General features: G+C 61.4%; 102 protein-coding genes, 1 tRNA gene, 1 rRNA gene, 1 pseudogene and 1 riboswitch. Of the genes and pseudogenes, 40 read left to right on the top strand and 65 right to left on the bottom strand.

Going from position 1 to position 113394, the window contains the following annotated elements:
• Positions 1–29: 29 nt before the first annotated feature.
• Together ACQ4V8_RS05085 and ACQ4V8_RS05080 are read right to left on the bottom strand one after the other, a co-directional pair.
• Complete coding sequence (locus tag ACQ4V8_RS05085) at positions 30–1118, bottom strand: J domain-containing protein (protein WP_436571022.1); 1089 nt, start codon at positions 1116–1118, stop codon at positions 30–32.
• A gap of 119 nt (positions 1119–1237) precedes the next feature.
• The gene (locus ACQ4V8_RS05080) at positions 1238–2389 is read right to left on the bottom strand and encodes a class I SAM-dependent methyltransferase (protein WP_436571021.1); all 1152 of its coding nucleotides are present in this window, start codon (positions 2387–2389) and stop codon (positions 1238–1240) included.
• Between the two features lie 101 nt (positions 2390–2490).
• Here ACQ4V8_RS05080 and ACQ4V8_RS05075 point away from each other — a divergent pair, with 101 nt between their 5' ends.
• Genes ACQ4V8_RS05075 through ttcA form a run of 3 tightly spaced genes read left to right on the top strand, consistent with a single transcriptional unit; the run spans position 2491 to position 4687 of the window.
• On the top strand, positions 2491–3276 hold the full coding sequence (locus ACQ4V8_RS05075; RefSeq protein WP_043460588.1) for an SDR family oxidoreductase: 786 nt from the start codon (positions 2491–2493) through the stop codon (positions 3274–3276).
• A gap of 53 nt (positions 3277–3329) precedes the next feature.
• On the top strand, positions 3330–3728 hold the full coding sequence (locus ACQ4V8_RS05070) for a dihydroneopterin aldolase (protein WP_010394268.1): 399 nt from the start codon (positions 3330–3332) through the stop codon (positions 3726–3728).
• Positions 3725–4687 (top strand): tRNA 2-thiocytidine(32) synthetase TtcA, encoded by a 963-nt coding sequence (gene ttcA, locus ACQ4V8_RS05065; protein ID WP_010394266.1) that lies wholly within the window; start codon positions 3725–3727, stop codon positions 4685–4687. The genes ACQ4V8_RS05070 and ttcA overlap by 4 nt, the downstream gene beginning before the upstream one ends.
• 99 nt (positions 4688–4786) lie before the next feature.
• Here ttcA and kefC read toward each other — a convergent pair whose 3' ends face one another.
• From kefC to hppD, 6 genes are all read right to left on the bottom strand, one after another.
• The gene (gene kefC / locus ACQ4V8_RS05060; RefSeq protein ID WP_010394265.1) at positions 4787–6610 is read right to left on the bottom strand and encodes a glutathione-regulated potassium-efflux system protein KefC; all 1824 of its coding nucleotides are present in this window, start codon (positions 6608–6610) and stop codon (positions 4787–4789) included.
• 133 nt (positions 6611–6743) lie between these two features.
• Positions 6744–8552 carry a M14 family metallopeptidase gene (locus ACQ4V8_RS05055; protein WP_436571020.1) on the bottom strand — a complete coding sequence of 603 codons (1809 nt, stop codon included), beginning with the start codon at positions 8550–8552 and terminating at the stop codon, positions 6744–6746.
• 158 nt (positions 8553–8710) lie between these two features.
• Positions 8711–11434, bottom strand: coding sequence for a TonB-dependent receptor plug domain-containing protein (locus ACQ4V8_RS05050; RefSeq protein ID WP_436571019.1), 2724 nt, complete (start codon positions 11432–11434; stop codon positions 8711–8713).
• Between the two features lie 163 nt (positions 11435–11597).
• Positions 11598–13124, bottom strand: coding sequence for a S41 family peptidase (locus tag ACQ4V8_RS05045; RefSeq protein ID WP_436571018.1), 1527 nt, complete (start codon positions 13122–13124; stop codon positions 11598–11600).
• Positions 13125–13254: 130 nt separating this feature from the next.
• On the bottom strand, positions 13255–16851 hold the full coding sequence (locus tag ACQ4V8_RS05040; RefSeq protein WP_010394255.1) for an indolepyruvate ferredoxin oxidoreductase family protein: 3597 nt from the start codon (positions 16849–16851) through the stop codon (positions 13255–13257).
• A 187-nt stretch (positions 16852–17038) separates the two neighbouring features.
• A complete protein-coding gene (gene hppD / locus ACQ4V8_RS05035; protein WP_436571017.1) occupies positions 17039–18163 on the bottom strand; it encodes a 4-hydroxyphenylpyruvate dioxygenase in 1125 nt (374 codons plus the stop codon).
• A gap of 125 nt (positions 18164–18288) precedes the next feature.
• Here hppD and ACQ4V8_RS05030 point away from each other — a divergent pair, with 125 nt between their 5' ends.
• Positions 18289–18813, top strand: coding sequence for an Lrp/AsnC family transcriptional regulator (locus tag ACQ4V8_RS05030; RefSeq protein ID WP_010394249.1), 525 nt, complete (start codon positions 18289–18291; stop codon positions 18811–18813).
• Here ACQ4V8_RS05030 and ACQ4V8_RS05025 read toward each other — a convergent pair whose 3' ends face one another.
• From ACQ4V8_RS05025 to ACQ4V8_RS05010, 4 genes are all read right to left on the bottom strand, one after another.
• On the bottom strand, positions 18814–19530 hold the full coding sequence (locus ACQ4V8_RS05025; protein ID WP_010394247.1) for a GNAT family N-acetyltransferase: 717 nt from the start codon (positions 19528–19530) through the stop codon (positions 18814–18816).
• Between the two features lie 87 nt (positions 19531–19617).
• Positions 19618–20715, bottom strand: coding sequence for a tRNA nucleotidyltransferase/poly(A) polymerase-related protein (locus ACQ4V8_RS05020; RefSeq protein WP_436571080.1), 1098 nt, complete (start codon positions 20713–20715; stop codon positions 19618–19620).
• Between the two features lie 13 nt (positions 20716–20728).
• On the bottom strand, positions 20729–21445 hold the full coding sequence (locus ACQ4V8_RS05015; RefSeq protein WP_010394242.1) for a glutathione S-transferase family protein: 717 nt from the start codon (positions 21443–21445) through the stop codon (positions 20729–20731).
• A gap of 22 nt (positions 21446–21467) precedes the next feature.
• Positions 21468–23447 (bottom strand): lytic transglycosylase domain-containing protein, encoded by a 1980-nt coding sequence (locus tag ACQ4V8_RS05010; protein ID WP_436571016.1) that lies wholly within the window; start codon positions 23445–23447, stop codon positions 21468–21470.
• Positions 23448–23479: 32 nt separating this feature from the next.
• Here ACQ4V8_RS05010 and ACQ4V8_RS05005 point away from each other — a divergent pair, with 32 nt between their 5' ends.
• Positions 23480–24079 (top strand): 5-formyltetrahydrofolate cyclo-ligase, encoded by a 600-nt coding sequence (locus ACQ4V8_RS05005; protein ID WP_080570571.1) that lies wholly within the window; start codon positions 23480–23482, stop codon positions 24077–24079.
• A 15-nt stretch (positions 24080–24094) separates the two neighbouring features.
• Here the strand turns inward: ACQ4V8_RS05005 and metF are convergent, their stop codons facing one another.
• The 5 genes from metF to metK all read right to left on the bottom strand — a co-directional run bounded on the left by metF (position 24095) and on the right by metK (position 28816).
• The gene (metF, locus tag ACQ4V8_RS05000) at positions 24095–24925 is read right to left on the bottom strand and encodes a methylenetetrahydrofolate reductase [NAD(P)H] (RefSeq protein WP_010394235.1); all 831 of its coding nucleotides are present in this window, start codon (positions 24923–24925) and stop codon (positions 24095–24097) included.
• A complete protein-coding gene (locus ACQ4V8_RS04995) occupies positions 24912–25268 on the bottom strand; it encodes a phage holin family protein (RefSeq protein ID WP_010394234.1) in 357 nt (118 codons plus the stop codon). The genes metF and ACQ4V8_RS04995 overlap by 14 nt, the downstream gene beginning before the upstream one ends.
• Before the next feature lie 124 nt (positions 25269–25392).
• Entirely contained in the window at positions 25393–26817 is a 1425-nt protein-coding gene (gene ahcY / locus ACQ4V8_RS04990; protein WP_070345932.1) for an adenosylhomocysteinase, read from the bottom strand.
• A gap of 24 nt (positions 26818–26841) precedes the next feature.
• Positions 26842–26906: riboswitch (S-adenosyl-L-homocysteine riboswitch) on the bottom strand.
• Between the two features lie 87 nt (positions 26907–26993).
• On the bottom strand, positions 26994–27506 hold the full coding sequence (locus ACQ4V8_RS04985) for a hypothetical protein (protein WP_436571015.1): 513 nt from the start codon (positions 27504–27506) through the stop codon (positions 26994–26996).
• 143 nt (positions 27507–27649) lie between these two features.
• Positions 27650–28816: a methionine adenosyltransferase gene (metK, locus tag ACQ4V8_RS04980; protein WP_070345934.1), complete on the bottom strand. Its 1167-nt coding sequence runs from the start codon at positions 28814–28816 to the stop codon at positions 27650–27652.
• A 188-nt stretch (positions 28817–29004) separates the two neighbouring features.
• Here metK and ACQ4V8_RS04975 point away from each other — a divergent pair, with 188 nt between their 5' ends.
• From ACQ4V8_RS04975 to dapF, 3 genes are read left to right on the top strand one after another with little or no spacing between them, the layout of a single operon-like run.
• The gene (locus ACQ4V8_RS04975; protein WP_010394227.1) at positions 29005–29874 is read left to right on the top strand and encodes a lysophospholipid acyltransferase family protein; all 870 of its coding nucleotides are present in this window, start codon (positions 29005–29007) and stop codon (positions 29872–29874) included.
• Entirely contained in the window at positions 29871–30755 is an 885-nt protein-coding gene (locus tag ACQ4V8_RS04970; protein WP_010394226.1) for an LpxL/LpxP family acyltransferase, read from the top strand. The genes ACQ4V8_RS04975 and ACQ4V8_RS04970 overlap by 4 nt, the downstream gene beginning before the upstream one ends.
• Before the next feature lie 20 nt (positions 30756–30775).
• Positions 30776–31639 (top strand): diaminopimelate epimerase, encoded by an 864-nt coding sequence (dapF, locus tag ACQ4V8_RS04965; protein WP_010394225.1) that lies wholly within the window; start codon positions 30776–30778, stop codon positions 31637–31639.
• Between the two features lie 23 nt (positions 31640–31662).
• Here dapF and ACQ4V8_RS04960 read toward each other — a convergent pair whose 3' ends face one another.
• Complete coding sequence (locus ACQ4V8_RS04960; RefSeq protein ID WP_070345936.1) at positions 31663–33162, bottom strand: tetratricopeptide repeat protein; 1500 nt, start codon at positions 33160–33162, stop codon at positions 31663–31665.
• Positions 33163–33577: 415 nt separating this feature from the next.
• Between ACQ4V8_RS04960 and ACQ4V8_RS04955 the strand changes: the two genes are divergently transcribed.
• The 9 genes from ACQ4V8_RS04955 (at position 33578) to ACQ4V8_RS04915 (ending at position 42270) form a co-directional block, all read left to right on the top strand.
• Positions 33578–34597, top strand: coding sequence for a porin (locus tag ACQ4V8_RS04955; protein WP_010394224.1), 1020 nt, complete (start codon positions 33578–33580; stop codon positions 34595–34597).
• A gap of 177 nt (positions 34598–34774) precedes the next feature.
• Complete coding sequence (locus ACQ4V8_RS04950) at positions 34775–35440, top strand: DUF484 family protein (RefSeq protein ID WP_010394223.1); 666 nt, start codon at positions 34775–34777, stop codon at positions 35438–35440.
• A 7-nt stretch (positions 35441–35447) separates the two neighbouring features.
• Complete coding sequence (locus ACQ4V8_RS04945; RefSeq protein WP_082260933.1) at positions 35448–36395, top strand: tyrosine recombinase XerC; 948 nt, start codon at positions 35448–35450, stop codon at positions 36393–36395.
• Between the two features lie 139 nt (positions 36396–36534).
• On the top strand, positions 36535–37656 hold the full coding sequence (locus tag ACQ4V8_RS04940; protein ID WP_436571014.1) for a CobW family GTP-binding protein: 1122 nt from the start codon (positions 36535–36537) through the stop codon (positions 37654–37656).
• Between the two features lie 481 nt (positions 37657–38137).
• Complete coding sequence (gene dksA, locus ACQ4V8_RS04935) at positions 38138–38590, top strand: RNA polymerase-binding protein DksA (RefSeq protein ID WP_010394218.1); 453 nt, start codon at positions 38138–38140, stop codon at positions 38588–38590.
• A 217-nt stretch (positions 38591–38807) separates the two neighbouring features.
• Entirely contained in the window at positions 38808–39344 is a 537-nt protein-coding gene (hslV, locus tag ACQ4V8_RS04930; RefSeq protein WP_010394217.1) for an ATP-dependent protease subunit HslV, read from the top strand.
• A gap of 43 nt (positions 39345–39387) precedes the next feature.
• Positions 39388–40755 (top strand): ATP-dependent protease ATPase subunit HslU, encoded by a 1368-nt coding sequence (gene hslU, locus ACQ4V8_RS04925; protein ID WP_436571013.1) that lies wholly within the window; start codon positions 39388–39390, stop codon positions 40753–40755.
• 18 nt (positions 40756–40773) lie between these two features.
• Positions 40774–40968 (top strand): hypothetical protein, encoded by a 195-nt coding sequence (locus tag ACQ4V8_RS04920; RefSeq protein ID WP_070345939.1) that lies wholly within the window; start codon positions 40774–40776, stop codon positions 40966–40968.
• Between the two features lie 516 nt (positions 40969–41484).
• Positions 41485–42270: a helix-turn-helix domain-containing protein gene (locus ACQ4V8_RS04915; protein WP_043460548.1), complete on the top strand. Its 786-nt coding sequence runs from the start codon at positions 41485–41487 to the stop codon at positions 42268–42270.
• Here ACQ4V8_RS04915 and ACQ4V8_RS04910 read toward each other — a convergent pair.
• The 17 genes from ACQ4V8_RS04910 to gpmA form a co-directional block, all read right to left on the bottom strand.
• Positions 42243–44501 (bottom strand): patatin-like phospholipase family protein, encoded by a 2259-nt coding sequence (locus ACQ4V8_RS04910; protein ID WP_070345940.1) that lies wholly within the window; start codon positions 44499–44501, stop codon positions 42243–42245. The two genes, ACQ4V8_RS04915 and ACQ4V8_RS04910, sit on opposite strands and share 28 nt — an antisense overlap.
• A gap of 70 nt (positions 44502–44571) precedes the next feature.
• Positions 44572–45132 (bottom strand): type II secretion system protein N, encoded by a 561-nt coding sequence (locus ACQ4V8_RS04905; protein ID WP_010394205.1) that lies wholly within the window; start codon positions 45130–45132, stop codon positions 44572–44574.
• Positions 45133–45151: 19 nt separating this feature from the next.
• The gene (gspF, locus tag ACQ4V8_RS04900; protein ID WP_010394204.1) at positions 45152–46372 is read right to left on the bottom strand and encodes a type II secretion system inner membrane protein GspF; all 1221 of its coding nucleotides are present in this window, start codon (positions 46370–46372) and stop codon (positions 45152–45154) included.
• A gap of 10 nt (positions 46373–46382) precedes the next feature.
• Complete coding sequence (gene gspE / locus ACQ4V8_RS04895; protein ID WP_436571012.1) at positions 46383–47810, bottom strand: type II secretion system ATPase GspE; 1428 nt, start codon at positions 47808–47810, stop codon at positions 46383–46385.
• Between the two features lie 10 nt (positions 47811–47820).
• Positions 47821–50073, bottom strand: coding sequence for a type II secretion system secretin GspD (gene gspD / locus ACQ4V8_RS04890; RefSeq protein ID WP_010394200.1), 2253 nt, complete (start codon positions 50071–50073; stop codon positions 47821–47823).
• Positions 50070–50846: a type II secretion system protein N gene (locus ACQ4V8_RS04885; RefSeq protein WP_010394198.1), complete on the bottom strand. Its 777-nt coding sequence runs from the start codon at positions 50844–50846 to the stop codon at positions 50070–50072. Before ACQ4V8_RS04885 ends, gspD begins: the two co-directional genes overlap by 4 nt.
• Positions 50843–51382 carry a type II secretion system protein M gene (locus ACQ4V8_RS04880; RefSeq protein WP_070345941.1) on the bottom strand — a complete coding sequence of 180 codons (540 nt, stop codon included), beginning with the start codon at positions 51380–51382 and terminating at the stop codon, positions 50843–50845. Before ACQ4V8_RS04880 ends, ACQ4V8_RS04885 begins: the two co-directional genes overlap by 4 nt.
• On the bottom strand, positions 51379–52608 hold the full coding sequence (gene gspL, locus ACQ4V8_RS04875) for a type II secretion system protein GspL (RefSeq protein ID WP_070345942.1): 1230 nt from the start codon (positions 52606–52608) through the stop codon (positions 51379–51381). The genes ACQ4V8_RS04880 and gspL overlap by 4 nt, the downstream gene beginning before the upstream one ends.
• Before the next feature lie 19 nt (positions 52609–52627).
• Positions 52628–53605, bottom strand: a complete 978-nt coding sequence (gene gspK, locus ACQ4V8_RS04870) for a type II secretion system minor pseudopilin GspK (RefSeq protein WP_436571011.1) — start codon at positions 53603–53605, stop codon at positions 52628–52630.
• Positions 53602–54225: a PulJ/GspJ family protein gene (locus ACQ4V8_RS04865; RefSeq protein WP_070345943.1), complete on the bottom strand. Its 624-nt coding sequence runs from the start codon at positions 54223–54225 to the stop codon at positions 53602–53604. Before ACQ4V8_RS04865 ends, gspK begins: the two co-directional genes overlap by 4 nt.
• Positions 54225–54668 (bottom strand): type II secretion system minor pseudopilin GspI, encoded by a 444-nt coding sequence (gene gspI, locus ACQ4V8_RS04860; RefSeq protein ID WP_082260935.1) that lies wholly within the window; start codon positions 54666–54668, stop codon positions 54225–54227. The genes ACQ4V8_RS04865 and gspI overlap by 1 nt, the downstream gene beginning before the upstream one ends.
• Complete coding sequence (locus ACQ4V8_RS04855; protein ID WP_010394184.1) at positions 54665–55159, bottom strand: GspH/FimT family pseudopilin; 495 nt, start codon at positions 55157–55159, stop codon at positions 54665–54667. The genes gspI and ACQ4V8_RS04855 overlap by 4 nt, the downstream gene beginning before the upstream one ends.
• A gap of 12 nt (positions 55160–55171) precedes the next feature.
• A complete protein-coding gene (gspG, locus tag ACQ4V8_RS04850; protein WP_010394182.1) occupies positions 55172–55624 on the bottom strand; it encodes a type II secretion system major pseudopilin GspG in 453 nt (150 codons plus the stop codon).
• Between the two features lie 102 nt (positions 55625–55726).
• The gene (locus tag ACQ4V8_RS04845; protein ID WP_010394180.1) at positions 55727–56479 is read right to left on the bottom strand and encodes a HesA/MoeB/ThiF family protein; all 753 of its coding nucleotides are present in this window, start codon (positions 56477–56479) and stop codon (positions 55727–55729) included.
• An 84-nt stretch (positions 56480–56563) separates the two neighbouring features.
• The gene (locus ACQ4V8_RS04840; protein WP_010394178.1) at positions 56564–58057 is read right to left on the bottom strand and encodes a S41 family peptidase; all 1494 of its coding nucleotides are present in this window, start codon (positions 58055–58057) and stop codon (positions 56564–56566) included.
• A 47-nt stretch (positions 58058–58104) separates the two neighbouring features.
• Entirely contained in the window at positions 58105–59565 is a 1461-nt protein-coding gene (locus tag ACQ4V8_RS04835; protein ID WP_010394175.1) for a murein hydrolase activator EnvC family protein, read from the bottom strand.
• A gap of 76 nt (positions 59566–59641) precedes the next feature.
• Positions 59642–60388 (bottom strand): 2,3-diphosphoglycerate-dependent phosphoglycerate mutase, encoded by a 747-nt coding sequence (gpmA, locus tag ACQ4V8_RS04830; protein WP_010394173.1) that lies wholly within the window; start codon positions 60386–60388, stop codon positions 59642–59644.
• A 106-nt stretch (positions 60389–60494) separates the two neighbouring features.
• Between gpmA and ACQ4V8_RS04825 the strand changes: the two genes are divergently transcribed.
• The 5 genes from ACQ4V8_RS04825 to ACQ4V8_RS04805 all read left to right on the top strand — a co-directional run bounded on the left by ACQ4V8_RS04825 (position 60495) and on the right by ACQ4V8_RS04805 (position 63670).
• Complete coding sequence (locus ACQ4V8_RS04825; RefSeq protein ID WP_010394171.1) at positions 60495–60911, top strand: rhodanese-like domain-containing protein; 417 nt, start codon at positions 60495–60497, stop codon at positions 60909–60911.
• Between the two features lie 150 nt (positions 60912–61061).
• The gene (gene grxC / locus ACQ4V8_RS04820; protein ID WP_010394169.1) at positions 61062–61328 is read left to right on the top strand and encodes a glutaredoxin 3; all 267 of its coding nucleotides are present in this window, start codon (positions 61062–61064) and stop codon (positions 61326–61328) included.
• Between the two features lie 160 nt (positions 61329–61488).
• Entirely contained in the window at positions 61489–61962 is a 474-nt protein-coding gene (gene secB, locus ACQ4V8_RS04815) for a protein-export chaperone SecB (RefSeq protein ID WP_010394167.1), read from the top strand.
• Between the two features lie 83 nt (positions 61963–62045).
• Entirely contained in the window at positions 62046–62507 is a 462-nt protein-coding gene (locus ACQ4V8_RS04810; protein WP_070345944.1) for an SH3 domain-containing protein, read from the top strand.
• A 116-nt stretch (positions 62508–62623) separates the two neighbouring features.
• The gene (locus tag ACQ4V8_RS04805; RefSeq protein ID WP_010394163.1) at positions 62624–63670 is read left to right on the top strand and encodes an NAD(P)H-dependent glycerol-3-phosphate dehydrogenase; all 1047 of its coding nucleotides are present in this window, start codon (positions 62624–62626) and stop codon (positions 63668–63670) included.
• Between the two features lie 9 nt (positions 63671–63679).
• Here the strand turns inward: ACQ4V8_RS04805 and ACQ4V8_RS04800 are convergent, their stop codons facing one another.
• Genes ACQ4V8_RS04800 through mscL form a run of 4 tightly spaced genes read right to left on the bottom strand, consistent with a single transcriptional unit; the run spans position 63680 to position 66412 of the window.
• A complete protein-coding gene (locus tag ACQ4V8_RS04800) occupies positions 63680–64024 on the bottom strand; it encodes a cupin domain-containing protein (protein ID WP_436571010.1) in 345 nt (114 codons plus the stop codon).
• Positions 64025–64048: 24 nt separating this feature from the next.
• Positions 64049–64741 (bottom strand): DUF2461 domain-containing protein, encoded by a 693-nt coding sequence (locus ACQ4V8_RS04795; RefSeq protein ID WP_436571009.1) that lies wholly within the window; start codon positions 64739–64741, stop codon positions 64049–64051.
• A gap of 21 nt (positions 64742–64762) precedes the next feature.
• Positions 64763–65923 (bottom strand): Do family serine endopeptidase, encoded by a 1161-nt coding sequence (locus ACQ4V8_RS04790; protein WP_043460545.1) that lies wholly within the window; start codon positions 65921–65923, stop codon positions 64763–64765.
• A 39-nt stretch (positions 65924–65962) separates the two neighbouring features.
• Complete coding sequence (mscL, locus tag ACQ4V8_RS04785) at positions 65963–66412, bottom strand: large conductance mechanosensitive channel protein MscL (protein ID WP_029496110.1); 450 nt, start codon at positions 66410–66412, stop codon at positions 65963–65965.
• A 413-nt stretch (positions 66413–66825) separates the two neighbouring features.
• Here mscL and petA point away from each other — a divergent pair, with 413 nt between their 5' ends.
• The 8 genes from petA to ACQ4V8_RS04745 all read left to right on the top strand — a co-directional run bounded on the left by petA (position 66826) and on the right by ACQ4V8_RS04745 (position 73231).
• On the top strand, positions 66826–67434 hold the full coding sequence (gene petA / locus ACQ4V8_RS04780) for a ubiquinol-cytochrome c reductase iron-sulfur subunit (protein WP_099761011.1): 609 nt from the start codon (positions 66826–66828) through the stop codon (positions 67432–67434).
• Between the two features lie 2 nt (positions 67435–67436).
• The gene (locus tag ACQ4V8_RS04775) at positions 67437–68849 is read left to right on the top strand and encodes a cytochrome b (protein WP_436571008.1); all 1413 of its coding nucleotides are present in this window, start codon (positions 67437–67439) and stop codon (positions 68847–68849) included.
• A 32-nt stretch (positions 68850–68881) separates the two neighbouring features.
• The gene (locus tag ACQ4V8_RS04770) at positions 68882–69646 is read left to right on the top strand and encodes a cytochrome c1 (RefSeq protein WP_010394155.1); all 765 of its coding nucleotides are present in this window, start codon (positions 68882–68884) and stop codon (positions 69644–69646) included.
• 120 nt (positions 69647–69766) lie between these two features.
• Complete coding sequence (locus tag ACQ4V8_RS04765; RefSeq protein ID WP_010394154.1) at positions 69767–70378, top strand: glutathione S-transferase N-terminal domain-containing protein; 612 nt, start codon at positions 69767–69769, stop codon at positions 70376–70378.
• A gap of 225 nt (positions 70379–70603) precedes the next feature.
• Positions 70604–71116 (top strand): ClpXP protease specificity-enhancing factor, encoded by a 513-nt coding sequence (locus ACQ4V8_RS04760; protein ID WP_196856389.1) that lies wholly within the window; start codon positions 70604–70606, stop codon positions 71114–71116.
• A gap of 26 nt (positions 71117–71142) precedes the next feature.
• Positions 71143–71218: transfer RNA gene (locus tag ACQ4V8_RS04755), tRNA-Thr, on the top strand.
• 400 nt (positions 71219–71618) lie between these two features.
• Positions 71619–71882, top strand: coding sequence for a helix-turn-helix domain-containing protein (locus tag ACQ4V8_RS04750; protein ID WP_010394120.1), 264 nt, complete (start codon positions 71619–71621; stop codon positions 71880–71882).
• A 2-nt stretch (positions 71883–71884) separates the two neighbouring features.
• Positions 71885–73231, top strand: a complete 1347-nt coding sequence (locus ACQ4V8_RS04745) for a type II toxin-antitoxin system HipA family toxin (protein ID WP_436571007.1) — start codon at positions 71885–71887, stop codon at positions 73229–73231.
• Between the two features lie 276 nt (positions 73232–73507).
• Here the strand turns inward: ACQ4V8_RS04745 and lnt are convergent, their stop codons facing one another.
• The 3 genes from lnt to ACQ4V8_RS04730 are packed head-to-tail and all read right to left on the bottom strand — an operon-like array spanning position 73508 to position 77765.
• Complete coding sequence (lnt, locus tag ACQ4V8_RS04740; protein WP_436571006.1) at positions 73508–75973, bottom strand: apolipoprotein N-acyltransferase; 2466 nt, start codon at positions 75971–75973, stop codon at positions 73508–73510.
• Positions 75974–75978: 5 nt separating this feature from the next.
• Positions 75979–76650, bottom strand: a complete 672-nt coding sequence (locus tag ACQ4V8_RS04735; RefSeq protein WP_436571005.1) for a hypothetical protein — start codon at positions 76648–76650, stop codon at positions 75979–75981.
• Positions 76651–76670: 20 nt separating this feature from the next.
• Entirely contained in the window at positions 76671–77765 is a 1095-nt protein-coding gene (locus ACQ4V8_RS04730; RefSeq protein ID WP_010394112.1) for a hypothetical protein, read from the bottom strand.
• A 494-nt stretch (positions 77766–78259) separates the two neighbouring features.
• Here ACQ4V8_RS04730 and ACQ4V8_RS04725 point away from each other — a divergent pair.
• Positions 78260–78495, top strand: a pseudogene (locus ACQ4V8_RS04725) (transposase domain-containing protein); the annotation flags it as partial.
• Here ACQ4V8_RS04725 and ACQ4V8_RS04720 read toward each other — a convergent pair.
• The 3 genes from ACQ4V8_RS04720 to ACQ4V8_RS04710 all read right to left on the bottom strand — a co-directional run bounded on the left by ACQ4V8_RS04720 (position 78484) and on the right by ACQ4V8_RS04710 (position 82043).
• Entirely contained in the window at positions 78484–78903 is a 420-nt protein-coding gene (locus tag ACQ4V8_RS04720; RefSeq protein WP_436571004.1) for a hypothetical protein, read from the bottom strand. The pseudogene ACQ4V8_RS04725 and the gene ACQ4V8_RS04720 overlap by 12 nt on opposite strands.
• 403 nt (positions 78904–79306) lie before the next feature.
• A complete protein-coding gene (locus ACQ4V8_RS04715; protein WP_070345952.1) occupies positions 79307–80554 on the bottom strand; it encodes a glycosyltransferase family protein in 1248 nt (415 codons plus the stop codon).
• Between the two features lie 34 nt (positions 80555–80588).
• Entirely contained in the window at positions 80589–82043 is a 1455-nt protein-coding gene (locus ACQ4V8_RS04710) for a hypothetical protein (protein WP_010394105.1), read from the bottom strand.
• Positions 82044–82284: 241 nt separating this feature from the next.
• Here ACQ4V8_RS04710 and ACQ4V8_RS04705 point away from each other — a divergent pair, with 241 nt between their 5' ends.
• Complete coding sequence (locus tag ACQ4V8_RS04705) at positions 82285–82944, top strand: response regulator transcription factor (RefSeq protein ID WP_436571003.1); 660 nt, start codon at positions 82285–82287, stop codon at positions 82942–82944.
• On the opposite strand, the gene ACQ4V8_RS04700 is transcribed toward ACQ4V8_RS04705, so the two are convergent.
• Positions 82904–85264: a sensor histidine kinase gene (locus tag ACQ4V8_RS04700; protein ID WP_436571002.1), complete on the bottom strand. Its 2361-nt coding sequence runs from the start codon at positions 85262–85264 to the stop codon at positions 82904–82906. The genes ACQ4V8_RS04705 and ACQ4V8_RS04700 overlap by 41 nt on opposite strands.
• Positions 85261–86250 carry an ABC transporter substrate-binding protein gene (locus ACQ4V8_RS04695; RefSeq protein WP_436571001.1) on the bottom strand — a complete coding sequence of 330 codons (990 nt, stop codon included), beginning with the start codon at positions 86248–86250 and terminating at the stop codon, positions 85261–85263. The genes ACQ4V8_RS04700 and ACQ4V8_RS04695 overlap by 4 nt, the downstream gene beginning before the upstream one ends.
• 124 nt (positions 86251–86374) lie before the next feature.
• Between ACQ4V8_RS04695 and ACQ4V8_RS04690 the strand changes: the two genes are divergently transcribed.
• The gene (locus tag ACQ4V8_RS04690) at positions 86375–87046 is read left to right on the top strand and encodes a hypothetical protein (protein WP_128089115.1); all 672 of its coding nucleotides are present in this window, start codon (positions 86375–86377) and stop codon (positions 87044–87046) included.
• An 18-nt stretch (positions 87047–87064) separates the two neighbouring features.
• Here the strand turns inward: ACQ4V8_RS04690 and ACQ4V8_RS04685 are convergent, their stop codons facing one another.
• From ACQ4V8_RS04685 to ACQ4V8_RS04615, 15 genes are all read right to left on the bottom strand, one after another.
• The gene (locus tag ACQ4V8_RS04685; RefSeq protein ID WP_010394090.1) at positions 87065–87376 is read right to left on the bottom strand and encodes a hypothetical protein; all 312 of its coding nucleotides are present in this window, start codon (positions 87374–87376) and stop codon (positions 87065–87067) included.
• A gap of 188 nt (positions 87377–87564) precedes the next feature.
• On the bottom strand, positions 87565–88635 hold the full coding sequence (locus ACQ4V8_RS04680) for a tetratricopeptide repeat protein (protein ID WP_436571000.1): 1071 nt from the start codon (positions 88633–88635) through the stop codon (positions 87565–87567).
• A gap of 11 nt (positions 88636–88646) precedes the next feature.
• The gene (locus ACQ4V8_RS04675; protein ID WP_436570999.1) at positions 88647–89585 is read right to left on the bottom strand and encodes a type II secretion system F family protein; all 939 of its coding nucleotides are present in this window, start codon (positions 89583–89585) and stop codon (positions 88647–88649) included.
• A gap of 18 nt (positions 89586–89603) precedes the next feature.
• A complete protein-coding gene (locus ACQ4V8_RS04670; protein WP_010394083.1) occupies positions 89604–90581 on the bottom strand; it encodes a type II secretion system F family protein in 978 nt (325 codons plus the stop codon).
• 11 nt (positions 90582–90592) lie between these two features.
• Positions 90593–91939, bottom strand: a complete 1347-nt coding sequence (locus tag ACQ4V8_RS04665; RefSeq protein ID WP_010394082.1) for a TadA family conjugal transfer-associated ATPase — start codon at positions 91937–91939, stop codon at positions 90593–90595.
• Between the two features lie 57 nt (positions 91940–91996).
• Complete coding sequence (locus ACQ4V8_RS04660; RefSeq protein WP_010394080.1) at positions 91997–93166, bottom strand: CpaE/TadZ family protein; 1170 nt, start codon at positions 93164–93166, stop codon at positions 91997–91999.
• Positions 93167–93218: 52 nt separating this feature from the next.
• Positions 93219–93830, bottom strand: coding sequence for a TadE/TadG family type IV pilus assembly protein (locus ACQ4V8_RS04655; protein ID WP_010394078.1), 612 nt, complete (start codon positions 93828–93830; stop codon positions 93219–93221).
• The gene (locus ACQ4V8_RS04650) at positions 93820–94302 is read right to left on the bottom strand and encodes a TadE/TadG family type IV pilus assembly protein (RefSeq protein WP_010394076.1); all 483 of its coding nucleotides are present in this window, start codon (positions 94300–94302) and stop codon (positions 93820–93822) included. Before ACQ4V8_RS04650 ends, ACQ4V8_RS04655 begins: the two co-directional genes overlap by 11 nt.
• Entirely contained in the window at positions 94299–95729 is a 1431-nt protein-coding gene (locus tag ACQ4V8_RS04645; protein WP_436570998.1) for a pilus assembly protein TadG-related protein, read from the bottom strand. Before ACQ4V8_RS04645 ends, ACQ4V8_RS04650 begins: the two co-directional genes overlap by 4 nt.
• Positions 95719–96021, bottom strand: coding sequence for a hypothetical protein (locus tag ACQ4V8_RS04640; protein WP_010394073.1), 303 nt, complete (start codon positions 96019–96021; stop codon positions 95719–95721). The genes ACQ4V8_RS04645 and ACQ4V8_RS04640 overlap by 11 nt, the downstream gene beginning before the upstream one ends.
• Before the next feature lie 16 nt (positions 96022–96037).
• The gene (locus ACQ4V8_RS04635) at positions 96038–97495 is read right to left on the bottom strand and encodes a type II and III secretion system protein family protein (protein ID WP_070345958.1); all 1458 of its coding nucleotides are present in this window, start codon (positions 97493–97495) and stop codon (positions 96038–96040) included.
• A gap of 27 nt (positions 97496–97522) precedes the next feature.
• Complete coding sequence (cpaB, locus tag ACQ4V8_RS04630; protein ID WP_436570997.1) at positions 97523–98383, bottom strand: Flp pilus assembly protein CpaB; 861 nt, start codon at positions 98381–98383, stop codon at positions 97523–97525.
• Entirely contained in the window at positions 98380–99744 is a 1365-nt protein-coding gene (locus tag ACQ4V8_RS04625; RefSeq protein ID WP_436570996.1) for a DUF8689 domain-containing protein, read from the bottom strand. The genes cpaB and ACQ4V8_RS04625 overlap by 4 nt, the downstream gene beginning before the upstream one ends.
• A gap of 93 nt (positions 99745–99837) precedes the next feature.
• Positions 99838–100371, bottom strand: coding sequence for a prepilin peptidase (locus ACQ4V8_RS04620; protein WP_436570995.1), 534 nt, complete (start codon positions 100369–100371; stop codon positions 99838–99840).
• A 60-nt stretch (positions 100372–100431) separates the two neighbouring features.
• A complete protein-coding gene (locus tag ACQ4V8_RS04615) occupies positions 100432–100614 on the bottom strand; it encodes a Flp family type IVb pilin (RefSeq protein ID WP_010394067.1) in 183 nt (60 codons plus the stop codon).
• A gap of 481 nt (positions 100615–101095) precedes the next feature.
• Between ACQ4V8_RS04615 and ACQ4V8_RS04610 the strand changes: the two genes are divergently transcribed.
• Entirely contained in the window at positions 101096–102142 is a 1047-nt protein-coding gene (locus ACQ4V8_RS04610) for a GGDEF domain-containing protein (RefSeq protein ID WP_436570994.1), read from the top strand.
• A gap of 70 nt (positions 102143–102212) precedes the next feature.
• Here ACQ4V8_RS04610 and ACQ4V8_RS04605 read toward each other — a convergent pair whose 3' ends face one another.
• On the bottom strand, positions 102213–103439 hold the full coding sequence (locus tag ACQ4V8_RS04605; RefSeq protein ID WP_029496101.1) for an HD-GYP domain-containing protein: 1227 nt from the start codon (positions 103437–103439) through the stop codon (positions 102213–102215).
• A 175-nt stretch (positions 103440–103614) separates the two neighbouring features.
• Between ACQ4V8_RS04605 and ACQ4V8_RS04600 the strand changes: the two genes are divergently transcribed.
• The 3 genes from ACQ4V8_RS04600 (at position 103615) to ACQ4V8_RS04590 (ending at position 109626) form a co-directional block, all read left to right on the top strand.
• The gene (locus ACQ4V8_RS04600; RefSeq protein ID WP_029496100.1) at positions 103615–104550 is read left to right on the top strand and encodes a LysR substrate-binding domain-containing protein; all 936 of its coding nucleotides are present in this window, start codon (positions 103615–103617) and stop codon (positions 104548–104550) included.
• Between the two features lie 191 nt (positions 104551–104741).
• Positions 104742–105788, top strand: a complete 1047-nt coding sequence (locus ACQ4V8_RS04595; protein ID WP_436570993.1) for a hypothetical protein — start codon at positions 104742–104744, stop codon at positions 105786–105788.
• Positions 105789–106029: 241 nt separating this feature from the next.
• Complete coding sequence (locus tag ACQ4V8_RS04590) at positions 106030–109626, top strand: indolepyruvate ferredoxin oxidoreductase family protein (RefSeq protein WP_043460533.1); 3597 nt, start codon at positions 106030–106032, stop codon at positions 109624–109626.
• A gap of 63 nt (positions 109627–109689) precedes the next feature.
• Here ACQ4V8_RS04590 and ACQ4V8_RS04585 read toward each other — a convergent pair whose 3' ends face one another.
• Entirely contained in the window at positions 109690–110703 is a 1014-nt protein-coding gene (locus tag ACQ4V8_RS04585; protein WP_029496099.1) for a substrate-binding domain-containing protein, read from the bottom strand.
• A gap of 434 nt (positions 110704–111137) precedes the next feature.
• Here ACQ4V8_RS04585 and ACQ4V8_RS04580 point away from each other — a divergent pair, with 434 nt between their 5' ends.
• The 3 genes from ACQ4V8_RS04580 (at position 111138) to ACQ4V8_RS04570 (ending at position 112975) form a co-directional block, all read left to right on the top strand.
• Positions 111138–111470, top strand: coding sequence for a hypothetical protein (locus tag ACQ4V8_RS04580; protein WP_029496098.1), 333 nt, complete (start codon positions 111138–111140; stop codon positions 111468–111470).
• Between the two features lie 448 nt (positions 111471–111918).
• Entirely contained in the window at positions 111919–112542 is a 624-nt protein-coding gene (locus ACQ4V8_RS04575) for a TetR/AcrR family transcriptional regulator (protein ID WP_010394049.1), read from the top strand.
• Positions 112543–112663: 121 nt separating this feature from the next.
• A complete protein-coding gene (locus ACQ4V8_RS04570; RefSeq protein WP_010394047.1) occupies positions 112664–112975 on the top strand; it encodes a hypothetical protein in 312 nt (103 codons plus the stop codon).
• 172 nt (positions 112976–113147) lie between these two features.
• Here the strand turns inward: ACQ4V8_RS04570 and rrf are convergent.
• Positions 113148–113260 (bottom strand): 5S ribosomal RNA (rrf, locus tag ACQ4V8_RS04565).
• Positions 113261–113394: the final 134 nt, after the last annotated feature.

The raw sequence follows: 113394 nt of genomic DNA, 5'->3' as shown, positions 1-113394 counted from the left end.
CACGTTGACGCATATCAAGCATAATCACATTAGATGTTGCTTACAACAGGATTCTTCGCACCATCTTCGCCAACGGCCGGCGCGGGTGCCGACGCACCGCCACGCGTGGTGCCGCCACAATTGTCCTGGCCCGGCCCGACTGCCTGGTAGCGCACTTCATACTTGCCTGCGCTGAGCTGTTCCACCAGCAACTTGTCGTTCGCGACAATGTACAGGTAGCGCACGTTCGAGCGCCGCTCCGTGTCATACAGTTTGACGAACACGGGCGCGGCATTATTGCTGTTGTCGATGCTCACGGCCAGCTCCTCGCCCTTGTTACCGATCGGGAATCCATCGACATAGCCGGAACGCACTGGCCAGGGTTCGCCATTCGGCGCCACCAGCGATGCAGACTCTGTCTTGGCTGCGCCATCGCAGGCCGGCTGGATGGCTTTCAGGTTCAGCTGGGAAACAGCGAGCACACGAATCTCGGGCGTCTTCGCTTCCTGGGGTTCCGCTGCATACGGCTTGCCCACCGCCCAGCTATCGATTGCCAGGGTCTCGCCTTTCAATGACGCTGGCGCAGCACCGGCCGCTGGCGTAACCGTCAGCGCATGGGGTTTGGCGCCATCGCGGGCCAGCCCGCTCCACGCCGATGCCAGCGCGGCGGGCGCGGGCTGGGAAGTATCGAGCACCAGCCAGGCACCCAGCCAGCCCAGCAACAGGCAAACAAGCAGGCTCAACCACCAACGCCAGTTGCGCCAGACGGGCTGCAAGCCTTGCCGCGGCTTGCCCTTCGATGGTGGCACATCCTGCGCCCAGGCCTGCTCATGCGGCTGAGGGTGGCCTTTCGCGCGACCATCGCGGCTCTTGCCTTCTTCCTGCTGTGTGCTTTCCAGCCATTCGATTTCCCACTCCTCAGCAGCGATCCACTCATCGTGCTCCCTGCGGCGTTGCGGATCGGACAAAGTGCCATAGGCGCTGTTGAGGATCGCCATGATGCGCGCGGCTTTCTCGTCGCCGGGATTCTTGTCAGGGTGGTATTTCTGGCTGAGGGCTTTGTACGCAGCACGTATGACTTCCTGCGGCGCCAGGCGCGCCACCTTCAGATTGTCGTAGTGTGTGTGTATCTTTCCCATCGTTTTATCTTGAAATCGGTGCGCGGCGACGGGTTCTTACAGGTTGGAACCGTGCTGTGCCGGTCATCATATCCGATATGACAAGATAATAACCACCGGCGGACAGGAAATTGCAGCGCTTACAAGCGGTGACTGCGGTCAGCGGACAACAGCGCTTCCGGCAACTCCACGCGGTGTCCCAGCGCCAGCACCTTGAACAATTCCCCCATCTCGGCCGGCGAGACCAGCTTTTGCACGGCACTGGCCTGCGGCAAATACAATGTGAGCTGTTGCGGATCGGTGCGCAGCAACAAGTCGCCGATACCGGCACCCAGCAGGAAAGAAGCCTGGCTCATGTACGCGAGCACATCGAGGCCAGCGTCCTGCGCCGCCACCGCCATCGCAGTGAAGTCGACGTGGGCCGTGATGTCTTGCAAGCCGGGCAGATAAAAAGGTTCCGCATGGGCGTGGTGGCGATAATGGCACATCAGGGTGCCTGTGGCACGCATATCGAGGTAATACTCGTGTGCGGGGAAGCCATAATCGAACAACACGGCCGCGCCGCCTTTGCCATTCGTCAGCATGCGCGCCAGCGAGCGCATGAAGCCGCAAGCGACGCCATGAATTTCGCTGACATAGCCCACCGGCAAGGCATCGGCTTCGGGCACCTGGGCTGCAATCTGCGCGGCCACGTCGGCACCGGCCGGGCGCTCGATAAAGACAAACTGGCCATCGGCAATGCCGACATCGAGCTCGCACCAGCCGGCCGGCGTCTTGCTAATCAGGTTGACGGGCATGGCGTCGAGCACTTCATTGCCGAACACGACGCCCTCGAAACTGTCGGGAAAGCCATCGAACCACACCACTTGCGGGAAGGCGGCCAGCGCATGTTCCTGGCGCGCGCGCAATTCGCCGGATAACTCGACGATCGCATACTGCTCTATCGTGATGCCGGCGCTGGCCGCTTCAGTCAGGATATCGCAAGCGAGCTTGCCGGTGCCGGCACCGAATTCAAGGATGCGCGGGGCAGTTTGCGCCATAATAGAGGCTGCAACGTGGGCCAGAGTGGCGCCGAACAGGGGCGAAATCTCCGGCGCGGTTATGAAATCGCCATCTTTGCCCAGCTTGGCGGCGCCGCCGCTGTAATAGCCGAGGTCCGGCGCATACAGCGCCAGCTCCATGAAGCGAACAAAGGGAATGGCGCCGTCATTGCGCGCAATTTCAGCGGCAATCTGGTGCTGCAAGGCATGGGACGCGGCCAGCGCGTCGCTATCGGGTGCGGGAAGAGACATTCCAGCATTGTAGCGAATTGGCGGGCCACGGCGCCAGTATCAGCCATGGCGGCCACGGCGGCCATGCCTACTTCACTCACAAGCACTGTAAAAATAAAGACATGACTCCAGCATCGACACTGCCACACAGCACACCCCGGGTCGCCCTCGTCACGGGCGCAGCACGCCGCATCGGCCGCGCCATCGCGCTGGGCCTGGCGCGCGACGGCTGGGATATCGCCGTGCATTACCGCGACTCGCGCGATGAAGCGCTCAGCCTGGTGGCGGAAATTTCGGCGCTGGGGCGCCGTGCGCAGGCATTCCCCTGCGACCTGGCACAGGAAGAGGCTGTACGCCAATTGTTGCCGCAGGTACAGGCGGCGCTGGGACCGCTTACTTGCGTCGTCAACAACGCATCGTTGTTTGAATACGACAATGCGGGCGATTTTTCCTTTACCGCGCTCGACGCCCACATGCACGCCAACCTGGCCGCCCCTATCCTGCTGGCGCAAGCGCTGTACCAGGCCACCCCAAGCGGAGAGCAAGCCGTGGTCATCAACTTGCTCGATCAAAAACTGTACAATCTCAATCCTGATTTCTTGTCGTACACCCTGTCCAAGGCGGCGCTGCTGTCGGCGACCACCATGCTGGCCCAGGCGCTGGCGCCAAAAGTGCGTGTAGTGGGCATTGCCCCAGGCATCACTATGGTCTCCGGCGAGCAGACGCAAGCGGGCTTTGCCAAGGCGCATGAAAACACGCCGCTGGGACGTTCCAGCACGCCAGAAGATGTGGCCGACTGCGTCTGCTATGTGGCCGGCGCGCGTGCGCTGACGGGCACGACGCTGCTGGTCGATGGCGGCCAGCATCTGATCGGCTTGCCACGCGATGTCATGTTTTTGACCAAATAATCAGCAGCCAACCCCAACAACCAGCATTCCAGCATTCCCTAAAAGGTAAAACTATGTCGTCCACCCTGTCCCACCCTCGCCTGGCCGATTGCCGCCTCCTGTTCCTGCGCAATTACGAAATCTTCATCAACATCGGTGTCTATGACTTCGAGAAAAAGGGCGAGCAGCGCGTCCTCATCAATGTCGACCTGTATATTCCCCTGGCCCTGTCGACGCCGAAGGATGACCAGCTGGAAGAGGTAGTCGATTACGACTTCATGCGCGACACCATCGCCAAGCGCGTGTCGCAAGGCCATGTGCAACTGCAGGAAAGCCTGGTTGACGACGTACTGGCAGCCATGCTGGCGCATCCACGCGTGCGCGCCGCGCGCGTCTCGTCCATGAAGCCGGATGTCTATCCCGACTGCGAAGGAGTGGGCGTAGAAGCATTCAAGATCAAGGATGAAGCATGAGCGTAGCAGTGATGGAAGCGGTGGCAACGGCCGTGGAATTCCCGGCCAACGTGGAAGCGCAGAAACTGGCGCGCAAGAAGGCGGAAAAGATCGCCCTGGAAAATAACAAGCTGCACAAGCGGCTGTGCCGCCTGGTAGGGCAAGCCATCGGCGATTTCAATATGATCGAAGACGGCGACAAGGTGATGGTGTGCCTGTCGGGCGGCAAGGATAGCTATGCCCTGCTCGACATCCTGATGACCTTGCGCGAACGCGCGCCGATTCACTTTGACATCGTTGCCGTCAACCTGGACCAGAAACAGCCGAACTTTCCACCGGAAATCCTGCCAGCCTATCTGACAGAGCTGGGCGTGGCCTTCCACATCGAAAACCAGGATACCTACAGCATCGTCAAGCGCCTGATCCCGGAAGGCAAGACCACCTGCTCGCTGTGCTCGCGCCTGCGTCGCGGCATCCTGTACCGCGTGGCCGACGAGCTGGGCGCGAACAAGATCGCCCTGGGCCACCATCGGGATGACATTTTGGAAACCTTCTTCCTCAATATGTTCTTCGGCGGCAAACTCAAAGGCATGCCGGCCAAGCTGCAATCGGACGACGGCAAGCACATCGTCATCCGCCCGATGGCATATGTCAAAGAAGAAGATACGCAGCGCTATGCGCAAGTGAAGGGCTTTCCCATCATCCCATGTGACCTGTGCGGTTCGCAGGAAAACCTGCAGCGCAAACAGATCAAGGGGCTGATGCGCGAATGGGACAAGAAATTTCCCGGCCGCGTGGAAAGCATCTTCTCGGCGCTGTCGAATGTGGCGCCGTCGCACCTGATGGACCCGAAACTGTTCGGCTTCAAGGATTTGAAGGCGGACGGCATGGCCAACCCCATGGGTGACATCGCCTTCGACGAAGAGCCCTGCTCGACGCCGACGACGTTTGGCGCGACCATTACCCTGCAACAGGGCTGAGCCGCACGCGCCCTGCAGCAGCGCGTCGCGAATCACGGCCAGCCGAGGAAGTCAGCTTCGCGCCAAGTCAAGGTCAAGGCCGAGGACTCGGCGTCGGCGTCAGAGCCGAGGCGCTGAGTCCGATTCTGCCACCTTCTCGGCAGCAAACGCTGCCGCATCGCTCTCGAACATGTCTTCCAGTTCCTCGCGCGCCTGGCGCGTGAGCGACATGACTTTTTGCTGGTCCTGGAAGTGCGGCGCTACTTCCAGCAAGGTTTTCAGGTTATGCCGGCCAAAGATGCCGGCCGCGCGTTGCGCCCGTTCCGCGCTGAAGCCCACCTGCTGCAAAGTCTGCTCACCGAGCAGCAGCGCGGCGGCGAAGGTCTCGCGCTCGATCAGGGTCACGCCCCGCTTCATCAATTCAGAGTAATGCGTGACGTTGCGCGCGCGCGCCAGGATCGTCAGTGCGGGCAGGCGCAGGCGCACGGCGTCGACCAGCGCCAGGCTGTCATCGACATTGTCGATGGCGATCACCAGCGCCCTGGCCTTCTCTATGCCGGCCGCCACCAGCAGGTCCACACGCGTGGCGTCGCCATAGAACACCTTGAAGCCGAACTTGCGCAGCAGGTCGATCTGATCCGGGTCGTGGTCGAGCACCGTCACGCCGATCTTGTTGGCCGCCAGCAGGCGGCCGATGATCTGGCCGAAGCGGCCAAAGCCGGCAATGACGATGGGGTTGTCCTGCGCCTCGATATGCTCGTCGGGTCGGCGCTTCTTTTCGCCTTGCAGGCGCGGTGCAAGCAATTTGTCATGCAACAGCAACAGCAATGGCGTGGCCACCATCGACAGGGTCACGACGACCACCAGCAACGCCGCCGTCTGCGGCGCAAACACATGCGCGGCCTCGGCGGCGGCAAACACGACAAAAGCGAATTCGCCACCCTGCGACAGCAGCAGCGCAAAGAACAACTGCTGGGCGCGGGGAATGTCGACAAACTTCGACAACAGGTACAGCAAGGCGATCTTGACCAGCAGCAGGCCAGCCACCAGGGCCAGGATCAGCAAGGGCTGGGCGCGCAGCACGCCGAAATCGACGGACATGCCGACGGCGATGAAAAACAGGCCCAATAACAGGCCCTTGAACGGTTCCAGGTCGCTGATCAGCTCATGCCGGTATTCGGAATCGGCCAGCAGCACGCCCGCCATGAAGGTTCCCAGCGCCATCGACAAGCCCACCGATTCCATCAGCACGCAAATGGCGATCACCAGCAGCAGCGCAAACGCCGTGAAAATTTCGCGCAAATCCGTCCTGGCGATGAAGCGCAGGATGGGGTTGACGAGGAAACGCCCGCCGATCACCAAGGCGGCCAGCACGGCGACCAGCTTGGCCACGCGCAGCCAGCCCGGTTCGCCGCTATGCGTGACCAGCCCGCCGAGCAGCGGCACCAGCGCGATCATGGGAATGGCGGCGATATCCTGGAACAGCAAAATCGAAAAACCGGCGGAACCGGCCGGTGTGCTCATCAGTTTTCGTTCGCCCAAGGTGGCCAGCACTATCGCCGTCGACGACAGCGACAATCCCAGCGCGCCCACCAGCGCCGTGCGCCAGTCCACGCCACAGGCCATGGCCACGGCGCACAGTGCCGCGCTGACGATGCCCACCTGCGCCCCGCCCCAGCCAAAAATGGGCCGGCGCAGCAGCCATAAACGCTTAGGTTCGAGCTCCAGGCCGATCAAAAACAGCAGCAACACCACACCGAATTCGGAAAAGCTGAGAATCACCTCGACATTCTTGATCAAGCCCAGTCCCCAGGGGCCGATGATGACGCCAGCGACCAGGTAACCGAGCACGGCGCCCATGCCCAGGCGCTTGGCCAGTGGCACCATGATGATGGCGGCCACCAGGTAAAACAGTATGTTGATGAGAAAGCTGTGGTGTTCCATGCGGATTCCGGAAAAACGTGATTGGAATCGCAATCATGCCTGAAGTGGTGCGCCTGCGGGGGTCAGCGCTGCGACGCGTCGATGTGCTGGCGCCACGGCGCCCCCTCTGTGCCCACAACGGCCGTCACAGTCGTCACGGGCGTGGTAAATCCATGAAGCCGACGGGCGCCACATCGACGCGCATGACCGGATACAGGTTCAAGCGCTCATCCCACGAGGGGTGGCGGCGGGCGAAAAACTCCAGGCGCGCATGCGCATTGTTTGCAAACGCGGGATCGCTGGCCAGCTTCTGCCGGAATTGCGCCGCCAGCGCCGGGTCGGCCGCCAGCTGCGCGCGCGCCACATCCTCGGCCACATAGTCTTCCATGTATTCCTTACGCTCGAACGCCGTGTTGAAGCTGCCCCAGGCCAGCAGCGAGTCGGGCGCGCGCGGCTCGAACAGCGCCACCACCAGGCGCGCCTTCGGCTGGTTGACGGGCACGTACAGCACGCCCGCATCGACCACGCGCTGCTCTTTTTTCCACTCGCCTTGTAGCGCCACCGTCTGGCGTCCTTCGAACGATTGCGCGCCAAACTTCACTTGTGTGGCGCGGAAGGTTTCGACCGGCAGCTTGCCCGGCGCGGTGCCCAGCACTTGGTAGGCAACGCCATGCTGGCGCAACTTGGCCGCCACCATCGGCACCTGCGCGGCGGGCACCAGGTAGCCGGCTTTCGGCGCGGCCATTTGCAGATCGGGCACGATCTCGTCGCGCAGCGGCACGTTCCACACTTGCGGCGTCTTTTCGTCATAGCGCGTCATCAGCGCGCCCGACACTTCGGACGGCGTGCGCGTGTAGGCATAGCCGCGAAACGCGATCATGCGGCTCTTGTCCGTGGTTTTATACGTGAGCGCCAGGGTGCTGCCGGCCAGTTGCGCGGCGCGCGCATCGGCCTCGAACGCCACTTGCCGCCACTGCGCGCCGTGCTGTGCCACTTGCGACAGCAGCGAGACGATGGTGTTGCGCGTGATGCGCACGCGGGTCGGATAATCCTTCCACGAATGGGTTTCCACCAGCACGCCGAAACGGTTACGCAACAGGAAATAACCGTGCGAGAAGCGCGGGTTCGGCGTCGTATCGACAAAACCCGAGAGGGGATTGTCTTCTTCGGCAAACGACATATAGAACGGCTTCGGATCGGTGCCCTGCTTTGCCAGGTCGGCCAGCACGCCGTCGCGCAGCGCCGTCCCCGCCAGGCGCAAGCCGGCATCGCCCGCGTGCGCGGGTTCGACCTGGATCGAGATGGCGGGTTCGAACTGGGCGCCGTCCGTCACGTGCAAATCCACGTAAGCGAGCGGATCCCAGGCATTGACCAGCGCCAGCATGTGCTGCATCTCGGCCGAATCGGCCTTCATGTAGTCGCGGTTCAAATTGAAATTTTGCGCCGTGCTGCGCCAACCCATTTCCTGCGGCCCGCGCTGGTTCGGGCGGTTCCAGGCTCCGAAACGCTCATGGCCATCGACATTAAACACGGGCACGAACAACAGCACCTGCTTGTCCAGCGCGCCGCTGGCGGCCTTGCCTTCCAAGACTTCGCGCAGGGCCAGGAAGCCGGCATCCTTGCCATCGATTTCGCCCGCATGGATACCGCCCTGCACCAGCAGCACCGGGACCTTGCGCAGCGTGGCCGCTTCCGGCGTCAGCGCGCCTGTGTTGGAAACGGCCAGCGCCAGCATGCGCCGTCCTTCCGGCGTGCGGCCAAATTCAAAGCAACGCACCTGTTTCGGATAGTGCTCCTGGAAGCGCTGGCACAAGGCTTCGACTTCCGCGTAGCGGCCCGTCTGCTGGAAAGCCGAGTACTCGGCCACCGTCTTGAGGGAAAACTGCCGCGTATCGCGTGCGGCATGCGCGTTGACAGAAAATAGGGAAAACACGGCGGCGGACAGCAGGACATGGCGTAGCATCGGGCTAGCTCCATCAAGAGGGACAAGCGGGCAATTATAGAGGCGTGGCCACGCAATAACCGCGCTGGAAATGAAAAAACCGGAACAGCATGCGCTGTTCCGGTTTATTTTTTATGCTGGCCTTTGGCCGATGTTATGCCAGAAACCGTGGCGTGATGTCACGAGCCGAAGTGATAGTTAAATTCGACCCATCCCTGGCGGCCCTGCGGGCTGTAGCTGCCCACCGGATAGTACGGCCAGCCGCCGCTATCGTCGCGCTTGATCTTGTCGAACACATTGTTGACGATCAGCGAAACGGTGGCGCGGTCGTTGATGCGATACACGCTGCTGATGTTGGCCAGCGCCGTCGGCGTCAGGTAGGCCTTGCCGGCGGCGTTAGGGATCTTGCTGTAGCGGCTGACCAGCAAGGTATTCGACCAATCCCCTGCGCCCCAGTTGACGCTCAGATTGAGCTTGTCGCGCCAATCCGAGTTGTTGAGCGATTTGAGCTCGTCGATCTCTTCGTCGCCGACAAATTGCTGCGATTTATTGCTCAGTACCTTGGCGTAATTGGCCTTGAAGGCGAAGCGCCCATAGTTCGCCGTACGCAGCAAATACTTCACGCTGATGTCGATGCCACTACTGCTCTGCTTGGCCGCATTGATCGGATTGACGGTGATGGTCCTGATCTCGCCGGCGCGGTTCAGGGCAGTGGCCGCGAAACGCGCGACGCGGCCCAGGGTATCGACGCAGGTAGGCGAAGCGACATCGAGCTTGCCCAGGCGGCAGTCCGCTTCGTCGCGCAGTATCTTGTCCGCGCTCAGATTCGTCACCAGGTCGTCGATCAAGATGTTCCAGTAATCGATGGAGACGTCGAAATTGGAACTTGGCGACCAGACGGCACCCACGCCGAAGGACTTGCCTTTTTCCGATTGCAGATCGCGGCTGCCGTTCTGCACATAGTCTGCGCCCGGCGACTTGTTCGCAAATTCGCACTTGTCGATGCTCTGACCTGCGGCGCCGCAGCGGTAGTAATCGGTGGTGCTTGAATAGTAACCGGTGCCGCGCGCCTTGTAGATATAGTTCATGTCCGGCGCGCGGAAGCTGGTGGCGTAGTTGGCGCGTAACAGCAGCTCAGGCGCGGGACGCAGTTCCAGGCCGCCGTTGTAGGTGAACTTGCCCTCATGGCGGCCGGCAAAGCTGTAGCGGTCATAACGGCCAGCCAGGGTAGCGATCAGCTTTTCATGCAACGGCAGGTTCACTTCCGCGCCCAGCGCATAGCGGGTACGCGTGCCAGCCGTAATGTCGGACCTGGTGGCGACGTTGAAGTAACCGTCGTTCAGGCGCGCATCGGGCACATTGCTGAAGCCCTGCTTGCCCACTTCGGCAATGCTGGCGATCTTTGCCACGCCAGCGGGCAACTGGAACAGGTCGCCATTGGTGGCCAGGCTCAGGGTATTCGTCCAGGCCTTGTCATCGCTATTGGCATTGCCCGTGATGCTGTCGAATTCGGCCGCCGTCAGGCGGCGCGACAAGCGGGCCGGGTCCGGTGCGTAGATCGGCACGCCGGCAGCGTCGGTGCCCAGTTTCGGCCCCAGGAAGAAGCTGTCGATATTGGCCAGCGCGCGTGGCGTGTGGCTTTCGCTCTTGTACACCGAGGCGTTGTAATTGGCTTCATACTGCCACGATGACGTGCCGGGAATGCGGCCCTTGGCGCCCAGCGAGATGGCGGTGGCCAGGTCGTCCCACTGGCGGTTGTAACGCTCCACGCCGCCCATTTCCTCGGGCGACATATAGCGCGTCCACGCTTCGTAGCGATTGCTACTCTGGTTACGGAAATAGCTGCTGCCCGTCGACGACGAGGTCCACGTCGGGCCGCGCGTGTTGTTCTCGGTCGAGTTCTTGCCGATCAAGAGGTCGGCGAACAGAGTCGTTTCCGGCGACAGCGCGTAGTTGGCGCTGCCGAACACGTTCTGGCTGCGGTTCTTGGTTTGCGTGGTCCAGTAAGTGGGGCCTACTTTCGGGCTGGCGCAATAGCTGCCGTTCTTCGCCTGGTACTTGACGACGCTGGCGCCGAACAGGTCGCCGAACTGCTTGCAGGTGTCGCCCAAGTCCACATAAGTGCCGGAGGTGCCCGCTTGCACCACGCGACGCGACGCGATATTGGTCGGCGTCCCCGAGCGGGTGGCCATGAAGTCGCGCTGCAGGCTCGACAGCGGATCACGCTGGCTCAGCTCCACGCTGAACAGGGTATGCAGCTTGTCGAAATTAGCGCCGCCCGTCAGCTGCACGCGCTGGTTGCCGGCGCCGCCGCGCGTGGTGCCGCCCGCCTTGACGTTGATATCAAAACCTTCGGTCTGCTTTTTCAGGATGACGTTGACCACGCCGGCGATCGCGTCCGAGCCATAGATGGCCGAAGCGCCGCCGTTGAGGATCTCGATGCGATCGACAATGCTGGACGGAATATTCGCCAGGTTGGTGAAGTTGACCGTGCCTTCATAGGCGATGGGGAAGTCGGCCAGGCGGCGGCCATTGAGCAGTATCAAGGTGTGGTTCGGCCCCAGGCCGCGCAGGCTGATGGTATTGGCCGACGGCGTGAAGGTATTGCCGAAATCTTCGCCCTGCGTAAAGCCGCTGTTCTGCACCTGGTTGGTCAGCGCGTCGAAGACGTTCTTGTAACCTTGCTTGGTGATTTCATCGCCGGTCAGGATGGTGACCGAAGACGGGCCTTCCAGACTGGCGCGGGGAATGCGCGAACCGGTGACGACGACGGCTGGCGGGGTCACCGCTGCCTGCTGATACGCTGCGGGCGCTTGCGTTTGCGCGTGCGCCTGCCATGCGGTGCCGCCCAGGATGGCCAGTACGGCTACGCTGAGCGGTGGTAACTTGAATGGTTTAGCCATCTTTGCGCTTCTCAAGGTTAGGGAGAAAGCGAAAGATATCAAGATGCCAGCAATTACAGAACGAATGGATTCGCCTTTCAATATATTAAAATTGTTATATAAAACAATCAATGAGCAGGAAAACGCCAAGCCCCTCCCTCAGGACCTGGCAAAAGCCTGCGCTTTAACGGCGCAGGATGGCAATTTCCTTGTAGGCCGGGCGCAGCAGGCGTGTCACCGTGTCAAACGGACTCTCGATGGCACTCGATAGCCTGGTGGCGCCCGTGGCCGGGACGCAACTATCGCTGCTGCGGTAGCGCAGCGCTGCCGCCAGCATGCCTTCGGCAGGGTCGCCCAGCTGGTGCTGGTAATCGTCCGTCACGTCGCAGGTCGGCGCGATGCCATCGGCAAAGTCGCCAAAGCCCTTGGCGTTGACGCCCTGGAACTGTACGGCGAAATAGGTGGTGCCGCAATTGGCCGCAGGATAAAAGCCATAGGGCTTGCCGCACGTCGTGCCGCCGATCAGATTCACTTGCACGTCGACGCCGCGCAAGCCGTTGATGATGGCTTCACTGGCGGAACAGGTATTGCTGGTAGTGAGCAAGGTCACGCGCTTCAAGCCCAGGGAGGGCAAGGGCGTGCCCTGGGCGAGGCGATTCGGGGCCGGGAAGCCCAGGCTTTGCGTATGGAATGGCACGGGCGCTTGCGGCTTGGTCTTGTCATTGAAGAGCAACTGCTCGAAGGTCTTGCCGGTGGTCGCTTGCGGACCTGCAATCATGTAAGCGAGCTCGCTGGCGATATCCAGATAGCCGCCGCCGTTGTAGCGCACATCGAGCACCAGGTCACTGATGCCGGCCGCCTGGAAGCGGCGCATGGTCTCGACTAGTTGGCGCTCGGCGACATTGTTGTGGGTATTGAAGGTCAGATAGCCAACCTTGCCCGTAGGCGTGTCGATGATGCGCTCGTTCTGCACCGCGCTGGTGCTCACTTCCACCGCCGTCAGGCTCACGGAAATGGGCGTCCCGTTGCGGCTCAAGCCCAGCGTGTGCGTGCCTTGCGCCTTGGGGAACAGTCCCGCGTTAATGATATTCATGCTGGCAGTATCGGCGGCGTAGATGAAATCGACGCCATCGATGGTTTGCAGCAGGTCGCCCCGCTGCAAACCCATCAAGGCCGCCGGCGAACCCGGTTCGACGATCGAGACCACCGCCTGGCGTGGTGGCGCTTTGCGCGTCACGGCCAGCAGCATGCCGTAGCCCAGTTCAACGCCATTCTGCGCCGCCTCCCACTCGGCCGTCGGCAAGCTGAAATGGAACTGGTCCTTGGGCTTGCCGGACGCCGTCGTGGCCGTGGTTTTCAGTACGTCAAAATACGCGACGGGCGTGGCGAAGCTTTGCGGCTGGTACGTGCTCGGCACTTCGCGGTACCACAGATAGGTTTCGTCGATCCAGCTGCGCACCCACGTCTTTTCATCGAGCAAGGTACCCTGCATATCGATGCTGCTGCCGCTGCGCGGCGCCTCGCAGCGGTACGCGACCGTGAACGAAGGGACCAGCGCCGCCGGCCCGGTCGGCGTCACGGGAGGGACGACGGCCACACTATCGTTGCTGCTGGCGCCACCACCGCCGCAGGCACTCAACAGCAATGCCAGCGACAGAGAAAGAGGATAAGCAAAGGGCACAGCCAGTGCGGAAAAACGCAGGGAACGCATGATAAACTTTCCAAAAAGAAATTATCTAAAAATTATAATGCGTTTTAGAAACAGACCTTGTTTTCTTTGATACAAAAAATGGCGCCCGCAGGCGCCATTACTACAGCATCACTCGCTCACCATCACGCCATCACGCCACGCTGGCCGCCACAGGCGCTGTGACGACTGGCGGCAGCGGCGTTGGCGCATTGAAGGCCAGCAGCAAACTCGCTTCCTTCTCTTTCGCCGCCTTCAAATGACGCTCCTTCACATGGCCATAGCCGCGGATGTCTTCCGGGATGCTGGCAATGGCCACCGCTTGCGCCAGCTTGGCCGTCGTCAGTTTCGGCAGCAAAGCAGCGACCGTCGTGCGGTACTCAAGAATCAGCGCGCGCTCCATCTTGCGCTCGGCCGTATGGCCGAACACGTCGAAGGCCGTGCCGCGCAAGCCCTTGAACTTGGCTAGCACGCCGAAGGCCTTCATCATCCACGGGCCAAATTCCTTCTTGACCAAATGGCCCTGGCTATCCGTTTTCGCCATGATCGGTGGCGCCAGGTGAAACTTGAGCTTGATGTCGCCTTCGAACATGGCGGCGATCTTCGCCTGGAAGGCGCCGTCCGAGTACAGACGCGCCACTTCGTACTCGTCCTTGTAGGCCATCAGCTTGTAGAAATAACGGGCCACGGCTTCCGTCAGGCGCAGCTGCGGGCCATTCAGGGCACTTTCGGCGGCGCGTACCTGAGCGACGAAGTCCAGGTACTGCTGCGCATATGCGCGGTCCTGATAGGCCGTCAGCAGGACCACACGTTTTTCGATGATGTCGTCAAGCGTGTCGATGCGCTTGAATTCCACCACTTTCGCCGGTGTCGTCATGCGCACCAGGCTGGCCGTATCATGGGCGCCGGCGCGGCCCCAGTTGAAGGCGGCCTTGTTGAACGCCACCGAGACGTTGTTCAAGTCGATCGCCTTCATGATCGACGCTTCGGTGAGCGGCACTTTACCCTTTTGCCAGGCATAACCGAGCATGAACATATTCGTCGCGATCGAGTCGCCCATCAGCGCCGTGGCGATCTGGCCCGCGTCGATGAAGTCGACGTGGTCGCTGCCGCAGGCCTTTTCAATTTCCATGCGCGCGGAAGCGCCGGGGAATTGCCAGTCCGGGTTTTTCACGAAGGCGGCCGTCGACGAACTGGTCGAATTGATCATGGCCCAGCTGCGTCCCTCCCCCATGCGCGACAAGGCGTCGCGGCTGGCCGTGACGATCAAATCGCAACCGATCACCAGATCGGCCGCACCGGTGCCAACGCGCGTCGAGTGGATGTCTTCCTGGCGGTCCGCCAGGCGCACGTGCGACATCACGGGGCCGCCCTTTTGCGCCAGGCCGCTCATGTCGAGCACGGAACAGCCCTTGCCTTCCACATGCGCCGCCATGGCCAGGATCTGGCCAACGGTGACCACGCCCGTGCCGCCGATGCCGGTCACCAAGATGCCAAACGGTTGCGCCGTCGAGGGAATGCTTGGTGTCGGCAAGGCTGGCACTGCCGGTGCGTCCTTGTCGGCGCTGGCCGCTTTTTTCGGCTTTTTCAAGCCGCCGCCTTCCACCGTCACGAAACTTGGACAAAAGCCCGTCGTACAAGAGAAATCCTTGTTGCAGGACGACTGGTTGATCTGGCGCTTGCGCCCCAGTTCCGTTTCCAGCGGCTCCACCGACAGGCAGTTCGATTGCACGGAGCAGTCGCCGCAACCTTCGCAGACGGCGTCGTTGATGACGGCGCGCTTGGCTGGGTCCGGGTATTCATTGCGTTTGCGGCGGCGGCGTTTTTCCGAGGCGCAGGTCTGGTCGTAGATCATGGCTGATACGCCGGGCAAGTCGCGCAGTTCGCGCTGCACGTCCATCAGTTCCGAACGGTGGCGCACGGTGACGCCTTCCGCCCAGGCGTAATCTTTCGGGTATTTTTCCGGTTCGTCTGTGACGACGATGATGGGACCGACGCCTTCGGCGGCGATCTGGCGCGAAATGATGGCCGGCGACAGCGGACCGTCGAATTCCTGGCCGCCCGTCATGGCCACCGCATCGTTGAACAGAATCTTGTAGGTGATATTCACCTTGGCCGAGACGGCGGCGCGGATGGCCAGGATGCCCGAGTGGAAATACGTGCCATCACCAAGGTTGGTAAACACGTGCTTTTCATTCGTGAACGGCGCTTGCCCGACCCAGGTGACGCCTTCGGCACCCATATGGGTAAACGTCGACGTCTCGCGGTCCATCCACAGCACCATGTAGTGGCAGCCGATGCCGGCCAGCGCGCGCGAACCTTCCGGCACCTTGGTCGAGCTGTTGTGCGGACAACCGGAGCAGAAGAACGGCGTGCGGTCTTTTTGCGGATCGGGTTTGACGCTGATGGCCTTGAGGACGTTTTCTTTCGCTTCCAGGTAGGCGATGCGCTCCTTCACGCGCTGCTCCACCGGATGACCGGCGTAGTAGCGCGAAATGCGGCTGGCAATCGCACGCGCGATCATGGCCGGGTTCAGCTCATACGTGGCCGGCAGCAGCCAGTCGCCGTGTCCCGTGCCCTTCTGGTTGCTCCATTCGCCCGTGTCATCGAACTTGCCGACCACGCGCGGACGCTCGCCATCTTTCAGGTTGTACAACTCTTCCTTGAGCGCGTACTCGAGGATTTGGCGCTTTTCTTCCACCACGAGGATTTCATCGAGACCCTTGGCAAATTCATGCACGCCGTCCGCTTCCAGCGGCCAGGTCATGCCGATCTTGTACAGGCGGATGCCGATGTCGGACGCCGTCTGCTCATCGATGCCCAGGTCGGCCAGCGCCTGGCGCGTGTCGAGGTAGGATTTACCGGCCGTGATGATGCCGATGCGCGCCTTTGGGCTGTCCCAGATGATTTTATTGAGCTTGTTGGCACGCGCATACGCCAGCGCCGCATACCATTTATAGCTATTCATGCGCACTTCTTGTTCCAGCACCGTGTCGGGCCAGCGGATGTTCAAGCCACCGGCCGGCATCTCGAAGTCAAGCGGCAAGGTGATCTGCACGCGATCCGGGTCAAAATCGACGGCGGCGCCCGACTCGATGATGTCGGTCACGCATTTCATCGATACCCACAGGCCCGTGTAGCGGCTCATGGCCCAGGCGTGCAAGCCATAATCGATGTATTCCTGCACCGACGACGGGTACAGCACGGGGATGCCGCAGGCGTTCAGGATATGGTCGGACTGGTGCGCCGTGGACGAGGATTTGGCTGCATGGTCGTCGCCGGCCAGCACCAGCACGCCGCCATGCTTGGCAGAACCGGCGTTATTGGCGTGCTTGAACACGTCGCCGCAGCGGTCGACGCCAGGGCCCTTGCCGTACCACATGCCGAACACGCCGTCATACTTTGCGTCTTCGAACAGATTCGTTTGCTGCGTGCCCCAGACGGCCGTAGCGGCCAAGTCTTCGTTCAGGCCCGGGTGGAATTTGACATGGTGTTCATCGAGGTATTTCTTGGCCTTGACCGCCGTCATGTCGACGGACGTCACGGGCGAGCCGCGGTAACCGGTGATATAGCCGGCCGTATTGAGGCCCGCCTTCAGGTCGCGCTCACGCTGCAGCATGGGCAGGCGAATCAGCGCTTGCGTCCCCGTCATGAAGGCGCGGCCACGCTGCAGGGTGTATTTGTCGTTCAGGGAAATCTCGGACGCGTGCGCGCCCGGCTCAAGACTCGAGCCCTTGATTGGTGCATTCATTACTTGTCTCCATTATTCTCTGTGCTACGCGTGCAAAGTCGGTTGAACTCACACGTACCGGTGGCGCTTTGTGAGCGTCCCGGTGCGGAAAAATGACTTGTTTTTTATAGACTACCACAGGAATGCGCGCAATTCTTTGCTGCGCTGCACTACCGTGGGGATACATTTTTTGTTACTTTTGGTCAGATCAGCGCAGTGCCGGGGTCAGCACGCCGCGCTTGATCTGGTCCAGCTCGATCGACTCGAACAGCGCGCGGAAATTGCCTTCGCCGAAGCCCTGGTCGCCCTTGCGCTGGATAATCTCAAAAAAGATCGGGCCGATCACCGTCTGCGTGAAAATCTGCAGCAGCAATTCGCGTTCCGTTTCCGTGCTGTGGCCGTCGATCAAGATACGCAGGCGGCGCAGTTCTTCCAGTTGCTCGCCGTGGTTCGGCAGGCGGCGGTTAACCAGCTCATAGTAAGTTTCAATCGTGTCCTGGAAAACGATATCCGTATCGCGCAGGCCTTGCACGGACGCGTAGATATCGTCCGTTCCCAGGGCAATGTGCTGGATACCTTCGCCGTGGTACTGGTCCAGGTATTCGGCGATCTGCGACTTGTCGTCCGACGATTCGTTGATCGGAATGCGGATCTTGCCGCAGGGCGAAGTCATGGCCTTGGATTTGAGGCCCGTCAGCTTGCCTTCGATGTCGAAATAGCGCACTTCGCGGAAGTTGAACAGGCTTTCATAGAAGCTGGCCCATTCCTTCATGCGGCCACGGTGCACATTGTGCGTCAGGTGATCGATATACGTCAGGCCGTGGCCGACAGGATTGGCGACGGCACCTGGGATGGCGACGAAGTCGACGTCATAGATGCTGATGTCGCCGATGCCGCCCGGTGCAGCCGCGCCTTCCTTGTCCGCACCCTTGCCGCGCCAGCGGTCGACGAAGTACAGCAGCGAATCGCCCACGCCCTTGATGGCGGGGATATTCAATTCCATCGGTCCGGTTTTATTGTCGAAGCCCCAGGCCCCCAGTTCCAGCGCGCGCCGGTACACAAAGGCGGCGTCGTCGACGCGGATGGCGATGGCGCACACGGACGGGCCGTGATGGCGAGCAAAACGCTGCGCGAACGAATCTTGTTCGGCATTGATGATGAAATTGATGTCGCCCTGACGGTACAGGGTCACATCCTTGTGGCGATGGCGCGCGATGGCCGTGAAGCCCATGTTCTCGAACAGCTTGCCCAATGCTTTTGGGTCTGGTGCTGCATACTCGACGAACTCGAAACCATCGGTACCCATCGGGTTATCCCAAGGCTGAAATTGCATGATGTCTCCTCCAAAAAGTAAAGCACAGTATAGGCGTGGGTCACGGGCATTAAATGCCAAAGATCTCCCGAACAACCATGATTTGCGCAATAATATTGCGTGGAACGAGAACCACCGGAGGAAGCATGAGCAAAATTACGTTGGATAAAACGGACCGCAAGATCCTTGCGGTCTTGCAGGCCGATGGCCGCCTGTCGAATCAGGATGTAGCCGAACAGGTCAGCCTGTCGCCGTCGCCATGCTTGCGCCGCGTCAAACGGCTGGAAGAAGCAGGCGTCATCCGCCAATATGTGGCCCTGCTGGACCCGGAAAAGATCGGCCTGGGCTTGCTGGCCTACGTCAATGTGCGGCTGGAAAAGCACAGCGGCGACACTGCCCACAGCACGGCGCGCGTGCTGGCGCCCAATCTGGTCACGCATACCTCGCCACGTGCCGACTTTGCCGTGGCGGTGGCGCAATGGCCGGAAGTGCTGGCCTGCTATGCGATGACGGGGGAAATGGATTATCTGCTGCGCGTGCACGTGGAAGACATGGAGCATTTTTCGCGCTTCATGATGGCGACCCTGCTGCGCCACCCGGCCGTGCTGGACGTCAAATCAAGCTTTGCCTTGCAGCGCATCAAGGATACGACGGCGCTGCCGCTGCTGTAATCAGTCGGCTGGCGGCGCAGATGCGGGCGGCACTGGCTTCTTGCGCCCCGGCAAGCGCTCGAACAGCTTATACGCAGCGCGCGCGTTGGCCTTGAACGTATAGTCGAACATGGCGAACTGCTCCTGCACGGCTTCCTGCAGCATGCTCGATGGGTTCGGCGGCAATAATTTCAAATAAGCATCGGCTTCGCCATAGTCGCGCTGGATTTCCATGCCCGCCTTCTTGGCGATATGCATCATCGTCTTGTTCGATGACAGACAATGCATGTACAGGGTATCGACATCGTTGTTACGGCAGTGGATAGCCGCCCGCTCGAACAATTTCGAGCCCACCCCCATGCCGCGCATGGATTTCGACACCGATACGCCAAACTCGGCCACCTGCTCCTTGTCCGTGACGACGCTTTTCGCCGGCGACTTGTCCTTCGGCGCGAACGCCAGATGCCCCACGCCCACCAGTTTGAACAAGCTGTTATAGACGCCATAAATCATGTCGCGCGAGAAATCCATCTTCTGCACGTACTGCGCCACCAGTTCATCGGGCAAGGCGCTGCCGAAGCGCAGCAGGCGGTCACTTTTCTCCAGCGACAGGAAATGCTTCATCATGCGGCGCCGGTCGCGCTCATGCAACTGCTTGACCAGCACGCTCGGGCGCGCGCCGCCGCTACGATTGCGCCAGCGGCGAAACAGATTTTGGAACAGCTTGGGTAAGGTCACGACGACTCCTGGGGACGGTGCTGCGGCACGTCAGGCCGATATTGTGCGGTGCAACATTATGGCGTTATTGTAGCCTATTCCCGCCCCTCAAGCCTGGGCCAGGAATGCTTGCACGGCGACTACCCGCGCTTCGTGGATCACTTCGGGGATGCGTTTCGGCTGCGCGCAGGCTTGCGCCAGCGCGCCCGCGTTGACGCCACGCGCCGCATCCAGCGCGCCCTGCAGCCGTGCCGCCGGCGTAAAGTCGCCGCTGACCAGCCCATCGCAAGCCACCGCTTGCAGCAGTTGCGCAAAGCGCTGCGGCTTGCGCAAGCCATCGCAGCGTTCGCAGAAGGCGACGCTGGCTGCAGCACTCAAGTCCAGCGCAGCGTTGATATTGTCGCGTTCGCGCGCCGCCATGACGGCCAGTTCGCGGCACTCATTGGGCACGCGCAGGCGCTCACTCAGCTGCTCGATGGCAGCCTTGCTCACATGCAGCATCAAGACGGCGTAGCGCACTGGCAATTCAACACCTTGCGCGGCGGCATAATCGATTACCTTCAGCAAGCGCTCGCTGAGTGCAATTTCCCCCATGATGCGCGCCAGCGCGCCGCACTCATGCAGCACCGTCAACATGCGCGAAGGATGGCTTTCCATCAAGCCCTTGGCCACCTCCTGCCATACGCGCTCGGCCACCAGGGCATCGACTTCACCATCCGCCACCATCTGGCGCATCAGGGCCAGGGTGGCCGGTGCCACCGTAAAGGCGTCGAAACGGGCGGCAAAGCGGGCCAGGCGCAAGATGCGCACGGGGTCTTCGCCAAATGCCTCGGAGACGTGGCGAAAGACTTTATTCTTGATATCGTGCATACCGCCGAACGGGTCGGTCAGGCTGCCATCCTCGGCCATGGCGATGGCGTTGATGGTGAGATCGCGCCGCACCAGGTCGTCTTCCAGCGTGACGTCGGGCGCCGTATGGAAGACAAAGCCCCGGTAGCCGGGGGCCGTCTTGCGCTCCGTGCGGGCCAAGGCATACTCTTCCTGCGTCTTCGGATGCAAAAAAACGGGGAAATCCTTGCCGACGGGCCGAAAACCTTGGCGCAGCATGTCTTCCGGCGTGGCGCCCACGACGACATGGTCGTGGTCTTTCACGGGCAAGCCCAGCAGTTGGTCGCGCACCGCGCCACCGACCGTGTATATCTTCATCATCAACTTCTCTTTAATCGGGTAATTGCGCGTCGTGCTTGGCAGCAACTTCCGTCTCCGCCAGCGCTTCCGTGATCCAGCGCGCGACGGCCGGGTGCGCCCGCACGCGCTCGCAATAGGCGTTCAGCGCCGGCGCCAGCGACACGCCATACGTGCGGAAACGCATCACGACAGGGGCAAAATACGCATCGGCGATGGAAAACTCGCCAAACAGGAACTGGTGGTGGCCAAAGCGCGATAAACACTCTTCCCAGATTTCGCTGAGGCGGCCTATGTCGGCCTGCGCCGCGGCGGTGCGGCCCCGTCCCGGCAACTGCGCACGGATATTCATCGACATATCGGTGCGCAAGCCGGCAAAACCGGAATGCATTTCCGCGCAGATACAGCGCGCCATGGCACGCGCGGCCACGTCTTGCGGCCACAGCTGCTTGTCAGGAAACTGCTCGGCCAGGTATTCGCAAATGGCCAGGCTATCCCAAATCGTCATTTCTCCCGCCAGCAGCACGGGCACGCGGCCGCAGGCCGAATACTCGGCAATTTTCGTCGCCGTGTCGCTCTGGTCGAGCAGCACGCGCACTTCCTGGAACGCAATGCCGAACGCTGTCATGGCCACCCACGGGCGCATCGACCAGGACGAGTAATTCTTGTTGCCGATGATCAGGGTCAGGCCCGGCGCGCGCGCGGCGGCCAGGGTTTGCGTCAGGCTAGGATCGAGGATAGTCGTTTGCATGGTCGGGTATCAAAGGTGTGGTTCAAGGCAAATCGGCTGCGATGGCGCTGTTTTTCGGTCCCACGGTGCCCAGGCGCGCCTTCAGCGATTGCGGGCGCTTGTCGAACAGAGCCGCATAGTAAGTGGCGTTGGCCATCACGTTTTTCACATAGCCGCGCGTTTCCGTGTACGGAATCGTTTCGGCAAAGATGGCGCCTTCCAGCGGACGCGTCATGCTGGCGCGCCAGATGCGCAAGCGTCCCGGCCCGGCATTGTAGGCGGCGCTGGCCAGCACTTGCGAACCGTCGAGGCCGCCGAGCACCATGTTCAGGTAATTCGTGCCCAGCAAGACGTTGGTGCGCACATCGCTCAAGGTTTCCGTGACGAAATCGGTAAGGCCGATTTTCTTGGCCACGTAGCGGGCCGTCGATGGCATTACCTGCATCAAGCCGGAGGCGCCCACATGCGACTGCGCATCCATGATGAAGCGCGATTCCTGACGAATCAAGCCATACACCAAGGCTTTATCCAGACCCAGGGTTTGCGTGACCGGGTGCATGACGTCGTCATGCGGCGTCGGATAGCGCTGCGTATAGTCCACTTCCAGGCGCGTGCGGTCCGAGGTGTTGACCATGCGGTCGAGCACATTGTTCTGGCGCGCAAATTCCGCCGCCGCCAGATGTTGCCGATCCGTCATCGAACGTAATTCCCAGTTCCACTCGCGCGTGCCTTCGAAGCGCAAGCGCATATTGAAAAACTTCAAGGCGCGCTGCAAGCCCGGATTGGCCGCCATGGCGGCGATTTCCGCAGGACTGACAGGCTGGCCCGGCGGCGGCAACAACAGATGGTTACCCAGCTCTTCATTGGCCAGCAAGCCGTAGAAATTCGACTGCTCGGCAATCGCGCGATACAGGGTATCGGCCTGCGTGTTCGCACGGCCCGGCGTTTCCGTCTGCAGCGCGCGCGCCAGCCAGTAGACCCAGGTGGGGTCCGTGCGCAGGGAGGCGGGCATGGCTTGAATCGTCGATTTCACCATGGGCCAATTGCTTTCGCGCAAGGCAATGCGCGTTTTCCATTGCATCTGCTCCAGAGTCAGCGGTGCGCCATTCGATTTTTGCCAATATTCAAACGCTTCCGGCGCCAGCGCATACGATGCCTGCAAGGCCAGGTTGGCCCAGCCGATGGCCTGCTCTTGCGGCGTCAGTTGTCCGCTGGCCTTTTGCAGGGCCACGACGCCCAGTTTCAAGGTGCTTTTCGCCATGCGGCCGATGGCGACCAGGTACATTTCATGCTCGGCACGGCTGGGGCCCGGGCCCTTGGCCAGCGTCAGCGCGGGCAAGTCGATCGCTTGCGCCATCTTCGCATCGGACGCGCCCAGCAGCAGCGCGATGCGGCGCGCCGGGCCGGTGGCATTCGTCTGGCCCGCCAGGCGGATCTGCGCCCACAGCTCATTGGCATCAAATTGTCCATTTTGCGCCAATACGGCGATCAGGCTGCCGCACGCTTCGCCATAACCAGGCGGTGACAGCAGCAGATTGCGCGCCTCGGGCGCCACGTTCTGCCCCTTGGCGGCGCGCGACAGCAGCGCATAGCATTTGAGTTGGGTATCATCGTCGAGAGCGAATTGCGGGTATTGCTCGTCAAACACGACCCAGTCGCGCTTGCGGCCCAGCTCCAGCAGCCAGTCGTTGCGGAAACGGTCGGCGATGGCGCTGCCCTTGTAGCGATTCAGGTAATCGCGAAATTGCGCTTCGGTCAGCTGTTTGATGCGCGGTTTCAGCCGATAATAATCAACATAGGCAGCAATCTGGTAATTCGTCAGGCGTCCCGCATAAAAATCGGCTTTTTCGGCGTCATCCTTGCGCGCGGCGTCGCGCAGCAGCAGGAAGGCATCGTCCTCGCTGCGCGTATCGGGTGCGGCAGGAGCGACGCTGGCCGATACCTGGGCCAGGGCGGCCAGGGGAGACAAGGCCGATGCAACACACAGCATCGTGCCGGCAATCCATTTCAGTGGGGAAATCAATGTACGGCTCTCAATCTTAACTTGATGGTGATATGAATAGCGACCCTAGAATAACATGCGATCCGGCTGCGCGGCCACCCATTGCGCCACACGACAAAGCGCGCTTGCGCAAGGCTCTGCTGGCAGCCCGGCGCGCCCTGCCCGTCGCCACGCGCGCCGGGTGGGATGCGGCCATTGCGCAGCGTCTGCTCGACTGGTGCGCGCAGGAAAACATCGGAGAACTGGGCGTGTACTGGCCACTGCACGGCGAGCCGGACTTGCACCCCGCCTATGCGCAGCTGGCCGCGCGCGGCGTAAAATTATGCTTGCCGGTAGTGCTGGCACAGCATGCACCGCTGGCCTTTTCTGCCTGGACACCCGGTGAAGCGATGCTCAAGGATGGCATGGGCGTGGCCGTACCGGCCCAGTTGCGCCTGGGCCCGGCGCCAGCCACTGTGCTAGTGCCTTGCCTGGGATTCAATGGCGAGCGTTTTCGGCTCGGCTATGGCGGCGGCTATTACGACCGTACCCTGGCGACCACGCCGCGTCCACGCACGCTGGGCATCGCCTATGCCTGCCTGGCGGCCAGTTTTCCCGACGGCGAATACGACATCGCCCTCGATCACATCATGACCGAGGGCGATCTGCTATAACTCAATCAGTACGGTTTACTTCACCAGGCGCTGCCAGAGTGCGGTCGTGGGCGCGGCCTGGTTCATGCTGTAGAAGTGCAAGCCTGGCGCGCCGCCTTCCAGCAAACGCTCGCACAGGGCCGTCACCACGTCCAGCCCAAAGGCCTTGATGGACGCGCTGTCATCGCCGAAGCTGGCCAGTTTCAGACGCACCCAGCGTGGAATTTCCGCACCGCACATGTCCGAAAAGCGCATCAGCTGCGTGTAATTCGTGATCGGCATGATGCCGGCCACGATAGGCACGTTGATACCCATCTTCTGCGTCTGCTCGACAAACTGGAAATACGCGTCGGCATTGTAGAAGTACTGGGTGATGGCCGCATCGGCACCGGCCTGCACCTTGCGCGCAAACGCATTCAAGTCGTCCTGTGGCGAACGGGCTTGCGGGTGCACTTCCGGATAGGCCGCCACTTCGATGTGGAAATGCTCGCCCGTCTCGGCGCGAATGAATTCCACCAGTTCGTTGGCGTAGCGGAACTCACCCGAGGCACCGTAGCCACTGGGCAAGTCGCCGCGCAGGGCCACGATGCGGCTCACGCCGGCCGCCTTGAAGTCGGCCAGCACGGCGCGGATCGATTCGCGCGAGCCGCCGACGCAAGACAGATGAGGCGCAGCTTGTTCGCCGGCCGCCAGGATCTCGCGCACGGTGTCGAGCGTACCCTGCTGCGTGGTGCCACCGGCACCGAACGTCACCGAGAAGTACTTCGGCTGCAATTGAGACAACTTGGTACGCGTGGCGCGCAGCTTTTCCGCCCCTTCCGGGGTTTTCGGCGGGAAAAACTCAATACTGAAATTATGCTTTTCCATCGTCATTACTCAAAAGTAAGGTCGACAAGGCCCAGGAAATGATGCTGTACAGAATGGCACCGCCGACGGCAGACCAGAAACTGGCGACATGGAAACCGCCGATCATCTGCGCCACCAGCCAAAACATGAAGCCATTGATGATCAGGATGAACAGGCCCAGGGACAAAAATGTCACGGGCAGGGTCAGCAAGATCAGCAGGGGGCGGATCAGCGCATTGACCAGTCCCAGCACGGCAGCGGCCAGCAGGGCGGTCCAGCCGCTGCTCACCGTCACCGAGTGCATCAGGTAAGGAACGGCAAACAGGGCTGCCGCATTGATAAACCAACTTAGTAGCAAGCGCATTTCTCCAGCCTGTCAAAGAAACTCAGGCCGGCAACAGCCGGCACAAAGATTACCGATCAGTCTTGTTGCCTCAGGAGCCGTAGCGAGCGGATTCGCCGCGCAGTAGGTTCATGAGGCAACCATCTTAGTAACGGTAGTGCTCAGGTTTATACGGGCCTTCCGTGCGCACGCCGATGTAGTCGGCTTGCTCTTGCGTCAGTTCCGTCAGCTGCGCATTCAACTTTTTGAGTTGCAAGCGAGCGACTTTTTCGTCCAGGTGTTTTGGCAAGGTGTACACGCCGACCGGATAATTGGCCGTGTTCGCGTACAACTCGATTTGGGCGATCGTCTGATTGGCAAACGACGAACTCATCACGTACGACGGGTGGCCCGTGCCGCAACCGAGGTTGACCAGACGACCTTCGGCCAGCAGGATGATGCGACGGCCCGACGGGAAGATGATGTGGTCGACTTGCGGCTTGATGTTTTCCCACTCGTATTGCTTCAACGAAGTAACGTCGATTTCATTATCGAAGTGACCAATGTTGCAGACGATGGCCTGGTCTTTCATGCGCGTCAGGTGATCGTGCGTGAGGATGTGGTAATTGCCGGTAGCGGTAACGAAGATGTCGCCGTGTTCGCAGGCGTAATCCATGGTCACCACGCGGTAGCCTTCCATCGCCGCCTGCAGTGCACAGATCGGGTCGACTTCCGTCACCCATACTTGCGCCGACAGGGCGCGCATGGCTTGGGCCGAACCCTTGCCGACGTCACCGTAGCCGGCGATCACCGCCACTTTACCGGCGATCATCACGTCGGTGGCGCGCTTGATGCCATCGACCAGCGACTCACGGCAGCCATACAGGTTGTCGAACTTCGACTTCGTGACGGAATCGTTGACGTTGATCGCGGGGAAAGCCAGCTTGCCATCCCTGTGCATCTGGTACAAACGGTGCACGCCGGTGGTGGTTTCTTCGGTCACGCCGAGGATTTCCGGCAGACGCTTCGAGTACCAGGTCGGGTCGACCAGCAAGCGCTGCTTGATCGAGTTGAACAGGCAGATCTCTTCTTCCGAGCCAGGGTTGGCCAGCACCGAGATATCGCTCTCGGCGCGCACGCCCAGATGCAGCAGCAGGGTCGCGTCGCCGCCATCGTCGAGGATCATGTTCGAGTAGACAGCCTTGCCGTCGACGCTCGGCCATTCGAAGATGCGGTGCGTGTATTCCCAGTATTCATCAAGCGATTCACCCTTGACGGCAAACACGGCCGTGCCGGCAGCAGCGATGGCGGCGGCAGCGTGATCTTGTGTCGAGTAGATATTGCACGATGCCCAACGCACTTGCGCGCCCAGTGCTTCCAAAGTCTGGATCAGGACAGCGGTCTGGATGGTCATGTGGATGGAACCGGTGATGCGCGCGCCTTTCAGAGGCTGCGCTGCCGCGAATTCCTCGCGGATGGCCATCAGGCCTGGCATTTCCGTTTCAGCAATCTTAATTTCTTTGTCGCCCCATGCGGCCAGAGTGATATCGGCGATGGTGTAGTCGTGTTGCAATTTGAGTACGGCGTTCATCACGCCCTCCTTTCAGTTGAAAAAAGTACGTGAGCGCAGTTCCATATTCCGAGCCTGGCGAATTTCTTCGTCGCAACGCTCCTCGGACGCACTATCATAACATTGGCCACGCGCCAACGGCAACCACTAGTCAAGTAAATCGGTCGCCTGGCAGGCCCGCGATGCGCACTGGCGCCCTAGGGTTGCCGCGGCCAGTTCTTGCCCTCGGTGAGGCAGATGGCGCGCTCGCCGGCATCCAGGCGCTGCGCCATTTCCTCGGCCAGGGTGCGCAGGACGGACAGCAGCTCTTTATCGGCCAAGCTGCCGTCGGTCGGGTAGTTCGCGGCGCGCATGGCCCACTTGCAGGTGATCACGGGATCGGGCTTGATATTGGCGCGCCAGGCATCACGATCTGTGGCGAGAAAACCACTGTCCGCATAGACGGTGAGCACATGCAAGGCCTGGCGTGCCGACATTTGCCCCATCAATTCGGTCAGTTCGGGTCGGATCTGCAGCGGCGTTGCCAGCGAGCCATCGGGGAAAACAAATTTGCCGGCCGCTGCCAGGATCAGCACGGCATGACCATCGCCCGCCTCGGCCTTGTCCAGCCATTGCCCCAGCGTCAACGTGGCGGGCGCCGCCACGACAACGGACAGGCCCAATGTAGCGGCCAGAACCAGCAACAACGAGCATGCGCGCAAGCAAGTCATGGAACTCTCCAATTAATTTATTGACTACCAACTGTAGCGTATCGCCCAGGCAGCGTAGTGCAGCAAACACCGCCACAGGCACGCGCCTAAAAAAAAGCGCCCGCAGCCGGGGGCTGGGGCGCTGTTGTTGCAAGCGGACTAGCTTATTTCAAGCCGGCGGCGTCGCGCAGCAGGGCCACCTTGTCGGTGCGCTCCCACGTGAATTCCGGCTCTTCGCGGCCGAAGTGGCCGTAGGCGGCGCTCTTCTGGTAAATCGGGCGCAGCAGGTCGAGCATTTGCACGATGCCTTTTGGACGCAGGTCGAAGTGGGCCAGCACCAGCTTGGCGATTTCCGCGTCAGGGATCACGCCCGTGCCTTCCGTGTAGACGGTGATGTTGATCGGCTTGGCCACGCCGATGGCATAGCTGACCTGCACCTGGCATTGACGCGCCAGGCCGGCGGCGACGATGTTTTTCGCCACGTAGCGGGCCGCATACGCTGCCGAACGGTCGACTTTCGATGGATCCTTGCCCGAGAACGCGCCGCCGCCGTGCGGGGCTGCGCCACCGTAGGTATCGACGATGATCTTGCGCCCGGTCAAGCCGCAATCGCCTTGCGGACCGCCGATGACGAAACGGCCCGTCGGGTTGACCAGGAATTTCGTCTCCGTCAACCACTCGCGCGGCAGGATGGGCTTGATAATTTCTTCGATGACGGCTTCTTCGATCTGCTTGTGCGTCATTTCCGGTGCATGCTGGGTCGACAGCACGACCGTATGCACGCCAACGGGGCGGCCATCGACATAGCGCAGGGTTACTTGCGATTTGGCATCTGGACGCAGCCATGGCAAACGGCCATCCTTGCGCAGCTGCGACTGGCGCTCGACCAGGCGGTGTGCGTAATGGATGGCGGCAGGCATCAGCTCGGCCGTTTCATCGCAGGCGTAGCCGAACATCAAGCCCTGATCGCCAGCGCCTTGATCCAGGTCGATTCCTGCACCTTCATCGACGCCTTGCGCGATGTCGGGCGACTGCTTGTCATAGGCCACCAGCACGGCGCAACCCTTGTAGTCGATACCGTATTCGGTATTGTCGTAGCCGATGCGTTTGATGGTTTCGCGCGCAACTTGAATATAATCGACATTGGCGTGCGTGGTAATCTCGCCAGCCAGCACCACCAAGCCGGTGTTGCACAGGGTTTCGGCAGCCACGCGGGCGCTCGGATCCTGGGCCAGGATGGCGTCGAGGATGGCGTCGGAAATTTGATCGGCAACCTTGTCAGGATGACCTTCGGAGACGGATTCGGAAGTGAAGAGATAGTCGTTTGACATTGCAAGCTCCTGGTTACTGTGTGAATGTTCTGTCGCAGTAAAGAGGATTTTGCCTGCGACGCTTTAGCGATACTTATATTCCGCTTCGCAAGTTGTCTATTAACTCAGCGGTTACTACATACGTGGTATTTTACGCTTCTTAAAAAATTTTGGCACAGCAACACGTCATTCTTGGAAACAGCTTATTCATGTTAGTCCCAATTTTCCGCTTCTTATCCCTCTTTCCCCTGCCCGTCCTGCATGGCCTGGGCGCTGCTCTCGGCTGGGTGATTTACGCCATTTCCCCGTCCTACCGGCGCCGCATGCGCGAAAACATGCAGGGTGCGGGGTTTTCGCAACACTTGCACACGGCCGTGGCCGAAGCGGGCAAGAGTGTGCTGGAATTGCCCTTCATCTGGTGCGCCCCAGCCGAGCGCGTGGCGCGCCATGCCAGCGTGAAAAACTGGGAACTGGTAGAAAAAGCGCTACAGCACGGCCGCGGCATCGTCTTCCTGACGCCGCACCTGGGCTGCTTTGAAATCGTCGCGCAGCAAATCGCCCTACGCACGCCGCTCACCGTGATGTACCGCCCGCCCAAGCGCGCCGCCCTGAAACCGCTGATTGAAGGTGCCCGCGCGCGCAAAAACCTGATGCTGGCGCCGGCCAATATGTCGGGCGTGCGCATCTTTGCCAAATGCCTCAAAAAAGGCCAGCCCATCGGCCTGCTGCCCGACCAGGTACCGCAAGAGGGCGAAGGCGTGTGGGCCGATTTCTTCGGCCGCCCGGCCTATACCATGACCCTGCCGGCCAAGCTGGCGCAGATGGGCGGCGCCGAAGTCATCATCACCTACGCCGAACGCCTGCCCGGGGGACGCGGCTATGTCGTGCATTTCGTGCCCTTCACCGTGTCGCTCGACGGTAACTCGGCCGAACAGGCGCGCAGCATCAATATGGCGATGGAACAATTGATCGCCCGTAGCCCCGCGCAATACCTGTGGAGCTACAACCGCTACAAGGTGCCGCGCGGCGCGCCACCGCCCACGCCCGCGACGCCGACTGCCGCCAAGGAGCAGGCATGAGGCTGCTGATCGGCTTCATGTGGCTGCTGCACTGGCTGCCCCTGCCCATCCTCGGCCGCTTCGGCGTAGCCGTCGGCAGCATGCTATTCATCGTCATGCCCAAGCGGCGCAAGATTGCCCTGACAAATCTGCGCCTGTGCATGCCAGAATTGACGGAAAAGCAACGCGTGACCCTGGCGCGCCAGCATTTTCAAAGCTATTCGCGCAGCGTGTGGGAGCGCAGCATCCTGTGGTGGTCGTCGGAAGCGCGCCTGAACCGCCTGATCAAAAAGGTGCCTGCCTTCCCGGGCCAGCAGATCGCGGCCAAGCCGACCATCTTGCTGTGTCCGCACTTCGTCTGCCTCGACGTGGCCGGCGCCGCCACGGCCATGCAAATTTCCGCCTCGTCCATGTATGTGCAGCAAAAGAACGCCGCCTTCGACCAAGCCTTGCGCAACGGCCGTTCGCGCTTCAAGCCACCGAAGCTGTTTACGCGCCAGGACGGCATCAAGACGATTCTGCGCGCGCTGCGCGACGGCTTGCCGTATTTCATGCTGCCGGATATGGATTTCGGCGAAAAGGATGCCGAATTCGTGCCCTTCTTCGGCGTGCCCGCCGCCACCCTGACGGCCACGGCGCGCCTGGCGCTGGCCGCCAAGGCGCAGGTGATTCCCGTCATCGCCACCTTCCTGCCCAATTACCAGGGCTGGAAAGTGACCTATTACCCGGCCTGGGATGATTATCCGGGCGACGACATCACGGCCGCCACGCGCCGCATGAACGCATTCATCGAAGAACGCGTGCGCGAAGCGCCGGCCGAATATTTCTGGACGCATAAACGCTTCAAGACGCGTCCGGCAGGCGAGGCGTCGTTATATGACCAGCATAACCAGCATAACTAGCACAAGTGATACGGCAAAACATGAAACTCCACTTTACCAAGATGCATGGCGCCGGCAATGACTTCATCGTCATCGATGCCATCAATCAAGATATCGACTTTACGCCGGCCCAATGGCAGCGCCTGGCCGACCGCCGTTTCGGCATCGGCGCCGACCAGATCCTGGTGGTAGAAAAGCCGCGCCTGGCCGACTGCGACTTCCGCTATCGCATCTATAACAACGATGGCGGCGAAGTCGAACAATGCGGCAATGGCGCGCGCGCCTTCGTCAAGTTCGTCAGCGAAAAGGGGCTGTCCAGCAAGACCAGCATCCGCGTAGAAACCATGGCCGGTATCATTGCGCCACGCCTGGAGCCCGATGGCAGCATCACGGTCGACATGGGCGCGCCCGTACTGGAGCCAAAGCTGGTGCCGTTCGATGCCGACGGCCTCGATGGCGTGGCCGAGGGCGAAGACACGGTGTGGCCGCTAGACCTGGCGCTGCCGGGCCAGAGTGCCCCCGTGCTGGTATCTGTCGTGTCGATGGGCAACCCGCATGCCGTGCACGTGGTCGACGATGTCGACGCGCAAGATCTGGAACAATCGGGCCCGCGCATCGAGCACCATCCACGCTTTCCCCGCAGGGTCAACGCCGGCTACATGCAAGTGATCGGGCGCCATCACGTGAAACTGCGCGTGTATGAGCGGGGCGCGGGCGAAACGCTCGCTTGCGGCACGGGCGCCTGCGCCGCTGCCGTGGCCGGCATCATGCGCGGCCTGCTCGATTCCCCGGTGCGCATCAGCGCGCGCGGCGGCGAACTGTCGATCGCCTGGCAAGGTCCGGGTCAGCCGGTCCTGATGACGGGCCCGGCCGTGACCGTATTCGACGGCACGATCGAGCTGTAATCAAAGCGCCAAGCCGCAACCGATCATGCCGCCAGGAATTGCTGCTCCTGCGCGACACCGAGTTCGGCCAGATAGCACTTCAAGCGGTACAGGCGCTGCCGGTAATTGCCTTCCGGCCCCGTCACGCCGCAATCGACGCGCTCGAACAGGCGCATCACCTGGTCGAGCAACTGGCGCTCTTGCGCCGTGCGGATCAACGCCAGGCGCCGCTTGCCACGCCCATGCGTGGCACTGATATCGATCAGCAGGCAATGCCCCTGGTCAGCCGCATGCAGATCGAGCAGCAGCGCCTCGGCACGCGATAAATGGAAGCAGCGCGCCAGCGCCAGCCGCGCCGCCAGCAAAGGGTGGCCCTGGTCCAGCTGGCGCAGGTGTCCATCGGCGTGCAGAGCGGCGCACTGACCCCAGTCGCCGGGCTGGCCGCGCGGCGCGATCTTCGCCAGCGCCGCCTCCGCTTCATTGCTGCCTTGCGCTTGCGCCTGCAGCAGCCAATAAGCGGCACGCACATCATTGTTAACGCCGTCGCGGCGATTGCGCCAGGCATGCATGCCGCACTCGAGCTGGGCCGGGCCGTGCCCGAGGTCGGCGGCACGCTCCAGGCAGCAATGGGCTTCGAGCACATTGCGCTGAGAAAACTCCGGTTTTGTATAGATGCGCGAGAGCACGAACCAGGCTTCGGCCAGGCCCTGCTCGCCAGCCTGCGTCAGCCAGCGCACGGCCCGCTTAAAATTGGCCGCGCCATTGCGCGTGGCCAGCCGCCGGCCATGCGCATCCATGCGCGCATAGCCGAGTCCCAACTCTAGCTGCGCCGTGCGGTCGCCGCCATGCGCGGCCAGCTCGCAGCATTGCCAACCCTCGGCATCGCCGCCTGGCGCCAATGCCTGGGCGCAACGCGATAGCAACAGCACCTGCTGCGCGTCGAGGGTGGTGGCACGCGCCCCGGCCGCCTGGCGCTGCAACAGCTCGCGCGCCAGCGGCAAGCCTTGTGACAGGAAGCCGGCCTGGTTACCCTGGTTCCAGGCCTGCTCCAGCCAGGCGTACAGCGGCGTGTCGCGATCAAGCGCATGCTCGCCAGCGATGCCGGTATGCTGCATGGAGGCTGAGGACGATTTTTCTTGCATGGATAACAACCATTGCGCATCGGGCAAGCCAGCATGCACGGCGGCGTCCAGCGCCCCGCGCGCCTTGGCACGCAAGGCTTCACAATTGCCGGCAGGGTTGCCCAGCACCAGTTGCGCCAGCACCAGGCCCGCCTGCACCAGACCAGCATCGAACGCCTGAGCGTAATATGGAATCAGCGTCCTGGCTGCCGCTTGCGCCACTTCGAACGGCACGTGCGCGCCAATCAGCAAGCATGCTTCCTGGCTATCCTCCTGGGCCGCCCGCGCCAGCCAGTGCACGGCGGTCGGCAAGCTCTGCGGCACACCTTGTCCGAACAGATACACCCTTCCCAGCGCCAACTGGCAAGCGACATCGCCGGCACGTGCGCCCTTGATCAATCCTAATGTTTCACGATTTGCCATCGATTCTCGATATTGAGTCAATGATTCTAAAAATAGTATGTCGTCCCCGGGCCCATCAGTGCAGGCCGTCTCTTAGTGTAACGTCCTTGTGTCATAAATCCGCCTAAGCCGGCTCAAGAACTTGATTCAACGCAACAATGTCCCAGCCAGAACACGCCAATATGGCAAGGCGCAGCCACCGTGACGAGGGGAGAATGCTGGCCATGAGCGCAAAATAGACAAAAACCGGGCGTTACAAAAATACAACAGGGCCATCGATATATGACGCTTTTCACCAATCTTTTCACGCATATTTGACCAATACCGCACGTCTTGCGCGCCGAAGAACTAAGGTTCATTCATCCAAACGTAACAGTCTGCGCATGTCGATCTGCTCGGATCTCGGACGAAACTCACTTTTAATAGGGAATAAAACATGAAAAAATCACTCGTTGCCCTCGCACTCTTCGGCGCCTTTGCCGCAACCGCACAAGCGCAGTCGTCCGTCCAAATCTACGGCACGATCGATGCTGGCCTGGGCAAATTGACTGGTGAAACCACCAAAGTCACCAAGCGCGACAATAACAAACTGGGTTTCAAGGGCTCGGAAGATCTGGGCAATGGCTTGAAAGCCATTTTCCAACTGGAAATTCGCTATGAAGCCGATACGGGCACGCTGGAAAGCAACGCGCGTCCCCTGTTCCAGGGTCAAAGCCGCGTTGGCCTGCAAGGCGACTTCGGTACCGTACGCCTGGGCCGTGGCCTGACCGCGTTCCAGGAAGCGAGCACCGCGTTCGAACCATGGTCGGGCATGCCGACGACTGCCGGCTTCCAAACCGACATCACAGTAGCCGCCTACAGCAGCGATCCACTGAGCGCGACGGGCAATTCGCGTAACCGCTTCTCGAATGCCGTGTTCTACAACTCGCCAGTATTTAGCGGCTTCCAGATCAACGCCACTGTCGCCGCCAAGGAAGCCAACAACAACGCTGCCGTCGTTGCCACGGCAGGCAACCGCCCCGTACCGCTCAATGCAACGCCAGAGGTGAGCCCGTACTCGATTTCGGCCACGTACAACAACGCACAATTCGCCGCCATGGCCGCCTACGAGCGTAATGCGCTGGAAGCGAAACTGTGGTCGGTCGCCGCATCGTTCAATCCAGTGACGGAACTGAAACTGATGGCGTCGTACCAGCACCAAGATGACAGCAAGTTCAAGATCATCAATACCGACACCAAGGCATGGCTGGTTGGCGCCAACTATGATGTCGGCCCAGGCAAGATCCGCGCTGGCTACGGTCAAAAAACGCCGGATGGCGTCACCAAGACCAAGCAAGCATCGCTGGGCTACGACTACAACCTGTCGAAGCGCACTTACCTGTACGCAGACATCTCGAACCGCAAGGACGCAGTTTCGAAGACCTACATCGGTCTGGGCGTACATCACAACTTCTAATGGCCGGCCTGTCATCGTCTGCGGGTGACAGCTGACCAGGAAGACAAGGCGGCATGGGCAACCATGCCGCTTTTTTCATGCGCGCGCCGAAAATGCGCAGGCACCGCGCCCTTTGCGCCTATGCCGCCGCACTCTCGGTTAGAATGAAGCGTTCATCCTTCTTTCTTCTCACTATCAATGACCGCCACACTCGATTCCAGCACCGTCGCCCATTACCTGAGCGAGCATCCGACTTTCTTCGAAGAGCATACCGCGCTGCTCGGTGAGGTCAAGCTGAGCAGCCCACTGACGGGACGCACCATCTCGCTGCAAGAGCGGCAAATGGAAGTGATGCGTGACAAGTACAAGGCGCTGGAACTGCGCATGTCCAAGCTGAGCCGTCTGGCTGAGGAAAATGGCGACATCGCCAGCAAGTTCCACGGCTGGAACCAGGCCATGCTGCAAGTGCGCAGCGATGCGGCCATGCCGCGCGTACTGGTCGATGCCTTGCAAAGCAATTTCGACGTGCCCTATGTCAGCCTGCGCCTATGGCAAGTGCTGCCGGAACACGCCAACGGCTGGTTCACGCAAGATGTCACGGCCGACGTGCGCATGTTCGCCAACAGCCTGCAAGCGCCATACTGCGGCAGCAACCGCGATTTCGAAGCCGTGCATTGGTTGCAGGCCGACAAAATCGAATCGACCGTCATGATCGCCCTGCGCGCGCCCGGCACCACAGGCACCTTCGGTTTGCTGGTGCTCGGCTCGCCCGACAGCGAACGCTTTACCTACAGCATGGGCACGGACTTCCTGGTGCACATCGGTGCCACGGCCAGCGCTGCGCTGGCAGCACTGCGCGCCTGAGAACGCGGTGGACGGAGCGCGCAGCAAGGCCGAATGGCTGGCCAGCTACCTGGCGCAGCTGGCCACTCAGCGCAAGCTCTCACCGCACACGCTGGACGCCTACGGACGCGACTTGCGCGCCTTGCTGGAACTGAGCGGTGATACTCGGTGGACCGCCCTCGCGCACAACGAAATACGCCGCTACACGGCCAAGCTGCACGCTGGCGGCCTCGACCCACGTTCGATCGCCCGCAAGCTATCGTCGTGGCGGGGCTTTTTCAACTGGCTCAGCGGTGAAACGGCACTCGATGCCAATCCCGTCGACGGCATCCGCGCGCCCAAGCGGGCCAAAACCTTGCCCAAAGCACTCTCAGTGGACGATGCCGTGCGTCTCGTGGCGCCCGCGCAACAGCAACCGGCTAGCGCCGAGCCGGAACGGCTGTGCGACCGCGCCATGTTCGAGCTGCTGTATTCGAGCGGCTTGCGCGTGTCCGAGCTGACCAGCCTGGACACCCATTACTGCAAGGCCGGCGATGGCCAGCCCGCCTCGCTGGGCTGGCTAGACATGGCCAGCTTCGAAGTCGTCGTCACGGGCAAGGGCAGCAAGATGCGCAAGGTGCCTGTCGGCAAGGCCGCCCTGGTCGCGCTGCTCGGCTGGCTGGCCGTGCGCCCGCCCGCCAGGGATGGCAGCGCTGCCTTGTTTTTGAGCACGCGCAACACACGCATCTCGCCGCGCGTGCTGCAGCTGCGCCTGAAGGCGCATGCGCTGGCCACCGGAATTCCCGCGAACGTGCACCCGCACGTGCTGCGCCACTCGTTTGCCTCGCATATGCTGCAATCGTCGGGTGACTTGCGCGCCGTGCAGGAAATGCTGGGCCATTCCAGCATCACCTCGACCCAGGTCTATACGGCCCTCGATTTCCAGCACCTGGCGCACGTGTATGACCAGGCGCACCCGCGCGCCAAGCTCAAGTAGGCACTTGCCCCCACGGGCTAGCGTGATCAATATCAAGCGGATGGGCGCGTATTTGCAAGCATTTGCAAAATTCCGGCATAATCGTCCGCATTCTTCCGCTTGCGCGGTGGCACCATCGATTACAGCATAGGCATCCTTCATGGCACTGATACCAACCACCATCCTCACCGGTTTCCTGGGCGCCGGCAAAACCACCTTGCTCAACCGCATACTGCAGGAAGAGCATGGCATGCGCATCGCCGTGATCGAAAACGAGTTCGGCCAGGAAAACATCGACAATGAGATCCTGGTGCAAGATAGTAACGAGCACATCATCGAGATGAACAACGGCTGCATCTGCTGCACCGTGCGCGGCGACCTGATCGTGGGCCTGACGGAACTGGCGCGCAAGCGCGACGCCGGCCTGTTGGCGTTTGACCGCGTCGTCATCGAAACGACAGGCCTGGCCAATCCCGGTCCCGTGGCGCAGACCTTCTTTGTCGATGAAGAAGTGGGCAGCCACTACATGCTCGACGCCATTATCACCGTGGTCGATGCCCGCCATGCCATGAAGCAACTCGATGAATACGAGGAAGCCCAACGGCAAGTAGGTTTTGCCGACAAGCTGCTGTTGTCGAAAACCGACCTCGTCAGTGAAGCCGACGTGGCCACGCTGACGCGCCGCCTCAAGCGCATCAATCCCCGCGCGCCCATCGCCAAGGTCGATTTCGGCCGCGCGCCGCTGGCCGAAGTGCTCGACATCCGCGGCTTTAACCTGAATGAAAAGCTGGAACTGGACCCGGATTTCCTGGCCACGGAAACGGCGCACGTACATGATCACGACAAAGCGCACGAGCATGCAAACAAAGCGCACGAGCATGGGCATGTACACACAGATGAGCACGCTCACGAACACCAGCATGAGCACACTGCGGCCTGCGCCACCGATTGCGGCCACGCGAACCACCACCATGCGCAGCACAGCGACGATATCGCCGCCTTTGTTTTCAAGAGCACGCAGCCATTTGACAGCGCCAAACTCGATGAGTTCCTCGGCGGCCTGGTGCAAGTGTATGGCCCGCGCATGCTGCGCTACAAGGGCGTGCTGCTGATGCAGGGCGCCGAACGCAAGGTGGTATTCCAGGGCGTGCACCAGCTGATGGGTAGCGACCTGGGTGCCAAATGGGGCGAGCATGAAGTACGTGGCAGCAAAATGGTATTTATTGGCAAGAATCTACCAAAAGACATTTTTATTCGCGGACTCGAACAATGTTTGGTATAAACTAGCCGGGTTTTGCAAAGTATCGTTTGCAAAGCAGAAACAAAAGGGAAAGTTAAGCACGCTTTCCCGCCACCCGGCACCCATCTTGCTGGCATAAACCAACAAGTGGCCGTCTCTGATCGGCTAGTCAACAAATCGGGATGGCAATATAAGGCAAAGCGTGCCAAAATCAGCGACGAAAACGGCCCATGTCGTAGGCCTGTCATGAAATGCTGGCCAACTGCCGCTGGCCACATGCCAAGCATGCAAGCGATCCACCCAACACGCCCGTTGTCGCGCGCATAGCGCGACCGGCATAGAGCGGTAAAAAGTTATCAACATGGCACCATAGCCGGCCAGTAGTTCTGGCTTTCGCCGGCAAGCCAAGGTCGCAAGCAGTACATCCGGACAGCAATGCCCAGCGGAACCTGTACAGTTGCTCGGCATCGCCGCATCAACTGATCAATTTGAAAACTCTGTCGTATCGAAGGTAAGCGAAGTTATGACCAAAACTAATAAATCGACCCCGGCCGCCAACCAAGACATCCCTCTCATCAGCGAAGACCAAATTCGCGCCATGAGCGAAGATGACTACATGAATCCGGCACAACTGGCATTCTTCAAGGCGCGCCTGCAGCAACTCGAAAAAGACTTGCTGAAAAACGCCGGCGAAACCACGGAACACTTGCGTGAAACCGTGCTGGTCCCGGACCCTGCCGACCGCGCCACCATCGAGGAAGAGCATGCGCTGGAACTGCGCACGCGCGACCGCGAACGCAAATTGCTGAAGAAAGTACAGCAATCGATCGCCAGCATCGATGGCGGCGACTATGGCTGGTGCGAAGAAACGGGCGAGCCTATCGGCATCCCGCGCCTGATCGCCCGTCCGACCGCCACCCTGTCGCTGGAAGCCCAGCAACGGCGCGAACTGAAGCAAAAACTGTACGGCGACTGATCGCCCCTCCCTTGCGCAACCGCCCCGTCGACCGCGCAATGGCGAAAAAGCACACAACCTGCGTTGCGTGCTTTTTTTTCGTCCTGCGCCGACGACACGGTAGCAGGCCGGGCAGCGGCAAGTGCCGCTTGCAATTGCCTTTTCCATCCCCATTTTTATGCCATGGGCGCGCACCGCATGACGCTGCACGCATCGGCACGAATCTTTTGAGGTCACTATGGAACAATTTCACGGCACCACCATCCTCTGCGTCCGGCGCGGCAAGCAAGTCGCGCTGGGCGGCGACGGCCAGGTAACGTTGGGTAACATCGTCATGAAGGGCACGGCCCGCAAAGTGCGTAAGTTGTATCAGGGCAAAGTCCTGGTCGGCTTTGCCGGCGGCACCGCCGATGCCTTCACGCTGCTCGACCGTTTTGAAGGCAAGCTGGAAAAACACCAGGGCAACCTGCTGCGTGCCTCGGTCGAACTGGCCAAGGACTGGCGCACCGACCGCGTGCTGCGGCGCCTGGAAGCGATGCTGCTGGTGGCCGACAGCGAGTCGACCCTGGTCATCACGGGCAATGGCGACGTGCTGGAACCGGAAGATGGCATCGGCGCCATCGGCTCGGGCGGCACCTACGCCCAGTCGGCCGCCAAGGCACTACAGGAAAACACGGACTTATCGCCAGCCGAAGTGGTCAAGAAATCGCTGACCATCGCCGCCGAGCTGTGCATTTATACGAATATGTCCCACATTATCGAGACCTTAGACTAAACCTGAGCGTGCCTGAGCAAAGAATAGAAAGCCAATTATGATCATGAACATGACACCGTCGGAAATCGTCACCGAACTCGACAAGCACGTGGTGGGCCAGGCCAAGGCCAAGCGCGCCGTCGCCATCGCCCTACGCAACCGCTGGCGCCGGCAACAGGTGGCCGAGCCCCTGCGCCATGAAATCACGCCCAAGAACATTCTCATGATCGGCCCGACGGGTGTCGGCAAGACGGAAATCGCGCGCCGCCTGGCCAAGCTGGCGGAGGCACCGTTCATCAAGATCGAGGCGACCAAGTTCACGGAAGTGGGCTATGTGGGGCGCGACGTCGACACCATCATCCGCGACCTGATCGACATCGGCATCAAGCAGACGCGCGCATTGGAGATGAAGAAAGTACGCGCACGCGCCGAGGATGCGGCGGAAGACCGCATCATCGACATCCTCGTGCCGCCAGCACGCGACTTCGGCTTCACGCCGAATACGCCAGCCGCCGTGGACAGCGGCAGCGGCAGCGGCAGCGGCGACAGTACGCGCCAGACCTTCCGCAAGCGCCTGCGCCAGGGCGAACTCGATGACAAGGAAATCGAGATCGAGTTGGCCGAGGCGGGCCCGCAGATGGAAATCATGGCACCGCCGGGCATGGAAGAGATGACGGAGCAGATCAAGTCCATGTTCTCGGGCGTGGGCGGGCAGCGCAAGAAAGCGCGCAAGGTCAAAATCGCTGAAGCCTTGAAACTGCTGGTCGAGGAAGAAGCGGCCAAGCTGGTCAACGAAGATGAGCTCAAGCAGAAGGCCATCCAGAACGTTGAGCAGAACGGCATCGTCTTCCTCGATGAAATCGACAAGATCGCCTCGCGCTCGGAATCGGGCGGTGCCGACGTCTCGCGCGCAGGCGTGCAGCGCGACCTGCTGCCGCTGGTCGAAGGCACGACCGTCAACACCAAGTACGGGATGATACGCACCGACCACATCCTGTTCATTGCCTCGGGCGCCTTCCACTTGTCGAAACCGTCGGACCTGATTCCCGAACTGCAGGGACGTTTCCCCATTCGCGTGGAACTGGAATCGCTGTCGATCTCGGATTTCGAGCGCATTTTGACCAGCACTGACGCCTGCCTGACGATGCAGTACACAGCCTTGCTGGCGACGGAAAACCTGACGCTGCAATTCGCGCCGGAAGGCATCACGCGCCTGGCGGAAATCGCCTATTCGGTCAACGAGCGCACGGAAAACATCGGTGCGCGCCGTCTGCATACGGTGATGGAAAAGCTGCTGGAAGAAGTGTCGTTTACGGCCAGCGAAGGCAGCAGCAGCAGCACGGAAAACCTGCTGCTGATCGATGCCGCGTACGTGAATGAACGCCTGGAAGCGCTGTCGGTCAACGAGGACCTGTCGCGCTACGTGCTGTAAGAAGGAAGGGGGAACCCGGTGGCAAACAAAGCCTTGGCGACGCGGCAGAAAATGCAGTTCCGCGTCGAACCCTCGCAAAAGCCGCGCAATCCGGTCGCCACTGCCGCCGGCAAGCGCGCCGCCGGGGCGCACGTGAAAAGCGTATCGGGCCAGCGCCAGCAGGAAAAACGCCTGCTGGCGAAATTGCTGCTGAAAGTCGACGTCAAAGACTGATCTCAACATGTCCAGGACAAGGCGCATGGACGAAGACAGTATGGATAATACGGCGAGGCCGTGCAACGCCGCCTTGGTCACTTTAGGCCGCCTGCGGACACCCCGTTCAAGGGCGTCCGCCATCAGGCCATCGTCTGCTGACCGCCCCCCATAGTAACGGTAGGAAGCGCCCAGCGAAAAATGTCGACCTTCGTCGTTGCATGCTGTTGTACTTGACGGGCACGTGGTCACAGTCGAGGTGCAGCGACCCGTTCTGGTTCAGCGCATACGCCGCGCCGATGCCGCAGCTCAGGCCTGCCTTGTTCTTCTTGTCTGAACCGCCGCCCAAGCCAAGCGATCGACCTTGATAGATAAGCTCTGCCAGTGTACGCATTGCCTGCTTGTAGCGCGCTGCGCGAGCCACAAGCGGGAGTGTCATCGCTTTTGCCAAAAAGTACTATCATCTTGTGCAAAGTGTCATTAAGGGCTACATTTTGTAGCGTCACCCGCTACCAAACTTGTAAAAAAGGATATCTCGTGAGTTCACCTGAGCTGGTCTTGCGCGTGCTGCGCACCCAACTGCGCGCCGCCGGCATCACGTACAAGGTACTGGCCGAACGCATCGGCATGAGCGAATCGAGCGTCAAACGCATGTTTGGCCAGCATGATATGTCGCTGTCGCGCCTGGCCCTGATCTGCAAGACATCGGGCATCGCCATGGAAGACGTGCTGCGCGACGCGGCCGACATCACGCCGCATGCCGACACGCTCACCCTGGTGCAGGAAAAGTCGCTGGTGGCGCATCCGCGCCTGCTGCTGGTGGCAATCTGCTGCCTCGGTCACTGGAGCCTGGAGCAGGTGGTGGAAACGTATGCGCTGACGCAGGCCGAATGCATCGTCTGCCTGGCCGAACTGGACCGGCTGGGCTTGATCGAACTCAAACCGCTGAACCGCTACAGCCTGCGCGTCTCGAACGCCTTCCACTGGCTGGCCGACGGTCCGGTGCAGCAGTACTTCCGCGCACACGTGGTGGCCGATTATTTCAGCGGGCATTTTGACGGCGCCGGCGAAACCCTGATGTGCATTCCGGCACGCCTGTCACTGTCGAGCGCGCAGGAGCTGGTGCAAAAGATACGCCAGTTGGCCGAGGAACTGGCGCGACTGCACCAGAATGACCGGCGCCTGGCACCCGCCGAGCGCGATGGCTTTACCCTGCTACTGGGCTTTCGCTCATGGGAATTTGCCGCCTTCACGGCCCTGCGCCGCAGCACGGCGCCTACCGCCCCGGCGGCGCCTTACCAGACCGGGCCCAGGAATAGATAAAGCGTGCTCTCGCCGCCCTTCGATGCGCCCGACGCCACGTACACAGGACCGAAGCGCGTATCGACGGAAATGAAAGCACTGCTGGCCTGCGTGAACTTGCTGGCTTTCCAGCGCTCGCTCTGATCAAAGCCACCGCCCATTTCCAATGAAAAGCCGGCTCGCACGGCCCCGCCCAGGGTGCTGGGCAGGGAAGCGATGCGGCGCGCCATCACGAAGCGCGCCAGGGCCACGCTGCGCCCAGTCACCGACTCGAACTGCGTACCGGACAGGCGCAGGAAGCCGCCCAGGCTGAGCGGCGCCTCGCCGCGCTGCGCACGCGCCCATTCGCCATACACGTGGCCGGCCCAGTTGCCGCTGCCAAACGCCTGCAGGCCGGTGATGGCGGAACGCCCCAGGCCCGACTCGCCCGAGCCGGTGGTCGAGGCGCGCGTCCAGGTGGCATCCAACAGCGCGCCGCGCGTGGGGAAGCCGGGCGAATCGAGCGTGTCAACGCGGAACTGGACGAACTGGTTGGTGCCCAGTGAACGCTCCTTGGGATAGGCAGGGTCGGCGGGGATGCTAATGTCCGCCTTGACTTCGCTGCGCGTGACGCCCAACTGCAGATTGCCCCAGAAACCGAACTGGTGCCCCAGCACCAGGCTGGTGCTCTGGCCGCTGTAGGCGACGCGCGCATTGCGCCGTCCCTTGTCGAACAGATCGACCGCCTGCGAGCTGTACTGGATCGACGGGGCGATGTACCACGGGTTGCCGGCACCGAGCGGCTGCCAGTACTGCACCCCAAAGTTGCGCGTGGTGCCGATCTGCACCATGCTGCGCAATTCACCACCCCAGCTGTTCAAATTCGAGCGCACATGCAACAGCTTCAGGGCAAAGGTATTGCTATCCCTGAAATCACTGGCCATTTCCAGGCCCACGCGCAGGCGGCTGCTGGCCCACGGTGCTTCGACTGCCTTGATGGTCACGGCGCGCTGGTCGCCAGCATCGACCACTTGCGTCTCGACGCGCGCCAAGTCGCCCCGACCATACAGCTTGGTCGCCACCTTGAGCACATCTTCCTGGTTCACCATCTGCCCTTCCACCAGGCCCGATTGCGCCTGCAAGATGCGTGGATTGATATCGCCTTCGCTCTCCACGGCCAGGCGCACGAGCGGCAGGGCCACGTCCAGCAAGGCCGGTGCCGCCAGGCGCAACTGCTCGCGCGCTGCGTACTGTTGCGGCGGCAGGGACAGCGGTGCCAGGCGGGAAGCCAAGGCCTGCGCCGCCTGTTCACCGGCGCGCATGGCGCGCGCGTAATTCTCAAAGTCGAGGAAACTCACGCCCGTCAGATCTGGCGCCACGAGGATATCTTGCGCCTGCAGTTCCTTGAGCGAGCGCTGCACATTCTGCTCCGTGAGAATCTGCAGCATCTGCTGCGCCACGCCGATGGCGCTGCCCAACTCTTTTTCCGGCGCCAGCGGCGTGCCCACGTTGACGGCGATGATAATGTCCGCGCCCATGGCGCGCGCCATGTCGACGGGCAGGTTGCGCACCAGGCCCCCATCGACCACCAGGCGATTATTCACGCGCACCGGGGCGAACACGCCCGGCACGGCCAGCGAGGCGCGCATCGACAGGAACAGCGGCGTGTCGACCAGTTCCACCAGTTCGCCATTGACCAGGTCGGAGGCCACCGAACGAAAGGGCAGCGGCAGTTGGCTGGCCGGGCGATCGCGCATGCCGGCCGGCAGCAAGCGGTTCAGCGCCATTTCCAGCGCCGCATTGCTGGCCGCCGCCGGCGGCGTGGAAATGCCGTTGCGGCTGGTGCCAAACTCCAAGCGCGACGGCAACAATAAATCTTCCTCACGACGGCGGAACGCCAGTTCGTCACGCGGCGGCCGGTCGGCTACCACGCGCGCCCAGTTGGTCTCGCGCGCCATCGTTTCCAGGTCCGCCACGGAAGCGCCGGCCGCATACGCACCGCCCACCACGCCACCCATGCTGGTGCCAACCACCATGTCGATCGGCACATGCAGCTCCTGCAGTACTTTCAATACGCCGATATGCGCAAGACCGCGCGCGCCACCGCCTGACAGCACCAGGGCGATGCGCGGGCGCGCGGGCGCTGACAGCTCCTGAGCGGCTGCCGGGGAAGAAACGGCAGCAGGGGGAGAGTTGTCGCTGGCGCCAGCGTGCGGCAAGGCGCACAGCGCCGCCACGCAGCCTGCTGCCAGGACGGCACGGATCGAAAACATGAGGACTCCTGTCGCGATGGCGGCGCGGCGCCATCAGCATGATGGTAATCGGGTAGTGACGAAAATCAGCTCAATTCGACGGCGGCGTGCTGCTCACCTGCGGCGGTGCCGGCATCATGGTTGCCGCACGCTGCTGCTCCATCGGCAGCGGCGGCGGCACCAGATTTGTGACCGCTGCAGGGGCGGCGGCAGGCGCCGGGCTGGCAGCCACCTGCGCCGGCAAGGCCAGCGCCTTGTCGTCGGCCACCAGATCGATGCGCTTGCTCACGCCGCCATCGCGCAGCAGCACATGGCGCGCATGCACTTCCAGCACCGTCACGCCGGGCACCACCTCGGCGCCTTCCGGCAAGGCCACGGAAGGCTTGCCATCGGTCGAGATGATGGCCACGCTGCCGCGGCCATTGCTGGCGGCCACCACACCCTTGAGCTGATAGTTGCTGGCCGTGGCGACGCTGACCTGCCCGCCGAACAGCGAGGCACCCGCCTCCACGCTGGCATCCTGCACCACCGCTGCGGCGGGCGGATTGATCGGACGTTGCGGCGCCTTGAACAGCTGCATGGCCCAGTAGGCCAGCGAGACGGACAGCGCCACGACGGCGAGCAAACTTACAAATTGTGGCAAACGCTTCATGGTTTCCTTGTTATGTCTCTTAACGCACCAGCTGATTAATTTCGATAATCGGCATCAGCACGGCCAGCACGATCAGCAGCACCACCACGCCCATGGCCAGGATCAGGGCCGGCTCGAGCAGGCCTGCGATGGTCAGGGTGCGACGTTCCAGGTCTTGCTCCTGCGCGCTGGCGGCGCGTTCCAGCATCGCTGGCAGTTCACCCGTGATTTCGCCTGCGCGTATCATGTGGATCAGCATGGGTGGAAAATGCTTTTGCGCCGACAGCGCGCGCGCCAGGCTGACGCCCTCGCGCACGGCGCCGCTGGCCTCGGCCACCAGTTCCTGCATCGCTACATTGGTGAGCGTGTCGCGGCTAGTGTCGAGCGCGCGCAGGATAGGCACGCCCGAGCCGGTGGTGATGGCCAGGGTGCTGGCGAAGCGCGCCGTATTGAGGCTGCGCTCGAACTTGCCGTACAGGGGCGCGGTCAACAGCCAGGTATGCCAGCGCCGTTTCAAGGCCGGCTGCTGCAGCGCGCGGCGCCAGGCAAACCAGGCGCCGACGAGGGCAATCGCCACGACGATGCCGTAGTGGCGCACAAAGTCCGACAGCGCCAGCATGATCACGGTCAGTAGCGGCAGCTTCTGCTTGGTATTGGCAAACACGGAGACGATCTGCGGCACCACATAGGTGAGCAGGAAAATCACGATGGAAAACGCCACCACCGTGACGATGGCCGGATACGTGAACGCCAGCTTGACCTTCTGCACCAGCGCATTGCGTCGCTCGATATAGTCGGCCAGGCGCGAGAGTACGCGCGACAGGTGGCCGATCTGCTCGCCCGACGCCACCAGCGCCCGGTAAATTTCCGCGAAATCGCGCGGATGGCGCGCCAGCACGTCGGAAAACGCGGCGCCGCCTATCACTTCCGAACGGATCGAGGCGATCAGGTCGCGCAAATACGGCCGCTCGGCCTGTTCCAGCAGCGCGGAAAAGGCTTGCTCCAGCGGCAGGCCCGCTTCCAGCAGGCTGGCCAACTGGCGCGTAAACAGGGCCAGCTCGGTGCTCGACAGGCGCTCGCCGAAACCGCGACGCTTGGTCACGCCGGCGGCATCGACTTGCGCGGCGATCGCTTCGACGGCCAGCGGCACCAAGCCTTGCACGCGCAGTTCGGCGCGCGCGGAACGGGGACTGTCGGCATTGAGCACGCCCTTGCGGGTGGCGCCCTGGGCATCGACGGCTTCATAACGGAATGCGGGCATGGTGGCGGGCCTAGTCTTTGGTCACGCGCAGCAATTCAGCCTGCGTAGTCGTGCCGTCGCGCAGCCAGCGTTCGCCGTCCTCGCGCATGCTCATCATGCCGTCCTGCAAGGCGACGGCGCGCACCTCCGCTTCCGAGGCGCGGTTGTGGATCTGCGCGCGAATCTGCTGCGTCGTGCGCAGCAATTCATACACCCCCACGCGGCCCTGGTAGCCCGTCTGGCCGCAGTGCTCGCAGCCGACAGCCTGCCAATATCCGCTTTGGCCGTCGAAGGTTTTGCACGAGCCGCACAGTTTGCGCACCAGCCGCTGCGCCAGCACGCCGAGCAAGGACGACGACAGCAGGAACGGCTCGATGCCCATGTCGAGCAAACGCGTGACAGCCGCCGACGCATCGTTCGTGTGCAACGTCGCCAGCACCAGATGGCCCGTCAGCGAAGCCTGCACGGCGATCTGCGCCGTTTCCAGGTCGCGAATCTCGCCGATCATGATCACATCGGGGTCTTGCCGCAAAATCGCCCGTAGCGCTTTCGCAAATGTCATGTCGATGCGCGGATTGACTTGCGTTTGCCCCACGCCCGCCAGGTCGTATTCGATCGGGTCTTCCACCGTCAGGATGTTGGTGGTGGTGGCGTTGAGCATCGACAGCGCTGCGTACAAAGTCGTCGTCTTGCCCGAACCGGTGGGACCGGTGACCAGCACGATGCCGTGCGGCTGCGTGATCAGGCCATCGAACTGTTGCAACATCGGCGCGCTCATGCCCAGGTGCTGCAGGTCGAGGCGGCCCGCTTCCTTGTCCAGCAAGCGCAATACGGCGCGCTCGCCATGCCCGGTGGGCAGGGTGGAAACGCGCACGTCGACGGGCTTGCCGCCCACGCGCAGGGTGATGCGGCCGTCCTGCGGCAAGCGTTTTTCAGCGATGTCGAGCTGCGCCATGATCTTGATGCGCGAAATGAGCGAACCGTGGATGGCTTTGCGCGGACGCACCACGTCGCGCAAGCTGCCGTCGATGCGAAAGCGCACGACAGAGGTCTGCTCGAACGGCTCGATGTGGATGTCGGAAGCGCCTTCGCGCAGCGCCTGCGTCAGCAGCGCGTTAATCATGCGGATGACGGGCGCGTCGTCGGACGATTCGAGCAAGTCCTCGATGGCCGGCACGTCCTGCAGCAGCTTGGTCAAGTCCAGGTCGGCGTCGAATTCATCGGCCATCTGCGAAGCATCGCCGCCGCCGCCCGCGTAGGCAGCGGCAATGGCAGCATCGAGTTCGCCGCGCGGCAGCACTGTCAATTGAATCTGGCCGAAACGGCGCGATACTTCGGCAATGGCCGCCGGTGCCGTCGATGCCGCCACCAGCACGTCGACCGGGGCGCCATCGAGCGCGCCGGGCCGCGCCAACAGGCTGAAATCGCGCGCGTAGGCGTAGGGAAGCAGATTACTCATGGCTGTCCCGTCACTTCTGCTGCGGCTGTGACTGCGGCTGTGACTGCTGCTGGTATTGCTGCAGCAGCGTCTGCGCTGGCGTGGCCGCGTTGGCCGGCGCGCCTGGCGGCGGCGTCGGTGCCGGCGGCACCGGGCGCGTCACCATGTTGCCGCCCAGCGGCTGGCCATCCTGCAGGGCCGGCAGCACAGGCGTGCCCAGGTCTTTCAGCATCAGATTGCCCGTCGCCGGCACGGCGGCCGCCTCGGCCGAGCGCATGTAGTCATAGCGGTCGGCAGCCAGGCTGCCGCTCTGCTCCTTGTTGCGCACGATAACGGGGCGCAGGAAGATCATCAGATTGGTTTTCTTGCGCTCGCGCGTCTGGTACTTGAACAGGTTGCCGATCAGGGGGATATCGCCCAGGCCGCGCACTTTCTCCGCATTGTCACCGGTGCTGTCCTCGATCAAGCCGCCGAGCACGATGATCTGGCCATCGTCGGCCAGCACATTGTTTTCGATCACGCGGTTGTTGATGGTAATGCCGCTGACGGCCGACGCGGTGGATTTGTCCACGCTCGACGTCTCGTGATAAATGCCCAGCTTGATCGTGCCGCCTTCGGAAATCTGCGGGCGCACCTTCAGGGTCAGGCCTACTTCCTTGCGGTCGATAGTCTGGAAAGGATTGGTGTTGGTGCCGGCCGTGCTGGTGTACTGGCCCGTCAGGATAGGCACGTTCTGGCCCACCTTGATGGTCGCCAGTTCATTGTCCAGGGTGATCAGATTTGGCGTCGACAGGATGTTGGCGTTGCCGTCCGATTCCAGCGCATGCGCCACGGCGCCCAGGCCCAGCGCGCCGTTGATCTGCTTGAAGATGCCGACCGTCAGGCCGCCCGTCGGCAAGACCTTGCCGCCGCCCAGGGCGATGGCGCCGATGTTGTTGCTGGTGCCGGAGGCGAACGACTGCAGCGCCCCCACGCGGTAGTTGCTGCCGCTGTCGCCGGAAAGCCCCAGCCACTGCACGCCGAATTCGGAAGCCTTGGACGAGGTCACTTCAACGATCAGCGCCTCGATGTAGACCTGGGCGCGGCGCACGTCGAGCTGGTCGATGACGGCGCGCAGATTGCGGTAGACAGCCTCGTTGCAGGTCAAGATCAGCGTATTGGTCGAAGCGTCAGCCTGAATGAAACCGGCCGCGCCGCCCGAGGACAGTTGCTGCGGCGCATTGTTCAGCGAAGCGCCGCCCGTGCCGCCGCTTTGCGTATTGCCGCCCATGCCGCTGCTATTGATGCCGCTGTTGTTCTGGTTAATCTGGTTGTTCGTGCCCGGGTTGCTGCTGCCCTGCTGCTGCGCAGCGGCCGTGCCGTCCGACGTCACCACCGAGCGCAAGGTCTGCGCCAGCTTGGTGGCATCCGCGTTCTTCAGGTACACCACATGCACATTGCCCAGCTGCGTGGTGGGCTGGTCCAGCTTCGAGATCAGCGACTTGGCCAGATTGGCGCGCGCCGTCGACGGCGCGCGCAGCACCAGCGAATTGGTGCGCGGGTCGGCCAGCACGGAAACCTTACCCGTGTCGGCGCCCGCACCAGCGCCCGCATTGCCGCCTTCCATCAGTTTATTCACCATCGAGGCCAGGTCGGAAGCGATCGCATAGCGTACGGGGATCACATCGAGGTCCGTCGCGGCGGGCACGTCGAGCGCGGCGATGATCTTCGCCAGGCGCTTGAGGTTATCCGCGTAATCGGTGATCACCAACGAGTTGTTGCCCGGGTTGGCATTGATCGTGTTGTTCGGCGAGATCAAAGGGCGCAGCACGGCCAGCAGATTGGCCGACGATTCGTAATTGAGGTAAAACACCTGGGTGGCGATCTGGTCGCCTTTCACCTGGCTGGCGCCGTTGCCCACCTGGGTCGGCACCGATTGCAGCTTGGCGTCCGCTTCCGGCAGCACTTTCGCGTAGCCGTCGCCGGAGACCACCGCATAACCTTGCAAGCGCAAGGCCGAGGCCAGCAGCCCGAAGGCCTGTGTCTTGCTGATCGATTTTTCCGACACCAGGGTGATCGTGCCCTTGACGCGCGGGTCGATGACGAAATTGATGTTGGTGTAATGGCCCACGGCCTTGATCACCGATTCGATGTCGGCGCCGACGAAATTGAGCGCCGCTTCATCGCCCGGTGCGGCCCAGGCGGGTGCCGGCATGCCGGCCACGGAACAGCACAACAAGGCGGCAGCCGACAGGCGGCGCAGCGAGAAGGAGAAAGTATTGCGGCTCACGGATGGTTTTTTCATTGTCTGAACTCTAAGGCGATGATGTTTTTTTCGCTATTGCTACGGCGCTGTCCCAGCAAATTCAACAAACTCGCCAAGGTCTCTTCATATCCTGCTGCGGCCTGGGCCTGGCCGGAAAACTGCATGCGCCCCTGTTGCAGGCTGCCGCTGCCATCGAGCAGCAGCGGTCCCTTGATGGAGCGCAAGGTCAACGTCGCCTGCTGCCCCTGCCAATCAAAATCGAGCTCGTAACTGCCCAGCGGACGCAAGGACGACAGGCGCGATGCCATGTCCGTCATCTGCAAGGTGGTGCGGCCGACGGCGGAAAACTGCCGCTGCGCCAAAGCCAATTCCAAGGTGCTCCATGACAGGCGCATGCTGCCCGTCGGCGCCACGGTATTTAACGGCGCGCCCAGGCCACCGAGACCATCGGCCGGCAGCAGCAGGGCCGCCGGGCTGACCTGCCAGTGCGACCACGAGCCGCGCAAGTTCACCGGCTGCGACAGCGCCTGCGGGTTTTGCAGTTCCAGGTCCGCCGATCCCCACAGCACCGAGGGCGAAATGCGCCAGCTGAAGCGCCCCGGCAGCAAAGGCGTCACGGCGCCATTCGCGCTGGCCGCCCCGCCGATAAAGGCCGAACCGCGCCACAGGGTACCTTGCGCGTCGCCCAAGGTCAAACGTCCGCCCGTCTGCTTTTCCACGATGCCCGCGACCCAGCCGGCCGGAAAAAATATCAGCACGGTGACGCACACGCTGACGATGATGGCCAGCAGCCAGGCAAGCTGGCGCGTCATCGTGCCGCGCCCGCGCTCTGGTGCAAGGTCAGGCTGGCATCGACCAGCCCCGCCTTACCCTGCACCTGCGCCGTAATCTTCGCTTCCTGTACCGCCACGCGGCCTTCGCGGCGCAAGCCGTCCAGCCACAGCATGACGCTGGCAAACGGCACGCCATTTAACTGCACGCGCGCATATTCGCCCGTCAGCGACAGCGATTGCGGCGCCAGGCCGCGCGCTTTCAAGGAAGCATCGAGGCTGTCGCGGCCCATGGGAGCGACCTGCACGGGCGCCTGGCGCGCCAGTTCGCCCGCTTCACGCGCCAGCGACTGCAGCTGGGCCGCGTTCTGGCGCAGCTCGGGCAAGCTCTTTTGCAAGGCGATGCGCCCCGTCCAGGCCGGCGCGAAAAACACTGCGTAGACGAGGGCCAGGCCGGCCACCACAGCGCCGACGCAGAGCAGCTTGCGCTCCTGCTGCGTGCGCTCGGACCAGAAGGCTTGCACGGCCTGCTGCTGGCGCGTCAATGCGGCGCGCGCTTGGTTGACTGCTGCACTCATACTTTTGCTCCCGTGGCCGGCGTGATCTTCCACACGCCCGGCGCCGTTTCATTCAAGGTCAGCTTGCGCGCGGCCAGGCCATCGCGCACCTGCGCCTGGGCGCTGGCGTCGAGCGTGTCCGGTTTCAGCTTGACGATCAGGCTGCGCTCGCGGTATTCCAGCGAGGCCACCACGCCGCGCCCGGCCAGGCCGCCCAGCGCCTCGCCCAGCGCCGCGCTCATGCTGGTGAAATCGTCCATGCTCGCTTGCCCGCTTTGCAGGCGGGCGGCAGCGATATTGCGCCGCATCTGCTCCGCTTCCAGGCCATACACCGGCACTTCATTCGGATACGCGGCCTTGAAGGTTTGCTGCATCGACGTGCGCACGGTGGCCGCCTCGCGCTTCAAACGCATCCATTCGATATTCATGCCGGCCAGGTTGACGATCACGGCCAGCAGCGCCAGGCGCAGCGGCCAGCGCCAGCGCCGCCATTCGGTGGCCGATCCCGTGGCCGTGCCCAGCGCCGGCGCCAGATCCAGTCCTGCATTTTTTGCGCCGGCGATCCAGTGCGCCCAATGGTCGCTCTCCAGCGTCACGCCCTGCATATCGGCGGCCAGCTGTTGATATTGCGCCAGCTCAGCCTGCGCCACGTAGAGCGTCAGCGGCACGTCGCCGGCAAATGCGCGCGTCGTCAGCAGCGCTTGCTGCGGCTGGGCCGGCAACACCAGGCCCAGGCCTTCTTGCGGCGCCTGGCGCAAAGCCAGTTCCAGGCCGTTGCCGACCGCGTGCAGGGATGCCGTCACACTGCCAGGCTGCAGGGGCAGGCACAGCTGCGATGGCAGCAGCGCCACCTTGCGCGCACCCTGCGCCAGCAAAGCTTGCACGAGTACGGCGGCCCAGGCGCGCTGCGCCACGGCCACCGTGCGCATGCCGGCAGCGTCGGGCGCGCCGGCAGCGAGCAGGCAATCCTGGGCCTCACCGAGGATGTGTTCTTCCACCAGGCCAGGCAAGGCCGCGCGCAGGCGGGCGCCGGCCAGCGGCGGGGTTTTCAGGCGCAGCAGAGTCACGTCGGCAGCCGCCAGCAGCAAGACCACCTGCTGCGCGCCAGCGATCAGCTGGCCCAGGCTGCCCAGCGGCGCACTGCCTTGCTGCAGCAGGACGCCGCCGTCGCCGGCCAGCACGAAGGAGCAGGCCGGCGCGCTGTCGGTGGACGCCTTGGCCGGGTGACGGATATACAATATTGTCAAAGTGACTCGCTTTCAGCTGTTAATTTTCCCGCAACCAGACCAGGCTGGTGGTGCGCTGCGGATCCGTTTTTCGATTGATGAGCGCCACGGCATCAAGGGCGGCACGGTCCAGCCGCACACGGATGACGGTGAGAAAGTAGCGGCTCTTCACATCGAGTTCCACATCTTCAATCACTTGCTTACTATCAATATTATTCTTGAAGTTTGCCAAATCAACAAACTTTTTACGCGGATTGCTCAAAGTCAGGGCGCTCGCCTCGGACAGCGACATCATCGTCACGGCAGCGAGTACCTCGGCCGGGGCCGTATTCACGTTCACACCCGTGATCTCCGGCAAGATAATGACGACATCGCGCAGCTGCTCGATCATCTGCGGCGTATAGCCGGGCACGGACAGCAAATCCTCGACCTGCGTGAACGCTACCGGCTCGCTGCCGCCGCCCGAAGGGGGCATGGCGGCGGGCGTCTTGCCATCGCTGCCGCTGTCAGCGGTGCGTGGCTTCGGCTGCGCGCGCAGCACGGCATCGGCCGTGGCCTGCGCCAGCGAACTATCGAGCTTCATGTTTGACAACAGGCGCTGGTAGGCCAGCACCTGTTTCGGATTGATGCCGCCCGTGGCGGCGACCAGGTTAGTGATATTGAACCGCGCCTGCGCATCGAGCGCGCGGCCCGAGACGGTGGCGTCAAATTTTTCTGTATCGACCTTTTCGCGGTCGACGTAATCGTCAAGCCGTGCTTCCTCGATCGGCGTAGCCCACACGCCGTCGGCGGCCGTCAGCGTGGGGTTGTCCTGGCGTAGCCAGAAGCGGGCGAAGTCGACCATGCCGCGCATGGCCCATTGCGTCTGCAGGCGCAGGCGCTGGTTTTCCATCGACCGCACTTGCACCTGCTGCTGCCAGAACAGGCTGGCGACGACCGTGATGGCCAGCGCCGTCAGCAGCAAGGCCGTGATGACAGCCACGCCGCGCTGGCGGGGAGGGCAGGAAAAGCGCTTCATCCCGGCCCCAGCAAGAACACTTTGGACAGGCCAGCGTCTTGGCCCGGCATTTGCAAGGTCACTTCCAGGCCCGGCACTTGCATGGAGATGCTGGCGCCAGCCGTCAGCACATTCCAGGCGCCATTGTTCCAGCCGCGCATGACCATGCTGTCGACGCCGCGCATCAGGGCCACGTCGGCGTTGGCGCTATCGGTATCGTCGCGCGCCGCCTGCCACAGGGTGTCGAGCACGGCCAGGTCGCGCGTGCCGTTCGACTCGCGCCGCGTCAGCACGCCGCCGCGCAGACGGTAAGTGACCACTTGCAACTGTTGCGGCTCCTGTTCCGACGCGGCCAGGCGCACCAGAGTCAGGCGGTCAGTCTCTGCGCTCAGGTTGGTGCGGCCATTGAGCAGCTTGTTCGTCAGGCCGGCACCGGCCAGGTGATCGCAATCGCTCTGCATCTGGGCAAATGCCAGCTGCATGCCGCGCGCCTGCTCCAGCTGACTGGTCAACACTTCGCGCGAACGCATGATGCTATCGAGGCCGCGCCAGCCCAGTACGGCGACCATGGCCAGGATGCCGATCGCCACGAGCAGCTCGATCAAGGTGAAGCCTGCGGCGCAGTGATTACGGCGCGCCATCAGTCGTTGAACGCCAGCAAGACCAAGCGCACGATGCGCCGGGCCGGATATTTCACGTCGTACACATTCACGCGCACTTGCCGGATGCGGGGATTCGGCGTGGCCACCACTTCCTCCTCGCAAATGAGTTTTAAATCGCCTTGCGGACAGTCGAGCGTGCGCTTGCCCGTCTGCGGGAAGGTTTTTGCCAGGCGCAGCCGCACCAGGTGATTTTCCGCCGACCAGGTGGCCATCATGGCGCTGCGCAAGCCGTCGCTGTTTTGCGTCAGGCTGCCCACGGCGCGCAGCGAGGCGCCCAGGGCCGTGCCGACGATGACCAGGGCGACCAGCACTTCGAGCAAGGTAAAGCCGCGCTGGCAGCCGTAGGGCGAGCCGTACGGCGAGCCGCACGGCGAGCCGAAGTGAGCGCAGCGCGGGCGCCGTGGTCGGAAGAAAGCCATCATTGCTCGACCGTGAAATGGCCGATGCCGTCGGCGCGGATGGCGACGCTGCGCTCGCCGCTGGCCAGGGTCAGCACGAAAGGCTTGTCGACCGGTTCGCGGCCGAAGATGATGCGCAGTGGCTGGGCCACGCTGTTCGACGGCTGCACGCTGAGCAGCATGGGCGTGTTCGCAAATGCGCGCTCGCGCAGCAAATCGTCCTGCGTCACGGGCTGCCACAGCTTTTCATTGAGCACCAGGAAACGGTATTGGTTTTCGTCAGCCTCGAATGCCACCTGCCGGCTGCGCACGATGGCTTCATCGCGCGCCAACTGCAGCAGCAGGGCGATGCGCTCGGCTTCTTTTTGCAGTGCTTGCTGGCCATTGGGCATGGCGTTCAGCGACACCAGGCCCAGCGTGACGCCGATGATGACCATCACCACCAGCAATTCGATCAGCGTGAAGCCGCTGGCGCATTGCCTGTGAACTGCGCGACCGTTGGTCATGGCAGGCATGCAATGGAAAACTTACAGTTCCCAGGAGCCGATATCGGCATCGTCGCCGCTACCGCCAGGCTGGCCATCGGCGCCCAGCGAAATGATGTCGACTTCGCCCTTCACGCCCGGCGACAAGAACTGGTAGGGGTTGCCCCATGGATCCTTGGGCATTTTTTCCAGGTAGCCACCCGCCTTCCAGCCATTCGCGGCCGGTCCCGCACTCGGTTTCTCGATCAGCGCCTGCAAGCCCTGCTCGGTGGTCGGGTAGCGCTGGTTATCCAGGCGGTACAATTTCAAGGCTTGCATCACGGTGGCGATGTCGACTTTCGCTGCCGCCACTTTCGACTCGCCCGTGCGGGCGATCAGTTTGGGCACCACCAGCGAGGCGAGAATGCCCATGATCACCACCACGACCATGATTTCGATCAAGGTGAAGCCGCGCGCGCGGCGCTGACGGGTCGAATGGTTTGCTGCGTTTTGCATAGGAAAGAAAGAAGAAGGTAAGTAATGAGTGCAGAGTATAAAGCGGAAATATGACAAAGCCTGTCATATAGGGAAAAATTTCTGCGCCGCTTCTCAGAGCGGCTAGAGCACGTCACCGCAAACGGCGCAGCCCGGGTCGCGCGCCACCCGCATGCTGCTCCATTCCATGTGCAAGCCGTCGAGCAACAGCAGGCGTCCGGCCAATGATTGCCCCACGCCCATGACCAATTTCAGCGCCTCGGCCGCCTGCATGGCGCCCACCACGCCCACCAGTGGCGCGAACACGCCCATGCTCGAGCACGCCTCATCCGTGAACTGCTGCTCTTGCGGAAACAGGCAGCAATAACACGGCTGCGTGCCCGTGCGCGGGTCGAACACGCTCACTTGTCCATCGAAGCGGATCACGGCGCCCGACACCAGCGGCACCCGCGCCGCCACGCAGGCGCGGTTGACGGCGTGGCGCGTGGCAAAGTTATCCGTGCAGTCGAGCACCACGGTGCTGCAGGCCACCAGTTCAGCCAGGCGCGCGCCGTCGAGGCGCTCTTGCAAGGCGATGATGTCAATCTCGGGGTTAATGCCAATCAAGGTTTCTCGCGCCGACAGCACTTTCGGCTGGCCCACGCGGGCCGTCGTGTGGGCGATCTGGCGCTGCAGATTGGTCAGGTCGACCATGTCGTCGTCGACCACAGTCAGCTTGCCCACACCGCTGGCGGCCAAATACATGGCGGCCGGTGAACCGAGCCCGCCCGCGCCGATCAGCAGCACATGCGCATCGAGCAAGGCCTGCTGGCCTTCGATGCCGATCTGATCCAGCAGGATATGGCGCGAATAGCGCAGCAGTTGATTGTCGTTCATGGTTTTACGTCTACTGCAAACCCAGATCGAACCCTGGGGTCGGACCCTCAGGGTCCGACCCCGGCACTTGCATTGGGTTAAGCATCACGGTTTCTGCACAGGGATTTTCTTGTCATCGGCCTTGATGTCGGCCGCAATTTCCGGCTTGGCGCTGATCTTCTCGCCCTTGGCATCAAGCTTGGCCAGCTGCACCGGCAAACCCTGGAAGTGGTTCAAGGCTTGCTGCAGCTGGAAATCGTCCTTGGCGCCGTATTCGAGCGGCTTGCGCTTTTTCGCCGTGGCGACCAGGCGCTGCTCTTCATCGAGCTGTTGCTGCATGCCTTCCATGGTGGGCTTGGCCGCTTCCGGCTTGCCATCGTCGCTGCCCAAGTGCTTTTCCAGGTCCGCCTCGCGCACGCGCAGGCTGTTCCAGCCATCGCCTTCGGCCGTTTCATCGACCAGCAAGTCGGGTACGATGCCGCGCGCCTGGATGGCGCGACCTTTCGGCGTGTAGTAACGGGCCGTGGTCAGCTTGACGGCCGTATCGGCAGTGATCTGGCGCAAGGTTTGCACGGACCCCTTGCCAAACGTTTGCGTGCCGATGACGGTGGCGCGCTGGTAATCTTGCAAGGCGCCGGCGACGATCTCGGAGGCGGAAGCGGAGCCGGCATTGACTAGCACCACCAGTGGCACGGTTTTCAGCGCGGCCGGCAGCTTGGCCAACGGATCGGTCTTGGCGCCTGGCGGCGCATAGAATTCGCGGCGGCCATAAAACACTTGTTTCGATTCCGGCAACTGGCCCTTGGTGGAGACGATCACGGAATTGCCCGGAAGAAATGCTGTCGCCACGCCGATAGCGCCCGGCACGACGCCACCAGGATCGTTGCGCAAGTCCAGCACCAAGCCCTTGAGCTTGGGGTCTTGCGCATACAGCGCATTGATTTTCTTGACCATATCATCGACGGTCGGTTCCTGGAACTGGGCGATACGCAGCCAGGCATAGCCGGGCGCGACCATCTTGGCCTTCACGCTTTGCACGCGGATTTCCTCGCGCACGATGGGGAAGACCAGCGGGCGGCTTTCGCCCTTGCGGGAAATGGTCAGCACCAGCTTGCTTTTCGGCTGGCCGCGCATCTTCTTGATGACCTCCTCCAGCTGCAAGCCTTTCAGCGCGATGTTGTCGAGACGGGTGATCAAATCACCGGCCAGAATGCCGGCCTTGGCGGCAGGGCTGTCTTCGATGGGCGAGACGACTTTCACATAGCCGTCTTCCATGCTCACCTCGATGCCGATGCCGACAAACTTGCCCTGCACGCTTTCGCGCATTTCCTTGAAGGCATTTTTATCGAGGTAGACGGAATGCGGGTCCAGCGACGAGACCATGCCGGATATGGCTTCCGTCAAGAGTTTCTTGTCTTCTACCTTTTCGACATAATCGGACTTGATCAAGCCAAAGACATCGGACAGCTGGCGCAGCTCGTCGAGCGGCAGCGGGGTATTCGTGATTTTCTGCGCCACGGCCGGGAACTGCAGCGACATGCCGATGCCGGCCAGTACGCCCAGACCGATCAGGCCGATACTTTTGACTTTGATACCCATGTATTATTCGCAATCTACAAATTCGCTGCCGCAGCAATGGTGGGGACTTAAAACTTCACCCAGGTGGCGGGGTCGAAGGCGCGGCCCTGATGACGCAATTCAAAGTATAGCCCCGATTCCTCGTTGCCGCCGCTGTTGCCCGCGCTGGCAATGGCGTCGCCGCCCTTGACGGCATCGCCCACTCGTTTCAGCAGCGACTGATTATTGCCATAAATACTCATGTACTGGCCGCCATGGTCAACGATGATCAAATTGCCGAAACCGCGCAGCCAGTCAGAAAACACCACGCGGCCACCGGCGATGGCGTGGATCTCGCTGCCTTCGCCGGTGCGGATGAAGACGCCCTTCCAGCTGGGGCCGTCACCGCGCTTGCTGCCGAAACGGGCGGCAATCTTGCCCGCCACGGGCGCGCGCAGCTGCCCTTTCAGGCTGGCAAAGGCGCCGGCCGGCACGTCCGGGCTCAGGCTTGGGCGTGCCGGCTCCGGTTGTGGCTTCGGTTCGGGCTTGGTCGCCACGTTGGCCACCTGCGGCGGCACATCGTCATCGATCGGTTCGAGCTTGACGGGCGGTGGCGGCGTCTGCGGCTTGATCTTGCCCGATTTGTTTTGCTGCTCTTTCGCGATGCGTTCGCGTTCAGCCTGCGCCTGCGCAGCCTTGGCGCGCGCGGCCAGCAGACGTTCGCGCTTTTCAGCGGCGATCTTGGCATCGGCGGCCGCTTTCGCTGCGGCGCGCTGCTCGGCCAGCAATTGCTGGCGTTTCTTTTCGGCCGCCGCAGCGGCTGCCTGCTCTTCGATCAGTTTCGCCAGCTTGTCGACCAGATTACCCATGCGCTGTTCGTCGCGTTCGACATTGCCCACTTCCTTGCGCTGCGCTACCAAACGCTGCGACAAGCTAGTCAGCAAGGCGGCGCGGCGCGCCTTTTCCTGCACCAGCAGGGCCTTCTGATCGCGCTCTTCCTGGGCGATTTCTTCCAGTTCATCCTTGGCGTTCTGCACGTCCGCCTGGTTTTTCTCCACCGCCAGCAAGTTGGCGCGCAAGGCGTCGAGCAAGCGCGCTTGGGCCTGCGACACATAGGCCATCAGTTGCAAGTCGCGGTTGATGCGGTTCGGATTGTCGCCCGACAAGAGCAGCTTGATGCGGTCTTCGTTGCCGGCGACATATTGTTCGCGCAGCAATTTGGACAGCTGTGCCTTTTGTTTTTCGACAGTGGCCGTCAATTGCTGATGCTCTTGCCCCAGAGCATTGAGTTTCACGCCAGTCTCGCTTTGCTCCTGCGCCAGGTCGCGCAAGGCACGGTTGGCGTTGGAGATGGCTTCTTCCGACTCGGCCAGGGTATCGGCCGCGTCATCCTTGGCGCTTTCCGTGCGGCTGATGTCGCGCTTGAGCGCCGTCAGCTTTTGTTGCAGTCCAGCACGTTGTGCTTCCGCGGCCGCTTTCTGCTTGCTGCGCTCGGTGGGCTTGGCAGCGGCAGCAAGGCCGCTCGATAGCAGCAGCGCTGCGCACAGCATGGCACCGGCGCGCCACGCCGGCAGGGGTCGTTCAGCAGAGGGGGCGATCGCTGTGCCGCGGAAGAAAGACAACAAGTTACTTGGCCTTCCCTTGGTTCGCCACGGCCGCTTGCGCTGCCGCAATCGCTGCCGGGTCACCCAGGTAGTAATGACGGATCGGTTTCAGGTCGGCGTCCAGTTCATACACGAGCGGCTGGCCGTTAGGAATGTTCAGGCCCACGATGTCGCTGTCGCTGATGCCGTCCAACATCTTGATCAGGGCGCGCAAGCTGTTGCCGTGCGCCGAAATGATGATTTTCTTGCCAGCGCGGATGGCCGGGGCGATTTCTTCATCCCAGGCCGGCATCACGCGCGCCACCGTGTCTTTCAGGCATTCAGTCAGGGGAATCGAGGCTTGCGGCAAGCCGGTATAGCGCGGATCGTTGAACGAGGCGCGCTCGTCGTCTTGCGCCAGTGGCGGCGGCGGCGTGTCGTAGCTGCGGCGCCAGACCAGTACTTGCTCGTCGCCATATTTGGCCGCCGTTTCGCCCTTGTCCAGGCCTTGCAGGGCGCCATAATGGCGCTCGTTCAAACGCCAGTCGTTCTTGATCGGCAAATACATCATGTCCATCTCGTCGAGCGCCAGCCAGAGAGTGCGGATGGCGCGCTTCAAGACGGAAGTGTAGGCCACGTCGAACGTAAAACCTTCCTGCTTGAGGATCTGGCCGGCGGCCTTGGCTTCGTTGACGCCCTTTTCCGTCAGATCGACGTCGGTCCAGCCGGTAAAGCGATTATCGAGGTTCCAGGTGGACTCGCCGTGACGCATGAAAACGATTTTGTACATAGTTCTATCTTCTCAAGGGGTTCAAATCAAAAAAGCAAAACGTAAAAAGACCTCGTCCAGCTTCTATTTTATAATGCGCAGATTGACTTAAACCATTGGACCCTACGTGAAATTCATTATCGACCATATTTTTCTGTTTGCCATCGTCATTATTTCCGGCGGCGCCCTCCTCTGGCCGCTGCTGTCGATGCGCGGCAAGCGCGCGACCGTGCTGGAAGTTACGCAACTGATCAACCGTGGCAAGACCATCATCGTCGACGTGCGCGGCGCGGAAGAATTCGCCACGGGCCACTTGCCTGACGCGAAAAACATGCCGTTGCCGGAACTGGCAAAACGCCTGGGCGAGCTGGAAAAATTCAAAACGCGCCCCATTGTAGTGGTTTGCCAGAAAGGTTCGCGTTCGGCAACGGCCGTCGGCCTGCTGGGCAAAGCAGGTTTCGCCGAAGCCACCAGCCTGGAAGACGGCATCGACGAATGGAAAAAGCAAGGTTTGCCATTGAAAACTTTGTCGCTGGCGAAATAAGTCCGTATTGCAACACCCAACAAAACCGTAGCGGGCCGGTGGGAGTTGTGGCTGAGAAGCGCAACTGTGCGAATGCACAGTGAGCATCACAGACCGCAAATCACGACGTGCAGCAGGTTTGGTTCGATGTTTTTAACTGAAGGAATGATCATGACCGTACCTGTAATTTTGTATAGCACCGCCGTGTGCCCGTATTGCGTGCGCGCCGAGCGCCTCTTGGAAGCCAAGGGCGTGAGCGTGCAAAAGATCCGCGTCGACCTCGACCCGGAAGAGCGCATCAAGATGATGGAACGCACGGGCCGCCGCACGGTGCCGCAGATCTATGTGGGCGACACCCACGTGGGTGGATTCGACGATTTGTATGCGCTCGATCAAGCCGGCAAGCTCGACCCCTTGTTAAATGGCACGGCAGCCTGATATAAAGGCGGTTCGAGAAATTGCTTGGTTTCTTGTCGTATTGTTTTGATACAATTGCCCTCGCATCTGATCTGGCCGTGCCTATCCGGCACGGTTGACATACCGCAAGTACCATATTTGAACGGTGTGCCGTTCTTGTCCTTTACAACGAAAGCGTTCCATGTCTGACGAAAATCTGCAACCAGTCTTCCAAATCCAACGCGTCTACCTGAAAGACATGTCGCTGGAACAACCAAATTCCCCAGCTATTTTCCTGGAACAAGAAGCACCGGCGATCGAAGTGGCTCTGGACGTGGGCGCTGCGCCTCTGGCCGATGGCATCTTCGAAGCGACCGTGACCATCACCGTGACCGCCAAAGTCGGCGACAAAGTTGCTTTCCTGGTAGAAGGCAAGCAAGCTGGTATTTTCGAAGCGCGCAACATTCCTGCCGATCAACTCGATCCGCTGCTGGGAATCGGCTGCCCGAACATCATCTACCCTTACCTGCGCGCCAACATCGCCGACGTGATCACGCGTGCCGGCTTCCCGCCAGTGCACCTGGCCGAGATCAACTTCGAAGTGTTCTACCAACAACGTCTGCAAGCTATTGCTGACGCCGCTGCCGCAGCGCCAGCAGCCAGCGAAACGCACTAAGCTATGCAAGACCCCGCTGGCCGTCAAGGCTGGCCTGACACGGCGGCCTGGCCGCCGTGTTTCGTTAAGGCTCAAAAAATATCATGTTGAAAAGTGCGCTCTCGAGCAAGTTGCGCTGGATAGCCGGCACCATGCTGCTGCTGGCCACCGCCGCCAGCCACGCCGTCGATTTCAAAACGGTGGGCACGACCCCCGTGATCCTGTACGACGCGCCCTCTGCCAAGGGTGGCAAGCTGTACGTGGCGCCACGCGGCATGCCGCTGGAAGTCGTGCTCAGCTACGGCGAATGGGTCAAGGTGCGCGACGCCAGCGGCGAAATGGCCTGGACCGAAGCCAAGGGTCTGTCGGCCAAGCGCAACGTCGTGGCGCGCGCCGCCAACCTCAAGGTACGCGTCAGCCCCGATGACAGCGCTTCCCCGATTATCCTCGTCGACAAGAACGTGCTGCTGGAAATGAGCGAGCAGCCGAGCTCGGGCTGGCTCAAGGTGCGCCACAAAGATGGCCAGAGCGGCTATGTCAAGACCAGCGAAGTGTGGGGCTTGTAAGAGCCTATCCCATTAGATGAATACATCCCCTACTGGGATAGGCTCTAAGCACCGCCAGATTCATCGGGGCAGCGGCCAACCGCGCCGCGCCCCTCCCCCTGCCAGACTGAGGTTGCATGCAAGTTTCCCCTGAAAACACTCCCGATACCACCGCTACAGCTGCCCCGCGCCGCATTACCGTGCTGGGCGCTGGCGCCTGGGGTACAGCCGTCGCCATGGCGTTGGCCGGCCGCCACGACGTACTGCTGTGGGGCCGCAATAGCGACGCCATGGCCGCCATGGCCGCCAGCGGCGAAAACAGCTATTTGCCCGGTTTTGCTTTACCGCCGCAGTTGCGCCTGGTCGCCGATTTCGACGCCGCCCTCGCGCACGCGAATGGCGAACGGGGTCTGCTGATCGCCGCCTGCCCGGTTGCAGGCCTGCGGCCCCTGCTGCTGCAACTGAAGGGCAAGGCCATCCCGAACCTGGTATGGCTGTGCAAGGGCTTTGAAGGCGGCACGGGCCTGCTGCCGCACCAGATCGTGCAAGAGGTGCTGGGCGACACGGTCGCCGGCGGCGCCCTGTCGGGGCCCTCGTTCGCGCAGGAAGTGGCACGCGGCCTTCCGTGCGCGCTGACCATCGCCTCGCACAGTGCCGCCTTGCGCGACGCCGTCGTCTCGGCATTGCATGGCGGCACCATCCGCGTGTATGCGAGCGAAGACCTGGTCGGCGTGGAAGTGGGTGGTGCCATCAAGAACGTGCTGGCGATTGCCACCGGCGTGGCCGATGGTCTGGGCTTGGGCTTGAATGCGCGCGCCGCACTGATCACGCGGGGCCTGGCAGAAATCACGCGCCTGGGCACGGCCCTCGGTGGCCAGACAGAAACGTTCATGGGCTTGACGGGCATGGGCGACTTGATACTCACGTGCACCGGCGACCTGTCGCGCAACCGCAAGGTTGGCCTGGCCCTGGCGCAAGGCAAGGCGCTGGCGACCATCGTGGCCGAACTCGGTCACGTGGCCGAAGGCGTGCCCTGCGCCAAGGCCGTGCGCGAACTGGCGCGCCGCATGGATGTCGACATGCCGATCACGAATGCGGTGGCCGGCGTACTGTTCGATGGCGATTTGCCGCACTTGATGGTGCAGCAGCTGCTGTCGCGCGATCCGCGCGCTGAGTCGGCCTGACCCACGGCCCTAGCGCCAGGCCTTGGCCATCAGTATCGTCAGCAGCACCACACTATCTTCGCGCGCGGCCAGCGCATGCGCCTGACCGCCGCGCAAATACAGCATCTGCCCCGGCCCCAGCACCTGCTCCCCGCCATGCGCCGTCACCGCCACCTGCCCTTGCAGGCACAGCAGGGTGATTTCACCGAATACGTGATGTTCGGGCATGGTCTTGCCCTTGGGCATGCACATGCGGATCAATTCCAGTTCGTCCGTCTTGGCCAGCGCGATGGCGGAAAACTGCGACAGCTCGTCGTCATCCCTGCGCAGCACCTCGATCACCTGTCCTGAACTTGCGTGCTCCAGTGCCATCATGTGCTCCTTCAGCAATTTCAGCAATTACTCGGGGACTTCTCCCGGCTCTTTCGCGCCGCGCATCCACTCGACCAGTGGCCACGCATCCTGCAAGCCTTGTGCCAGGGTCGACAGCAGTTTCTCGGGTTCGTTCACGGGCCGCGGCACTTCGGTCCAGACAAAAAAGCTCTTCAACTTAATGAATTCGATATGTTCGGCCTGCGCATCGAAGCCTTTGGGCGGACGCTGCAACTTGCCCTCATTTTGCAAGCTGCCAAAACGGGCCTTGAAACGCTTATTTTTCAGCACTTTGGAAAAACCTGGCGCATCGTTGAGCATGTGCTCGCGCAGCGCCTTCAGGCGGCCAGCTGGCGGCATGTATTCGCCGGCGCCGAACAGCAAGTTGCCCTGGCCATCGATCTGCAGATAGTAAGTGGGCCCGCCCGCCTTGCTGGGACGGCGCATGTCGTTTGGCGCGATGGCGGCCGAAAAACGCGTTTTATACGGGCTTTTGTCGTGCGCAAAACGCACGTCGCGGTTGATGCGGAACAAGGCCTTCTTCGGGTTGCAGTACTTCACGGCCGGGTCGAACTTGCCCAGCTCACCGATCAGGCTGGTGACCAGCGCGAGGAATTCCTCGCGCAGGATGTCGTAGCGGGGCTTGTTCATGACAAACCAGGGACGGTTGTTGTTGTCGCTCAGTTCACGTAAAAATTGGGTCAAATCACGCACATGCATGTGTCAAATTCCGATCAGCAACTATTTGGAAAGCTCTTTCGGAAGGGGGCGCTTGCCCACCATCACGTCGAGTGCCGCTTCGCGATTCTTGCGCAGCACCGTCATTTTAGCTTTTCCGCCCGGTGGCAGTTGGGCGATCAGATTCAGCATTTCCGTGGTATCGCCCACGGCCTTGCCTTGCACCGTCAGCAAGATGTCGCCGGGCACAATGCCGGCCTTGTCGGCCGGGCCATTGCGTACCACGCCGGCAATGATGGCGCCGCTTGAGCGCTGCAAGCCGAAGCTTTGCGCCAGCTCGGGCGTGATGTCCTGCGTTTCCACGCCGATCCAGCCGCGCACCACATGACCATCCTTGATGATGGCTTCCATCACCGCCTTGGCCGTCGAGACCGGAATGGCGAAGCCGATGCCGACCGAGCCGCCGCTTTGCGAATAGATGGCAGTATTGATACCGATCAAGTTGCCGCGCGTATTGACCAGGGCGCCGCCCGAATTACCGAAATTGATGGCCGCATCCGTCTGGATGAAATTTTCAAAGCTGTTGATGTGCAAGTTGTTGCGGCCCAAGGCGGAGATAATGCCCATGGTCACCGTCTGGCCTACGCCGAACGGGTTGCCGATGGCCAGCACCACATCGCCCACGCGCGCCAGTTCCGACTGGCCCAACACGATGACGGGCAGTTTGTCGAGTTCGATCTTGATCACGGCCAAGTCGGTTTCCGGGTCCAGGCCCACCACCTTGGCCGGCGCCTTGCGCCCATCGGTGAGCACGACTTCGATTTCGTCGGCGCCCTCCACCACATGATTGTTCGTGAGAACATACCCTTCATGGCTGACGATGACGCCCGAACCGAGGCTGTTTTTCAAGTCAGCGTCATCCTCGCCATCCAGGTCGCGCTCGCCGAAGAATCGTTTGAAAAAGGGATCGCGCGCCAGCGGGTGGGCGCCGCGCTTGGACACTTGCAGGGTGAGGATGTTGACGACAGCGGGCATGGCGCGCGCTGCCGCGTCGCGGTAGGAACCGGGCGCCAGGCTGCTCGACGCCGTTTCCACCACGGGCACCGGCTTGGCGGCAGAGCCTAGCTGCTGTACCCGGCTGGCCGGGCGCAGTGCGCCGTACACAAAGTACAGCGCCAACGCGATGGTCACGGTTTGCGCAAACAATAACCAAAATCGCCGCATAGAGCCCTATCGAGGTCAACCAGCCGATGCCGGAACGCCTTATTTTGCCAGATCGTTGCTACTCTGTCCGTTCTTCTGCAGGGAATCGCGGATTTCACGCAGCAGCACGATGTCTTCCGGCGTGACTGGCGCCGGTGCCGGTGCGACCGGTTCGCTGCGGCGGGCCTTGTTCATCAGGCGCACCATCTGGAAGATGATGAAGGCAAGAATGATAAAGTTGAGCAAAATGGTCAGGAAGTTGCCGTAGGCCAGCACCGCGCCCGCCTTTTTTGCTTCCACCAGTGTCATCGTCGTGGCTTGGCCGTTCAAGGGCAGGTAGTAATTGGCGAAATCAAGGCCGCCGAAAACGCGACCGATGGGCGGCATGATCACGTCTTGCACCAAGGAATCGACAATCTTGCCAAAGGCGCCGCCGATGATGACACCGACCGCCAGATCGACAACGTTGCCTTTCATTGCAAATTCTTTAAATTCCTTCATCATTGCCATGAATTTCTCCTTCAAATATGTAAAAAAAACATGCCGATCATACTATTGATTCCGGGTGCCACCAACTTATGGTTATTAAGAAGACCAATTCGGATACAGCCAAGCGCATCTAGTTCGAAAGAACTAGCCACCTCCTGCAAAAGTATATAAATTATGGTACAAGCAACGTTTTTGTTCTATTCGTTGTTTGCTTCACTTATAATTTGCGGTTGCTAGAAGTGGCTTTTTTACTTCCGGATAATCAACAAGAAACTGGCATGGGCTGCGCCATAGTCCGAAGTTCCGCAGGGATATTGCCACTTTACTGCACAAAGATGCGGATTGCGGCAATCAGTGGGAAAGAGCTTCGGCGACGGATTTTTCGCGGCTGCCAGTCATAATAAAGATTCGCATTTTGACTGATTGGGGTTTGCATGAGTAACGAAAAGCAGGTCGATTCAGGCCGTCGCGGCTTGCTCGTCGCCACGTGCGCGGCGGGCAGTGTAGTTGGATTGGCAACCGCGGGAGCCTTGGTAAGCACCTTCCAGCCGTCGGAGCGCGCGAAAGCGGCGGGCGCGCCGGTCGAAGTAGACATCACCACCTTGCAACCGGGCGAAATGCGCACCGTTGAATGGCGCGGCAAGCCGGTCTGGATTTTGAAGCGCACGCCGGAAATGATCGCGTCCCTGAAAAAGACCGACGGCAAAGTCGCCGATGCCAACTCGCAACGCAATCCCGCCGAATTCACGCCCGACTACTGCATGAACGAAGCGCGCTCGATCAAGCCTGAAATTCTCGTCGCCGTCGGCATCTGCACCCACCTGGGCTGCTCCCCTTCCTCGAAATTTGCCCCCGGCCCGCAACCGTCGCTGCCCGATGACTGGGAAGGCGGCTTCCTGTGCCCTTGCCACGGCTCCACCTTCGACATGGCAGGCCGCGTGTTCAAGAACAAGCCGGCGCCGGACAACCTCCAAGTGCCGCGCCATATGTATCTGAGCGACACCAAATTGCTGATAGGTAAAGACGAGAAAGGCGAGGCTTGATCATGGCTGCTTTTAAAGAAACGAAATTCCCGGCGGACGCTCCCGTCGCCGAAAAAGCGCTGGGCTGGGTCGATGACCGCTTTCCCCTGACCAAGCTGTGGAATGATCAGTGGGGCAAGTACTACGCCCCGAAAAACTTCAATTTCTGGTACATCTTTGGCTCGCTGGCCATGCTGGTGCTGGTCTTGCAGATCGTCACCGGCATCTTCCTGACCATGCACTACAAACCGGATGCGGCGCTGGCCTTCAACTCCGTCGAGTACATCATGCGCGAAGTGCCGTCGGGCTGGCTGGTGCGCTATATGCACTCGACAGGCGCCTCCGCCTTCTTCATCATCATCTACCTGCACATGACGCGCGCCCTGATGTATGGCTCGTACCGCAAGCCGCGTGAGCTAATCTGGCTGTTCGGTTTCGCCATCTTCCTGTGCCTGATGGCCGAGGCATTCTTCGGCTACCTGCTGCCATGGGGCCAGATGTCGTACTGGGGCGCCCAAGTGATCGTCAACCTGTTTGGCGCCATTCCATTCATCGGCCCTGACCTGTCGCTATGGATACGCGGCGACTATGTCGTCTCCGACGCGACTCTGAACCGCTTCTTCGCCTTCCACGTGATCGCCATCCCGCTGGTACTGCTGGGCTTGGTCGCAGCACACTTGATCGCCCTGCATGAAGTCGGTTCGAGCAATCCGGACGGCATCGAAGTGAAGGAAAACCTGGGCGCCGATGGCCACCCGGTCGATTCGATTCCTTCGCATCCTTATTACACCGTGCATGACCTGTTCGGCGTGTCGATCTTCCTCGTCATTTTCAGCGCCGTGGTGTTCTTCGCGCCGGAAATGGGCGGTTACTTCCTCGAATATAACAACTTCCTGCCTGGCGACTCGCTGAAAACCCCGCTGCACATCGCGCCAACCTGGTACTTCACGCCGTTCTACTCGGTGCTGCGCGCTACCACGGCCGACTTCATGTACGTGCTGATGGGTGTCGTAGCCGCCTACGTGGTATTCATCTGGCTCAAGTCGCGCCTCTCGACGAGCGTCAAGTCCGTCATCGCTGGCATCGCCATCATCGCCATCATCGGCATGCTGCCGCAGGTGCTCGATGCGAAATTCTGGGGCGTCGTGTTCTTTGGCGGCTCCGTCGTGATCCTGGCGTTCCTGCCATGGCTCGACCATTCGCCCGTGAAATCGATACGCTACCGTCCGACCTGGCACAAATATGTGTACGCCATCTTCGGCCTGTCGTTCCTGATCCTGGGCTACCTCGGCACCCAGGCGCCAACGGATACGAAAACCATCGTGTCGCAAGTGTGCACACTGATTTACTTCAGCTTTTTCCTGCTGATGCCATGGTGGAGTGCAATGGGCAAGTTCAAGACCGTGCCGTCGCGTGTGACGTTTCACCCGCACTAAGCCGCTCTCACGCCACGCTCAAAGGACCTTACATGAAATTTTCAAAAAAACTGCTCGCCATCCTGGCCTTCGTGCCCGCCATGGCTCTCGCCAGCGAAGGCGGCTTTCCGCTGGACAAGGCGCCTGATCGCCAGACCAACATGGCTGCGCTGCAACATGGCGCCAAATTATTTGTCAATTATTGCCTGAATTGCCATGCTGCCGTGTCGATGCGCTACAACCGTCTGCGCGACCTCGGTTTGACGGAAGACCAGATCAAGCAAAATCTGTTGTTCTCCGCGGACAAAATCGGCGACTTGATGACAACTAGCCTGGCACCGCAGGATGCCAAGGCTTTCTTTGGCGTCGTACCGCCCGATTTGTCGGTAATTTCGCGCGCGAAATCATCTTCCGCTGGCACAGGCGGCGACTACCTGTATACTTACCTGCGTACGTTCTATAAAGACGACACTCGGCCGACCGGCTGGAACAACATGGTCTTGCCGAATGTCGCCATGCCGCATGTATTATGGGAATTGCAAGGTATCCAGACTGCCAAGTTCGTGGAAGAAAATGATCCACACGAAGCTGGCAAGAAGATCCACAAATTTGCCGGCTTCGAGCAAGTCAAGCCAGGCACGTTGAACAAGATCGAGTACGACAATGCGATAGCCGACCTGGTCGGCTACATGGAGTGGATGGCCGAACCGGCACAGCAAACACGCAAGCGCCTGGGCGTTTGGGTGCTGCTGTTCCTGTCGGCCTTTGCTCTGCTGGCATGGCGCCTTAACGCGTCGTTCTGGAAGGAAGTCAAATAAGTGAGGCGCCGGCCATAGGCCGGTTTATGCCTGTTTCTGCATTGTCCGCATGAGTGGACAAGCGACCTGGGGTGAGCCGTTCGCGGCTTCACCCCCTTTGTTTCTAAGGAACTATAAAAAATGATGGTTCTCTATTCGGGTACAACCTGCCCATTTTCGCAACGCTGCCGCCTGGTCCTATTTGAAAAAGGCATGGACTTTGAAGTGCGCGACGTCGACCTGTTCAACAAACCGGAAGATATTTCGACCATGAACCCGTACGGCCAGGTGCCTATCCTGGTCGAGCGCGAACTGATCCTGTATGAATCGAACATCATCAACGAGTACATCGATGAGCGCTTCCCGCATCCGCAACTGATGCCGGCCGATCCGCTGATGCGTGCCCGCGCGCGCCTGATGCTGTTCAATTTCGAAAAAGAACTGTTCGTGCACGTGCACGTGCTGGAAAGCGAACGCGCCAAGAGCAACGACAAGGCCCACGACAAGGCACGCGCGGAAATCCGCGACCGCCTGACGACCCTGGCACCGCTGTTCCTGAAAAACAAGTACATGCTGGGCGACGAATTCTCGATGCTCGACGTGGCTGTCGCGCCGCTGCTGTGGCGCCTGGACCACTACGGTATCGAACTGTCGAAGACGGCAGCACCGCTGATGAAATACGCCGAACGCATCTTCTCGCGTCCTGCATACATCGAAGCGCTGACGCCATCCGAGAAAGTGATGCGCCGCTAAAAGATATCCCCATTCAGCGACTGCGCAGCCCGCTCTTGACCTGGCGTTACTCACCGTACTTCGGTACGGCTGCGTTACCAAGGCCAACTTCGGGCTTGCTCGCTACGCTTTCTGGGGCATCTTGGGCCAGGTACTAACGTTGTTTTTGCGCTATCCCAGTCTTTTGAACTACCGGTGCGCCCGCCTCATGCTTGATGAGGGCGCTCCCGCCTCACAGTGCCTATCATGTCTGAAATCTCAACCAAACCTTATATGCTGCGCGCCATCTACGAGTGGTGCACCGACAGCGGCTACACGCCATATCTCGCGGTCAAAGTCGATTCGCGCACCACGGTACCGATGGCATACGTGAAAAAGGGCGAAATCGTGCTCAACATCAGCTTTGGCGCCACCAGCGGCCTGAAGATGGATAATGACGCCGTCCGCTTCCACGCCCGTTTTGGCGGCGTCTCGCGCGAAATCTACGTGCCGGTCGACAACGTGATGGCCATCTACGCCAACGAAAACGGCCAGGGCATGGCATTCGAGCCGGTGCTGGGCAACGATGATCCCGACGCGCAACCGACGGACAGCCCAGCCTCCGCCGACGTCCCGCCACCCGTGCTCACCCCCGCCGCCAGCACCCCGACCCTGTCGTCCGTGCCGACCAGTTCCGCAGAACAACGCGACAACGCTACGCCCGGCGACGACGAGCCACCAAAAAAAGGTGGCCGCCCGACCCTGACACGCATTAAATAGCGTATAATTCGCAACGCACAGTTTTTGCCGACTTAGCTCATTTGGTAGAGCAGTTGATTTGTAATCATCAGGTGGCCAGTTCGAAACCGGCAGTCGGCACCAAGAATATCAAGGGCTTACAGAGATGTAAGCCCTTTTCTTTTGGGCGAATGGGCGGACATTCTCGCGATTACGGCACTATTCTTTGTAGTGTCGATCAGCGCCGCGATTTTTCAGGCAAAGTACACCGGACTTCTGCTGAAACTCCAACCGGACGAGACTGAATACACTTTCTACGACTGATTGAACAGCCAAGGCCGACCGTCGCGTGACAGTCGGCCTTGGTGCCTCGCATACCCCGGTGAAGCGCGAGGAAATCTGCAGCATCTTCCGGCCAACTGTTCCTTATCTCTTCCCCGCTTTATCTGTCCCTCAGCTATTTCTGACACATCCGTTATTCAGATATCTTGACTTTATCTGCATTTCAGATAATATTGATATATCTGAATAACGGATACCACACATGTCCTTCTCGCCTACCACCCACCGTCTCCTCACGGCGTCGCAGCTCGGCCAGTTGCTCGCATCGACCCGCAAACGGCATAAGATCACCCAGGCGACTGTAGGCACGCGTGTCGGCTTGAGCCAGAATCGCATCTCCTACCTGGAGAGTCATCCTGACGAAATCAGCGTCAAGCAGTTACTCAGCTGGTGCTCCGCGCTCGAGCTAGAGCTGCAGTTGGGCGAGCGCGATACATCCGCCACAAGCAATTCGGCCGAGTGGTAGCTATGGGCCGCCGCTCACACAGCCAGACGCTCCATCTTTGGGCAAATGGCGACTATGTAGGACGCTGGACGGTCAAGGCCAACGGCGACTCCGAACTCCAGTACGATGCGTCCTGGCAAAGTTCAAGGCTCGGGCGCCCGATCTCGCTGTCGCTGCCGTTCAATCTACGCAATGAACCGCTCAAGGGTGCCCGTGTTGCCAACTACTTTGAGGGCTTGCTGCCGGACAGTGACATCATTCGCAAACGCGTTGCGACCCGGTTCAAGACAGGCTCTCTCGAACCGTTCGACCTGCTCGCGGCTATCGGCCGGGACTGCGTCGGCGCCTTGCAGCTGCTGCCCGAAGGCGGCAAACCGGAAGGGCTGGCCCAGGTCGATGGCATCGCCCTTGACGAGGAAAACATCGAGCGGCACTTGCTCGAAGTGGTCAGCTCGGAGCGACACGGCGCCACCGATGATGCAGACGATGATTTCCGCATTTCGCTCGCTGGCGCGCAAGAGAAAGACGCCTTCTTGTGGTGGGATGGGAAATGGATGAAGCCGCGTGGCGCGACGCCCACAACGCACATCTTCAAGCTTCCGATCGGGATGGTAGGCGGGAAAAAAGCCGACTTCAGCACGTCGGTCGATAACGAGTGGCTATGCCTGCGGCTGTTCAAGGAGTATGGACTGCCCACGGCAAACGCCCAGATTGCGACGTTCGGCGCGCAACGGGTACTCGTCGTTGAGCGTTTTGACCGCGTGCGATCAAGCGATGGCAAGCAGCTGTTCCGGCTGGTTCAGGAGGATTTTTGCCAGGCGACGGGAACATCACCGCTGCTGAAATACGAAAATGACGGTGGACCGGGGTTAAAACAGATGTTTACCCTGCTGCAGCAATCACAGCAAAGCGCTGCCGACATGCACACGCTGATGGCCTCCCAACTTCTGTTCTGGATGCTGCGCGCACCCGATGGCCATGCCAAGAACTTCAGTATCCAGCTCTTGGCTGGTGCCGGCCGGTTCAAGCTAACGCCCATCTATGATGTGATGTCCGGCTACCCTGTGATCGGCCCTGGCCCAAACCAGTGGTCCGAACGCAAGCTCAAGATGGCGATGGCACTACTCGGAAGCAACCGGCACTACCTCGCGCATGGCATACAGCGGCGACACTTCAATAGCACTGCAAAAGCGGTCGGCTATGGCGCGCACGCCGAACCGCTCCTGCTCGATTTCATTGCCCGCACACCCACCATCGTAGAAAAGGTCCGCAGCGAACTGCCTGTGGGGTTTTCGGAAAAGGTGGCCGACAGAATTCTGGGCGGCCTGCTTGATGCAGCAGCTGCCCTTCAACGGATGCCGCCAGCCTGACCAGTGCTGCGCAGCGGACACTAACGCGAAAATGGCCAGTATCTTAACCTCGGTAAAACGTGCGGAAAATCAGCAGCATCTTCTGGTCGGCTATTCCCTTATCCCTCCTCTAAAAGCGCACACGCCTCGAACTGCACCTCAAACCCCTGAGCTGAGGCGTGGGCTAGTCGAAGTGAACCTGCGCCGTCAGCAGGCAGCTACCGAAGCCGACGTCGCACAAGCAGGGCAGGCCAATGGTGGCGAAAAAATCGCTATAAAAACAGCGAGCATCGCCCCTTATGCGCCATACAGGTTCGCCAGCAGCCAGCCGGGCAGGCCGAGATACAGCGCCAGGCGGCTGGCGCGCTCCAGCCAGCCGCGCACTTCAATAGCTAGTCCCGGACGCAGCAGCGCCGCTAACAGCGTGCCAATTTCAATCGCCAGGCGCAGCAAGGCCGCGCTCAGGGAGACGCCGATCGACCAGGCCGCCCACCACAGCGAGAAAGCCAGCAGGTAAGCCTTCAGGCCGTAGCTGTAGTACTCGCCGAAGGCGCTGCCGTAGGCGATATGCTGATGCAAATGGAAGGCGGGTATCGCCAGTGCCAGCGGCAGCAGGACGAACTTGGCCAGCGGCAGGTCGAGCTTGCGTTGACGCAGCGCCAGGCGGGCGCGCGCATACACGCACATCACCGCGCCGGAGTACTCGGGCTCCCGCGCACCGCCAGCGCCGGCCAGCGCTGCGGAAAAAGCGAGCGGGTTGGCCAGCGCCAGCCCGTAGTGCCAGCGCTGCCCCGAGACCAAGCGCAACGCGACGCCGGCGGCAGGAGTCTGCAAGCGCCACAACTCGACCGAGGCAATCTCGCTCAGCGCAAGTTCGATGCGCTGCGCGCCGCGGCTCAGCACCAAGGCCGTATCGCTGATCGAGGCCTGCGCGGCAAACGCCAGCAGCACGCACCACGAGGCGATTTCCGGCACGAGGAACAGGCCCGAGAACAGGCGGATCTGTGCCAGCGTGTTGGTCCGCAACGGTTCGTTGAGCAGCAGCGCCACACAGATGCCGAGCAAGCCTGCGCGCGCCAAGGTGCGCAGCAGCGCTGCGGCCAGCCGCGCCGCCGGCGGCAACACCGCTACCCTGACCGGGAAATGCATGGCAGGCGACTGCGCGTCCGCTGCTGGTGCACGCCACGAGGGAATGGCCGCCCTGGCCGCCAGCAACAGCAGCAACACGCTAGCGGCTCGTCCCACCCAGTCGCCCCACCGGACCATCAAGGTCGGCGCCGGCCGGCTCGGCACAAGGTCGGCGATCACCAGCGCGGGCACGCCCATGCTAGTGCCGGCCAGCACGGCGCCGGTGGCGTCTAACACCGCGCTGTAGCCGTTGGTGGTGACGCGCACCTGCGCCAGCCGTGTTTCGATGCTGCGAAACGCCGCCACCGTCTGGTGCAGGCGCGCGCCCTCGGGATCGGAGCTGAACCAGGAATCGTTCGACATGGTGACGATGGCCTGCGCTCCCAGCCGGGCGCCGGTGAGCGCCAGGTCGGCATCGACGTCGTCGAGGCAGATCAGCGGCAGCACCGGGATCTCGCGGCCATCGGCCAAACGCAGCGGGAACACGCGCGCGCCATTGCCCGCGCGCCAGTTGCCGGTCCACGGCAGCAGATTGCGCAGGCGCGGCCCGTCCAGCCAGGCCGGCACGTATTCGGTGAAGGGGAACAGGCGCGTCTTGCGATACAAGCCCGTCAGGCCGGCGTCGGGCTGCACGAAGGCGGCCGCGTTGTATTCACCGTCGCTGTCGCTGTCGTAGGTGCCGAACACGAAGGGCACGCCTGAGGCGCGGACGTTGGCGAGGATCTCGCGGTCGAAATCCGCACCGGCTGCGCTTTTGGGGTGGCCGAAGGTGGTGGGATAGGCGGTCTCCGACCACAGCACCACCTGCGCATGGCGCCGCACCACCGCGTCATAGCTCATGGCAAAGTGCGTCGCGAGCACTTCCTGCACCACGGCACGGGTGCCCTTTTGCCGGCGCATGCCTTCATAGTCCACCATGTTCGCCTGGACCAGGCCCACGCGCAGCGGCTTGGCGACGACGGCGTCGCTGTTGCCGCCGCTGTCCGCGAGCACCGCCAGCCCGTAGCCGGCCAGCAGCAGCGGTCCCAGTGCGGACAAGGCGAGCGGGCGGGCGATCGCGCGCCAGCCATCGCGCCGCCGCGTCAGCGCCACCACCACGCCTTCATTGGCCAGCAACAGCAGTACGGTCAAGCCTGCAGCGCCCCCCACGGCGGCGCCCTGGCGCATCAATGGCGATGGATACAGGCCGTGACCGAGCGTGTCGCCGAGCAGCTTGGGCAGCAACCATTCCGCCGCCACCCAGGCCGCAGCAGCCGCCAGCGCGCGCCACAGCGGACCGTACCCGCGTCCACTCGCATGGCGCACCAGCGCGAACACGAGGAACTGCGGCTGGAACAAGGGCGCGGCCAGCAGCAGCACGGCCAGGCCAGTGGTCGCGCCGACCTGCGTATAGCGTCCGAGCGCGGTGCCGAACCAGGGGAAGACGGCCGCCGTGAAGGCCAGCGACATCAAATAGGCCCAGCCCAGCGTGGCCGCCAGCGAGCGGCTGGCGTTCAGCGTGAGCAGCCACGGCACCAGCATCACGAAGCCCAGCAACCAGCCGGCGCCGCCGCGCGCATACAGGGCCGACAGCACGGCGCTGGCCAGGATGCCGGCGGCCATGCGCGCGGTGGAAGAGTTCAGGTGTTGTCGCATGCAGGTCAGCGGCCGGGACCGACCGGGTCCACCGGCTTGGGAATGACGATGCGCCGGATCGGCAGACCGGGCAGCGCCAGCTCCGGCGGCACGATGCGGTCCTTGGGCATGTCGATCGGATTATGGGCGGCGTCATACAGCTGGAAATCCGGCGCGAACATCAGGATGGCCTCGATGCGCTGGCCATCATCGGTAGCCTGGTGGTGGCGCACGTAGCCGGGCGGCAGCTCGAAGTCCTCGGGTACCGCCAGGCCGATCATGGGGGGACGCGTGCCCGGCGGCGAAAACGCGCCCAGGCCGCTGTATATGCCGCGTTCATGCAGACGTTCTATCACTTCGGGCATGGTCGGATTTTCGCCACGGGCGACGTAGCTTTTCAGGTCGCGCGTCGGATCGGCATCGCCCTCGGGCGCGCGCGATGGAATGTGCGCCGCGGCTTGCGGCATGGCTGATGCAGCCGGCGCGGGCTGCGGCCAGGCCGGTTGCGCCGCGCCGGCGGACGCCGGCGACGGCGCAGCGGCGACCACGCCGATATCGGGCGTCGTCACCAGGTAGACCAATACGCCACAGCCGATCACGGCAAGCACCAGCGCGACCGCAAGATAGACGGCGCGCGGACGCCAGGCGCGGTGTGCGCCCGGGGTGTCATCCGACGGCCGCTTGGGAGGCTTGTCCATGGGATCCGCTCAGCCGGGCATCAAGGCGTCGCGACGTTGTAGGTCGAGACCGCCCAACCCATCCGCTCATGACCATATTGGTTCCAGATCGGATTCTTACCGCCCGAGAAAGTGTTGTAGCGCGGCGCACCGCTGCCGGTGCTGCCGCCAAACAGGCCGGACGTTACCGTGCTGCCGCTGTAGGTCGGATGGGTGTCGTCCGACTGGATGTAGTCGTAGCTGCTGCCGGACGACACAAAGTGCGTGTGGGCGTCGCGCAGCGTCGAGCGCAAGGTGGTGCTGATCCGAGTCAGATAGCTGGCCTGGCTCTCGCCGGCGACGTAGCGCAGCGCTTCGGAGTCGATCTTGCCGTCGCCGTTGCTGTCGTAGTCGGCCCCCATGTACTGGGCGAAGTTGTCGGCGCAGGCAAAGCCCTTTTGGCGCGCCAGGTCGCACATCGCGAAGTTGATCCTGACCAGGGAAGGCAGGAACTTGTCCTGCATGTTCACCGTCTTGCCGGTGGATGGGTCCTTGCACGCGCTTTGGACATTGTCGGCGGCATAGCCGGGGTAATGCAAGTTCGACACCAGCTTGAGCTTGACGCCGGAATAGGCATTGGCGTTGATGTAATTCATCGCCGCCTCGACATAGGTCCTGCAGCTGTTTTCCGCCGCGGTCAGCACACTGTCGTCGCAGGTGCCAGATTGGCTTTTGAAGGCGGTGCGGGCCTGCAAGCCATCGTTGCCGCACATCTCGAAGGCCACCACGCGCGTGTTACTCGACTGCATATACGAGCGTTCGGCCACGATCTTGTTGTTGTAGACATCCGAGGCGATCGCGCCGGACTTGGTGCGGCGGACGCTTTCGATGTCGGCGTTCCACAGCGCGGACAGGTATTCCGCGTCCACCGTCGGCGCCGAGTACTTGGCGGCGCTGGAGACGGAGCCGTTGTAACCGGCAAAGATCGAATCGCCATAGGCCACCACGCGGTAGACGGTGGAGGAGCCGGGACGGTCGATGGTCCAGGAAACGTTTTGGTTCAGGGTGCTCGCTGCCGCGTGGCCCGCGACGGCGAACAAGACAAGGGTGGACAACAGCGTAGGCAACGATTTCTTGTGAAAGCGGGTGTACGACATGGGGCGTCTCCGGTCAGTGTCTGTGCAAGATGGCTCATTATGTGATTTTTCTCGCGCTACGACGTACGACAACCTCGGCCGCGCGAGCCATCATAGCGCGGAGGTCAGGCTGCCATCGTCCAGATCAATTACGTGTTAGCAAACAACTCATATTACCTCACGGACAGAGAGGCGACTCAACTGCGCAGCCGCTATCGCGAAAAAAATGCGAATGCCCCGACAGGACCGGTCGTGTGTGGCGCCGCGTTCACAGCCGCCGTGCGCGAGACGCGGCCATGCTGGCGCAAATGTTGGATCGGTACTGCTTGGGGGCATAGACTGGCTGCAGGCGGAACCGACGTGGAAAACGACATCGGCCGTATAAACGTCACAAGCCTCGCGTAAGCGTGGCACATGCTCGGGCCAGCTGCCATGAGATCCGCCACCTGCATCCCAAACGGGCTGGTTCCTGCTGCGACGCGATCGGGCAGGCGCCAGCGCCGAGCCGGCCGATCAAACGCGGCACCGCGATCAACTCGTTGATCGGAACGGCCAAGCTCAATGGCGTCGATTTTGAGGCCGGGCTAAGCCATGTACTCACACACATCGCTGCCTGCCGCTCAACCGGGTCGACGAATTCCTGCCCCAGCACTTCGCAGCGCAAATTACCAGCGGCGTGATGCCATCATCGCGCAACACCCCGCTCAACTCAAGACGGCTCCGGCAAGACGCTGACGGCTCAGCTTGCTGACTTGATCAAAAATGTCACTAGCTCACATTTTTTGCTCGCGGCATTAATATCGAAAATGACTTGTACTGATTTTCCACCTTCGTTCTTGCCCATGTGATAGCGTCCGTCTTGGGGGTCCAGCACTGCAGTGGTGCCACGCAAAAACGATTCCAGGTCACCCGGGGTTTGAATAGCAACATCGTTGCCGCGCTTCTTGACCTGCGACAGAAAATGCCCGCCCTTGTCGGTCCAGAGTGCCGGCAGCATTTTTCCATTCCATGCATTGAGCGTCACGTCCTTCCAGGCGGTATCCGTGTTCCCTTTCAACTTGAATCCATCGTGACAAACTTTCGGGGTTGGCACAGCCGCGAGCGCAACAGTGGTGCTGGCGACGAGCAAGGTAGCTACGACCAATTTAAGTTTCAACATACATTCTCCAAAGTGATATAACGGCAAGAGTCAGCGCCCTTGGGCAACGGTTATTGCTAGCAGCGCAAATGCAGGACAAATTTTTTGTCGTATTTTCGGGCACTCCTTTCTTCAAATAGATGACGTGGTTTTCCGATGCGACAAATGGCAACGGATAGTTTCGTTCATGTATCGGCCTCAAGGGTCGGCATCCTTGCTGCCTTCGCGCTGCGCCAGCCACCTGTGCATCACATTAAGCAGGCAAGAAGATGCGCGGCGTCGATCTTTTTGCACATCACTACGCAAATCGACCTAAGCGATTGTTTTTAAACCAGTCAGTTCATGAGATTCGACATCGTGTCAATCCGTGGACATTTTTACTGCGTTCTTTTTTCACCTTCACGACACCCTTTCGGCGAACGTTTCAGGCGCAATGCAGACCGCAGTTGTTCACCGTACCGTTCACAGCACCTTGGATACGCTGCGCCACCGTATCCCATGAAAACCGCTCTGACTGTGCTAGTGCCCGAGCAGCCGCACCGCGGCTGTGGCGATACGACGCATCGGCGTAGAGCCTAGCCAAGGCATCAGCCACTGCGCTCGCCGACACCGCGAACATATCGCCGTATTCATAAAATATGGCTTGACGTTCCACTGCGGGTACGAGTTCCGCCACACCCTGCCAGACCTCAAGCAATCCCGTGTGCGCGGGAACAACTTGGGCTTTTCCCGTCAGCGCATGCTCGAAGCTCACCAGCCCGAAACCTTCCCCCATGGCTGTGTTCAAACCGACGTCCGCCGCGTTGTACAGCAAGTTCAGATCGGCCAAGCACTTCGGATTGTCGGCTTCATCCTTGGGTATCAGATGAATCCGGTCAGCCAGCCCTGCGGCGGCGGCCAGGGAGTTGATCGAAGCACGTTCGCGATCCGGTATAAAGAGCGCGTGAAGGTACAAATGGGCGTCCGCATCGGTGCACGAAACGAAATGCGCGAAGCCGGCAACAGACAGATCCAAACGCTTGCGAAAGTAGGCGCGATTGGCATTGAGCACCACAAATGAAGAAGGCCTGATGCCAAGCGACGAGTCAAAAATTTTTTGGCGCAAAGCGCCATTGTTGCCCTGGCTGCCCGCCTGGTCCGGCAAAGAGTAAAACTCAGTACAAGACCCTATGCCATGCCCAACCGCCACAACCGGCGGTAGATACAGGCCGCTCTCGCTTTGCGCCGCCAGGCGCGCCACCGATACGCGTGCGAAATCGCTATAAGTAAGCACAAGATCACAGGCATGAAAAATATGCAGCGCAATGGGGTCGGTGAGCTCGGCCTCCATGGCCGCGTACAGCGCGACCTTCACCGCGGGACGAAACGCTTGCAGTTGCGCCAACAAGGGGCGCGCCAAGTAGGGCGGCCCGATGACCAAGATCAAGGTGGGCCGGAATGACGCCACAGCTGCCTTCAGATCATCGGGATGAACCTGAAAACGCGGACCACATCCGCGCAACGTGACTGCAAACGCAAGCATCGGTAGTTGTCCATAGCGTTGTCTTGCATCCGTAGGGTCGATGCCGGCATAACCGACCTCACAACCGTCAGACAGCGCTCTGGCCAAGCTCATCCCGACGCCAGTCAGCCCGCTGCCTGCGGTGTGCAGGCCGATCAGAAGCAAGCGCATGAGGGACTTCCGTCCCTGACCAGAGGCCGCTGGACTAGCCACCAAAGTATGCGCCAAAATTCATGAAATCAAACGGCTGGGCCGCATTGATTTGCATCTCATAGTTGAGAACGGCGTCGGACTGAAACGAGGTCGCTACCCCGTTGTAGGTTTGCATTGCTTGCAGCGGACCTTGTCCGTTCTGATTCGTCAGGCGATACTTACAATCAGCCAGCGCCGAGTCATCCGAACCACTGTAGACCAGCCGCTTTACATAGAAGGTCGAATCCGTCACCCAAATTGGATCTACCACGAAGCTGCCGGAATGCTGCTCGGGCGAACCCATCGGACCGACAACCAGTGACGCGTCATCCGGAGCCACTGCAGTATTTGCTTCGGCACTTTGCGGCGTAAGAGTCATCGTGGCGCCATCGATCGCCGTTTTGAACGCATCACCGAAATAGGTCATGTGAACGACCAAGCGGCGGTCAGCCGGATCGGTCAATGCCAAGCGCGCCAAGAGCGCTTCTGCAGTGTTAAAAATGGGTGAAATCGCATAGTAGGAATGCGCAATGCGCACATTGCCGCTATACAGCGGACTCATGTCAGGGTGGAATTGCCAAGCAGCGTGGTACGCCAGGAAACCATAGCCGCTCTTGGTTGAACCCACCAGACCGGAACGCACAATCTGAACCAGATTCTGGATGTACGCCGATTCCTGTTCGAGGATCAGCGCCTGATAAGCATACCAGGCATCCTTGGCTAATATGTTATCGCCGTTGAAGTTGTGTGCCTCGATGACCAGGTTAGTGGCGCGCAGCTGCGCCCAGGTCAGCTTGACATAGTAAGCCTGAAACTGGTCGACCGCTTGTCGGTAATCGAGTGCACCATCCTCGATCAGCGGGCAGACCATGTTTGCCCAGTCCGCGAGCGCGCCTTTATTGGACCCATCGGACATCATGAAAGAGTTGATGCCATTGGCCGCCGTCACTTCGCCATTATTCGGATCAAGAATGGACGCGACGAGGTCGGCAATGTCCCTCGGCTTGACGCTATTGGCAGGGTCGATGTATAGGGTGTACTGGCTATATGCAGTCCTGATCTGCACCAAATAGGCTTTGATGCTGTTATCTTGCTGTAACCAGTTGCCGTAGAGCACGTCCTGTCCGATTGCCTTGAGCATGGCTTCGATACCCTTGATCTCGCCATAGATATCAGCGATCGCCGCTCCCATCGCCGTGAGCTGGCTGGCGATCTGGCCGATCTGCTCCGTTTGCGCGTTCAAGCTATCTTGCAACAGTGTCAGTTCAGCTCCTGGACCCGGCTTGAAATCACCACTGATGCTATTGACCAGGTCGCCCAGGTCCTGGCCGGCTGCAGCTTGATCATTACCGAACAAAAATGCCAAGGTACCGCCCACATCCATGCCAGTGGTATCGTCCAGATAACTGGTGGCAGATTTGGCAAGGCTTTTACCGAGGGCTCCGACGGCATCGTCAAAAAAGTTCATATTAGTTTTCCCAATAACTGAAAGCCCGAAGGCAGAGATGAAGGCGGATCACACAGCCACCCGTCACAACAACGTGGACGGTGAATCCGATGAGGACATTGCTTGTTTGAGGACAAGTAACGAGTCCATTCTGATTTTTCCCAAACCGCAGCGCTACTGGCCAGAAGGATCGGCTATCTGGCCCATACCCAAGCGAGTGCCAGCTGTGGTACAACAGCCTATGAACTCTCCTCGGAGCTTTATGAACATCCTTCTCGTTGACGATCACCCCCTCTTCCGCGAGGGCCTGTCGCTGGTGTTGCACTCTTTGATGGACGATGTCAGCACCAGCGAAGCCGGCAGCTGTGAGCAGGCTCTCGAGCACCTCGATTCGCACCGAGTGGACCTTGTGCTGCTCGACCTGGGTTTGCCGGGCATGAGTGGGTTTGAAGGCTTAGCGGCTGTGCGGCGCGACCATCCGGACGTGCCCGTGGTTGTGCTGTCTTCAAATGAAGATCGGGCGAGCGTGATGCAGGCCATCGATGGTGGGGCAATGGGATTCATCCCGAAGAGTTCCACTTCCGGCGTGCTGGCCGGTGCATTAAGGCTGATTCTGGCGAAAGGGGTCTATCTGCCAGCAACGGTATTCCTGTCTGACAGGAACATTCCCAGCCCGGGTCCAAGCGCGCCGGCCACCCCTCGGGCACGCACCTGCGCCGACCTTGGCATGACCCAGCGCCAATCGGATGTGCTGCACTTGGTCTTACAGGGCAAATCGACAAAAATCATCTGTCGCGAGCTCGATCTTTCGCTCAGCACAATCAAGGCACATACCTCGGCCGCGCTGCGGGCCTTAAACGTTACCACTCGTACGCAAGCCGTTATTGCAGCAAATAAGCTGGGACTGGCGTTTCCGGGTTAGATATTCCGAGCATGGCGATGCACGCATTAAACAGGCTCGCTGGCCGGACTGGCTTGCGCAGCAGCATGCAGTGATCAGGCAGTGATGCCTGCGATGGTGGATTACTTTCACCCGTCACGATGATAGCGGCGATACTCTGTTCGCTGTCGCGACGAATGTAGTCAATCGCATGCAGACCACTGTCAGCACCACCGAGGCGCAAGTCGGTGACGATGAGATCGGGTATGCGTATATGACAGCTCAGTAAGTCGTGAATCTCAGCCGTAGAACGCGCAGCGATGACGTGGCAGCCCACCAGACCGAACAGCTGCTCCATGGCATACAGGGCATTCACGTCGTCATCAACAACGACGATGAAGGCCCCGCGTAAGCGCTGCGTATTTAAGCCAGGAACCGGGGATACGGCCGCAGCCTGTCGATGCGCAAATGGCAAGGTAATCTCGAACATTGAACCGCGCCCGGGAGTCGACGTTAAATGGATGGCCACTCCGAGCAAGGCGGCGGAGCGCTGCACAATGGAGAGCCCGAGCCCCAAGCCCTGTCTGGGCTCGCACCGCTGGGTGTCGATCTGATAAAACTCTTCAAAAATATGGCCTTGCAAAGCCGCCGCGATACCGACCCCGGTGTCATGCACTTGCAACCGCACAGTATTACCCACTCGGCGGCAACCTATCAAGACCTTGCCTGCAACGGTGTAGCGGATCGCGTTGCTCACCAAATTAGCCACAATTCTTTCCAGCAAAGCCGAATCGCTCCTGACCCCGTAGCGGCAGCGTGCGAATCGCAAACTCAGATTTTTCTCCTGCGCCAGCGGCTGGTAATTGAGCTCGACAAAAGCGAACAGGTCTTCAAGCTCGATAGTCTGCATATCCAGAGTCACGGTGTGTGAATCGAGTTTCGAAATATCGAGCAGGCCGGAAAACAGCGACTCCATCCCGTGCACGGCGGCCTGGATCTTGCTAACCAGGTTACTCTCATCCGGATTATGCAAACGCTCGTACAAAACCCCGAGCAGCAGCCCTACCGCATGCATCGGCTGCATCAGATCATGGCTGGCAGCGGCAAGAAACCGGGTCTTGGCCGCGCTGGCGCGCTCCGCCTCATCCTTGCGCAGCGCCAGTTCACCGAGCCGGCTGGAAAGCTCGGCATTCACAGCGGCTAACTCGGCGGCCTGGCGCCGTACCTTGGCCCCGACAAGTTCTAGCGCCGCTGTTCGCTGACTGACCTTTGCCTCCAGGTGTTCGTGGCTCTCGCCGAGGGCGATGGCCATCCGGTTGAACTCATGCGCCAACAACTCCACCTCATCGCCGGTCTCGATAACGATGCGCGTCTGCAGATCCCCGGCACCGATGCGTTCGGCCCCGACACGCACAGCAAGGATGGGGCTGGACATACGCCGTGCCAGCAGATAGCTCACCGCCACCGCAGCAACCAAAGCGACCAGAACCACAAATAGCGTCGCGCCCAGCGATTCCAGAATGGGATGGAATGCTTCGCGCGCCGGCTGCTGGACGAACAGCCACCACCGCGGTCCCCGCACGGGTGCAGCCACCGAGAGCACGGTGTTCCCGTTGAAGTCATACGTCATAGTCGGGCTTGTAGCCAAGCCACCGGAGAGCACGGCGGCCACCGCATCGGAGGCACGAAGATCCAGATGGCGGAGCACCAGATTGGCGTCTGGATGGGCGATCAGCTGCCAGTCCTGATCGACAATATAGGCAGATCCGCTGGCGCCAGCGCGAATCGCAGTGACCGTCGAATGGATCTGCCGCAGGTCCACTTGTGCCAGCAGCGCACCACCGAGTCGGCTGCGCGATGCGATTGCGATATCGACATAGGGTTCTGAGCCATCGCGAAACAAGACGCGGCCATATGCCACCGGCCTATGGCGTGCTTCCCGCAGCAAAGTACGTTCGTGTTCGAGCAGGGGGATGCTAGCGCAGCCATCACTGCTATCCACACTCACCCGCGCTACCTCGATGCGCACGCAACCGTCGACGCTGACGTAGCGCAACTGCAATAGCGACGGTACTTTTCGCAGCAGGCGGTGGATAACATCTCGCACGCCGGCGAGGTCGACGGGGCGTCCAGGTTGGTCATAGTCGAGCGCCCACAACATCGAATCCGTAATACTGGAGAGGAAAGACTGAATCTGCACGATCGCGAGCTGAGATTGTGCCATGAGTAACTCGTCGACGCGCGCGCGCTGGGCACGTACGCTCAATGCGGTCTGCACAACGCTGGCAATAATCAAGGTGGCAGCGATCATGCCCGTCAATACCAACAAGTACTTGCGAAACAGTGGCTGCCGAAAGCTCACTCGAGTATCCGGTCGGCACGGCGTAAAATCTCGGCGCTGAGGGCGTAGGAATGCGCGTGCTTGGCCTTGAAGTTGATGAGCAATTCGAACTGGACTGGCCGGCTGACCGGGAATTCACCGGCTTTGCCACCTCGAAGGACATGGGCGACAGCACGGGCCAGGCGCATGTAAGCGTCCGATTGCACTGCACCAAAGTACATCAGCCCCCCATCATCGACAAACACCTGCGCCTCATACAGAGCGGGCAAGGCGAGGGCATCCATCTTCGCAATCACGTCACGGCGTCCATTCCACGTTATTGCAGTGGCAGAAACAATCACGGCGTCCGGCTTGGCATATCCGATTCGCGCGAGCAGGGCCGGCAAGTCCGTCTGCGCCGACACACTGTAGTCGAGCAACTCGACGCCACGCTTGCGCGCATATTCCTGCGCTTTCACATGACAGCCACCGTCGGGGATGCTGGCGTCGCGCATAAAACCAATCCGCCGGGCTGCCGGCAAGGCGTCGCGCATGATCTCCACCAGTTTGTCGTCGATGCAGCGAAAGGTAGTGATTCCGGTCATACCTCGCCCCGGACGGGAGTAACTATCGACGAGGCCACGCTTGACGGGATCATCGTGAGCACGAAATACCACTGGAATCTCGTTTTTTCCGCGCGCGCTCAAGACCGCCTGCGCCGCATCAAAGTCGAAGCAGAGAATCAAATCTGGGTCCGCAGCGTCGAGCTTGAGCGCAAGATGGCGCAAGCGTTGCGGATCAAAGTCAGCGAACGCGTGGGTAAAGCGCACCTGGACCGCCATGGCTGGATCGTGTGCGCCAAACGCAGCCTGGAAGGCATCGAACGCCGTCGTGCTTTGCCGGGATGACGACAGGCAAGCAATGTGGAAACGAGGACTTGCCCGCCCGTGCACGAGGATGGGAACAGCCGCAACGGCAATTAACAACCGACGCATCCTGCATGGAGGCTTCATTTTATCTGGCGACATTTCTTGCAGGCACTCCCGTGTCAGCACATCAAAAGACGACAGTAGAATTACATTGTCTTACCTTATAGAAAATGTTTCAATGATTAAGTTTCCCTATTTTGAACTCCCCTTCTCAAGGAAAGTCATGTCCATATCCTTCACATGCCAGCTCCTGGCCGCACTTTCCTTAGTTGCAGCCTTCTCCCATGCGTCCGTCGCCGCGCCAGGAACGCCGCAAATACCGATCGTTCATAAGCAGCTCTCACCGAAATGCGCATCCGGCGCGCTTGGCCCCGTGAGCGATCAACCCTCCAATAAGCTCATACCCCATCAATACATGCTCTTGTTGGTGTTCCAGAAAGGCCGTGGCAGCAAGTATTTTGGTGACGCTACCGTGAATCAATATGGCTGCATTCCCGATGTGGAAAGTCAGACAGACACCGCCACCAACAAAACGGTGTTGAAGGAAACCGGCACCTTGATGACGGTCGCCAACTGCCCGAATGACTGCGTATTCCCGCGCACCACCGTCACTGCAATGGAAGGCGGCGCCGATCCGCTCGATAGCAATCCGTGGGGGATCTTGTCGGCCACGGACACCACGCGCGCCGGTGGTGCGAGCAACAGCAAGATTGAAATCTGGGAGATTGCTGCGATCGACGCGTGTCACGCACGACGCGTGTATGCGTATCTGACCAAACGCGGAACCGACCGGGTACTGGCCAAGGCGCTGGCGCGCGGCGACATGCTGGGAGAAATCTTGGTCGGTTACCGGGATCCGAATTACAAAGAAGGACCGTCGACCGTTTGTAACTAGAACAGCAAGGCGACACACTCACCGCCGCCCGTCCCCTCCCCGGCTCTCCAGCCACTCGCGGCCACCGGCCTCCAGTGCGGCGTAAATCACTTTTTCCGGCAAGCTGTACACGGTCGCCCAGCTGGCGCGGCCATCCTGCGTGTTGGCGGGAAAGCTGTGCGTTTCGATGGGCCAGTGGTATTTGCGTTTGAGCGCCTTGACGATGGCGGCCAGGGAGACGCGGCCTTGCAGCGGTTCGGCACCGGACTGGTCGCGGTGCGACAGCAGTACGGCCAGGACCTGGCCGCGACCCGTGCGTGCGCCGGGGAAGGTGGGGGGTTTGTTTGCCATGGCTTATTTTACCGCCGTCGACACGCTGCTGCCCGAAGACCTGGCTTGCTTTCGCGCATTGCGCGACGTGCTGCCGCGCTGTGGCGCGCTCGGACGCTGGGGCATTTTCCTGATCCACTGCCCAAGCGGCATATTCAACATGGGCGGCGCCCGCCAAGGCGCCGCGTTTTTACGCCAGCAGAGGCGTGTCAACCGAGCCGTGCCAACGCCTGGCGCGCCAGTTGCAGTTGCTGCAAATAATAGCGGTGCAACATGGCCGGATCGCTCAGGTCGCGCCCGAGTACCAGGCGCAGCTCGCTGGCAGGGCAATCGGCAGCCAGGGTCTGCACCTGGCCACCCAGTTGCCGGGCCAGCCGGCGCGCCGCCTGCGCTTGCGCGGGACGATGTTCGACGCGCGTGCGCGCCACCTGGAAGCTGGTTTCATTAGCCAGGCGCACCACCTGCACGGGATCGCCTGCCAGGCTGCGCGCCAGGGCGGCGGCCAAGCCAGGCACGCCATTGCCATTCACAATTTCCAGGCGCGGCGGCGGCGCGCCTGCCACCGGCATGGGTCGCAGCGGCAACAATTGCACCAAGGCGCTAGCGGGCAGGCTGCGCGCCGCCGGCAGGCGCTGCAGCTGGGCCATGCCATCGCGCTGCGTGATCTCCACGCGCGCCATGGCGGGCATCTCCTGGGCCGGTGCCGGTGCGGACTGCGGCGGCGCCGTGCCGCGCAATACAGCCATGTCGCGTCGCAAGTCGTGTTCCTGCAAGCTGGCAGCCTGGCGCCGCATGATGGCGGCGCGCTCATGCTGTCCCTGGCGTTCCAGCACCTGCGCCAAGTGTTGCCAAGCCAGTGCATTGAGCGGATCCAGCAAACACGCTTGCTCGAGCGCGGGCAAGGCTTGCGCGTCGCGCCCGCTCAGATAATAGGCATGGCCAAGATTGCTGAACAGATAGGCTTGCTGCGGCCGCGCCATGCCCGCTTGCTGCGTCAGCGCCTGCCAGTGCGCAATGGCAGCGACGTGCTCGCCGCGCTGCGCGTGCAGCACCGCCAGGCCATTGCGCGCATTCACATGGCGCGGTGCATGGCGCAGTGCTTGCTCATAGGCCACTTGCGCGGCAGGCAAGTCGCCCCGTTCGAAATGCGTGCGCCCCGCCACATACGCGGCATCGGCATCAGGCCACGCGGGCACCGGTGCATGGGCCAATTGCGTGGTACAGGCAAGCTGGCCCAGACCGACGCAGGCGACGGCCAGGCAGGAGAGTGTCAAGCGCATGCAAGCTCCTTTCAGCGGCTGGCCATGGCCGGCACGAGCACGCGATAGACTTCGATCACGGCCGGCCCCATGAGCACCAGCATCAGGGTGGGAAAGACGCAAAAAATCAGCGGGAACAGTAATTTCAAGGCGATCTTCGCTGCTGCCTCCTCGGCCAGCAGGCTGCGCTTGCTGCGCAGGTTTTCCGAATGCACGCGCAGCGAATCGCCCATGCTGGTGCCGAAGCGTTCCGATTGGATCAGCATGGCGACGAGGGTGTCGACATCTTCCACGCCGCTGCGCAGGGCCAGGTTGCGCAGCGCCTTTTCCTTGGAAAAGCCGGCGCGCATTTCCATCAGCACCAGCTGCAATTCCTGCGCCAGCACCACGCTTTTGATGTGGATTTCGCCCGCCACCTTGACCAGCGCGCGCTCCAGGCTCAGGCCCGCTTCCACGCACACGGTCAGCAAGTCGAGCGCATCGGGGATGTTTTCAAAAATATCGCGCTGGCGCCGCTTGGCCGTGCTGACCAGCACCAGGTTGGGCAGGTAGTAGCCGATGGTGGCGCTGACGCACAGCAGCAACAGCAGCATGCTGCGCAACTGCGCGGCCATGGCGCTGGCGGCATACAGCCCCAGCATGCTGGGCAACAGCAGGGCCAGCACGGTTTTCGCCGCAAAATACAAGGCTGGCGCGCTCGCTTGCCGCCAGCCCGCGTTCATGAAGCGCGTGCGCAGCGGCGAGCGCTCCCAACCCTCTTCCGGCAGCGACAGCTTGCTGAACGGCTGCGCCACGCGCGCCACCCGCTCGGCCCACCCAGTGTCGGCCACCGCATCGCTGGCGGCCGGCGTCATGGTGCCAAACAGGCGCTGGCGCAAGGTGCCAGGAAAGAAGATCAGCCACGCCAGCAGGGCCAGCGTCACCACCACGGCAAAGACGATCAACAAAAACAGCAATTGCGGGCCAGTCATGACGTTTTCTCCACCTTGTTAAATGCGGATGCGCATGACATTGCGCATCCAGAGCACGCCCAGCGCCACCATGCCGGCCGCATACCACAGCAGCTTGATGCCGGCAGGGTCGGTCCACAGCAGGCGGATGTATTGCGGATTTACCAGCGCCATGACGCCGATCATCACCACCGGCATCAGTCCCAGCACCCAGGCCGACATGCGCCCCTCGGCCGACAGCACGCGCACCTGCCCCAGCAACTTCAAGCGTGCCCGGATGATGCGCGCGATGCTGACCAGCACTTCAGCCAGATTGCCGCCCGATTCACGCTGCACCAGCACGGCGATGACGAGGTAGCGCAAGTCCGTCAGCGGAATGCGCGCAGCCAGGTTTTGCAACGCCTCGTTCATCGGCACGCCGTAATTAATTTCCTCGTGCGCCATCCTGAATTCGCCGCTGATCGGTTCATTGAGTTCGTCGCCCACCATCTGCAATACATTCGAAAATGAGTGCCCGGCGCGCAGCGCGCGGGCCAGGAAATCGGCCGCTTCCGGCAATTGCGCCTCGATCTTTTTCAGCCGCGCCGCGCGCGCGCGCAGCACGCACAGGCACGGTGCGCTGACGGCGCCGGACAGCAGCAGCAAGGCCCCCGGCAAAGGTATGGAGCAGGCTGCCAACAGCAGCAGCGCTGCCAGCAACAGGGCGCCGGTAACGCCGATGAATTGTGCTACCGACCAGGACAAGCCCGATTGCAGCAGCAGGTGGTCGAGCTGCGCCGCCTGCGGCGCGCGCCGCAGCAAACGCTCCAGGCCGGGCGCACGCGCATAGCGGCGCTGCTTGAGGATGGAAACGCGCTCGCCGCCCGCCTCGCCGCGCGCCACCATCAGCCGCAAGCGCCGGTTGATGCGCCGTGCCGCGCTGCCATGCGTGCCCGACCACCACAGCCAGGCGCCTTCCACCAGTAGGATGCAGGCGGCAAACAGCAGCACGGCAAAGCCGTAGAACACCAGGTCCATGACACCACTCCTTAGGCATAAATACGATCCGGGTCGAAGACACTATCGGGCACCGGCGCGCCAAACATGCGCAGGCGCTCCATGAAGCGAGGCCGCACGCCCGTGGCGCAGAAGTGACCCTGCACCTTGCCGTCGGCATCCACCCCCGTCTGCTCGAAGCGAAAGATTTCATGCATGGCGATGATGTCGCCTTCCATGCCCGTCACTTCCTGCAGGCTGACGAGCTTGCGCGCGCCGTCTGTCAGACGCGACACTTGCATCACCACCGTCACGGCCGAGCAAATCTGCTGGCGCGTGGCGCGCGGCGTCAAGTTCACATTAGCCATGCCGACCATGTTTTCCAGCCGCGCCAACGCGTCCCTCGCCGTGTTCGAATGGATGGTCGCCAGCGAACCCTCATGGCCCGTGTTCATCGCCTGCAGCATGTCGAGTGCCTCGGCGCCGCGCACCTCGCCCAGGATGATGCGATCGGGGCGCATGCGCAGCGCGTTGCGCACCAGCGCGCGCTGGCTCACGTCTCCCTTGCCCTCGATATTCGGCGGCCGCGTTTCCAGGCGCACCACATGCGGCTGGCGCAGCGCCAGTTCGGCCGCATCCTCGATGGTGACGATGCGCTCGCTTCCGGGAATGAAACCGGACAGCACGTTGAGCAAGGTCGTCTTGCCGCTGCCCGTGCCGCCCGAGATCAAGATATTCACCTTGGCTTGGCCCAGCGCCTGCAGCACCTGCACCATGGGCGGCGTCAAGCTTTTGTAGTCGAGCAGGTTGGCGATGCTCAAAGGTTGCACGGCAAAGCGGCGGATCGACAGGATAGGCCCATCGACGGCCAATGGCGGAATGATGGCGTTGACCCTGGAGCCATCGGGCAGGCGCGCATCGACCATCGGGCTCGATTCATCGACGCGTCGTCCCACGCGCGAGACGATTTTTTCGATGATCTTCATCAGATGCGCATTATCGTGAAAGGTCACGTCCGTCAACTGCAGCCGCCCGCCCCGTTCGACATACACCTTGTCGCAGGTATTGACGAGGATATCGGACACGCTGGCATCGGCCAGCAAGGGTTCCAGCGGACCAAAGCCCAGCATCTCGTACTGGATATCGAGCACCAGGCTATGTCGCTCATGCTGGTTCAGCACGATGCGCTCTTCCTCGATCACGCGCTGCACCAGCAGCGCCAGCTCGTGCTTGAACTGCTCGGCCGTCAGGCGTTTCAAGCGTTCCAGGTCGATGCGGTCGAGTATCGTCTGGTGCATGCTCTTCTTTAGTTCCTGGTAGGCGTGCAGCGCCAGCGCCCCTTGCCCGTTGCTGACGGGGCGCACCGTTTCATTCGCCGCCAGGCGTTCGCGTAAAGTCATCTCGGCTCCCATGATGGCCCCCGGCGGGAGCCTTGATATCAGTCATCTGCCGTCCCGTCAAACCTCGCTGCGGCTGAACAGGCGGTCGAACAGGCCGCGGCTTTCCGTCACGCGGCGCGCCGTCACCAGTTCCACCAATTCGGCCAGGCTGCGCGCCACGGCGCTGGTGCGCGACAACCGCAGCAGCGCAATGCCCTGGTTGACGGAATCGGTGGCGGCGATGTAATCGTTGGGCACCGTATGCACCACTTCCGCGCCCAGCGCTTGCTCCAGGTCCGCCAGGCGCAGGCGCCCGCCCTTTTCATAGCGATTGACGATCAGGCGCAAACGCTCGGCCGGATAACCGAGCGAGCGGAAAATGTCGAGCAGGCGGCGCCCATCGCGGATGTCAGGCAAGGCCAACTGCAGCACCGGATAGATGGCGTCGGCGTTGTCGAGTGCGCGCAGCGACAGCGCATCGATCTGGCGCCCCACGTCGAGCACAATGTAATCATAGTGCTGGCGCGCCACGGCCAGGATGCGGTCCATGTGATCGGGCTGCATATCGACCTTGTGCGCCGGGTCGTCGGCCGCCGCCAGCACGCCAAAATTGGGCGTCACATGCACCAGACACGAGGCGAGAAAAGCGCCATCCATGCGCGCGATCTGCGCGCAAATGTCGGACAGGGTCATGGCCGGTTTCTGGTCCGAGACATACAAGGTAGCGTCGCCGAACTGGCCGTGCAGGTCGATCAAGAGCACCTTGCAACCGGCCAGGCTTGCCAGCGCGTAGGAAAAATTCGTCGACAAAAAGGTAGCGCCGCTGCCGCCCTTGCACGAGATGAAAGCGAGGACCTTGCCATCGCGCATCTGCGTCACGCCGGCCTGGATATCGACACGGTCCATCGCTTCATGGAAGGCCTTGTGCACCAGCGGTAGTTGCAGCACTTCGCGCATGCCGGCGCGCATGGCGCGGATCAGCACATCCTGCTGCTGGCCGCGCGTAAGCAGCATCAGCACGGCCAGCGGATACTGGCGCGCCAGCCGTTCCAGCAAGTCCGCCTCGTCGGCGTCAAGGCCGCTGGCATCGACGATCACCAATTCCGGCGCTTCGGGCAACATGCGCTCGACGGCGTCGCGCAGGCCGCTGCGTCGCTCCAGCAGACGCAGCACCGGCATGCGGGCCGCACCCTGCGCCGCGATTTCATCATGCAAGCCGGCGTCGCGGCTAATCATCAAGGCTTTCATCAACCCTCCTTCATTCAAGGCAACATATTCGGCTGCGCCGGAGGATCGGCGCTCATGGACAAAAATCGGGATTGTCCGGATAGCCCAGCGACTCGGCCGCCGCCATGGTGGCCGCGCTGGGCAACCGTATGGCCCCTGCGCCGGAGGGAAACATCATCCCCAGCAGCGGCAGCACGGGCCGGTACGGCACTGTCTCGCAGCGCACATCGTCGCTCGGCACGCACAGGCGCGCGCGCACGAAGCGGATGCAGCTGGCACCATGCGGATCGTCCAGGCAATTGATGCGGTTGCGTTGCGGACAGCCTGGCATGACCGTCACCGGCACTGCCGCCAACGCGCCGCCGCCCGCCTGCGACAGATAGTCGATGCGCACATACGCATCGCTAAGGCCGCCACCGAGCGGCAACGCGCCCGGCGTAGTGCGCAGCACGGCGTGCGTGCGCACCGCCTGCAGCGCAGCGGCATTGCTGAAATCGGTGACGGCGGCGGCGCGCGCCGCGCGCCGGGTGATCTCGTGCACCAAGTTCCACATGTAGACGGCGCGCGCCACTTCCAGCATGGCAAACAGGAAGAAAAAGAACAGCAGCGCCAGCATGGCGAATTCGACAGCGAAGACGCCGCCCTGGTGCTGCCGCCGCTGCTCGATAGACAGGTTAATTGACATAGCGCAATATCGCATTCGCCCGCAGCGGGATAGGCGCCAGTTGCGGCAACCATTTACGCGTCAGCTCGGGCAGGAAATCGACCGGCATGTCCACGGCGACCTTGATGCGCACCTGTAGCGGTGCCGTGGGGAAGTTGCCGCAGTTATAGGACTCATCGGCGTACACGCAGTCCACGATCACCCGGACGGTCTCCATATGCGGCCAGCTTTCGGCCATCGCCTCGACCACCATTTGCCGGGAAAACGCAACGCCCTGGGTTGCCGTGCCAATGCTGCCCATCTGTGACAGCGGCATGGTCGCCAGGTAGCGCGCCGCATCGTGCGTACTTTTTTGCAGGGCCGTGTACACCAGCAGTGCGCGCCCGAACAAGAGCACGAAAGGCAACAGCCCTATGAAAAACAGCAGGATCAAGGCCAGCTCGATGGCGGCGACACCATCCTGGCGCCGTGGCGCGCGGCGGCACGGCTTCATTGCAGCAGCTCCGCCGGACCGAGCAACGATCCCTCGTTCGCCAAGCCGGCAAATTCGGCGCTCAGCATGCCATTGCTGGCCGGCGCCGTCATGAAGAAGCGGCCGATACCGCGCACCTGCGCCAGCACGTCATTACCGGCTGGCAAGGGGCAGGCCAGCAACGCAATGTGCAGCAAGCGCCGCTGTGCCACACCCGTGTTGCCGCTAGGCGCAGTCTGGTAAGCCGTTGTCAGATACGGCGCTTTATCGCTTGGATAGAGGGACTTGGCGACCGGCGCGGTCGGGGCCGCGGGATACAGCTTGGCCCAGTCGCTGATGGCAAACGACAAGTAGCCGCCAGCCGGCTTCGGATTGCTGTACCTGGCCGCCCTGCCAAACGACCACAGCGGTCCGTAACTGCCGACGGCGGGCGGCGTCGCATTCGATTCCGGATCGGCCACGGACAACAACGGGTTGCCGCTGCTCAGGGCGCTGGGGGCATCGGGCATATTCATCATCCACCAGTTCGCGGCCGTATTCGGATACGCGCGGATATTCATGTCCGGTGGCGCCGTGACGGGGTGGCAGCCGCTGCCCGCATACTGGTTGAAGCGCGCATTGAAGGCCGGCCACAGCGTGCTGGGAAAAGGTCGGTGCACATGCACCTGGGCGCTGCCGATGCGCCGATACAGCACCGTGCCGCTGCAGACAAACGGCAGCACGCTCGACTCGCTGACCTGCTGCGACGGCCCCACCAGGCCCGGCTGGCCCAGCGGATTGAGCACGAAGTGTTCGGGTACCGCGCCATGCGCATTAAGCTTCAACAAGTTATACGCCACGCCACGCCGGAAGCCATATTCCAGCAACTCGACGGCCGGTAGCAGGGCCGCATTCGTGCGCGCGCTGGCGGCACTGCCCGACAGCGCGCAGATGGCCAGTGGCGTCAAGTGCAAGCTGGACCGTCCAGCCACGGCGCGCGCGCGCGTGTCCAGCGTGCGCAGCGCCGGCGACCAGGCACCCAGAAACGCCGTCGCCACCTGCCCCAGCGAGGGTGTATTGGCCTGCGTATCGACGCGCGCGAACAGCGCCGTGGCAGGGTCGGGCACGGCGCCCGCCGCATACCACTCACTGGCGGGCGCGTCGGGTGCGCTGGCGAAGCGGATGCTGGCATCGGACAGGATGGCGCCCTCCATGCGGCGCCGCCATACACTCCGGTCGGCCGCACTGTGCTTGGCTCTTTCCACGGCAACGAGCAGGCCCTCGGGCGTACCCACCAGTTCCGCCGCAGCTGCCAGCGCCGCATTGTCGGCCAGGTTCTGCAGTTCCGTCTTGCGACCGATGACCTGTCCCACATCGAATGCCAGGCCGATAAAGCCCAGCACCACGATCAGCAGGATGGAAAAGGCGATCAGTATCGCCCCGCGCTGGCGCTGACTTCTATTTGCCATTGCCGCCTCCCAGCATAAATTGCACGGGCTGCGGGGCCTGCCCGTGCGGTTCGGCAAACGCGGCACGGTAGCGCTGCATGATGGCGTGCGCGCTGGGGCCATCAAGGCCATCGGCCGGCAGGCGGTTGCCGGCGCTGGACGGATCGCGTACCTGCTGCGCCATGGCCAGGCGCACGGCGTCGCCAAAGCGCCGGTCCAGCTGCGGCGTGCTGCCATGCGTACAGGCAGCCAGCTGCAGCGCCAGCAGCAGCGCCGCCAGGCGCCGCAACAACATCAAAAGCGAATTTGGCATGGTATATCTCCCCGTCTCATTTGAGCTCGAAGCCGTTGGCTGCGCGCATTGTCGGCAGGGGCTGCAGCACGGGCGGCGACACGGATGCCGGCGCCAGCGTCCCTTCCATCTTGCCGTCCAACATCAAGTCCGTGCGCGTAGGAGGCGCCAGCTGCGCCGTCGGCAGCACGGCGTCCGCAGGCAAGGGTTTGACCAGGTGCGCGGTAATGACAAACAGCAATTCCGTGCGGTCATGCTGGAAATCCGTGCTGCGAAACAGCGCACCGAGGATAGGCACTTCGCTGAGCCAGGGCACGCCGCTGATGTTACTCACCTGGTTGTTCTTGATCAGGCCGCCGATGGCGTAGCTCTGGCCGTCGTACAACTGCACCGTGGTCGAGGCGCGCCGCGTGGTGATGACGGGCAAAATAGAGCGTCCGCTGACACCAGCTGCGGAAATGCCCACCCCGTCGCGCGACAGTTCCGACACTTCCGGCGCCACCTTCAGGTTGATGCGCCCGCCCGACAGCACGGTGGGCGTGAAGCGCAGGCCGACGCCATACTCGCGCTCTTCCAGCGTGATCTTGTTATTGTCTTGACCGACAGGAATGAAGATCTTGCCACCGGCCAAAAAACTGCCCTCTTGCCCGCTGATCGCCATCACCGTCGGTTCGGCCAGGATGCGCACCAGGCCATCCTGTTTCTGCGCCGCGATGCTCAGTTGCTGGCCATTCGATTTGCGCACGTCGAGCAAGCCCTTGGCCGTACCGCTCAAAAAATTCGATAGCAAGGTGGTGGCCCAACTGCCGGACGCAAACCGTAGGGTAGCGCCTGCTTCCAGCCGCTCCAGCAGGGACTTCGACACTTCGGCGATCTGCACGGCCAGCATGACTTGCTGCGGCGCACTGATGTCGAGCATATTGATGACGCGGCTATTCACGCTGCCCGCGCCACCAGCGGGCGCCGTGGCTGCCAGCGGCCCGGCAGCGCCAGCGGCGCTCTTGGGCAGCGCCAGCGGCGACGTTGCGCGACGCACATAAGCGTACGCCAACTCGACGGCGCGCAGCACGGCGCCCGCATCCTGTACCGTACCCGACAGCACCAAGGTGTCGGCCACGGCCGTCACGCGGATGGCTTTTTCTTCCGGCATCAAGGCCGCCAGCGTGGCCTGCAAGCCGGCCGGGTCCATGCTGACGCTGACGTTCACCACGCTGCACACGCCGCTGCGTCCCTGGATGATCATGTTGGTGCTGCCGACGTCGACGCCGAGCATATATAAAGTATCGGGCGCTACCAGCATGGCTTGCAGCACAGCCGGATTGCCAACGCTGCGCGCGAGCACTGTCTCGGGCAGGCGCAGCATGCTCGACTTGCCCACCTGCAACTGCAAGTTACCGGGTGTCGCCGCTTCTCCGCCGCAGCGCAGGCCAGGATCGGCCACCGCGCTGGCAAGCGGTAACAGCAGGCAGCACAGTGTCAGCAGGGCGCGGTTCATGAGCGTGTCCATGGTTGAGCTAGGTAGCTAAAAACATTCGCGCGACTGACGCGTCGCATCGATGACGCCGCTGCACTGGCGCAGTGGCGGCAGCGGCGCCTTCGCCACGCGTACCGGGCGCGGCACCACGGCAGGTAGTGGCACGGCGGCAGGCGCGGAAATCGGCCCGGCTTCGTGCGGCCCGCCCAGCAGGGTCAGCTTGGTGGCGCCCGCCGTCACGCCAGGCTGCGGGTCGACCTGGTTGCGCAGCACCAGCGACAGGCTGCCCACGCTGCGCGCCAGATCGAGGTTTTCCGCCTGTTCCGGCGTCACTTCCAAGGTCACCGCATTGACCACGCGCGGCTTGGTCTCGTCGCGTCCCACTTCCTGCGCCACGGCCAGTACCAGGATACGTTCGAGGACGATCTTGGAAATGTTGCGACTTTGCGGAAACGCGCGATCGCCGGCATCTTGCTGGGTGCTCACGATGATGTCGACATAATTGCCCGGCAAGGCAAAGCCGGCCACGCCGACCACGTCGTTGACGCGCACGGTGATGGCGCGCCGCCCTTGCGTAATCAGGGCCGACAGGCCGCCCAGCGTGCCCACCGGCGCGAACTTGGCTTCGCTCAGCGGCTCGCCGCGCAGCACGCTGGTTTTCAGCACCCGTCCCGCCAGTTTTGTCGGGTCTTGCAGCGCGCCCTGTGGCAAGCTTTCCGCCGGCCACTCGGCCAGGCGCAGCATTTCAGGCGTCAGGCGCTGGCCCAGGTTGACATCGCTGGCGGCCACGACGATCTTGCCCTTGCCCGCTGGCGTCTGGCGCAGCAGCCAGTGCGAGGCCAGCAGCACGGCAAGCAGGCCCAGCAAAACCGCCAGGGCCATCATCAGTAGGGCGCGCCGGTTCTTCATGCGATGCGCTCGCACAGGCTGGCGGCCGGTATGTCGCAGCTGGCAAACAAGCTGCTCCAAGCCTGCTCCAGGGTGGCCACTGTCAGGCGCGCTTCGCAGCCGGCAAAGCCAGCAAAGTCGCCTATGCGTGCCAGCAATTCCTGCGGATAACTGGCCAGCAAGGGTCGTCCCTGGGCGCCATGCAACTGTAGCAGATGGTTGAGCGCCGCCTCATTGATGACCATGCCGACCTGGCGGCATTGCTGGCGGAACAGAGCGCAATAGGCGCTTTCGGCCAGCGGCCCCACCTGCACCTTGTAGACGATGCGGCGCAGCAAGGTCGGATCGAACAGCTCGCCCGGCGCCACATTCGTGGCTAGCACCAGGGCGTTGTCGAAGGGCACGCTAATCTGCACGCCACCAGGCAGGCCCAGCTGATCGCTGCCACGCGTCAGCAGCCGCGTCAGCAGTTCCGGTGCACCCAGGCGCTGACAGCCCAGGTCGTCGATGATCAGCATGCCGTTATTTGCCCTCACATGTGGCGGCGCCTGGTAACAGCCGCCGCTGGCGTCATGGCGCAGCTCCAGCATGCCGGCGTCGAGCTCGGCACCCACATGGATCACGGGACGCTGGCATAGCACCCAGCGAATGTCGGTGCTGCGCCGCTCCAGAGCCTGGCGCGCATGGCTGACATGCTGCGGTGCCGGTGGCAAGTGCTGCGTCGGATCATACAATTGGATAATGTCCTGGCCGACCACGATGGCGTACGGCACGGCGACCAGCCCTTGCAACAATTGTCCCAGTTGCAGCGCCAGCGTCGACTTGCCGCTGCCAGGCGGACCGTACAGCAGCAGCGAGCGCCCCGAGTGCAGCGCCGCCCCCACCACATCGAGCATGCCCGGCGCCGCATGGGTGCGGCTCAGCACGGCAGCGAGGTCATCGCTGCTCACACGCTGCTCCTGCGCCAGCCACGACTGGCGCGCCACCATGGCGCGGTAGGCTTCCAGGGTGACGGGAGCGGCGCCGATATACGCGCAGCGCTCGAGGAAGGCGCTGGCGCGCTGCTTGCCGGCAGCCGTCAGCTGGTACTGTACGTCGATCTCGGATTCGCCACGCCAGGCCACTTCGGCCATCTGCTCGGTCAGCATGAAATCGAGCACTTCGCGCAAGACATTGAGCGACAGGCGCAAGCGCGTCGTCAATGCGGACAGGTGCGTCCTGCCGCTCACAAACATCAGCTTGGCGATCAGCTCGACCACCAGCGGGCGCTCCAGGCCTGTTTCGCGCAAGCTTTTCGGCTGCGGCGGCAAGGGCGGCATCAGGTTCGCGTCGGCGGAACGCGGCGCACTCTCGGCGCTGATGGAATAGTCGACCACGGTCATCCTGTGCCTCCAAGCCAGTTAAGACTGCATTGAACAGAAGTCATTCTAGCCAGCGGGGACTGGCACCCATTGATTCAAAGCAATAAATGACAATCAGAAATAATGTCGCCCTTGCACCACCAGGCAGCCCAGGGCAATGGCCAGTCCGTACGGCAAATTACCCACGCTAGCGCCGCTGCCCAATGCGATGGGTAGCAGGGGAATGCCGGCCAGGCGCGCGATCATCGGCCACAACAGCTGGCGCAAATTGCCCAGGCAGGCGCGCCATTTTCCCTGGTAAGTGAGCATCAGCGCGGCCATCAGGCCGCCCAGCACAAAGGTGGCGAAACAGATCAGCAGCACGGGCCACGGACCGGCGAAGGCACCCACCATGGCGACCAGCTTGACGTCGCCTGCGGCCATCCCGCGCAGCAGGTATAAAGGCAGGAACAGGAAGAAGCCCGTCGCCATGCCACCGAGCACTAACTGCGGCACGCGGTGCGGCCACAGCCACAAATGCAAAGCCAGCGCGGCCAGCATGCCGGCGAGCACCAGCCAATTCGGAATTTTGCGTTGGATCAAATCACTGACGGCGGCAGCCGTCACAAAGCACAACAACAGCAGGTCGCACAAGGCAGTTGCAGGCATGGCACACTCCCTGAAAAAACCCGCCACCGGACTACGTGCCGGCCAGCGGCGGGCACCCGCTTAGGGCGTCAATACCAGGTTCGACGAAATGTCGGTGAGGACGGCCAGCAAATTGGTCTTGATCAGCAAGAAACCGGCCGTAATAGCGGTCGCCATCACGGCCGCAATCAAGCCGTATTCGATGGCCGTAATGCCATCCTCATCCTTGAGAAACTGCTGTACTGCCGACAGGAAGGTATGCATGACAAACTCCCAAAAGTGAATCACAAGTCCCTGGCACAATCGGGTGTAAAACATTGCTCATTCCAGCTAACATGTTTCCTGCCGTAAATTTCTGCGCCATTGCATAGACTATAAAGCGCCCACGTTTTGGCAAATTGACGCGTCACAAGTTTCCACATGGAAATTATCAAACCTCGTTGAAATGAAGCCTGACGCGAACAGATGCTGCGATCAGGATTGAAAGCCTTCGTCAGGGCAAGTTTTTTGCAACGCGGCGCATGAATCTCATGTATTTTCATGAAATATTGCATACGTTAATTGCCTATTAGGCAAAAAGACATTATCCTGCTTAGCTCTCCTTTGGAAAGGCCTCTCGCCCTGCGGTAAAGAGCGTCATGCCACCAAATAAATCTTGCTTTCTTGTAGACGGACGCGAACATGCTCTTGCTTGACGCAATGCTGTTATGACAACACTTGTGTGACTACTTTTCAGAGAACGACAATGGATTCCCTACTGAAACACATGGTGGACATGACCGGGCACCGCGACCACACGATGCTCGACATCTCGGTGATATCGGCGGTGCAGGAACTCGCTTGCGCGTCGCAGACCCGTGTGCTGGCACTCACCCCCCTGCAGGGCAAGATATACGTGCGGTCGCGGGCCGTCATCGTGGCCGGCAGCGTGGCGCGCATGGAAGATAATCCCGATCCGTCGCTGCCGGGGGAACCGCTGTCGGACTATCCAGCGCTGGCCGCGTGCATCGCGTGCCATGAGGTGAGCGCCGACACCTTGTGCGCAGACGGCCGGCACCTGCTGTGGCTGCCCATCTGGATCGGCGACCAGGTCACCACCTGCCTGGAAATCACCAACCCCACACCCTACACGGGCGCCACCATCCAGGTGATTGGGGGCATCGTCAGCGTGTACCGCAATTTCCAGAACCTGCTCGACTACAGCGAACGCGATTCACTCACCGGCTTGTTAAATCGCAAGACTTTCGACGACCAACTGGCGAAAATCCTGCAAAACCATGGTGAACAGGAAACGGAGAAGCAGCTTCCCGTCGATGAAGAACGGCGCCATCATACGGACACGGAACGGCAATGGCTGGCCGTGATCGACGTCGATCATTTCAAAATGGTCAATGATAAGTTTGGCCACCTGTATGGCGATGAAGTGCTGATCCTGATCGCCAACCAGCTGCAATCATCGTTCCGCTCGCAAGATCGCATCTTCCGCTTCGGCGGCGAAGAATTCGTCGTACTGCTGCGCTCGATCACCCTGGAAAATGCGCAGAAAATCATCGACCGCTTCCGCGCCAATGTCGAAGCACACGACTTCCCGCAAGTGGGCAGAGTGACCGTCAGCGTGGGCTTCGTCAGCCTCAATGCCTACGAGGCGCCCGTCATCATTCTCGGGCGTGCCGACCAGGCTCTGTACTACGCGAAAAGCCATGGCCGCAACCTGGCTTGCCACTATGACGAGCTGGTCGAAAAGGGCCTGTTATCGGCGATTGCCTCCAATGACACAGCGGAATTTTTTTGAGTGTTGAACACCTGAGAAAACGTCCATGGCGGCGTTGCAGGCGCTCTCAGTCAAAAACAAAAAAACCTGATCAGGCGTCCGCAAGGGAGAGAAAGCGCATGGGATCGACCTGCCACTTGGCAGCCGACTCATGGCCGACGATCTTGTCGCCGCCGCCGAAGCCGAAGCCGCGCGACAAATCGAGCGTTTCCGGCTTGATGTAGGCATTGCTCTTGGTACTGAAAAATACATTCACCTTTGGCGCCAGCAGATTGCTCTCGTGCGCCTCGATGACGACGGCCAGACGGCCCGATTCCAGCATCACCATGGTGCCCACCGGATAAATCCCCACACAGCGCATGAAATCCTGCGCAAACACAGGATTGAAATGGAATTTGCTCCATTCATAAATCTTGCGCAAGGCTTCGGCGGCGGCGATGCCCTTGTGATAGCTGCGGTCGGACGTCAGCGCGTCATACACGTCGACGATGGCGGCCATCTGCGCCAACTCGCTGATGGCATCACCTGCCAACTGGTCGGGGTAGCCGCTGCCGTCGCGCCGCTCATGGTGGTGCAGGGTGATGTCGAGGGGAATCGGGCCCAGCTCGGGCACGCGGCACAGGATGTCGTAGCCATCGCGCGGATGGCGCTTGATCAGGGCAAATTCTTCCGTCGTCAGGGGGCCGGGTTTGTTCAGCACGCTGTCAGACACCAGCGCCTTGCCCGTGTCGTGCAGCAAGCCGCCCAGGCCGGCCTGGTGCGTGGTGGCACTATCGACACCGCGCGAGCGGCAAAACGCCACCAGTAGCGCGCATACGCTAACGGAATGCAAGAAGGTGTAATCGTCCTTGCTCTTGATACGCAACAAGCCGACCAAGGCACCGGGATTGCGCAAGATCGATTCGGTGATGTCTTGCACCGTGTGCTGCACGCGGTCGATCTCGACGGCCTTGCCCAGGCGCACATCGGCCATCACCGTGCGCACCAGGCTCGATGCCTGCCGCCGCACTTGGGCGGCGCGCGCCAGCTCCATGCCCAGCGACACGCGCGTGACCACCTGTGGCGCAGTAGCGATCAGCACCAGTTCGCGTTCCGTCTCGGCCTGCGCCTGCGCCACGGTGGGCGCATCCTCCACATCGAGGCCCTTGCCGCTATCGATCACCACGTCGTGGATGCCGGCTTGCACAATCTTGCTGATTTCTTCGTCGCTGCGCAACAGGAAACGGTTGCGCACGAACGGATGCGTCATCCAATCGCAACTGAGGTCGTGGATATACATACCCACTTTTAGCTGAGACGAATCCACTTTCTTGAGCATGCTGTCATCCCACAAATGCGCGCCTGGAACACCGAAGGCGCTAGAATGAGTATAACAAAATTGTTATTCTGCTGGCCACGTTTGGCGCTGCGGCGCAACATCGTGTTTTTTCCTGTCACCGCGCTGTTGTCGGCAAACTTGCCGGGCAATGGCGCATGCACCGCTTCTGGGACCCATGGAACTGCGCCAATTACGCTACTTTGTTGCTATCGTCGACCATGGCTCGCTGTCGCGCGCAGCCCTGATCCTGCATGTGGCGCAGCCGGCCCTGACGCAGCAGCTGCGCCAACTGGAGGAAGAACTGGGGGTGCAGCTGCTGCACCGCTCGGCCCAGGGGGTGCTCAGCACGGATGCGGGCAAGGTCTTTTACGAACACGCGCAGGCGATCCTGAAACAGGTGGCCGACGCCCGTTCAGCCGTCACGCAAAGCGCCACGCGACCGTCCGGCAATGTCACCCTCGGCTTGCCGCATAGCATCTCCGGCGCGCTCGCCCTGCCCTTGCTGCTGGCCGCGCGCGAACGCTACCCCGAAATCACGCTGCAGCTGACGGAAGAGATCACGGGCAACCTGAACGAACAATTGAAATCGGGCCGCATCAACCTGGCCGTACTGTTTGACGATGGCCAGTTGACGCCCTTTGCCTGCAGCCCTTTAGTGGAAGAAGAGATGCGTTTTATCTGCCGCAGCGATTCGCCCTTCGCGCCTGCGGGCCTGGCCCTATCGTTCCCACAGGCATTGCGCGCCACCCTGATCCTGCCCGGTTTGCAGCATGGCGTGCGTCCGCGCATCGACAGCCGCGCCCGCGAACTGGGCCTGGAGACAGCGAACGTGATCGAGATCAACTCGATCGCCATCCTGAAATCGGCCATCCTGGCTGGCATGGGCGCCACCATCCTGCCGGCCGCGCCCCTGCTGGCCGAACTGGACAGCGGCGCCATGCGCAGCTATGCCATCCACAGCCCCGTGCTGTCGCGCACGGTGGCGCTGTGCGCGTCGAAGAACATTCCCCTGACGAATGCAGGCAACGCCGTCAAAAACCTGGTGCTGCAAGTGGCCGCCGAGCTGTGCGGCAGCGGACGCTGGGTGGGGGCGCACGTGCTATCCGCGTAGCATCGTGCACGCAGTGCAGTAAAGTACTAAAAACACTATCAATTATTTCCACAAGGAAATATCATGCTGCATTATCTATTTCATAATAATGCCTTATGCCATTCCTTCGCCCTACCTTATCTTTCCTGTTTGTCTGCACTGGCGCCCTTAGCACATGGCACGGCGCCACGGCGGGCGTACCAGAAACATCCATGCCCGCCTTCGAATTGCTGGTGCGCGATATCAACCAGCCTATCAAAAATGAGGATATCGACGTCATCGCCTTCATGTCACCGGAAGAATGCACGCCAGCCACCACCAAGAACCTGTTCGGTAAAGTCTTAGCGATGGACAATACTTCCATGCTGCATAGCTGGACCTGCCGCGCACTGGTGGAAGCGGCCGCAGATCCGACGCAAAAACTGGCGTTCATCCCCACGTTGTCGAGCGCAAAACAGCCTTCCGCGCTGGCTACCGCGCTGGCATTGCCAGCGAGCCCGACGGGACGCCGCTATGCCGCCCTCGTCGATTGGCATATCGAAAACGTCTCCTCAACGTCAAGCTGCAGCTTCATCGCCTGCGTTTTTTCCTTCACCATGAGCAGCGAAATCGCTGTCGTTGACCGCCTCGACAACAAGTTGATCTGGCACTCTATCCAGAATATTCCCAGTGCCATTTTCTCCGATCACTATGATGAAAAAACTGGCCCGACCATGGGACCGGAGGCGATCTCCAGGGCACTCATTCCTGTACTGGCAGAAAACCAGGCGCAGCGCAGGGACGCCGCCGGCTTGCTCCGCAGCACGGCAATGGAAGCTGATCCGGCCGTCGCACCTACCGGCACGGCCCTGAATACAAAAGCCAACCTGATCATCTTCAACGACTACAGCAACATCAGCAAGCATAGCAGCGATGCTTATTACGGGCGTCCGTACCATCTGAAGGCACAGCACTTGCCAGAAAAAACCAATTTCGCTTCTTACAATGCCGTCTACAAGAGTTACGTTGCCTTGCAATTAGTACCCGGGAAATACGAAGTGTCTTTCACGACAGAACCGTATAGCGTGGATATCGAAGCCGGCGGCGCCCCTGTGTATCTGCGTTTATCCAGAGGACTGTTCAACAAAACGAATGTGGACAGAATCGATGCCGCCCAGGCCCTGACGCTGGCCCTGAAGTCGACCAATCTTCTCTTGCCGGAAGCGACACCTGCGTCCCACCCGCAGCGGGCTCGCCCCGTTTACTGGACGCAACCCTAAGCGTGCCTTGCTGCATGGCCTGTCTTGCAGCGCAAGGCAGGCCATCATTTTTTCTTATACCCCCATCGCCAAAGCGTATTTGCTCCTTCCCCACGCGCGTTCTACACTGAGCACATTAACTATTTTATATTTAAAATAGTTATGTGCCGCCCACACGCGGCCATCCCGTCTGCACAGCGCGCGCCTTACCGGGCGCGGCCCTGGTACAGCCGCTATCTGAAACACCCTTTTGGAGACAGCCATGTCCGTGACCACGGAAAACGGCTCCGCAGCGTTCGCTAGAAACGCCGGTGCCGCGCCATCTACACCGCTTGAATCTTCCCGCTTGACCAGCGTCAGCCTCGACGACAAATACACGGCCACTTCCGGCGCCATCTTCCTGTCCGGCATCCAGGCCCTGGTGCGCCTGCCCATGATGCAGCGCCTGCGCGACCAGGCCGCTGGCCTCAACACGGCCGGCTTCATTTCCGGCTACCGTGGCTCGCCCTTAGGCGGCCTCGACGAGAACCTGTGGAAAGCCAAGAAACAGCTGGAAGCACACCACGTGCAGTTCGTGCCCGGCGTCAACGAAGACTTGGCGGCCACGGCCGTCTGGGGTTCGCAGCAAGTCGATCTGATCGGCCCGGCCAAGTACGACGGCGTGTTCGCCATGTGGTACGGCAAGGGCCCGGGCGTGGACCGCTGCGGCGATGTCTTCAAGCACATGAACCATGCAGGCACGTCAAAACTGGGCGGCGTGCTGCTGGTGGCCGGCGACGACCATGGCGCGTATTCGTCGACCCTGCCGCACCAATCCGACCATCTGTTCTCTGCCTCAATGATTCCCGTCTTGTATCCTTGCAATGTGCAGGAATATCTGGACCTGGGCATCCACGGCTGGGCCATGTCACGCTTTTCCGGCTGCACGGTAGCCTTCAAGGCGCTGGCCGATACGGTCGAGTCGTCGGCTTCCATCGATGCCGATCCGTTCCGCGTAGAAGTGAAAATTCCGCAGGATTTCGTCATGCCCGAAGGCGGCCTGAACGCACGCCTGTCGAGCATCCCGCTGGGCCAGCAGGCGCGCAATCAGGAAGCGCTGATGCAGGACTACAAGATCTATGCGGCCCTGGCCTACGCGCGCGAAAACAAGCTCAACCACACCACCATCGACAGCCCGAACGCCAAGCTGGGCATCATCGCTTCCGGTAAGTCCTATCTCGACGTGCTCGAAGCGCTGGAAGAGCTGGGCATCGACGAGCAGATGGCGGCCGCTGTCGGCATGCGCCTGTTCAAGGTGGCCATGCCGTGGCCGCTGGAACCGGACAGCGTGCGTGAGTTTGCGCAAGGTCTCGATGAAATTCTCGTGGTGGAAGAGAAGCGCCAAATCGTCGAATACCAGTTGAAAGAGCAGCTGTACAACTGGCGCGACGACGTGCGTCCGCGTGTCATCGGCAAGTTCGATGAAAAAGGCGAGTGGGTGGCGCCGCGCGGCGAATGGCTGCTCACCTCCAAGGTGGACTTTTCCGTCTCGCAAGTGGCACGTGTCATCGCCAGTCGCATCGCGCGCCTGATTTCCGATCCCGTCACCTGCGACCTGATCAAGGCGAGATTGAGTTTCCTCGACGCCAAGGACGCGGTCCTGAAAAAGGCCGTGAATACGCCATTCCGTCCCGCCTTCTACTGCTCCGGCTGCCCGCACAATACCTCGACCAAGGTGCCGGACGGCAGCCTGGCCCTGGCTGGCATCGGCTGCCACGTGATGGCCACCTCGATCTACCCGGAAATGAACAAGCTGACCACGCACATGGGCGGCGAGGGCGCGCCGTGGATCGGGCAAGCCGCGTTTTCCACACTGCCGCACGTGTTCCAGAACTTGGGCGACGGCACGTATTTCCACTCGGGCTACTTGGCCATCCGCGCCGCGCAAGCCGCCAAGGTCAATATCACCTACAAGATTCTGTACAACGACGCCGTCGCCATGACGGGCGGCCAGCCGGTGGACGGCCTCATCACCGTGCCGATGATGGCGCAGCAAGTGGCAGCCGAAGGCATCGCCCGCATCGCGCTGGTGACGGAAGATTTAAGCCGCTACAGCGACCGCAGCAACTTGCCTGCGCACCTGACTTTGCATGACCGCAAGGACATGGATGCCGTGCAGCGCGAATTGCGCGAGGTGCAAGGCGTGTCCGTGCTGATCTACGACCAGACCTGTGCGGCCGAGAAACGCCGGCGCCGGAAAAAAGGCGAGTATCCGGACATCGCCAAACGCATGGTCATCAACGATGCCGTCTGCGAAGGCTGTGGCGACTGCGGCGTGCAGTCGAACTGCGTGTCTATCTTGCCGAAAGAGACGCAATTTGGACGCAAGCGCACCATCGATCAATCCTCGTGCAACAAGGATTACTCGTGCGCCAAGGGCTTTTGCCCCAGCTTCGTCACCGTCGAGGGCGGTAGCCTGAAGAAAACCAAGACGGGTGCCGGCAAGACGGGCGAGACGGACAACTTCGGCCCCCTGCCGGAACCCGTCCTGCCCGCCTGCGACGCACCGTATAACATCCTCATCAATGGTATCGGCGGCACGGGCGTCATCACCGTGGGCGCGCTGATGGGCATGGCGGCCCACCTGGAAGGCAAGGGCGCGTCCGTGCTGGACATGACGGGCATGTCGCAAAAGAACGGTTCCGTCACCTCGCACGTGAAAATTGCAAAATCCCCCGCGCACATCCGCGCCCAGCGCATCGCCACGGGTGAAGCGGACCTGATTTTAGGCTGCGACATGCTGACGGCCGGCGCGCACGATGCCGTATCAAAGATGCGCCCTGGCCGCAGCCTGGCCGTCGTCAACCTGCACGAGCAACCGCCGGGCACGTTTGCGCAGAATGCCGACTGGCAATATCCGACGGCGGAAGTGCGCCAGTTGATCGAAGAATCCGTGGGCGGCGCCGACGCGGCCGACTTCATCGACGCCACAAAATTAGCTACCGCGCTGATGGGCGACTCGATTGCCGCCAACCTGTTCATGCTCGGCTACGCCTGGCAAAAGGGCCGCATTCCATTGACAGAAGCGGCGCTGCTGCGCGCCATCGAATTGAATGGCGTGGGTATAGAGTCGAACAAGAAAAGTTTCCTGTGGGGCCGCCGCGCCGCCGTCGACGTGCGCCGTGTCACGCAGATCGCCACGCCGTCGCAAGCCATCCTTGTGCAAATGCCGCAAAGCCTCGATAGCGTCATCAAGAAGCGCGTGGAGTTCCTTACCGCCTACCAGAACGCCACGTACGCGGACGGTTATCTGACCCTGGTAAAACAGGTGCGCGACCGAGAAAACACCCTGGGACTGGGGCAGAAACTGTCGATGGCTGTCGCCAAGAGCTATTTCAAATTGCTGGCCTACAAGGACGAGTATGAAGTGGCGCGCCTGTACACGGATGGCCATTTCGTGGAGCAATTGCAGCAGCAGTTCGAAGGGAATTTTTCGGTGAAATTCAACCTGGCGCCGCCGCTATTTGCCAAGAAAGATGCGAAGGGGCATCTGGTGAAAGCGGAGTTCGGTTCCTGGATGTGGCGCGCCTTCAAGCTGCTGGCCAAAGCCAAGGGTCTGCGGGGCGGCATCTTCGACGTCTTCGGCTATACAAACGAGCGCAAAATGGAACGCGCGCTGATCGTCGAATACCGCGAATTGCTGGCCGGCCTGCTGGTCAACCTGACTGCGGAGAACCTGGCGACCTGCGTGGAACTGGTTTCGCTGCCAGAGAAAATCCGCGGCTTCGGCCACGTCAAGGAAGCGGCCGTCGCCACCTACCGCCAGGACAAGGTGAGATTGTTGGCTGTGCTGGCCGATGGCAGGAAGCACGTGGCGTAAATTAGCAAACCCGCAGCCAGCGCTGCTTGAATAAAAAACGCAGAGCCTCGGCTCTGCGTTTTTTTATGCGTCGGGACAACGTCCCACCGTCGCCCCCGGCAACAGCACCGGTTGCCAGATTTCCTGCAGCTTTTCCGGCGGCGTGCCGGCCAGCAAGGATTGCAGCATTTCGACCATCTTGGCGCCGGCGCGGCGCAGGTCGGGCTGGGCTATGGTGGTGACGTTGATGCCGATCAAGGTGTCTTCCACATTGCCCCAGACGATGACGGAGATTTCCTTGCCGATCTCGATGCCCGCATCCATCAGAGCGCGCACCACGCCTACGCCGGACAAATGGTTGTCGACGATCACGGCCGTGGGACGCGGCGAGCAAGCCAGTAATTGCTGCATGGCCTGGTAGCCGCTGCGGCGATCGAAGGTATTGTCGAGCAGATAATTGGGGTCCAGCGGCAAGCCCGCCTGCGCCATGCAGCGGATAAAGCTTTCCTTACGCTCGTAGGCGAAATGCAATTCCAGCGGCGCGCTCAGCAGGGCGATGCGCTGGTGGCCGTGTGCCGTCAGGAAGGACACGGCCAGGTCGATGCCCGTGTCATGGTCGTAGTCAAAATACGCGTACGGCGCGTCGATGCGCGTGCGGCCATTGGCCACAAAGGGAAAACCCACCTTGGTCAAATACGCGATGCGCTCATCGATCACCTTGGTGCGGCCCACCACCAGGCCATCGACCTGGCGTCCGCGCACCATCGTTTCATATGAGGGCTGTTCGTTCGGCGGCGACACGGGGGCGATAATGAGGCTCATCTTCGACGCTTCGACGGCGTCGGACATGCCATTGACCACGGAAAGAAAGACGCTGTCGCCCAGGTCGCTGGGCAGCAAGGGATAGATCATGCCCAGCACATTGGTACGGCCAACGGCCAGGCTGCGCGCCAGCGGATTGGGCCGGTAGCCGACTTTCTTGGCTGCGGCCAGGACGATTTCACGGGTGCGGGAATTGACTTCCGGATAGCCGTTCAACGCCCTGCTGACTGTCGTTTTCGACATGCCGAGGGCAATTGCGAGGCTCTTGAGATTCATGTATTAACTACCTGTCTGTATGGCAAAAGAAACCAACTCTAGCCGACAATTATAGCCCAGGGCGCTAAGCAGGCCGGGCATTACCGAGCACCACAATGGTAAAAAAACAACAACATATTGACACGCTGAAGAGTAGCTTTTGACGCGCGCCATTTTCGCTGCGTCCACAAAATGGCAGCGACGATGACATACAGCCAGTAGCTATGAGCGACAGCGTGTGCTCACTTAAAAAGATGCGCACTGGCTTAAAAATACTATTTTGGCAATACAAGACGTGCACAATAAAATTGTCAAGAAAGCATAATTAACTGGAACTATGCGAGAATATATCCTACTCTTGATGCAGGTAAAGATTATCTGGCGACATGTCGCGCCTCGCCGGCCTGCCCTTCCCCCTCTGCGCACACCTGGGCCTACTTTCAAAGGTGAACAATATGGTCACGCTAACGTCCGTCAATAATCTGCAAGCCTCGCTGGCCACGGCACAGCGCAAGGTCGAGCAAGGCCAGAACCAGGTACAGCGCGACAGTGAACAGCTGGCGCAAAGCCGCCAATCGCTGGCGCGGGAACAGGAAACCTTAAGCCGGACACAGCGCAGCAGCCGGCAAGCCCAGGACAGCGACACGCGCATCGTCAAGGCGCCGCAGTTGGACCAAGCGATCAAAGTGGCCATACCGCAACAACTGAGCCAGGCAGCGCCGAAAAGTGCGCCCCAGCTGAACAGTTATGGCCAGAGTCTGGGCCGCCTGATCAATGTGACGGCCTGAGCCGTTTTTACCGGGCCATCTCCTCTTCCAGCATCGCCAACCACCATTTATTCCCCTTCTTTGGCTACGTCAAGTCGACCGCCTAGCTCAGCGCCTGCACCGGCACGACAGGGGCCGGCGGCGTGCTGTCGGGCTTATCGCAACAAACCAGATCCATATCAGCTTGAACATTGCTACCGTACCGAGCTTGTGCATCTGCACGCAATTGTGCAACTTGCCTGCGTGGCGTTGTAACGACGAGCTTGGGGAAGAAGTTGGTGCCACTGGCCCAGTGTGCAAGGTGCCAGCACGCATGACGATCAGAAACCCGAAGACTAAGCTGCGCTGCATGCCTATGCGAACAATGAATAAAACACAGGGATAAAGTTGCACTACACAGTACAGTTCCCATTTCTGGCAAAGTAAACCGAGAGGTGTAAAATATTGTTTTCAAAGGAGATTTCCCGCCATGGCCGCACCGCAACGCCTCACCGACCGCAAGCGCGTCGCCATCGTCGATGCCGCCATCGCCGAGTTTCGCGAGCACGGTTTTGACGCGACCAGCATGGACAAGATCGCCGCCACGGCCGCCGTTTCCAAGCGCACCGTATACAACCATTTTCCCAGCAAAGACGGTTTGTTCGCGGAAATCCTGCAGCGTATGTGGGAAAGCATCGTGGCACAGCCTGCCGTACCCTACGTCGCGGACCAGCCACTGCGACCGCAGGTGCTGGCCTTGGTCGAGCAGAAAATGGTCTTGCTATGCGACCCGGCATTCATCGACCTAGCACGTGTCATCTGTGGCGAAACCATCCACTCGCCCGAGCGTGCGCAAGCGATGGTGGCACGCCTGAATGAAAAGGAAACAGGCCTCAATATCTGGATCCGTGCGGCGCAGCAAGATGGGCGCATCAAGGCGGGCGACACGCTGGAAGTGGCACACCTGCTGATGTCGCCACTGAAGACCTTTGCATTCTGGCCGCAAATCACCCTAGGTGAACCTTTGCTGGGCCCGGCACGCCAACACGAAGTGACGCAACTGGCTGTCGACATCTTCCTGTGCTACTACAGCGTGGCAAAACCGACTGCATAAACAGGCGGCAACTGGGCAGACACCGCCGGCCGATGTTCTTCCTCATCTCCGCAATGCCAGACTGCCGACAATACAAAGACGCATGGCATAAAATAGAGCAGCGTAAACAAGGAGGCCAGGCATGACGATTACCCCGGAAGAACTAGCCGTGCTGATGCAGGAAGTGGAAGTGGCCGATCCCATCGATTTTGCCGACCTGCCCTTTGACGAGCAGGAATTGCGCGGCCTGATCGCCAACCACCTGTGCGAGATGGCCGATGCCATGGAAAGTTTCAGCCCGGAAGACCGCAACCTGGCCCTGCTGGCGGTGGCGGCCAAGCTGGTGCTGGAAAACCTCGTATTGCACGTGCAACTACTGCGCCGCCACGGCTTGCCCGTCAGCGACAGCGTGGACACGCTGCTGCAGCGGCTCAAGGGCGGCAAACCCTCCTGAGTCAAGCCCCCGTGCGCACAGCGCACGCCTCGATGGTGACCGGTTTCACACATGACAAAGGCAGCGCATAGCGCTGCTTTTACTAAAACCAACAGACGAAAAAAAACCCCACCATCACTGGCGGGGTTTTTCTCAAGGTGGAACAGCCGGGGGCTGTTGCACCAAATAACAAGCCTGACGATAACCTACTTTCACACTGGTTGCAGCACTATCATCGGCGCAAAGTTGTTTCACGGTCCTGTTCGGGATGGGAAGGGGTGGGACCAACTTGCTATGGTCATCAGGCATAACTTGTACTGGCACTTGTTCTCGGTAGAGCAACAAGGCCTGAATCTGGAAGAAGCAAAGATTTTTGGGTAATGAATGGTATCAACAAACTCACAACGTTGTACCGTCTTATCCTCTGTACCTGCTAAGGT

Origin of the sequence: Janthinobacterium paucivorans (genome assembly GCF_051380805.1) — a bacterium.
GTDB classification, from domain to species: Bacteria; Pseudomonadota; Gammaproteobacteria; order Burkholderiales; family Burkholderiaceae_D; genus Janthinobacterium; species Janthinobacterium lividum_D.
Note: the sequence above shows the minus strand (reverse complement) of the source record. Positions and strands in the feature narration are given on the sequence as shown.

Excerpts from the sequence above, each read along its gene's own strand:
- ACQ4V8_RS05085 (WP_436571022.1), bottom strand. The coding sequence starts at position 1,118 with ATGGGAAAGATACACACACACTACGACAATCTGAAGGTGGCGCGCCTG.
- ACQ4V8_RS05080 (WP_436571021.1), bottom strand. The coding sequence starts at position 2,389 with ATGTCTCTTCCCGCACCCGATAGCGACGCGCTGGCCGCGTCCCATGCC.
- ACQ4V8_RS05075 (WP_043460588.1), top strand. The coding sequence starts at position 2,491 with ATGACTCCAGCATCGACACTGCCACACAGCACACCCCGGGTCGCCCTC.
- ACQ4V8_RS05070 (WP_010394268.1), top strand. The coding sequence starts at position 3,330 with ATGTCGTCCACCCTGTCCCACCCTCGCCTGGCCGATTGCCGCCTCCTG.
- ttcA (WP_010394266.1), top strand. The coding sequence starts at position 3,725 with ATGAGCGTAGCAGTGATGGAAGCGGTGGCAACGGCCGTGGAATTCCCG.
- kefC (WP_010394265.1), bottom strand. The coding sequence starts at position 6,610 with ATGGAACACCACAGCTTTCTCATCAACATACTGTTTTACCTGGTGGCC.
- ACQ4V8_RS05055 (WP_436571020.1), bottom strand. The coding sequence starts at position 8,552 with ATGCTACGCCATGTCCTGCTGTCCGCCGCCGTGTTTTCCCTATTTTCT.
- ACQ4V8_RS05050 (WP_436571019.1), bottom strand. The coding sequence starts at position 11,434 with ATGGCTAAACCATTCAAGTTACCACCGCTCAGCGTAGCCGTACTGGCC.
- ACQ4V8_RS05045 (WP_436571018.1), bottom strand. The coding sequence starts at position 13,124 with ATGCGTTCCCTGCGTTTTTCCGCACTGGCTGTGCCCTTTGCTTATCCT.
- ACQ4V8_RS05040 (WP_010394255.1), bottom strand. The coding sequence starts at position 16,851 with ATGAATGCACCAATCAAGGGCTCGAGTCTTGAGCCGGGCGCGCACGCG.
- hppD (WP_436571017.1), bottom strand. The coding sequence starts at position 18,163 with ATGCAATTTCAGCCTTGGGATAACCCGATGGGTACCGATGGTTTCGAG.
- ACQ4V8_RS05030 (WP_010394249.1), top strand. The coding sequence starts at position 18,289 with ATGAGCAAAATTACGTTGGATAAAACGGACCGCAAGATCCTTGCGGTC.
- ACQ4V8_RS05020 (WP_436571080.1), bottom strand. The coding sequence starts at position 20,715 with ATGAAGATATACACGGTCGGTGGCGCGGTGCGCGACCAACTGCTGGGC.
- ACQ4V8_RS05015 (WP_010394242.1), bottom strand. The coding sequence starts at position 21,445 with ATGCAAACGACTATCCTCGATCCTAGCCTGACGCAAACCCTGGCCGCC.
- ACQ4V8_RS05005 (WP_080570571.1), top strand. The coding sequence starts at position 23,480 with ATGAATAGCGACCCTAGAATAACATGCGATCCGGCTGCGCGGCCACCC.
- metF (WP_010394235.1), bottom strand. The coding sequence starts at position 24,925 with ATGGAAAAGCATAATTTCAGTATTGAGTTTTTCCCGCCGAAAACCCCG.
- ACQ4V8_RS04995 (WP_010394234.1), bottom strand. The coding sequence starts at position 25,268 with ATGCGCTTGCTACTAAGTTGGTTTATCAATGCGGCAGCCCTGTTTGCC.
- ahcY (WP_070345932.1), bottom strand. The coding sequence starts at position 26,817 with ATGAACGCCGTACTCAAATTGCAACACGACTACACCATCGCCGATATC.
- ACQ4V8_RS04985 (WP_436571015.1), bottom strand. The coding sequence starts at position 27,506 with ATGACTTGCTTGCGCGCATGCTCGTTGTTGCTGGTTCTGGCCGCTACA.
- metK (WP_070345934.1), bottom strand. The coding sequence starts at position 28,816 with ATGTCAAACGACTATCTCTTCACTTCCGAATCCGTCTCCGAAGGTCAT.
- ACQ4V8_RS04975 (WP_010394227.1), top strand. The coding sequence starts at position 29,005 with ATGTTAGTCCCAATTTTCCGCTTCTTATCCCTCTTTCCCCTGCCCGTC.
- ACQ4V8_RS04970 (WP_010394226.1), top strand. The coding sequence starts at position 29,871 with ATGAGGCTGCTGATCGGCTTCATGTGGCTGCTGCACTGGCTGCCCCTG.
- dapF (WP_010394225.1), top strand. The coding sequence starts at position 30,776 with ATGAAACTCCACTTTACCAAGATGCATGGCGCCGGCAATGACTTCATC.
- ACQ4V8_RS04960 (WP_070345936.1), bottom strand. The coding sequence starts at position 33,162 with ATGGCAAATCGTGAAACATTAGGATTGATCAAGGGCGCACGTGCCGGC.
- ACQ4V8_RS04955 (WP_010394224.1), top strand. The coding sequence starts at position 33,578 with ATGAAAAAATCACTCGTTGCCCTCGCACTCTTCGGCGCCTTTGCCGCA.
- ACQ4V8_RS04950 (WP_010394223.1), top strand. The coding sequence starts at position 34,775 with ATGACCGCCACACTCGATTCCAGCACCGTCGCCCATTACCTGAGCGAG.
- ACQ4V8_RS04940 (WP_436571014.1), top strand. The coding sequence starts at position 36,535 with ATGGCACTGATACCAACCACCATCCTCACCGGTTTCCTGGGCGCCGGC.
- dksA (WP_010394218.1), top strand. The coding sequence starts at position 38,138 with ATGACCAAAACTAATAAATCGACCCCGGCCGCCAACCAAGACATCCCT.
- hslV (WP_010394217.1), top strand. The coding sequence starts at position 38,808 with ATGGAACAATTTCACGGCACCACCATCCTCTGCGTCCGGCGCGGCAAG.
- hslU (WP_436571013.1), top strand. The coding sequence starts at position 39,388 with ATGAACATGACACCGTCGGAAATCGTCACCGAACTCGACAAGCACGTG.
- ACQ4V8_RS04910 (WP_070345940.1), bottom strand. The coding sequence starts at position 44,501 with ATGTTTTCGATCCGTGCCGTCCTGGCAGCAGGCTGCGTGGCGGCGCTG.
- ACQ4V8_RS04905 (WP_010394205.1), bottom strand. The coding sequence starts at position 45,132 with ATGAAGCGTTTGCCACAATTTGTAAGTTTGCTCGCCGTCGTGGCGCTG.
- gspF (WP_010394204.1), bottom strand. The coding sequence starts at position 46,372 with ATGCCCGCATTCCGTTATGAAGCCGTCGATGCCCAGGGCGCCACCCGC.
- gspE (WP_436571012.1), bottom strand. The coding sequence starts at position 47,810 with ATGAGTAATCTGCTTCCCTACGCCTACGCGCGCGATTTCAGCCTGTTG.
- gspD (WP_010394200.1), bottom strand. The coding sequence starts at position 50,073 with ATGAAAAAACCATCCGTGAGCCGCAATACTTTCTCCTTCTCGCTGCGC.
- ACQ4V8_RS04885 (WP_010394198.1), bottom strand. The coding sequence starts at position 50,846 with ATGACGCGCCAGCTTGCCTGGCTGCTGGCCATCATCGTCAGCGTGTGC.
- ACQ4V8_RS04880 (WP_070345941.1), bottom strand. The coding sequence starts at position 51,382 with ATGAGTGCAGCAGTCAACCAAGCGCGCGCCGCATTGACGCGCCAGCAG.
- gspK (WP_436571011.1), bottom strand. The coding sequence starts at position 53,605 with ATGAAGCGCTTTTCCTGCCCTCCCCGCCAGCGCGGCGTGGCTGTCATC.
- ACQ4V8_RS04865 (WP_070345943.1), bottom strand. The coding sequence starts at position 54,225 with ATGGCGCGCCGTAATCACTGCGCCGCAGGCTTCACCTTGATCGAGCTG.
- gspI (WP_082260935.1), bottom strand. The coding sequence starts at position 54,668 with ATGATGGCTTTCTTCCGACCACGGCGCCCGCGCTGCGCTCACTTCGGC.
- ACQ4V8_RS04855 (WP_010394184.1), bottom strand. The coding sequence starts at position 55,159 with ATGCCTGCCATGACCAACGGTCGCGCAGTTCACAGGCAATGCGCCAGC.
- gspG (WP_010394182.1), bottom strand. The coding sequence starts at position 55,624 with ATGCAAAACGCAGCAAACCATTCGACCCGTCAGCGCCGCGCGCGCGGC.
- ACQ4V8_RS04845 (WP_010394180.1), bottom strand. The coding sequence starts at position 56,479 with ATGAACGACAATCAACTGCTGCGCTATTCGCGCCATATCCTGCTGGAT.
- ACQ4V8_RS04840 (WP_010394178.1), bottom strand. The coding sequence starts at position 58,057 with ATGGGTATCAAAGTCAAAAGTATCGGCCTGATCGGTCTGGGCGTACTG.
- ACQ4V8_RS04835 (WP_010394175.1), bottom strand. The coding sequence starts at position 59,565 with ATGCTGTGCGCAGCGCTGCTGCTATCGAGCGGCCTTGCTGCCGCTGCC.
- gpmA (WP_010394173.1), bottom strand. The coding sequence starts at position 60,388 with ATGTACAAAATCGTTTTCATGCGTCACGGCGAGTCCACCTGGAACCTC.
- grxC (WP_010394169.1), top strand. The coding sequence starts at position 61,062 with ATGACCGTACCTGTAATTTTGTATAGCACCGCCGTGTGCCCGTATTGC.
- secB (WP_010394167.1), top strand. The coding sequence starts at position 61,489 with ATGTCTGACGAAAATCTGCAACCAGTCTTCCAAATCCAACGCGTCTAC.
- ACQ4V8_RS04810 (WP_070345944.1), top strand. The coding sequence starts at position 62,046 with ATGTTGAAAAGTGCGCTCTCGAGCAAGTTGCGCTGGATAGCCGGCACC.
- ACQ4V8_RS04805 (WP_010394163.1), top strand. The coding sequence starts at position 62,624 with ATGCAAGTTTCCCCTGAAAACACTCCCGATACCACCGCTACAGCTGCC.
- ACQ4V8_RS04800 (WP_436571010.1), bottom strand. The coding sequence starts at position 64,024 with ATGATGGCACTGGAGCACGCAAGTTCAGGACAGGTGATCGAGGTGCTG.
- ACQ4V8_RS04795 (WP_436571009.1), bottom strand. The coding sequence starts at position 64,741 with ATGCATGTGCGTGATTTGACCCAATTTTTACGTGAACTGAGCGACAAC.
- ACQ4V8_RS04790 (WP_043460545.1), bottom strand. The coding sequence starts at position 65,923 with ATGCGGCGATTTTGGTTATTGTTTGCGCAAACCGTGACCATCGCGTTG.
- mscL (WP_029496110.1), bottom strand. The coding sequence starts at position 66,412 with ATGGCAATGATGAAGGAATTTAAAGAATTTGCAATGAAAGGCAACGTT.
- petA (WP_099761011.1), top strand. The coding sequence starts at position 66,826 with ATGAGTAACGAAAAGCAGGTCGATTCAGGCCGTCGCGGCTTGCTCGTC.
- ACQ4V8_RS04775 (WP_436571008.1), top strand. The coding sequence starts at position 67,437 with ATGGCTGCTTTTAAAGAAACGAAATTCCCGGCGGACGCTCCCGTCGCC.
- ACQ4V8_RS04770 (WP_010394155.1), top strand. The coding sequence starts at position 68,882 with ATGAAATTTTCAAAAAAACTGCTCGCCATCCTGGCCTTCGTGCCCGCC.
- ACQ4V8_RS04765 (WP_010394154.1), top strand. The coding sequence starts at position 69,767 with ATGATGGTTCTCTATTCGGGTACAACCTGCCCATTTTCGCAACGCTGC.
- ACQ4V8_RS04760 (WP_196856389.1), top strand. The coding sequence starts at position 70,604 with ATGTCTGAAATCTCAACCAAACCTTATATGCTGCGCGCCATCTACGAG.
- ACQ4V8_RS04750 (WP_010394120.1), top strand. The coding sequence starts at position 71,619 with ATGTCCTTCTCGCCTACCACCCACCGTCTCCTCACGGCGTCGCAGCTC.
- ACQ4V8_RS04745 (WP_436571007.1), top strand. The coding sequence starts at position 71,885 with ATGGGCCGCCGCTCACACAGCCAGACGCTCCATCTTTGGGCAAATGGC.
- lnt (WP_436571006.1), bottom strand. The coding sequence starts at position 75,973 with ATGCGACAACACCTGAACTCTTCCACCGCGCGCATGGCCGCCGGCATC.
- ACQ4V8_RS04735 (WP_436571005.1), bottom strand. The coding sequence starts at position 76,650 with ATGGACAAGCCTCCCAAGCGGCCGTCGGATGACACCCCGGGCGCACAC.
- ACQ4V8_RS04730 (WP_010394112.1), bottom strand. The coding sequence starts at position 77,765 with ATGTCGTACACCCGCTTTCACAAGAAATCGTTGCCTACGCTGTTGTCC.
- ACQ4V8_RS04720 (WP_436571004.1), bottom strand. The coding sequence starts at position 78,903 with ATGTTGAAACTTAAATTGGTCGTAGCTACCTTGCTCGTCGCCAGCACC.
- ACQ4V8_RS04715 (WP_070345952.1), bottom strand. The coding sequence starts at position 80,554 with ATGCGCTTGCTTCTGATCGGCCTGCACACCGCAGGCAGCGGGCTGACT.
- ACQ4V8_RS04710 (WP_010394105.1), bottom strand. The coding sequence starts at position 82,043 with ATGAACTTTTTTGACGATGCCGTCGGAGCCCTCGGTAAAAGCCTTGCC.
- ACQ4V8_RS04705 (WP_436571003.1), top strand. The coding sequence starts at position 82,285 with ATGAACATCCTTCTCGTTGACGATCACCCCCTCTTCCGCGAGGGCCTG.
- ACQ4V8_RS04695 (WP_436571001.1), bottom strand. The coding sequence starts at position 86,250 with ATGTCGCCAGATAAAATGAAGCCTCCATGCAGGATGCGTCGGTTGTTA.
- ACQ4V8_RS04690 (WP_128089115.1), top strand. The coding sequence starts at position 86,375 with ATGTCCATATCCTTCACATGCCAGCTCCTGGCCGCACTTTCCTTAGTT.
- ACQ4V8_RS04685 (WP_010394090.1), bottom strand. The coding sequence starts at position 87,376 with ATGGCAAACAAACCCCCCACCTTCCCCGGCGCACGCACGGGTCGCGGC.
- ACQ4V8_RS04680 (WP_436571000.1), bottom strand. The coding sequence starts at position 88,635 with ATGCGCTTGACACTCTCCTGCCTGGCCGTCGCCTGCGTCGGTCTGGGC.
- ACQ4V8_RS04675 (WP_436570999.1), bottom strand. The coding sequence starts at position 89,585 with ATGACTGGCCCGCAATTGCTGTTTTTGTTGATCGTCTTTGCCGTGGTG.
- ACQ4V8_RS04670 (WP_010394083.1), bottom strand. The coding sequence starts at position 90,581 with ATGGACCTGGTGTTCTACGGCTTTGCCGTGCTGCTGTTTGCCGCCTGC.
- ACQ4V8_RS04665 (WP_010394082.1), bottom strand. The coding sequence starts at position 91,939 with ATGACTTTACGCGAACGCCTGGCGGCGAATGAAACGGTGCGCCCCGTC.
- ACQ4V8_RS04660 (WP_010394080.1), bottom strand. The coding sequence starts at position 93,166 with ATGAAAGCCTTGATGATTAGCCGCGACGCCGGCTTGCATGATGAAATC.
- ACQ4V8_RS04655 (WP_010394078.1), bottom strand. The coding sequence starts at position 93,830 with ATGTCAATTAACCTGTCTATCGAGCAGCGGCGGCAGCACCAGGGCGGC.
- ACQ4V8_RS04650 (WP_010394076.1), bottom strand. The coding sequence starts at position 94,302 with ATGAAGCCGTGCCGCCGCGCGCCACGGCGCCAGGATGGTGTCGCCGCC.
- ACQ4V8_RS04645 (WP_436570998.1), bottom strand. The coding sequence starts at position 95,729 with ATGGCAAATAGAAGTCAGCGCCAGCGCGGGGCGATACTGATCGCCTTT.
- ACQ4V8_RS04640 (WP_010394073.1), bottom strand. The coding sequence starts at position 96,021 with ATGCCAAATTCGCTTTTGATGTTGTTGCGGCGCCTGGCGGCGCTGCTG.
- ACQ4V8_RS04635 (WP_070345958.1), bottom strand. The coding sequence starts at position 97,495 with ATGAACCGCGCCCTGCTGACACTGTGCTGCCTGCTGTTACCGCTTGCC.
- cpaB (WP_436570997.1), bottom strand. The coding sequence starts at position 98,383 with ATGAAGAACCGGCGCGCCCTACTGATGATGGCCCTGGCGGTTTTGCTG.
- ACQ4V8_RS04625 (WP_436570996.1), bottom strand. The coding sequence starts at position 99,744 with ATGACCGTGGTCGACTATTCCATCAGCGCCGAGAGTGCGCCGCGTTCC.
- ACQ4V8_RS04620 (WP_436570995.1), bottom strand. The coding sequence starts at position 100,371 with ATGCCTGCAACTGCCTTGTGCGACCTGCTGTTGTTGTGCTTTGTGACG.
- ACQ4V8_RS04615 (WP_010394067.1), bottom strand. The coding sequence starts at position 100,614 with ATGCATACCTTCCTGTCGGCAGTACAGCAGTTTCTCAAGGATGAGGAT.
- ACQ4V8_RS04610 (WP_436570994.1), top strand. The coding sequence starts at position 101,096 with ATGGATTCCCTACTGAAACACATGGTGGACATGACCGGGCACCGCGAC.
- ACQ4V8_RS04605 (WP_029496101.1), bottom strand. The coding sequence starts at position 103,439 with ATGCTCAAGAAAGTGGATTCGTCTCAGCTAAAAGTGGGTATGTATATC.
- ACQ4V8_RS04600 (WP_029496100.1), top strand. The coding sequence starts at position 103,615 with ATGGAACTGCGCCAATTACGCTACTTTGTTGCTATCGTCGACCATGGC.
- ACQ4V8_RS04595 (WP_436570993.1), top strand. The coding sequence starts at position 104,742 with ATGCCCGCCTTCGAATTGCTGGTGCGCGATATCAACCAGCCTATCAAA.
- ACQ4V8_RS04590 (WP_043460533.1), top strand. The coding sequence starts at position 106,030 with ATGTCCGTGACCACGGAAAACGGCTCCGCAGCGTTCGCTAGAAACGCC.
- ACQ4V8_RS04585 (WP_029496099.1), bottom strand. The coding sequence starts at position 110,703 with ATGAATCTCAAGAGCCTCGCAATTGCCCTCGGCATGTCGAAAACGACA.
- ACQ4V8_RS04580 (WP_029496098.1), top strand. The coding sequence starts at position 111,138 with ATGGTCACGCTAACGTCCGTCAATAATCTGCAAGCCTCGCTGGCCACG.
- ACQ4V8_RS04575 (WP_010394049.1), top strand. The coding sequence starts at position 111,919 with ATGGCCGCACCGCAACGCCTCACCGACCGCAAGCGCGTCGCCATCGTC.
- ACQ4V8_RS04570 (WP_010394047.1), top strand. The coding sequence starts at position 112,664 with ATGACGATTACCCCGGAAGAACTAGCCGTGCTGATGCAGGAAGTGGAA.